This window comes from Chryseobacterium sp. CFS2, assembly GCF_036543225.1.
GTDB lineage: Bacteria > Bacteroidota > Bacteroidia > Flavobacteriales > Weeksellaceae > Chryseobacterium > Chryseobacterium culicis_A.
The window spans coordinates 519,043-617,740 of record NZ_JAZHQU010000004.1 but is presented as its reverse complement, the minus strand read 5'-3'; the positions used below and the strand labels follow the sequence as shown (position 1 = coordinate 617,740).

Below are 98,698 nucleotides of genomic sequence, written 5' to 3'. Positions count from 1 at the left end.
AAACTTAATATTTGTAAAATAGTCAATACAATATTACTTTGTAGTATTCACAAACTGACTGACAGCGTTCACAAACTCTTTATTTTTTTCATAGTATAAAAGATGTCCCCCATCAATGGATACTACTTTCTGATTGGGAAAACGGAAGGTTTTATAATGCTGAGTACCGACAGCTTTATCTTTTTTTCCGGTAATGATCAATACAGGAACAGAGATATCTTTTGTAATGGGAGCGTAATCTGCATAATATTCCGGGAAGTCTTTAGGTTTTGAGATAACGGCCATTCCGAAGTCGATGATTCGGGGATGGAGAGAATCAATCTTATCGGATTCTTTTATGGTTTCAATATCTTCAGTCAGAAATTTATATCCGATTCTTTTTTTCCTTAATGCACTGCTTATTTTTGAAAGTTCTAAGGTCAGACTGTCTTTAGGAACGGATTTGTTTTTTGCCTGTAGAAGACTGTTTCCGTATTGAATCTGTTCCTTAACCGATTCATCATTCAGGAAGTGGAGCGTGACATTGGCAAGGATAAGCCCTTTGGTATGCTGGGGATATTTTTTTGCATAACTGACCGCAATGATTCCCCCAAAGGAATGAGCAAGGAGAAAGATTTTTTTCAATTGGAGATGCTGTCTCAGTTCTTCTATATCCTGAATCATTTTATCGAGATGATAGTTTTCCGAAGTACCGGATGCCCCGGAACCTCGTTGATCCATATAAATCATCTGCATGTTTTTTTCCAGATGGTTTCCACCCATCAGTTCAAACGATGGATAGCCCTGTCCGGGACCGCCGGGAATATAAATGCAGGCTTCTCCTTTTCCGGAGACTTTGTACTTGATCTTTACGTGATCTGAAGTTTCATAAAAACCTTCGGAGTGATGATTCTGAGCTGAAATGACAGTCAGGGAAACGAAAAAAAAGAGTAAGAGAGCAATTGTTTTCATATCCTTATAACAATTATAAAGGACTGTTTATTACGCTGAATATTATTTAATTACTGAAATAGCAATACCCCTGTAATTATAATGAATACTATAGCCACCTTCTTTTTCAAAATCTTTTTGAGATGCTTCCTGTTGCTGTTTATAGTTGAGTTTGAAAATAAAAATTAACCTTATTACATTACCAATTAATCCTAAAAAATTGACATCCATATTTATTTTTATGCCTTGTTATAATGGGTGGAAGGGATCAGATTTTTACTATGAAAACAAGGACCGCAGATTTATCTCATCACTTATGATATTGTTTTATGTCTTAATGTTCTGCAATCTTTTCAAACAGTCTTGGATAATTGGTAACTAATCCTTTTTCATCCACTGAAATTTCTGCTTTAAAATCGGTTTCAATATTTTCATACAGGTATTTATTAGCCGCTGTTCGGGTGTATTGTTGCTGAACAGGTCTGATATGATGGTTTAAAACATCAATATAAATAACATCAATTTTTTTAGAACTGTTTTCTGAAAGTTTTAAGTTGTTGATTGGTAAAGTATTGGTGAATGGTGTAAGTGAGATATCTATGAATGGAAAATTACTGAATTCATGATGTACAGCATTATTGATTTCCCATTGATCCTGGATTCTTTTTCCTGTAAGTATTCTTTTCCTGTTATTGATTTCAGATTCGATTAAAAAATTCTGAACAATCCAGTTTTTATCAATGCTAATGGTATAGTTTACAGCGTAGATTTTATCTTCATAAGATCCGATGATTTTTGATGTTACGCTATGACTTTTATCATCAGATTGCAAATTAAAATATTCAAGAGACTTGAAAAGAATTCCTTGCCAGATCAGTGTTTTCATATATTATTTTGGATGTAATTCGTTAACGGGTAATTCTTCGTTTCCGGATTCTGCTTAATGTTTCTCTTGCTACTCCAAGAAATGAAGCCAGCTGAGTGAGCGAGACACGTTGCAGCATTTCGGGATGTCGGGTTTCGAGATATTCCAGTCTCTGTTTTGCTGTATAAAGTTTGAACAGATTCGAAAATTCTTCTTGTCTGGAAGCAAATTCCCGGATACAATGGCGGCCTAGTGTTTCAATTTCAGGTGTATTTTTAGCTGCTTCAAATAATTTTGTTTTATCAAAAATAATAACATGCAGATCTTCACAAGCGATGATATTAAATTCAGACTTTTGACCACTTCCAAAACTGCTGATATTGGTTGCTACTTCATTTTCAAAGAAAAATCCGGTGTTTTTTATGATTCCTTCTATTTCATAATAGCTCTTACAAAATCCTTTATCAATATAAAATAAAGCGTTGCAGATTTCACCTTCCTGTAACATCAGTTCATTTTTCCTGTAATTCCTTTCCGAAAGAGCAGGCTGAAGTATTTTCCAGCTTTCGTCAGAAAATAGGGTGAGAGATCTGATATATTTCAGAAGATTTTCCATGATATTGGAGTTTCTGTTTTTGCGAAATTAATGAAATTGCCGGAGAATGTAAGCATGTCTTGCCTTTGAAAAGGTCATAAAAAGAGCGGTAAAAACCGCCCTCAACAAAATTTTATCTAACAAAAATATTTTACATATAAACACATCCGCATCCTGTTTCCCATTCCTGGCACAGGCGCATAGGTTCGTTACATCCGGGATTGCTACCACCACCACCGGAAACCCTGTAACAGGTACCGTCACTACAATAGTAAGAGCCTATAGTAGGCGGACAATTTCCATCCATATCACATAATGCATAGGGAGTGTCACCTCCACTGATCAGTACAAGCTGATTCCTTTTAAGTCTTTTAAGGTTTTTCATAGTAATCAGATTTTAATTTGTTGATTACTAATGTATAAAATTTTTAACACACTAACAAGTGTTTTAACGTGTTAGAATTAAAAGAGGGTAAGATTTTGAGATTTATTCTACATCTAAAGTCATGAAAAGTGCGATTTCCTCTGCATTTTCATAGAGCCTTGTATTCAGTCCGGTAATAGTGAATCCCATTCTTCTGTAAAACTGTATCGCAGGATAGTTGGTATTTTGTGTTTCAAGTTCAATAACTCTGCAGTTTAATCTTCTGGCTTCTTTGATCGCACTTTTAATAAGGTTGACTCCGATTCCCTGTCGTCTGTGCTTTTCGTCAATCAGAATATTTTCAATATAAAAGCTGTTGTTCCATGTCCTGTGTTCACCAATAATCCAGCCTGCAAGTTTTTCATCAACAAAAGCACCGAAAGAATTTTCCTTTTCAATAATTGTATTGAGTTCTTCCAGTTCTTCAGAAGTTGTTTCCCAGGTTTTGGTATAAGGCAAAGACTTTTCTTTTAAAATAAACTCAAAAGAGCCTCCGGATTCTATAGATGAAACGATGTATCTTATTTCTGTTGTATAGCCGTTATGTCCCCATTCTAAACTTGGATTAGAGGATAATTTTTGTAATTTCTTTATTTCCACATCAAATTTTTTTAGACTTATTGAATTTCAGTACAGATTTCTACCAGATAATGATCAGGATCTTGGATATAGGCTGTTTTTTGTCCCCATGGTTTTACCGTGATATCTTCATAAAGAACAGCTCCGTTTTTTATGGCCTTTTCTACCAGGGCTTCAACATGGTCTGTGGTAAATCCCAGTTCTATTCCGAAAGGCTTATCCTGAGTTTTTGAGCTTAAAAATCCTTTTCTAATATTGGAATTCGCAAGACTGAGAGAAGCAAATGACAGCGTTGTTTCTCCTGTCAATAGCTCACCATAATCTTTTTCAGGGGTGATAAACTTTATTTCAGAACCAAAGGTGTTTTTATAAAAATTCATAGACTGCTCTACATCTTCCACATAGAGAATGACATATTTGAATTTGATCATAGGATTGAATTTAAATGGTTTTATTTTTTGTTGATGATATATTCTTCGTCTATCATCAGTTCTACATGAGGTCCTTGTAAAGGATACTCTTTGAAACTTCCGAAATGACCGAAATGAAGAGGGTATTTCCGGGTAATTTGACGAACTTTACTTCCAAAAGAATTCATATTAACCTTTTGGATATTCTCTTTTTTCTGCCTGCCATTGCTGAAAAACAGCATCAGGTTGCAATGAGCATTAAAATCAGAATCATGATAATAGAATACATGGAGATTTTCCTCCCGGCACATCTGTACTAAATCATTAATAAGACTTTGTTTATGCTCTAAAGGTAGATTACAGTCAATTCTGGCCGTATAATTTTCAGCATTACTTTTTTTTAAATCTGAACCCACCATCTGAATGAACCGGTGTTCTATATTTTTGAATTCTTCTCTTTCAGGAGGATAGCTTTTGCTGGATTGAAGGGTGAAAGGAAGGCTTGAATCTAATAGTATTGCATTTTCACGGATCAATAGCTCTTCAATCTCTACGGCAAACTGAAAGTGAAAATCAAAAAGCATATGGTCCCCGATATTGAGGATCAACTGATTCCCATCGGTATTGACATGTAGATAGGTTTTGTTAAAGCCTGATTTCAGTTCTTCCAGTTTCATCATAAAATCATCTGTATTTTTAACCTGAACTCTTGCTGCCAGCTCAGCCGGATTATCGGCATGGCCGCCATATCCCGGATAGAATTTGAAAAACGTAAAGTCATATAAATGATCCGGAAATTTGAAATACCAGTATATGCCTAAAATCATAGAAGATTGATTGATAATTGTACAATAATCAAATTTAAATAAAATTTCATACTCCAAAACTTTCAAAACCCTTAAATTTGTCATCAATAAAAATTTACTTGGATGCTTAGGAACATTTCAATTGCGGCAGCTACTTTATTGTCCGTAGTTACAATCAATGCACAGAAGAACAAAAATACTCAACTGGAAAGACCCAAATTAGTCGTAGGTATGGTAGTAGACCAGATGCGTTGGGACTATTTATACCGTTTTTATGGTAAATATGGTAATGACGGTTTCAAAAGACTTTTGAATACAGGATATTCTTTGAATAATGTACATATTCCTTATGTTCCTACCATTACCGCTTTGGGACATACATGTATCTATACAGGATCTGTACCGGCTATCCACGGAATTGCAGGAAACGACTGGACGGATAAGGAAACAGGAAAAGGAGTGTACTGTACTGCGGATGAAAGCGTTCAGCCCGTGGGAACCACCAATGTAAAAACAGGAAGCCATTCTCCAAAAAATCTTTGGTCTACTACAGTGACTGACGAATTAAGGCTGGCCACCAACTTTCAGGGAAAAGTAGTAGGAGTTTCTTTAAAAGACCGTGCTTCTATTCTTCCTGCCGGACATACGCCAAACGGAGCTTTCTGGTTTGATGACAGTACAGGAAACTTTATTACCAGTACCTGGTATATGAATGACCTTCCTCAATGGGTAAAATCATTCAACTCTCAGAATCTTCCTGAAAAATTAGTAGCCAACGGTTGGAATACTTTACTTCCAATCAATGAATATACGGAAAGTGCACCGGACAATTCGCCTTGGGAAGGCCTGTTGGGAAGTGCAAAAACACCTACTTTCCCTTACAGTAATTTAGCAAAAGACTATCAAACTAAAAAAGATAATATCCGCTATACACCTTTCGGAAATACGTTGACGTTAAAGTTAGCCGAAGCTTCTGTTGAAGGTGAAAAACTAGGCGGAGATGCGGTTACAGACTTTTTAGCCATCAACCTTGCCTCTACAGATTATGCAGGACATAAATTCGGACCTAATTCTATTGAAGTAGAAGATGTTTATATCAGATTAGATCAGGATTTAGCAGAATTCTTCAAATATCTGGATTCAAAAGTAGGAAAAGGAGAATATACGGTTTTCCTATCTGCTGACCACGGTGGAGCACATTCTGTAGGATTTCTTAAAGAACATAAAATCACTACAGGTTTCTTCGGGGAAGATGCTGAAAAGAATCTGAACCAAAAACTGAAAGATAAATTCGGAGCAGATAAATTGGTCAATGCCATTGATAACTACCAGGTTTATTTCGACAGAAAAGTATTGGCAGATAGCAAGCTTGAGTTGGATGACGTAAGAAACTTTGCCGTAAAAGAAATTGAGAAAGATCCTACTGTTTTATATGCTGTTTCTGTAGATAGAGTTCAGGAAGCGAGTATTCCGGAGCCAATTAAACAGAGAATTATCAATGGGATCAACAGACAGAGAAGCGGGGATATCCAGTTAATTTCTCACGATTCTATGCTTCCTCCATATTCTAAAACAGGAACTACACACAGTGTATGGAATTCTTATGACTCACATATTCCATTGATCTTTATGGGATGGGGCGTGAAACAAGGAGAAAGCAATAAAGAATATCACATGACAGATATTGCTCCTACTGTATCTTCTCTATTGAAAATTCAGTTCCCAAGTGGAAATGTAGGAAACCCGATCACTGAGGTTATTGGTAGATAAATTGAAAATTACAGATCATAAAAAAACATTCCTATCCGGAATGTTTTTTTATTTTCAGAGCTTATGATGTTCTTATCATTTGCTGTATCTCTTTCTGAAACTTTTTATTCTGTTTTCTGATTTTTATAATAAAGTATAAAAGGATAACGATAAAAATGCACCCCAGCAGAACAGATATAATTTTAATGTAGCGATAATAAGATTTCAGATCTTTACTTTTCAAAGCAGTTTCCTTATTGTGATTGTCAATCACCTGATTAATGGACTTCAGTTCATTCTGCTTTCTTTTGAAACGCATTTCCAGGTATTTTTTATTATACTGCTGATAGAGATTTTGCTGTCCCATAGCAAGATAATTATCAGCCAATTCTTTGTAAAGTCCTTCATTCAGAATAATATCTCCGGTATTTTTACAAAGGCTTTCAGCTTTTAGTAAAAGGCTTATGGCAGATTGATTTTCATGTTTTTGTTTATGGATTTCAGCAATTCCTTTCAGGGCAAAAGCTTCCAGACTTTTAGCATAATTCTTTCGGGCGAAGGCGATAGATTGTAAAAAAGCTTCCTGTGCTTTGTCAATTTGATTGAGATTAAGATAGCAATGCCCAATATTGTAATACACCACACTCATATTGGAATAAGTAGTTTTCTTCACGGGAACCTTTTCATAACTTTGTATAGAAATCAGAAATTTTTCCAATGCAATTTCTGAATTGGACTGGCTTTTATAAATCATTCCTCTTATGGCGTAGCTTGCAGCCGTCTCACTATATCTTTCTGGATTTTTGGCCGGAATTTTTGCAATATACTGGTCAGCTTCATTCAATGTTTCAAGACTTTTGCTGAAAAGTTCCATTTGCTGATACTGTATAGCCACTGAGATCAGTACTCCTGACTGGCTTTTGGGATCATTGGTTTTCTGGGAAAGTTCCTTTGCTTTTAAAATATATTTTAACGATTCTTCAAAGTTCCTTTTAGCAATATTGGCTGTGGAAAGAAGCATATAAAGATTAATAGAGGTCTTTACATCATGAGATTTCTTTAATAATTGTTCCCCAATTCTAATGGTATTATCAGGGTTGTCATAAATTTCAAGTTTAGCCTTTTTTATTAAGACACTGTCTGGTGTCTTTTGTGCTTTCGTAAAAATATAAAAAGCTATCAGCAGCAGTGATAGTATTTTTAAAAATAGTTTCATACGGCTTTAGTTTTACTGATTTCCTGAATATAGGCATTGGGAGACATTCCGGTGACGGATTTGAAAACAGTTGTGAAGGCACTGTGGGATGAAAATCCTGAATACTCTGCAAGGTAGCTCACTTTATAGTTAAGAAAAGCTGTATCACTTCTTAATAACTGTACAATGTGATTGATCCTTAGTTTGTTAATGTATCCGTTGAAGTTTTTTTCTTTATTATTGATAACTTCGGATAAGTACTTTGTATTGATTTCCATTTGTGAAGAAAGCATAGACAGTGACATATTTTTATTCAGATAGCGGTCAGATTTTTCAAATTCTTCAAGCTTTTGGAGGATTTCATCTTCTTTTTCCCTGGAGATTTTGGTAGGTCCGGAATCTTTTGCTGCTGCAGGAGTTTTGCTTATTAAATTAGGTTGAGGTTTCTGGCTGATCTGCTTTTCAAAGAAATCAAATTGCCTTTTTAAATCTTTATTTTTGCTTGTAATGAGTAAAAAATAGGTAAGCAGAGCTATAACAATTAAAGATAAAACGATAATCAAAAACAGGGAAGACCTGAGTGATATTTGTTTTTGAAATTCAATGTTTTTATTCTGGTTGGTCTCAACGAGTTTCACAAGATACCGTATTCCTTCTTTCGAACTTACATCTGTTTTTGTTTTTAAGTCAGTATAAAGTTTATTGTATTGATGGTATTTTGCATCATTATGAATAGCGTAGTAATTACGAGCCAGTGATTCGTAAATTTTAATTTTTAAATTGTTAAAAGGAAGGTTTTCAATCAATGCAAGCCCGGTTTCCAGCTTTTCAATAGCTGTTGTATAATCCTGTTTCTGGAAATAATACTGAGATAAGTTCTCATAAGCCAGCCCTAGCAGAAAAGGTTTGTTTTTCTGATGTTCAAGATCTGAAATGACACTTTCTATAAGGGATTTATATTCAGGGAGTTTATTTTGCTTCAGTAGGTATGAAGACTGGAAAATCCTGTTTTCGATTTTTAAGATTTTCTTCTCTTCATTATGACCTCTGAGGTATTGATTGCTTTTATCAAGGTTTTTCAATGCTGTTGGATAATCCCTGTTGATTCCGGAGTTCAAAGCCTGAAGCTGATACAGTTTTGCGGTAGTGACTTTTAAAGTCGGATCATTACTTTTAAGGAGCTTCTGATCAGATAAAAGATGAGAAATAATTCTTTTTGACTGGTTGTACAACCCCAGATTCTGATACTGATCCGCAAGATTATAATCACTGAAGACCTGCCTATCATAGGAAAGATCATTTGCCAGATTATTATCCTCTTTTTGAGCAAAAATATTCACAGACTGTACATAATCGCCCTTCATGGCAAAAGCTTGTGAAATAATATTTTGAAGCACAATTTTGTGTTCCGTATTCTGATCACTAACCAGAATTCCCTGGGTATAACTGATGCATTCGTCAGAATTCTGATAGAGCTTGAGAAATGCCTTATCGGCTAAAATAGTAAAGTCCGGACCGGACTGCCCATAGATACAATAAGAGCTGTAAATAAAAATAAACAGGAATGTTTTTCTGCTGTTTTGAAATAATTTTTGTTCTGGTAATTTGTTTTTTGTGTTTTTTTGAATAGTTCTGGTAAAATCCATATTCAAAATGTTGTTTTGTATCTGTTTGTTTATGAGTGTTTTAAAAATTAAATTCTTTTGAAATTCACGAATTATGAAAGCCTATTTCTTTGGATAGGCTAAATATTGTATTAATATTGTTTCCACCAATTCGAAACGCTAAATATAATAAAATATGAAAAATTTTTACAGAATGTCAATGAAAATATTGACGGCTTGTATTTTCCTAAAATTTTGTTTTGCAGAAGCGCAGCTTACTGTAATAGGTTTAGGAAATTATAATGTAGGTGCAGTTTCTGATAATGGAATAGTAAGTATGCATACCAGCGCAGGAGGAATTTATAAATGGAATGCAGCAGGAGGACTTGTACAGATAGGTTCTATTTCAAACGGATATCCGGCTGCAGGAAGAACTATTGTTTCGAATGACGGAACTAAAATATCATCTTCCATTACCAATACTGCAACAGGATTTAATGAAATATCAACGTATGATGTTGCTGCTGCCACTTGGGTAAACCGGGGCGGACTTGTTCCTACCGGATGGGACGGAAGTGTAAGCTCTACCTGGGGAATGACTACCAACGGAAATACAATTGTAGGGCTGGGGTTTCTTACTGCCGCGAATGCCCACGCTGTGAAATGGGATGAAGTGAACGGAATGGTAGATCTTGGAAGTATTGTTTCCGGACGCAGTTCAAGAGCAAATGCAATTAATGCAGCAGGAACAGTAATTGTGGGATGGCAGGATGAATCAAACGGTACGAGAAGCGGTGCAAAATGGCAGGATGGAGTAGAAAGTTTTATTACTGATAATAACGGGAATAATGTAGGGGAAGCAGGAGGGATTTCTGCAGACGGAAATACCATCATAGGAGCTGCAAATCCTAATCCCTATGTTTGGAATACTGTAAGCGGGCTCACGTATATCACCCATCCTAATGCTTCTTTCAGTTTCAAAGGGGGTGCAACAGGAATTTCTGCTGATGGGAAAAAAGTTATCGGATATTACAGAGCATTTGGTGCTCCTCCCATGTCCGGAGAAGGTTTTATCTGGACTTCTGCTACCGGAAGGATTAATCTGAATGATTATGCAGCATCCTTAGGAATTGCAACGAATGGGGTAACCATGGGACTTCCTCTGGCTATTTCACAGGATGGAAAGAAAATTGCAGGTTCAGGAACAAATGCTTCAGGTCAGATGATCGCTTTTTATCTGGATACTTCTGAATTTTTATCCGTCAATGACGCTGTAAAAGAGAAAAGCAGCATAGGTATTTATCCTAATCCAGTTGCTGATATTCTATATTTTAAAGGAACAGGAAAAATAGAGAACGCAGAAATTTATAATATGGTTGGACAAAGGGTGAAATCATTCAATGCTGTAGAAGGACAGATTGATGTTTCATCCTTATCAAAAGGAGATTATATTTTACAATACTCTGTGAAAGGAGGTAAAAAAGAGACTTATAAACTGATTAAAAAGTAACATATATAAATAGTAAAGTAGTGGGATGAATGGCTGTTTTCAATATTGAAAGCAGCTGTTCTTTTTTTGTTTCACCTCATAAGAAGACCTGCTTTTTAAGCATAAGTATGGTTTTGGGCGAATACATATAAAAAACTATCTTTGCAAAAATTTTGGTTTCCAGTATTTTGGAATGAAAAGGGAATCGGGTGTAACTCCCGGACTGTCCCCGCAACTGTAAATCGCAACAAAAGTTTCTGCAAAAAACCACTGTATAAAAACGGGAAGGAGCAGAATGCGAAAGTCAGGAGACCTGCCGGAATTATAATTAAAAAACATATTGCTTTCGGAGGAAAAGTAAAAAAGTATGGATATAAAAAGATCTTTAGTACTGCTTTTTTCATCGTATGGTTGCTTTCTTTTTGGACAAGAGAAAACCATCGATACTATTTATGTTTTCGACAACCAGATGAACAGGGTTAAACTTTTTCATCCTGTAAAAATAATTTCGGAGGAAGATGCCGAGAAAAACTCCAGTAATCTTTCGGAGCTTCTGAGATTTCAGTCGCAGGTTTTTATTAAAGAAAATGGTCGTGGTGCTGTTTCTTCACCTTCATTCAGAGGAACTACCGCTCAGCAGACAGCATTTGTATGGAATGGGATTAATATCAATTCCAGTTTTCTGGGACAGGGAGATATCAATAATATTGCTTTGTTCGGCTATGATCAGATCGGTATAAAAGCCGGTGGCGGAAGTGTGGTGTATGGAAGTGGTGCTATCGGAGGAAGTATTCACCTGAATAATACCCTTGATTTTAATAAAGGCTTCCATGGTTCTTTATTTTCAGAAGTTGCTTCTTTTAATACCTATAATAATTTTGTAAAAGGTTCTTACAGTAATGAAAGGTTCAGTTTTAAAGCTTCCGGAAATTATTCTGTAAGTGAAAATGATTATCAGGTAAGCGATCTGAACTATATTAACCGAAACGGAAATTATTACAATACTACGTTCAATGCAGGAGCTTCCTACAAGATAACGAATGATCATAAAATTTCATGGCAGAGCCAGTTTTTTGATTCTTCACAGCATTATCCTGTGTATGAAGAAACAGGAACAAAGACAAAATATAAGACTCAAAGTGTAAGAAGTCTTCTTTCGTGGGACTGGAACAAAACAAATTTCAGCAACTCCTTTAAAGCAGCGTATACGGAAGAAAACTTTCAGTATTTCGGTTCACTAAATCAACCTAAATCCAGTGGTGGAACCGGGAAAAATTATATCTTCAAAAATGATTTCAATTATTTCCTGAATTCAAAATGGAATTTTAATCTTATCGGAGAATTTCAGATCAATAAAGGAGAAGGGTACGCGAGTGGAATATCTGATGTAAGCAGAAATATCGGCTCAATTTCAGGATTGTTGAGGTATTTTGCTACGAAAGACCTGCGTTTTGAAGGTGGATTTAAGAAAGATTTTGTGGAAGATGTGAAGTCTCCTTTTATGTATTCATTCTCCGGAAAATGGAGTGCCTTGAAATGGTATGATGTGAGTCTTAACGTATCAAAGAATTTCAGATATCCGTCATTTAATGATATTTATTATGAACCGGGAGGAAATAAAGATCTGAGACCCGAAACTTCTACTCAGTTTGATATGACAAATGAGTTCAAAATGGGAGATTTCAAACTTACTTTGTCTCCTTATTATATGAATGTGACGGATCTTATTGTATGGCTTCCCACTGCTTTAGGCTACTGGCAGGCATCCAATATCAATAAATTTGAATCTTACGGGCTGGAATCCCAGTTGTCTTTCAGTAAACAGTTTGGGAATCATAAATTCAGAGCAAATGCAGGATACTATTATGCAAAATCTATTGATAAAGAAACGAAGATGCAGAGACCTTACGTTCCCATGCACAGAGGGACGGCGAATATAGATTATGAATATGGCTTCTTTAAATTTTTCGCACAGGGACTGCTGAATGGTATTACCTACACGACAAGTGATGAAAAAAGATCAGATGCCATAGATCCTTATTTTCTTTTAAATATGGGTGTTTCTGCAACCTTAGCCAAAAAATATACTTTAGGGTTTAAAGTGAATAATCTAACCAATACATACTATAAAACCGTTGCTTTCTATCCTTTACCGAAAAGAAACTATAGTGTGTATGCAGCAATAAATTTTTAACAAATAAAATTGAATAAATTATGAAAATAACTAAACTTTTAACTGTACTCTTTGCAGTGGTATTATTGTTTAATATCTCTTCATGTACAAATGGTTCTGACGAAATTGAAATCTCTCCGATCACTTATCAGAACGGATATTTTATCTCTAATGAAGGGAATTTTAACAGCCAGGGAGCTAAAGTAACATTCCTGACAAGAGATTTAAGCCTGAAGCAGGATGATGTGTACGGTTATAACAATAAAGAAATCCTTGGTGATGTTCTTCAAACGATTGGTCTTAACGGAAATAAGGCTTATCTTGTGATCAATAACTCAAACAAAATTGTTGTTGTAGACCGTTATACGTTCAAGAAGTTAGCAGTAATTACTGATCAGCTTGATAATCCAAGAGGAATTACTTTTGCGAATGACTTTATCTACGTTTCCAATACCAATTTCACAGCCAATACGAAAAGTGTAACGAAATATAAAGCTTCTGACTATTCATTTGTAAGTAAAATCAGTATGACTGACGTTTCTGATAAAACAGTAGAAGCAGGAGGAAATGTTTTTGTACAAAATGCTTCATCAGGATTTGGAAATAAGATTACTTATATCAATACTTCCAATGACAATAAAACTGAAATTACCGTTCCGAATGGTCAGATTGGAAATACAGTGTCTTATAAATCCAATGTTTACACAATTTCTTCAACAGCTACAGATTCTTACATCTATAAAATTTCAAGTACAGGAACTCTTACACCAGTAATTACACTAACAGGAATTCCTAGTGCAACCAACCTTCAGATTGATAACGATAAATTATACTTCAGCTCTTCGAATAAAGTGTATACAACAAGTTTAGCGACTCCTGTAATTCCTACAACTCCATTGTTAACAGCTGCAGATGGAGGTCCTTATTTTACGCTTTACGGATTTAATGTAATAGATGGAAGAATTTTTGCATCAGATGTTAAACAGTTTACTCAGGACAGTGAAATGGTAGTGTATTCAGCAACTACGGGTAGCAAACTGGGATCTCTTAAAACAGGAGGTCTGGGTGCTAACGGAACTTACCTGAATCCATAATACCTTACAGTATATAAAAATATAATTTTTTATTTTTTCATCATTTGTGTTTTTTTCCGGCCGGTTTCTTCGAAACCGGCCGGCTTTGTTTTCATCAGTGCACATAAAAAATCCGGCGGAATGGAACATTCCGCCGGATTTTTTATGCTTTTTATAAATTTACTTTATAATGTTAATCCCAGTTTCCCAGCCTCAGCAATAACAAACTTTGTGGCTTCTTCTTTTTCATTAGGAATTTCACCCTCCAGGATGGCTTCTTTGACTTTCTCTTTTAAGATACCAATTTCACGGCCTGGCTTAAGGTTAAACATTTCCATAATCTCTTCACCGGTAATAGGCGGCTGGAAATTTCTTACCTGATCCTTTTCTTCCACTTCTTTGATCTTTACCGCTACATATTCAAAGTTTCTTTTGAATTTCTCCTGTTTTTTAGAATTTTTCGTGGTAATATCTGCTTTGCAAAGGGTAAAAAGATCTTCAAGATTTTCACCTGCATCAAATAAAAGTCTTCTCAATGCAGAATCTGAAGCATCATCAGTAATCAGTGCAATAGGTCTTGATGAAAGTTTTACCATTTTCTGAACATATTTCATATCGCTTCCCAATGGTAATTTCAATCTCTGGAAAAGTGTTTTTACCATTTTTGAGCCCAAAAATTCATGTCCGTGAAAGGTCCATCCCGTTCCTTCTACAAATTTTTTTGTTGGAGCTTTTCCAATATCATGGAGCAGAGCAGACCAACGAAGCCACAGATTGTCCGTATTCACAGAAATATTATCCACAACTTCCAGCGTGTGATAAAAGTTATCCTTGTGGGTTTGTCCTTCCACTTCTTCCACGCCTTTTAGTTCAATCAGTTCAGGAATAATCAGTTTCATAAGACCTGTTTGTTCCATCAGTCTCAGTCCGATAGATGGTTTTTCAGAAAGCATGATTTTGTTGAACTCTACCATGATCCTTTCCATAGAAACAATTTTGATTCTTTCCGCTTCCTGTTGGATCGCTTGCAGAGAGTTCTCCTCGATTTTAAAATTTAAAGTTGAAGCAAAACGTACTGCTCTCATCATTCTCAATGGATCATCAGAATAAGTCTGAGCCGGTTCTAAAGGAGTTCTTAAAATTTCTTTTTCAAGATCTTCCACCCCGTTAAACGGATCGATCAGTTCTCCAAAGTTCTCTTTATTTAAAGAAATAGCCATCGCATTGATGGTAAAATCTCTTCTTTTCTGGTCATCTTCCAGACTTCCGCCTTCCACCTCAGGTTTACGGCTGTTTTCTGTATAGCTTTCTTTTCTGGCTCCTACGAATTCAAGCTCAAGTTCCTTATACTTGATCATCGCTGTTCCATATGTTTTGAATACGGAAACTTTTAATTTAGGATCTATACCCTGAGCTACATTTTGGGCAAGCTCAATACCACTTTGCTCTGTTACAAAGTCGATATCTGTAGAAGCTTTTCTGTTCATCAGAAGGTCACGCACATAACCGCCCACAATGTATACAGACTGGTTATTCCTTTCTGCTGCTTCAGAAATGATTTTAAATAGTTTTAAATTCTTATTTTGATTAAGATTAATTTTCATCGTTAATAATAGTGACAATTTCTACGCATGCTACCTATTAATCATAATGAGCATACATTTTACTAATTTTTCCGTCTTCATTAAAAAACATGACTTCAACAGCATGTTTATCCATAATCGACTTATAAAATAATGCTACTGAATCTACTCCCGCAGTGGAATGTATCAGATCAAAACGGAGATCAGGAAATTTTTCCAATGCCTTTTTCCAGTATTCACGGACGGCTTCTTTTCCTTTTAAAGAACTTTCCTTACCATCGGCAGCCATTGCAATCATGGGAGTTGTAATCTCAATATCATCCGAATAATGGGAGAGAATATCCTCTAAATCATGAGAGTTCCAAGTATTAACCCACATTTGAGCAAATTCCTGATGATTCATAGCAAATAATTTATGAGTTGAGTTTGCAAAGATAGAATTAAAAAAAAGAAATCCTGCCGATATGAACTGACAAGACTCTAAAAAAATTAAATATAAAGGTTCCGGATTTTTATTCCCGAAGAACTTTTATCCTGTTGTCATTCCATATTTTGATAACGGAAGAACCTGAGTATTTTGAAACTTTTTCTCTGTCTTCTTCTACCGCATAATCCACAAGGCTGATCATCTCTTCAGAAATATCAGAGAATTTCAACGGACTTTTCTCACCACTGAAGTTGGCGGAGGTAGATACCAAAGGTCTGTTCAGTTTTGTGATCAGTTTTTTGCAGAAATCATTTTTTACCAATCGGATTCCTATACTTCCATCCTCTGCAAGAAGTTCTTTCGGAAGACCTCTTGGATTTTCATAAACAATAGTTACCGGTTTTTCGCTAAGATCAATAATTTCCCACGCCATTTCAGGAACATCCACCAGATCCTGAAGTCTTTTCTCAGACTCAACAAGGATGATCATGGATTTATTTTTTTCACGCTTTTTAATGTCAAAAATCTTATTGACAGCTTCTATATTGGTAGCATCACAACCAATTCCCCAAATCGTATCTGTAGGATAAAGGATTGTTCCGCCGGATTTTAATATTTCGATAATATGTTCCATAATAGTATATGAGTTCAAAGAAAGGATAAAGGTAGAGAATCTGTGAATTTTAGGCAAACGATCACTAAGTAAATGGTAAATTTTTAAAGATTATAACCCGTGAAAGAATGAATTGAAATAAGTTGTACGTTTAATGGGTTCAACATATTCAGGGCATAGTATTTTTTTGAAATCCCTTTTGGTTAAGTGTTGAGAAAGCAATACAGGGAAATTCGATCTTGATCCTTCCTTAATTAAAGTATAAAGAATAGCATTGTTTTTAAAAAACACAATAGTGGTCTGTTCATGTTCTTTTCCTGGACTATAATTGTCACTTGGCTCGTTAAGAAAAATCAGATTGCCGGAAATCTTTGAAATTCTGTAATGGTGTCTTTTCCCATACTCAATAATTCTTTTTTTTGCTTCTTCTTTAGAAATGGCAAACGGAATTTCTTTTAAATATTTCTCAGTGAATTTACAGTACAAAACATATCCACTAGAGATAAACAAGCCTATAAGAATCGAATATTCTAAGCTATTATTAAGAGAAGGTGTTATATCTCTTAATAAAAATAGAGAAGCACAAACCATTACTGAAGAACCAAAATAGATCGTAATAGTGTCAAACTTATCATAGGAGCTTTCTTCAAAAACTAATTTTTTAGATTGAATACTTTCTGTGATATTTAAATTTTTTAATGATCTCATGGGAAATTAGGGCAATATTTTATTTCTTTTAGATTTTATAATTAAATAAAACGAACCAATCGTTAAACATAAAATAGAAGTTATCCATAGGAAATACCCTGTTTCCAAACTGTGTATTTTTCCCATCCTTCCATTTTCAGCAGCTAAAATTTCCTTCCAGAAAAAAAAAGAGCCGGCTGTTAAAAAGGCTATTATACCTAATGTGATTGAGAGGAGAAAAGACCTTTTATAACATAATATAACAGCAATGAAAAACCAGCCATTGGCGGTCCATACTAAAAATTCAAATAAACCTCCGCCCAAAAAACTAATGGGACCTATAAGGAAAGCTTCAAATGATTTATAATCTTTAATTTCTCCCATATCCTCAACTTTAAAAGCCGTAAAACAAAGAGAGAGCACAAAAATAAATACACTGATGAATGCGATTCGTTTTGCTACATCCATCCCAATTTCGATAAATACCTTTCCTCGATAATATTCAGGTGGTGATAATTATGTCCCACGATCAGTTTTCCGATGGTTTCTACAGAAATTTCATGACCATTGGCTGTACCTGTATTTTGTAAAGCGGAAGGATGAAGGGTTTCTAATAGAATCTGAGAAGATTTTCTTACCAGCTTGTATTCTTCCAGAAGGGATTCGATGGTTCTTTCACTTGCAAAAGATCGGTTAGCATATTCATCTTCGTCGAAGCCTGGAAGATTGTTTTTCTCTCCTCTGGCAAAAGCTAATATTCTGTATTGGAACACTCTTTCCGTATCTGATAAATGGAGTAGAAGCTCCTTTAAAGTCCATTTACCTTCAGCATAAGCAAAAGTAGACTGCTCTTCAGTAAGATTTGAATAAATTCCTATTGTTTTGTCTGCGGATGTCTGCAGTTCATTCAACCAGTCTCCTGCTGGAATCTGATCTAAATATCGTTGAATGTATTTTTGAAAATCGGTCATATTGTTTTTGTTTTTATCAATTGATTTTGAGGTGCGGATATAATGAAAACCAATGATCGCAATGAATACATTTTACAGAAAAATTACTCATTACTTATTATTCATTACTTATGAATTACTCCATTCGTAGAAATTCACGGAGTCATACAGTTCGAAGCCGCAGGATGGATAAAGCTGATTCCCTATATCATTACTTTTTCCGGTTTCTAAAAGAATACCGCATGCTTTAGATGAACGGCAGTGTTCTTTAGATTGTTCAATTAATTCTTTGGAATAGCCTTTTCCTCTGTGGGTTTCATTTACGTAGAGGTCATTCAACAGCCAGTAGCGCTGCATTCTTGTGGATGAAAATAGGGGATATAACTGTACGAAACCTGTCAGGCTACCATTTTCTTCTGCTACAAAAATTTCGGAATCTTTATTTTCAAGTCTTTCCTTTAGAAAATTTGTTGCTGCGGGAATATCGGATGTTTTATGATAAAATATTCTGTACTGATCAAATAATTCCGAAAGTTGGGGCAGATCGGAAATAGCAGCTTTTCTTGTATTTTTCATAGTATTAGTATTTGGTGTGTGATATAAAATGAGAAGGATTTGACAACCCTTCTCATTTTAGTTTATAGTATATTAAGAAAAAGCTTTCTCAAGATCTGCAATAAGATCTTCAGCATCTTCAATCCCTACGCTTAAACGAACCAGGTCATCAGTGATTCCTAATTCAGCACGTTTTTCTGCCGGAATGGAAGCATGGGTCATCAGAGCAGGGTGGTTAGCCAGAGATTCTACTCCTCCTAAAGATTCTGCAAGGGTGAATACTCTTAGTTTCTCTAAGAATTTGATAGCATCTTCTTTCTTTCCGGATTTGAAAGTGAATGAAACCATTCCTCCGGATTCCTTCATCTGAGATTTTGCCAATTCATACTGTGGGTGAGATTCCAATCCAGGATAAATTACTTTATCTACAGCAGGATGATTTTCAAGATATTTGGCTACAGCAAGTCCATTATCAGAATGTCTCTGCATTCTTAACGCCAGTGTTTTGATTCCTCTCAATACAAGATAAGAATCGTGAGGTCCTAAAATACCACCACTTGCAAACTGGATAAAGTGAAGCTTGTCTCCCAGTTCAGCATCTTTAGCGATAAGAGCTCCTGCAATCACATCAGAGTGTCCTCCTAAATATTTGGTTGCAGAGTGCATTACGATGTCAGCTCCAAGATCAATGGGTCTCTGGATATAAGGGGTTGCAAAAGTATTGTCTACAGCCACTAAAATATCTTTTCCCTTTGCAATTTCTACTACTGCTTTGATATCCACTAATTTCATCAATGGATTGGTAGGGGTTTCTACCCAGATCAGTTTTGTTTTATCCGTGATAACATCAGCAATTTTAGAAACATCATCAAAATTCACGAACGTAAATTTCAGCTGATATTTTTCGAAAAGTCTTGTGAACATTCTGTAAGTTCCACCATAAAGATCATCTACGGCAATTACTTCATCACCAGGATTTAATAATTTCAAAACACAGTCGATGGCTGCAAGACCGGAACCGAAAGCTAAACCTCTCGCTCCGTTTTCAATACTCGCCAAAGAATCTTCCAATGCCTGTCTTGTAGGGTTGGCAGCTCTTGAATATTCATATCCGGAATGTACTCCCGGGCTTTTCTGTGCAAATGTAGAGGTCAGAAATACAGGTACATTTACAGAACCTGTTGCAGACTCGTGGTGCTGCCCTCCGTGAATTACTTTTGTATTAAAATTCATAATTTTTTGCTTTAGGCTTGAACATTAAGCATACGAGTTTAATGTTCATTGTTTTTATTAAAAGTTGCTCTAGCTGAATACAAAAAGCTTACCGCTTACTGCCTTCAGCTTGTTGCAATTGTATTTTTTACTTAATAGCAGATTTCACCGCAAATTCTTCTGCAATTTCCTCCATCCACTGGGCTACATCCTCTTCACCTGTCGCTCTCTGATACGTACTTCCTAAAGATATTAAAATCTGGTGGATAAACATCTTCATCTGGTCTACAGGCATCTCTTTTGTCCAAAGATCAATTCTTAGGGCTTCTCTTGTTTTATCATCCCATACAGAAATCATGGTTGCTTTGGTATCTTGTTTATCAATACCACCATCCTGAGCATTCCATGTAATATTTTCCGGGACATGATTTTCATCAAGCTCTACATCTATCGTAATCTGAGTCTTTCTCATTTTTCTATTTTTTCTAAATTCTAAATTTTCTATTATTTAAGTTTCGGTTTATAACCGGATTGATTAAAAATTGTGGTAGCATCCATTTTCAGGAACTGGGTCAACTTTGTTTCAGGTTTTTCTTTAAGATATGTCTTGCAGATCTGCCATCCCGTAAAAATTCCGATTTGCGGTGAAGATTCATTATCAATCTCTGTGTAAAATTTCGAGAATGGGCCAGGAGAAATGAAACGCTCTCCCAATCTTGGATCATCTCCGAAAATAAGATTGCTTTCTACAAAATAATTCCAGATGTTGGCTTCATTACTTGTTGCCCACTCATACTGCTTCTGAGTATAATTCATTTTCAGATAATCGGGAACATCAGGGAGAAAAGCATCCTGTAGAATCATTACTTTTCCGTTCAGAATAATCTGATCAATAAATTTCTGATGATCAGGAGATTCCGTAACAATGTTTTCAGCAAAAAGCTGCGACACTTTTGGAACAATATTTTGTGGGTTCATTGATTTTTGGAAATACAGTTCCAGGCCTTTATAATTAGGATTTCCATCTCCCATAAAACCGGTGACATCTATAAATAACAGATTGCCCTTCTGGTCATAAAATATCGGATCCTGAACCATCTGTAAAGCTGATGAAAACAGATATACTTTTGGGGTTTTAAACTGTGGGAAGTAATATTTGATATGTGAAAATAAACTCTGAAGTTCTTTTTGAAGCTTTGCCTGATCTATTTTCCCAATCGCTTCCTTATAGATTTTTATTTCTTCAGCATCTGCTCTTCTTTTTCCAAAATCGGCATCAGAAACACTGCCCTGAAACCAGGGAAATTGAGCTTTAAACTGATCCAGCGGAAGAGCCGGGTTGTAAAACTCTTTGGAAATATCCGTGATGTCAACTTTTTCGGCAGTTTGTTTAACTTCTACCTTCCATTGATTTTCAGGTTCTTTTTTGCAGGAAATAAGTCCGGCAGCTAAAAGAGAAGAAAGTGCAATATATCTAAAAATCTTCATTATTTTTACATGGAATTTAAGTTTACAAAAATAAGGATTAAATACACAATTTATGATGAAAATTAAAATATTTACTGCCATTTACCTTATTTATGGACTTTCTTTTTTCTATGGGCAAAAGCTTGAATTTAAAGATAAAAACTTTGAAAAAACAGTACTTGAAAATTTTGATCTGAATAAAAATGGAATGCTGGAATCTCCGGAGGCAGATAGGGTTACCAATCTGTTCCTTGTTCAGAAAGGAATTACTTCTACGGATGATCTGCACTTTTTTAAAAATGTAAAAATGATTGTCCTGGATGATAATGTAATTCCTAATATGGTAATAAGCAACCTCGATCAGCTTGAGTTGTTGTCATGTACAGGATGTAAAATCTCTTCATTCAAAACAGAAAATCTGAAAAACTTAAGTTCTTTGTATTTGGATCATAATAGATTGGAAAGTATTTCGTTGACAGGAATTCCAAAAATTGATCAATTAACATTATCTTTAAATCAATTAAAAACAATTGACCTGGCTCAGTGTAAAGGATTAAGAAAACTGAATCTGGAACATAATAAACTTCAAAAAATTGATATTTCCGGGAATCCGGCTTTACAGACTCTGAATATAATCGGGAATAAGATAAAAGAAACAGATATAAAGAAAGGAACAAAAACAGAGGTTACCATTTTTGGTGCAGAAGAATAAAAACTAATCATTATGAAAATAGAAACAAAACGACTGATTTTAAGAAAACTTGAAGAGGCAGATGTTGAACGCATTTTTCTTTTGGATTCCAATCCTGAGGTGATGAAATATATTGGTGTACCCGTTTTGACCGATATCAATGAATCAAAAAATGTTATCAGCATTATTCAGAAGCAGTATGAGGAAAATGGTGTTGGAAGGCTGGGAGTAGTGGAAAAAGAAAGCGGACTTCTGATAGGATGGAGTGGATTAAAATTACTGACTCATGAAACGAATGGCTATAAAAATGTGTTGGAACTGGGATATCGTTTTCTGCCTGAATCATGGGGAAAAGGATATGCTGTGGAAGCCGGAATAGCCTCTCTGGATTATGGCTTTAACGATCTGAATGCAGAGGTCATTTATGCTTATGCCCATTCTGAACATGATGCTTCCAACCATATTTTAAGAAAATTAGGATTCGAAAAAACAGGTGAGTTTGAAGAACCAGACGGAACTTGCTTTTGGTATGAACTGAAAAAAGAGAAATATATTTAAAAATGATAACGATACGAAAGGAAGAGGAAAAAGACCATCAAAAAGTCTTTCAACTTACAGAAGAGGCTTTTAGAGAAATGGAATACAGTGATCATCAGGAACAGTTTCTGGTAGAAAAATTAAGAAAATCTGAAGCCTTTGTTCCGGAATTGTCATTAGTGGCAGAAGATGAAGCCGGAGAAATTGCCGGACATATTCTGTTTACAAAAATTACCATTGAAGAGGATGGAGAATCTTTCCAATCTCTTGCCTTGGCTCCTGTTTCTGTAAAACCTGAATTTCAAAATCAGGGAATCGGAGGGAAATTGATTCTGCAGGGACACCATATTGCCAAAGAACTGGGATATGAATCTGTAATATTGATCGGACATGAAAATTATTATCCGCGCTTTGGTTACAAAAAAACAAGTAATTTTGGGATTTCTTTTCCATTCGATATTCCGGAAGAAAACGGAATGGCTGTAGAATTGGTAAAAGATGGATTAAAAAATAAAAAAGGAGTGGTGAAATACCCTCAGGAATTTGGAATAGACTAAAAAAATATAAACGATGCAGACACAAAAAGTGATAGATCATATTGTAAACTGGTTAAAAGATTATGCGGCAAAAGCAAGAGTAAACGGATATGTAATCGGGGTTTCAGGAGGAGTAGATTCAGGAGTTGTTTCTACGCTGGCTGCAATGACCGGACTGAAAACGTTATTGATTGAAATGCCAATCCGTCAGAAAGCAGATCAGGTAGACCGCGCAAAGGATCATATGGATGACCTTAAATCCAGATTTCCGAATGTAGAAACAATGTCTGTAGATCTGACCCCTGCTTTTGAGGAGCTTTACAAAACTTTTGATGTAAAAGATGATCTGTATCCTAATGAAAAACTGGCTTTCGCCAACACAAGAGCACGTCTGAGAATGCTTACTTTATATTATTACGGACAGCTGAACGGACTTTTAGTTTGCGGAACAGGTAATAAAGTGGAAGATTTCGGGATCGGATTTTATACAAAATATGGAGATGGTGGAGTAGACGTTTCTCCCATTGCAGATCTTTATAAAACGGAGGTATATGAATTGGCCAAAGGGCTTAATTTAATTAAAAGCATTCAGGAAGCGATTCCTACTGACGGACTTTGGGATGTAGACAGAACAGATGAGCAGCAAATTGGTGCATCTTATCCGGAACTGGAAAAAATCCAGAAAGAATACGGAAATAAAACTGCCGATGATTATGAAGGAAGAGATAAGGAAGTATTCTTAATTTTTGACAGAATGCATAAAGCCGCCAAGCATAAAATGGATCCTATTCCGGTTTGTGATATTCCCGAAGAATGGAGAGCATAATACACTGTACCAATACTGGTAAATTGTCACATTAATACAACGATTGTTATGAACGGTAAAATAAGACCCGTGTTTTTTATATGTCTGGGACTCCTTTTCGGAATGTCTGTAATGTATATCTATAAAAATTTTATTGAAGATAAAAAAGATCAGTCAGATTCAGTAAAAAAGGAAACGGTGAGCTATGGCAGTACCTCTTCAGAAGGAGCTTCCAATAACGGAAATTCATCTGCTCAGGTTTCCATTGATCAGCTTACAGAAGAAAAAACGGTTATCAGCTACGTAAAACAAAATCATCAACTTCCAGATTATTATATCACTAAAAATGAAGCCAGAAAACAGGGATGGAATCCTTCCCAGGGGAATCTTTGTGATGTGCTTCCGGGAAAAGCTATTGGTGGAGATAAATTCGGAAACAGGGAGAAACGTTTGCCGGACGGAGAGAAATATTTTGAAGCAGATGTAAACTATCATTGTGGAGGAAGAAATGCTGACCGTATCATTTACACTCAAAATGGAGACGTATATCTTACCAAAAACCATTATAAGAGCTTTGAGAAACAGTAGGCTGTAAATAAGAAATAGTCATTGCGAGGAACATAGTGACGAAGCAATCTCAAAAAAAGAATCACAGATGAAAGCAGGTTTTGTCTATATTATGATGAATAAAAATCATAAATAAGCATACTATTCACAAAGCTTTACCCCAAGATATAATTTATATATTTTGGGGTATTGGGAGGCTTTTCAGGAAATAGGTGATGCTATATTTAGAGAAAAACAAATAAAGGCTGGCTCAAGACAAAAGAAATTGGATTTAATTAATAGTATAAACCCAGATTGGAAAGATCTTACGGATGATATCCAGCATATTTTAGATGTTTTTTGAGATTGCTTCGTCGCACAGCTCCTCGCAATGACCAGCGTATAATTTGTAGTTAAATAGTGATAAGTCGTATTTTTGAAAAATAAAAGTGTTGTATGGATAGTTCTGAAAAGATTTCTGCCAAAAATGCAAAGCTTTTTTAATCAATAAAAATTGGAAATTTAGTTCAATATGAAGACAGTATATATAGATTTTACAGACATAGGTGACTATGAAGATTTTTACGCTCAGTTAAAGGAAAAAATTCAGCTTCCTGAACATTTTGGCGATAATCTTGATGCACTGTCTGACACCATCACCGGAGACTTGGAAATGCCGCTCCACCTGGAATTCGTAAATATGACTGTAGATCAGCTTGAGATTTTTGAAGACCTGCTGACTACTCTTGAAGATGCCGAAGAGGAAGTGGAAGACTTCAGCTTTAGCTACTATCTGGAGCAATACGAAGACGAAGATGATGAGGTAGAATCTGAAGAATAAAAGAAAAACAAGGCTGTTTCAAGATAAGAGATAGCCTTTTTTATGCTGAAATGTGAAGTTTGTTGTTTACTGAGTTATTATTCACCATGTCAAGGTTTTAAACCTTGACATGGTGGATGAAATCCTTGAAATTAAAAGATTTTAAACCAGTGGTTACAAAAATGTTGAATCAAAGTAAAAAGGAAGCAGATCTTTTACTGCACTTACTTTTACAACCTCTTCATTCATACTGGAGAAATAAAGGTCAATATTTTCGTTCTGCTTGGTTTCGTACTCAATCAAACTTTGGCGGCATGCTCCACAAGGAGGAATCGGAGGATTCTTTTCATGAAATTCTTTAGGACCTCCTACAACGAAGATCTTTTTTATTTTCACATCCGGAAAATTGGCGGCTACCCAAAAAAGAGTAGTTCTTTCTGCACATAGCCCGGACGGATAGGCTGCATTCTCCTGATTGTTTCCGGAATAAATTTCTCCATTTTCCAATAATACGGAACATCCTACCAAAAATTGAGAATAAGGCGCATAAGCATTCTCACGAGCCTCTTTGGCTCTTTCAAATAATTGTTTTTCTATATCGCTCAGTTCACTGCTATTTTTAAAATATTCGTAACTGATCTGTATGTCTTTTTTCATATATTGTCAACTAAAAAAGGGGGGTAAAATTAGTTCTTTTTAATGAAGTGGGCAATATTTTATTCTTCCGGTGAAAAGTTCAATTTTTTTAAAGAGTAAAATGCTATACACACCAATAAAATTCAGAAATGTAGAGTTAAAAAACAGATGGGTAATGTCTCCCATGTGTATGTATTCATGTGAAAACGGAGAGGCTAACGACTTCCATTTTGTACACTACGGAAGCAGATCTCAGGGCGGAACAGGTCTTTTGATGGTAGAAGCTACAGGAGTAGAACCTAAAGGAAGAATTACCAATCACTGTATGGGAATCTGGAATGATGAACAAGCAGGAAAGCTGCAAAGAATTGTAGAATTTGTTCATAAAAATTCAGAAAGCAAAATAGGAATTCAGCTGGCTCATGCGGGAAGAAAAGGATCTACCTCGAATAATATACAGATTCCTCTGGAAGAAGGCTGGGAAACGGTGGCACCAAGTCCTGTTCCTTATCACCCCACAGAAAGAATTCCGCATACACTCACTACAGATGAGGTAAAGGAGCAGGTTAAGAATTTTAAAAAAGCTGCGAGAAGAGCTGTGAAAGCTGGTTTTGATGTTATTGAAATTCATGGGGCGCACGGATATCTGATTCATCAGTTTCTGTCACCACTTTCCAATATCAGAACAGATGAATATGGAGGCAGTTTTGAAAACAGAATCCGATTTCTGATCGAAATTGTAGATGCTGTTAACGAAGAACTGGATGAAAATACCGCTCTTTTTGTACGAATTTCAGGAACGGAATATGCGGATAATGGCTGGGATATCCAAAGCAGTGTTGAGCTGGCTAAAATTTTAAAAGAACATGCTGTCGATCTTGTTGATGTATCCAGTGGCGGAAATATTCATGGTGCCAAAATTTCGGTTTTCGATGGCTATCAGGTTCCTTTTTCATCACAGATAAGAAATGAAGCCGTTGTAAAGACAGGAGCAGTAGGGTTGATTACTAAAGTGGAGCAGGCTGAAGAAATTCTTCAGAAAGGCGATGCCGATTTAATTTTCGTAGCAAGAGAGATCCTTAGAAACCCATATATTGCTGTTCAGGGATCTTTTGAAATGAAAGAAAACTGCTTTTTCCCGCATCAGTATACCAGAGCCAAAATTTCTTCTTAATTAACAGGTCTCTTATAAAACCAGTACAGATGGATATTGATGATTTCATGCTTACCTGCCCCAGTAAAAAATTTCTGGGAGTAGAATGCCTGGGCTGTGGTGCACAGCGAGCCGTTGTATTGGTGTTCGAAGGAAAGTTTGCAGAAGCTTTTCAAATGTATCCTGCTGTGTATACCTTATTGATATTCTTTATAATTCTTGGTCTGAGTTTTATCGATAAAAAAAGAAAATACGGTAATATTTTACTGATTATGATCATCATCATCATCAACCTGATTATTATGGTAATCGGGTATATTTATAAACATCACTAATCACGGAGGAAAGACAAACTAAATAGATGATACTGAAGGAAATGCTTATTGAGTGTTTTCTTCAGCACTCTATTTCTCGTGGGTTTTGTAGAATATTTTCAATGAAAAATAAAATAAATTAGTTTAAAATTCTAAATTTATTTTTTAATCCGGAATTCTAAAAATGTCGTAGAATTACTACAATTTCTAAAACAGTGCCTTAAAAACTTTTTAAATTAGAACCTGAAGTCTATCTTTGTTATATAAATCCTATATCAGGGAACAGTCGTTAATGATTAAAATGTAAGAATATGGCAGGAAATTCGAGAGGAATCTTAAAATTCAATGGAGGTGAAGGTCAGAAGTTATTAAAGCTTAACTACAGCGTATCAAGATCTACAGATGTTTCAGGACGTGTAGCATCTGATCCGTCAAACGCATTGATTAAAGTAACCATTGAAGCAACAGAAAAATCTGATGTTTTAGAAAGCTTGTTAAACAGCAAATATAAACCTACAAACGGAGAAATTCAATTTAATAAATCTCACGAAGAAGGAACACTCATCTCTTTGAAGTGGGAAAACGGATATGTTATCCAACATGAAGTAGATTTTGATGCAATAGACAGCAACAACATGCTGATCAGCTTTGTAATAAGTGCTGAAAGCATTACCTATGGAAATTCATTCTATGACGGACTTTGGCCAATGAGCTAAGTCTTTCATGAACTAAAAATAAAAGACTGTCCTTCATAAGACGGTCTTTTTTTACCTAAGACTATATTCTGCAGGAGCTTTTGTTTTTATTTTTAAACTCCCTTTCTGTTGAATAATCGTTTAGAAAACTAATCAAATCACTAAAAATATGTCAAATACACCTGGAAAATCACAAGCGACGTCTTTTCGTCCGACGCAGAATGCGGATGGTATTTCTGAAAACCATCATACAGGCATCAACCGTCTGGTAAAACTTTCTCTTGTCATAGAAGGGAAAATTATCAAGTACTATAAACATTTCAAGCTTAAACAAAGTACCAGAAGACATCACGAATTTACACTGACACTGGCACACGATACGCTGGGGGACAGACAGACCCATTCATTGGAAGAGGCCAATAAATTCCTTGGAAAAAGGCTTACGGCCATTATTTCCTATAAAGATATAGACAACAGCCCGGAAAGAACTTTTGTAGGAGTCATTACCGGAGTAGGATTCAGTCAGGAACATATGAGTTTAGGAAATATTGTACTTACAGGTTTCAGTCCTACCATTCTTCTTGACGGTGCACCGCATATCCAAAGCTTTGGAGGGAACCAGTCTGTGAATGTAGGAATCATTGCTGAAGAAGTGATTAAACAGGGAATTGATAAAAGCCGATTTGATGTCAGGGTAGATGCCAATAACTTTTCTCAGATCATTTATAGCAGTCAGTATGATGAAACGCATTATAATTATCTGGCAAGAATGGCTGAAGCCTATGGTGAACAGTTCTATTATGATGGTGAAGTTTTACATTTCGGAAAACTTCCGGCTCAGAATAAACCCATTACCCTTACCTACGGAAGCAGTGCCAATGATATAAAAGTTGAATTGAAAGCGGTACATACCAAGCCTCAGTTCTATGGCTATAACAGTAACAAAAATGAAAGACTGACTTCGGGTTCAACACCCATTAAACATGTAAGTGATTTGGCGAAAACAGCCTACAGTCATAACGAATCTATTTATAAAACGCCGGCTTTGCAGATGGCTCCCATTAAAGCGACCACCCATCTTGATGTGGAATACTCTCAGAAAAGTGCGGCCGGAAGTGAAGCGGTGAATGTGTTTTCCATTTCAGGAAATACAACAGTTCCTTTCCTGCATCCGGGTTGTGTAGCAGATGTTCAGATGCGAAAACAGGATTCTAATGAAACTTCTTATTTCACCAGAATCATGATTACAGAAGCGGAACATGAAATTGATACCATCGGTCATTACAAAGGAAGCTTCATAGGAATAGCAGCTGATACAGGATTTCTTCCAAAACCGGAATTTACCATTCCAAAAGCTGAACCACAGACGGCTACCGTAATTTCTAACACAGATCCCGAAGGACAGGGAAGAATACAGGTAAGATTTGACTGGCAGACCAATGATACTACTCATTTTATCCGTATGATGAGCCCTGATGCAGGAGGAACGGATCAGATTACCCAAAACCGTGGTTATGTAGCCATTCCCGAAGTGGGAGATCAGGTGATGGTTAATTTTGTACACAGCCATCCGGACAGGCCTTTTGTGATGGGAGGAATGTTTCATGGTGGAATTGCTTTGGGAGGTGGCGTTAACAATCACCTGAAATCCATCCAAACCAGAAGCGGAATCAGAATTTTAATGAATGATGAAGAAGGCAGTGTAACGATCCTGGATCCGAGCGGAAATACCTATTTCATGGACGGACAGGGAAATATCAGCATGAAAGCACCTAAAAACTTTACTTTAAATGCAGGTGACAATATCAATATTACAGCCGGAAAAGAAATCTCGATAGGAGCAGGCGCAAGTATTACCAGTACAGCGAACGATAATATTGTTTCCATAGCAGGAAAAGATATGAAACTTACCGCTTCAGGAGACATCACGGAAGCTTCCGATACCCGAACGGAAATGATTGAAAAAGAATTCAAGAGACAATCTGAAACTTCCAATGAAATAGCCGGTGAAATTTCCATGTTCAGCGAACTGGAAAATATGACGATGCAAAGTGGAAAAATTGTGGAATTCAACAGTGCTGAAAAATCAAAACTTTTCTGATATGGCGATCATTAAAACAGCAACCAATCTGCGCATAACAGTCAAAGATTCCTACCATTTAAGCGTAGGAAAAAAGGTTGAAAAAATAGCAAAGAAAATCAATGTCGAAGCCCATAAAGAAAATCTGGTTTTAGCAAGTAACAAGAAGATTATGTCCCATGGTCATAAGTAAATATAACCTGCTGATTCTTTTTATATGGTGTTTTTCATTAACGAATTGTCAGAATAAAAAAATGGAAGAAAAATACAGTTGGCTCGGAACCGTTTCTGCTCCGCAGGAATATCCGATGGAAGTTTATGAAGGAGCAATTGTCGCTGATGATTTTACATACGGCTTTGATGCCATCTGGGGAACACAGAATACAGGATGGGGCAAAGAAGGTGGTACGATGAACGTGACAACCGAAAGGATGAATGCTCCCCATGAACTTGAATTCACATGGTTTTCTTTGGTAGAAAAAAAATTCTACACCGGAAAATGGAATCTGGATAAAGAAAAGATAAAAGCCCTTTTTGATGAAGGATTTGTAGATCAGGATACGAAAAAGAAATCTACCTACAACTCTTTTGTTGTCGGACTGGCTCCACAGGGAAGAGTGGTGTTGTGGATGAAAGGTCCCGGAAACCAGAAAGAAATAGGTGCTTTCCAGGCTCATGATACCGTAATTACCAAAGAAAAAGCCTATGATAATGCTCAGTATATGCTGAAGGAAGGTTTTGCCGACAGAATGCTTAAAGATCCGTCTTACAAGACATTCAAGCCGGAAGTACGGGAGAAAATTGAAAAAGAAGGTTATCCTGCTGCAGATGTTTACAACGTCTACAGAGAAAAATACAACTGGAAACCTGCTGTGATTCTTCCTGAAGGAGCAACATGGATCGATTTCGGTTTTACCAATTATAACGGAGAGCAGGAAAATCTTTTTGACCAGAGTTTAAAAGAGAATACTTACAAAAGCAGAGCTGTACCAAGATTCTGTGGTTTTTACTGGAAAGATAAAAACAACAACAGATATGCAGTTTGGATAGACGCTTTTGATGATAAAGAAATATTTGACTTGTTTCAGAAATCAGGAAAAGACAAAAACATTGATCTTACCATTAAAGTAAATGAAGACAATACCAGAGTTTTAGTGTCCTTAGAATCTGAAAAAGAAAAACTGCCTGTTACCAAAGCAAAAATCAGGGTATCCCGAAAGATAGAATGATAGCATTCACTCAGTCAATTTAAAAACAAGAACTATGCACAACAATCAATTTGGAAGTTATACACCATCTGTATCCAAAGAGGAAGTACTGGATATTACCATTGGGATTTTTTTTGACGGAACCCTGAATAATAAAACCAATACAGACGAAAGAAAAAAAGGAACAGATGCCCATAAAAAACATGGTGGTAAAGCTACAGACAATACCAGCTACAACAACGACTGGAGTAATGTAGCCCGCATGTGGGACAACTATGATAAAAACTTCGGCATTTATATAGAAGGGATCGGTACACAGGATAAAGAAGGCGATGCTACGTTGGGATATGCTTTCGGAACAGGAGAAACCGGAATCAGATCGAAAGTGAGAAAAGGCTGTGAAGAAATTGTAAAAAAGGTGAAAACCATTAAAGCAGAAAAGAAAGCCGATAAAATTGCTGTGCTTACTTTTGATGTATTCGGATTTAGCCGTGGAGCTGCTGCTGCCCGTAATTTTGTATACGAAATCGGAAAAGCAAAATATAGAGCCACTTCCCGAACCGTTGCCAATGAAGCGGTGTCGGTGACAACGTATTCCGATGATGATGGAAAGGGTGTTGCCTCAGAAGAACTTCCAAAATGGGGTCACCTTGGCCTTAAACTAGAAGAAGCAGGATTAAAAGTAGATGTGTTGAAAGTAAGATTCCTGGGAATTTACGATACTGTTTCTTCCTATTCAAAATACCTGTCAACAGTACCTAATTTCAGCAATGACGTTGAAGAACTGAGCCTGAATGATATCGGAAAAGCACAGACCGTAGTTCACTTTACTGCAGAAGATGAACATAGGGAAAATTTTGACCTTACGAGAGTGCATATCGGAACTGAAAAAACATTCCCCGGTGTACACTGTGATGTAGGTGGAGCTTACGAAAACGGACAGGAAACATGGGAAGAAGTGGAAACTTCATGGACTACCAGTACCAAATTAAAAGCATTAAAAACAGAGCTTGAAAATGAAGGTTGGTATCATAAAGATGAGCTCACCATTACCCCCGGATTCTATTTATCACTAAGAGGAACACGCAAGCTGCTGAAGACATACAGCTACATTCCTTTGCATTTTATGGCGGAATATGGGGTAGATAAAAATCTTCCTATTACCATAAAGAAACTGACAGACGATAAATATTCTATTTTGGATGATCAGTTTTTAATAGGAATAAAAGACCGTCTCAGAACTTACGTGATGGGAGATGGCAAGCCTTATTCTTTCAAACATTATAAAGCCCTGCGGGATGCCTACGGAGGAAACGAAATCCCGGAAAACCGTCAGACAGCTTATCAGAAAGAAGTAAAGGAACAGGATGATTTAAGAAAACTTCGCCATGAATATCTCCACTGGTCAGCAAGAAGAGAAGGTATTGGTATGGATCCAAGACCTAACAGAACAAGGGTTATTCATTTGTAATAAAATATCAAATAAAGAAAAGAATTGAAGCAGGAATATTTTTATGCAGAAATATAATATACATACCGTTCAGAAAGATGAAACTTTAAAAAGTATAGCCTCGCTGTATGGGTTGGATAAAGATGCATTAAAACTCTTTCATAACAATCACTGCACGGTTAAGGATATGATCCTGATCAACCTGAACGGGCAGAAAGAACTTTTTGTTCCGAGAACTGCGGTTGCAGATAAAAATATTTTGGTAAAATTCGGGAAAGGAAACAGTCTTACCCTTCAGCCGGAAAATTCAGTACGAAGATACAGTGTCGTCATTACCATTGAAAAAGGAGAATCTAAAAACGAACTAAAATATGAAACCTCTGTTCGTTGGTTAAAAACAGATAAAGGAATTCATTTTTTTGAAATAGACAGAACATCCAACCTTTATCTTAATGAAGAAGAAGTGAATGAAATTGCAGACCTGCTGGCTTACAGAACCTCTAAGGTTTTATATCCTTTACAGATCAGTACAGATGAACACGGGAAATTTGAAGCCGTAGAAAATGCTGGCGTATTTCTTAAAAGATGGGCGGCTGTAAAAGAAGAATTATACAAAGAATTTGAAGGCGAAACTGTAGACGAATACTGCGGAAAGATTGAAAAAATAATCAGCCAGCCTGAAGCCATCAATCTTTACATTAAAAATGATTACTTCATCCGCACTTTATTCTTTGGAATATACCAGAGTTTTGGAAAGGAATATAGAACTGAGATGACAACAACTTTTCCTGTAGTGGACAATGCGATTGAACCCAGATATAAATTTACCCTGGAAACAGATCCGCTGAAAGAAGAAACAGGCCTGATAACCATAGAAGGAACAGGAAAGTTATATGAAGAAAGAGATATTGATGATTTTATAAGAAGATCACCTTTTTCATTGATTATAGAAGATGAACCTGTGATGAATGAAGAAGGAACTTTCAGACTCATAAGCTATCTGAAAGGAGAAACTTCACTTCCGGAATCTCTTTACCTGGAATGCAGTATCATGCTGCAGGAAGAAAAAAAGATTTCAGTATCAGTTTCAGGAATTGATGAAAAATAAAAATACCATTTCACTAAAGATAAAATTAATATGGCAGAAAAACATATTGTAGTACAGGGCGCCCTATGCAAATGCCAGTTCGGACAGGTTCCGGACAAGCTGAAAGTACTTACACACCAAAAAGAATATGCCAATGATAAAAGCGCTTCCAAAAAACTGATCGTTACCACGAAAGAAATTGGAGCAGCCACATTTGAAAAAAATACATTCGGAAACTGTACCAAAATGGGTGGCCCACCACCTCCCTGCAAAATTATGGTTACAGAATGGCAGAAGTTTTATGATAAAGTACAGCTCAGCAATGGCGGATATATTATTGTAGAAGACAGCAAAGCAGTATGTGCTATTGCCGGAACTCCATGTATTGAGATTATAGACCATGGGCAGAGAGCTGAAGCCAGCCAGCAGAACTTTAAAAATGCTGACAAAGATGTTCAGCAGCAGATCAATCCGTTGGTGGATTCCGAAGAAATGTATAACGAACAGCCTTCTGGAGGAGGGCAGGATGGTGCAATCTAAATGATAATACAATGGCAAAAGGCGTAAAAAAAATAAAAGTTGTAAGCGGATTGTATTATCCCAAAATGTCTGTATTAGGACAGAGGGTTACTATAAAGCCGGATCAGTGGGTACAGTTTGGCGTGGGCGAATGGTTACCAGGCACTACAGACGCAGACAAAAAGAAACCTCTCACCTGGATGAGGCAGAACAGCAGTAAAAAAATTATTATCAATCAGATAACCTCTGCTACAGGATATAAATTTTTAATTGGAAAACAGTTCTGTGGAAGCTATCAGTTTTATATTGAAGCCAGCCTGTCAGGAGTAAGAGACCCCAAAAATGATACAGGAATATATGTAAAAGGCTGGTGTGATCCCAAAATTGTCAGCAGCAAATGGTCTACCCAGAAAAACAGCAAAAGCATCAAAAACAATAAAAAGAATGAATATATTTCCTACGGACACATTGTACACCTGAACCTGATGACGGAAGGTCTTAACGGAAATACACTCAGTATCGAACTCTGGAATCAGCAGACAGCAAAAGCAGATAAGCTGGTACATACCTACAACAATGTACAGGTCATAGATGGTGAAGTAAATCTGAAAATAGAAAATACCTTTGCCTGGATGGCCTATGTAGACAATATCCAGAATGTAGAGGAATTCTATGTTAAAGTAAAGGATAACGCCTCAAAACAATACATCAAAGATAAATTGGGTGATGATCTTCATGCCATTTATCTTAATGTGAAAAATAAAGTTGTTACCACCAATACCAACGGAGCCCAGAACCAGACCCCGACTAAAGTTTATAAGCCGGATGTAAATTCTGTCAGACTGGAACCTTGTAAGTTTGAAGTTATTAAGATTACAGAAAGTGAAATAAAAGATGGTAAGGCTAATAATACAACCGTTAAAGTTTTTGATAATGGTAACGGTGTAAAGCAAATACAATCGCCTGCACTGCAGGAACATATTCAGAGAACAATCTTTTATAAATTTGATTCTACGGTCATAGATAAAGACGGTGTAGCCATTCTGAATAATGTACTCAAATTCCTCTTAGAACATAAAGATGCCACCATGAATCTGAGTGGTTATGCCTGTGTTATTGGAAAACAGAATTATAATAAAGGACTTTCCCAAAGAAGAGCAGACGTTGTCAAAAAATTCTTTGCAGACGGTGGATTAGATCCCAGAAGAATAATCTCTGTGGGAAAAGGAGAAGTAGATCCTACAGATGATAAAAAGGGAAGAGATAATATCAAATATAAAAATGAAAAAGACTACGAAAACAACCGTAGAGTAGATATCTCATTCGTGTTCAATGCCCATGATGCCCAGACTGTAAACTATGAAGTGACAGCACCTAGCGTATCTATGAAGAAAGACTTAACGATTGATGTTACAGGTTTTCAAACCAATGAATGTTTCAGAGACAGCAAAGGAAAACATAAGAAACAGGTCCTGATCGTAGATGTAGGCCAGGCCATCGATAAAGGAGACACCGTAAAGACATTTACTACACCTTCATTTAATTATGGAGTGTATTCAGATTTATCCAAATTTGATACGATGCCTATACATTACATCTGGCCTATGTGGGCCAATCCAAACCAGTTCCATTTACATGCCCATACCTGCAGGTATTTCAGTAATGAAAAGAGAACCACTGTATTAATCAAGGCCTATCCGGATATTAAATGGACGCTAACTTTCTTTGTTAATCTTACTAATGAGCTTAGCGTAAAATGGCAAAACCAGCCTGCTGCAAAACATAAAGACCTACAGGCAAAAGCCGGTAAAATAGGCGCTGAAAGAAGATGGAAACAAAAAGATGCTTCATTCGGATTCAGCCTGAAAAGTGAATGGGAAAAGAACAGAAGCGGAAATTTTCAGAGAAGTAAAGAGCTTAAAGGAGAATACGAAACAAAATTTAAAAAGCTCTATGATCTTTTTGGCTCATTCGGAGCAATGTCTGATGGTATTACCAACAAAACCAAAGGACAAGTTAGAAACATGGGTTTTAAAGGTCTTCCGGTAACTTTTGCCATCAAACCACCCAATATTAATCTGAAGGGAGAATGGTGCCTGGAAAGAGCCAAACAGAAAAATACAGAAATAGAAAGATTAGGAACAAAGGTTGATATATCTTTTAATGCAGAACCCCTGATAGGATTAGAGGTCACTGTTGACCTTCTCTGTACTGCTGTTGGACTTGTTGCAGGAGCGGTAAGTGGAGGAACTGCTGCGCCGGGAGCGGTGAGATTATATGGAGTGATCAAAGACCAGATGAACACCGGGGTGGAATTTGGGAATGATGATTTCGGAGCTAAACTAAGCTCAGATGTTTATATTGATCTCGTTATTTCAAGTGAAATCAAAACTTCAGTTGGTTTTTCATTCAATACCGTAAGTGAAAAAGGGGACACGCAGGGAAAAATAGAAGCAAAAAATACCCTTAAAATTGAATTGAAAGCAGGAGTTTGGGCAAAAGCAGAAGCCAATCTTGTTATTGTTAAAGTAGAAGGATATTTTGAGATGAGCGGTAAGGGATCAGCTTCCATTACATTCGGGCATGGTGTGAAATTTGATGATAAAGGATTAAATTACCGTCCGGAATTAGGATTCGATGGGCTCAATGCTGAATATGTGATCAAAGGAAAAGTAGGAATGTCCGCCAAAAAGAAAATACCTAGAGGAGGTAATAAAAAACCGGCAGAACTTAAAGGAAGTTCGGAAGATGAAGGTATTATCGCAGAAGGTAAATTTAACGAAATTGTACCTAAATTTGATGTCATCAAAAGTCTCGAAGAACTTTTCGGATTCAGTGCCGATATTCCGTTAATAAGAAATTAGATAATATGAAAAAGATCGTTTTAATAATTTTGTGTTTTATCATGTTTGTATCATGCCAGTCACAACAGAAGACAGACCTGGAGAAAGTAGATTTTTCCAAAGGGTATAAAGAAGTTTTAAAAGATACCAAGTATCAGACAGAAGCAAGGGAAATTGTAACCACACTCCCTATTGCGTATACCAAAGATGTAGCCGGATACAAATTCGGGAATATCTCCTTTCCGGAACATAAAGAAAATAAGGTAAAAAGCTCTACAGTAGGATTATTAATAAACAATCCTGCGGAAAAACTTACAAAAGGAATAAAAATAGAATGGGAAGATACCGCTGCAGGAAATGATCTTTTGGCTTATCTGAAATCACAATACAAAAATCCTAAGGTTCTTGCCGGAATTCCCGCAAAGAACAGCGAAGGAAAAATATTAGGAAATGCAGCCTATCTATGGGATATGAAAGATAAAACCATGGTACTTGTACAATATTATGAATACACCAATAATAAACCCAATACTTCCTCTGTTCTCTATATTGTAGACAATCAGGTGAAGACCGCAGACGGACAGGAAACTGCTGCTGCACATCTTGTAAAAACTTATACTCCATAGCAGACTCTTATTGATGGATAATTATGATTATTATGCAGAAAAAGTAATTACGTATTTACCGTTAGTTATACTTTCTATTATTGCAGTTGTTTTACTGCTTCCTAATTCTAGAAAAAGATTTTTAAGAATTCAGGCATCATTACCTACATCCAAAATAAAATCAGTGGCCATGGGACTGGTAGAAATTCAGGGGAAACTGATTATGAAAGAACCTTTGATTTCACCTGTTGCAAGAGAAGAATGCATAGGATATTATTATACGATTGAAGATGTTACAAGAGATAAGGATGGAAAAAACTCTTATACAACCATTCATAAAGAAACCCAGTGTAATCTCTTTCAGATGCAGGATGATACAGGAACCATTGAAGTACATCCGGAAGGAATAGAATTGATATTCATCGAAGAAACAAATGTAAGTTATAACGGACAGAAAAGATATAAGGAAACACTGCTTAAATCTGGTCAGGAAATGCTGTTGGTAGGTGCCGCTGATTCCAGAAACGGTGAAGCCTTTATCAGAAAAGATACAGATCATAAGCTTTTAGGAATTACCACTGCAGCAGGAATTTCAGTCTGGAATAAATACCAGCCTCTGTTGAGATCATTTCTGGTAACCTGTATCGTTATACTTATAGTAATGATTTTAATCTTATCACAATAATGGATCAAATTGTAGCCATCGTTATCGCCGTATTTCTTATCATAGCCATTCTGGCTTTTTTCATCAGTTTGTACAATAAGCTTGTCATGCTGAAATTCAATGTGGAAAAAGCATATGGGAATATAGATGTTATTTTAAAACAAAGAGCCGATGAAATTCCTAACCTTGTAAACGTTGCCAAACAGTTTATGAATCATGAAAAAGATCTGCTTACCAAACTGACTGAGCTTAGAACTTTCTATAACACTACGAATGATTCTGATAGAAAAACGGAACTCGCAAACGAGACCTCAAGAGCGCTCTCATCATTTTTTGCCGTTTCAGAAAACTATCCGGGCCTTCTTTCTAATAATAACTTTTTGGAACTGCAGAAAAGAGTTTCCGGAATGGAAGATAAAATAGCAGACAGAAGAGAATTTTTCAATGACAGTGTAAGCCTTTATAATATAGGAATTCATGAATTTCCCAATGTTATTCTGGCAAAAATGTTAGGCTATAAAGACAAAACCTTATTAGAAGTTTCAAATCAGGAAAAACAATATGAAGGAGTTCAGTTTTAATACATTTTTCGGGTATGAAAGTATACTGATGGAAAAACCCGAAATTGTTCTTTTCGGGGCATTGCTGCTTCCTATAGGCCTGATTATGGTGGTCAGTATGATAGGTTGGGTTTTCAGAAAACTGAAATTCAATATGTATATTATTCAGGCCATACTATACACTCTGCTTTTCACATTCTTTTTTGGAACCGTCACTATGCTGATTCTTTTCTTTATAACAGATAAGAACGGAGTGAAACTAGCGTGGTGCTGGAGCTCTATTCTCCTGGGAATGTTCTGCTTTAGCATCATCAATACCAATACCATCAGTAAAATGTTTACCGATTGGTCTAAAATCATTAAAAACTAAAATTATGATAAAACAACCCTATTATATGATCGATTTCAGTGCATCAGCCTGTTTGTTCGAGATAAGGATTAATGATTATCCTGTGATTCATATGAATGTTGAAGGGCAGGTAGCTACTAATATTCCGATTAATTTTGCCATACTGAAAAGTGGTGTTCAGTCTGTATCAGCAACCATTTTACCCAATATTGGCGATTTGCAGCTACACCCTAAATCAGAATTGAAATTTAATATTAAACTTTTTGATGTGGCTAATGATTTTGTCTTTGACCAACAGTTTGGTGACTATCGTTCTGAAGCCATAGAAGATAAAAAGAAACAGGTTATTAAACATGTGGGTTCCTTTAAAGCAGAAGTTCCCTATCAGCTGTCTGCGTGGCAGAACGGAAGAAATCTGCAGGATATTAAGGACAATAGAAAAAAACTGGAACAGGCTTATGATCATATATCAAGATTAATAAGAGAAAATAAATTTGAGGATTATAAAAAATCAATTTCCAAAAGAGAGGAAAATATGGCCGCTTCAATGTATCTGTCGAAAGCAGAATCGGAAGAACGTTTTACTGATCTTGTAAAAGATTTCAAATCCGGATTTAAAATACAACCAGTTTCTAAAGATGCCGTTATGTTTGTATGTGCAGAAAATAAAGTCGCTTTTTTAAAAAAGGCAAACGGAGAATCTGCTTTATATCTGGAAAACCCGGAAACAGAAGAAGAATTGATGCTTGATATTTCATTTTATATTCCGGAAGGAAAGGAAGAATTTGAAATAATCTAATTACATTTATATTATTCTATGAAAAAGCGGAACATTTTCTTGCTTATTTTTGCAGTATTAATCAATATCTGTTGTGGAAATAAATCATTTGACCTTTCATCAGTTTCATTAGACGATGATGCCAAAAAATATGACGTTGAAAACAAAGATTTATTTATGAAAGATGCCGCAAAAGCCGATATCATTCAATACTATGCTGATGAAAACAAAGGAATAACCTATGGAAATATACCATTAGATAATACCATGGGAACAAGGATTACCATATACAAAGGAAAAGTAGGAGCACTAGACACCAATGCTGCCGAAAAATACTCTCTGGAATTTGCAGAAAAAATAGTAAAAAAACATGGAAATCCCACAGCTTCTATCACTGATAGAGCAACCGTAGATGCCAAACTGGTAAAACCTATTTTTGAGAAACTGAAAAAACTTTCTCCCGAAAAAGTTTCATGGAATCCAAATGAGAAAAATTCATTTACTTATCCAACCTCTTTCTTCTGGGATGATGGAAAAAATTATTCCATACTAAGTATCTCCATTGAAGATGATGGGAAAATAAGAAATAAATATATTTCAGTAACCAAAGAGGCTTATCGTAATAATGCTGTGTTCGGGTTAAAATATCCCACACCTCCGGCTTCTCCGTGGTATAAGTATATGAATTAAAAATAAGCCTTTAAAAGGATGAAGAAATAAAAAAACAGATTCCGGATACTTGAATCCACTTTTTTCTGTTTTATTATTGAGAACTGCATACTAACACTAACATTATGAAAAGATTGAAATATATAGTAATACCAATGATCTGTTTGGCGATTGCTTCATGCGGCCATCAGAAAAATAAAGATACTGAGTCTCTGGTTGAAACACAGGGAAGTACTCAGACAGAACCTTTCAATCTTGCTAAAGTTGCTGTGGGACAAAATATCAATGAAATTTTAAAATCTGCCGGAGCAACAGAGAAAGAAGCTGTTCGAACCAACGAAGTGACCCTGATTGGAAATGAAAAACTGGCCTTTTCATCAAAAGAATTATTACATTTCAATGGAATAGATCTGGAAGGAAAGAATCATAAAAATACCAATAAAGTAATTTTGCACTTCGGAAAAGTAGATCAGGAAATTGGCCCGCTTGCTAACGAAAAAGAAGATGAGTTGGGAATGTATCAGCTTGATATCTATACAGAGGAAGAAAAGACGGCACTTCTGGATAATCTGAACAAAATATTCCAGAAACCCAGATTTGATACCATCCGCGAAGGTTTTGAATCAGAAGTTAAAGACAATGAAATCATCCAGACTCATAATAAAATGAGACAGGAAGTGGCCATATGGAGAAACAAAGATATGCTCTATTACTATTGTGAAACCAAAATAGATAACAGACCTGATGAATACCGCTGCAATCTTTTCGTGTTCAAAAATAAAGAATGGAAAGATCTTCTCAAAGGATCAGGATATCCCGATCTGGATAAAATTTCCTTGAACTAATTACATTAATTAAGATAAAAGAAACAAAGAAATTAGAACATTCGCTTAATCAAATCAGCTTGCTGATCACTCTTTGCTTTCTTAAAATAAAGCATTAAAAAATAAGACCTCTGCGTTAAAAAGGTCTGCTCAATCAGCAAAATCAGCGGGAGTTTAAAAAATAAATGCCGGTCTTCTTTCGACCGGCATTTTATATAAAGTTGATATCTGAATTATTTTACAAGGAACTGCATCGTAACCTGATCCAGCTTCAAAATATAAACTCCCTGACCAAGATTTCTGGTTTTAATAGAATTTCCATTTCTGAAAGGCTGATCAATCGTCTGAAGAGTTTTCCCCTGAAGGTTATAAATCTCAGCTTTTTTTACCTTCTGAAGATCTCCTTTTACAAAAATTTCCTGATTGGTGATTGGGTTTGGAGAGATTTTAAAACTGTTAGAAGTTGTTTCAGCAGCCATAGTTTGAGCCATTCTTGCACTTGATCCTGAATAGCACGTCCATGCAAGATCATCAATAGCCACTCTGTTGCTGGATGAATTATTAACCAGGCTTACCACTACATTCCCGGAAGTGTTGATATTATTGATAGTTGTCGTTGTAGATGACGCACTGTAAGGAATAGTTCCTACAGTTGTTCCGTTTACTTTTACATCAAAAGTACCATTAGTTCCGGAAAACTTAAGCTGTGTAGTTACTGTTAAGGATCCAATACCGTTTGCAGAGCTGCCTGATGTTAAAGAACCGTTTCTTACCGTAATTGCTTTGTTATTAAGAGTCTGATCAGTTCTGGCATCTGTGGCGGTCCATGAAATACCTCCGTTGCTCCATGTTTTGGTTGAATAAGTAGAGCTGGCTGCAGGAATAGTTTCAAAATTTTCATTGGCACAGTTGGTACCTGGAGTAGTACCTCCAGAATTGGTAGTACCGGAAACCGTGGAACTGTTCGATGACGAATTTCCTGCTGCATCCTTCGCTACAACATAAAAGCTGTAAGTGGTAGAAGGAGTAAGCCCTGAAATTGTTGTTGAAGCTGAACTCGTTGTAGTTTGCAGACTTCCGTTCATGTAAACATTATAAGCTGTTACCCCTACATTATCGGTAGAAGCATTCCATGCCAGAGAAATGCTGCTGGAAGTTGTTCCTGAAACATTTAGACCTGTCGCTGCAGTAGGTGCCTGAGTGTCACCTGAAGGTTGTTGAGAACCCCAGATAAGGTTTACATAATTTGGATTGTCTATGAAAGGGTTTCTGTTCCCCTGAAAAGTATATGAAGCATTATTTCTTTTGATCTCAGCCTGAGAAACCGGATCCTGATTGTGCCATGCCAGAAGAACGTTCAGCTCCCAAGTCTGTAATCCCGGAAAAGTAGAACTTCCTAACATGTTTCCTGATGAGAATGTAGAAAGTTTGTTCTGGTAGCGGGTTACAAAATAGAAAATCATACGTGCCACATCTCCTTTGAACTCATCAATCGGCTCAAATACCGTTCCTGAATATCCTGAAGAAGCAGAAGTTCCAAGCTTTGAACCGTTCTGGGACGTAAAAGAAGTACTTCCTACCTTTCCGAAAGGATAATTACTTCTCATTCCGTTTACTTTCCCGTCTGTAGCTCTGATAAAGTGAATATCTGCAACCATGGGAGAAGCCTGATTGAAAAGACTTTGAGGTACGATATGCTCTCTGTTGTAGCAATTTCCTTCAGTAGAATAGGTACCGCACTGATCACTTCCCGGAGTATAGTTATAAGGGTCAATCCCTGAAGGTCTTTCAGAATAAATATCAAGGATAGTTCCGTCATTTTCGTAATCCTTATCAATATCAGTGGTTTTATATGCTGTCCAAAGCCCGCTATAGCCTTTATCCATATGTCCGTTAGAGATAATGCTGCTTAATTCGGTTTTCAGCGCTGCGCCACTCAGTCCGTTGGCAGAGTTGTAGTATCCTGCAGGAGCCTGAGCATGGGCAAGTCCCGCAAATACAGAAAATAAAATAACTTTTTTCATATTAATACAAGTTTAAGCAAGAATACTACAATTTTTGTAAATAAAAAATTACAAAATCGTTAATTTTAAATGCACTGCATGTAAATAAAATAAGTAATGAATGATGAATGATGAATGATGAATGATGAATGATGAATGATGAATGATGTTGCGATTAAATATCTGTATCTGCATTCAATTCAATAGGAGTGGCTGTCATCCTGAGCGTAGTCGAAGGATCTCACTGATAAAATAAATCAAAAATCTATCTGATTTCAGACAAAATCTAAAAATAATCATACAAAACTCACGAATCATTAAACATAATTATCTGTGCAAATCTGTCTTATCTGCATGAAAAAACACAAAGCATAAAAAAGCCGATACAAAACGTACCGGCTTATATAATGGATGACTTACATCTTATTTTCTTTGTGGCGGATAATTTTTCATAATCTCAGCCATAATCTCTGGAATCTGTCTCTGTTTTGCTTTTGGAGAGTCTACAGAAATTCCGCTTCCGATACCCTGCCAAACCAATTTGTTGCTTCTAGCATCAATAAGGTCAACAATCAGAGCGCCTTCATTGTAATTCGTTGTCCAGGTTCTGTTCATACCAACACCCCATCCGAAAGGTCCGCCCCATCCCCACATTCCGTAAGGAGAAGAGGAATTGATGTCAGTAATCTTTTTATGATTTGCTTTTACGTTGATAATCAGATCAGGATTTTCTCCGGACTGAAGTCCTTTGCTCTGAAGCTGTCTCGACAGTTCGTTCAGTACCCTGTCTTTATCAATATCATTCAATTTTAGATCATCAATTCTTATTTTGTAAGTTTTATAAGAATTGAAATTGGCGCTTTCAGCATAATCTGAACGTACCTGAAAAGGGCTACAAGAAGTTAAGCCTAAAGTAGCAGATGCCAACAAAATAAAAATATATTTTTTCATTTTATTTATTTTTTTTATCACTTTTAATGAATGTATCAGTCTTTTTATCGTACCCGTAAGGACAGTGTCTGCAGCCGCTTTTACAGCAATATCCTCTTTTTAGATGAAATTTTTCTGTAAAAACCTTGTACCCCTGTTCATTATAGTAGAAGTCTTCACCTTCTTTGATGTCATAATGGGCCATAAGTTAAATGCTAGTCAAAAAACTTTTTATATTTGTTACTATGATAATTGTATGCCAAAAGCCTTTAAAAAAATTAAAAATTAATGGCATTGCTCTATTTCCCTTTATCTTCATTAGGAAACCCGAAGATAAGGAAAATAATGTATTGATTAATCATGAAAAAATCCATTTGCGGCAACAGATGGAAATGCTCATCATTTTCTTCTATATTTTTTATGTTATTGAATATTATTACTGGTTTTTCAAACTTAAAGACGGATATCTTGCTTACAGAAGAATTTCCTTTGAAAGAGAGGCTTATGCGCATGAAAACAACCTGGATTATCTCAAAAAAAGAAAATTCTGGAACTTTAGAAAATACCTTTGAAATGATGAGTGATGAATGATGAATTTCGGGATTCGTGTTTCGGGGTTTGAGAGGTTGGTTTTGTATTTTATATTTAGACTGTGATTTTAAATATTATCTATATTCAATAGAGGTGGGCTTTAGCCCGCTTATCAAATAATTTCAAATTTATTCGGCTTTAGCCAAAACTTACAATAAACAATTCATATAGAATAAAAAAAAACAAAAAAAATCTGTGTAAATCTGCGTTATCTGTGGGAAAAAAAGAAAACTCACACAACACTAAATCTTTTCCTACTTTTGTAAAGAATAAACCTTGAGTCGCTAAAAACTGAAATGCTATTACAACTTCCCACAGAACCTATTCCCATTCAGGAAATTCCAATTCATAAAAACATACAACTGTTTATTAAAAGGGAAGACCAGATTCATCCGCTAATTTCAGGAAATAAATACTGGAAACTATTCCATAATGTCAATCATTATCTGGCAAAAAATCCTGATAATCCCTATATTATTACTTTTGGAGGTGCTTTTTCCAATCATATAGCCGCAGTTTCCGCAGTAGGAAGTCTGGCAGGTATTCCAACACTGGGAATCATCAGAGGAGAAGAGCTTCAGCATAAATGGAGGGATAACCCCACATTACTTTTTGCCAAAAGAAATGGAATGAACCTGAAATTTGTCACCCGTGAAGAATACCGCCATAAAGAAAAACTCACAGAATTCCTTCAGCAGGAGTTCCCGGAGGCATTGATTGTTCCTGAAGGTGGAACCAATGAAGAGGCAGTGGAAGGGGTGAAAATGATGCTCAACGAACAAACAAAAGATTTTGACTATCTTTGCACCGCAGTTGGAACCGGAGGAACCATTGCAGGGATTTCAAAATTTTGTGAAGAAAATCAGAAAGTTATAGGATTTAAAGCGGTTGATGATGCTTCACTGGAAAATAAAATTTTTGAATTAACTTTGAGACAAAATTTTAATCTAATAGATTCATGTTTTGGAGGTTATGGTAAAATAAATGATGGAAACGTCCGTTTTATCAATGATTTCAAAGAGAGATACGGTATTCCTTTGGAACCGATTTATACAGGAAAAATGATGGAGAAGGTTTTTGAACTGATTGAAGAAGATTATTTTCCTGAGAACAGCAGGATTTTGTGCTTTCATACCGGAGGATTACAGGGAATTGAAGGAGCAAATCTGCTTTTAGAAAAACAGAACAGAAATTTAATTATATAAGTAAAATTGAAAAACATGAAACACTTAGTGTTCCATCTTTCATTTTAAAACAATAAAAAATATAAGATGAAAAGACTTTTCCTATCCATAAGCCTTTTAGTTTTATCAAAATTTTCAGCCCAAAATTGGGCAACCGAAGATCAGTATATTCAGAAGTTTGCTAAATATGCCGTAGAAGAAATGGAAAAATATAAAATTCCGGCTTCTATTACCCTTGCCCAGGGATTATTGGAAACCGGGGGCGGGCAAAGCAGATTGGCACAGGAAGGTAAAAACCACTTCGGTATAAAATGTAAAGAAGACTGGACCGGTAGAACGATGAAACATACCGATGATGCACCTAATGAATGCTTCCGTGTGTATGACGATCCAAGACAGTCTTATGAAGATCATTCTATATTTTTATCCACAAGAAAATATTACGCAAATCTTTTCAAACTGGATATGAGAGATTACAGAGCGTGGGCAACCGGTTTAAAAAAAGCAGGATATGCCACCAATCCGCGCTATGCTTCAATTCTTATTACCAAAATTGAAAAATACAGACTATACGAATACGACAATACCAATTCTAATGAAGTATTGTACGCTGTTCTTAAAATGTATCCGGATCTGAAAGACGACAGAACTTTCATGGCACAGCTGGAGCCTTCAAAAGCATTGAAAAAAGCTAAAGACCCGGTGACTGTAGAAGTTCCTTACAAACAGACTTCTTACGCACAACAGCAAAAAAGAGTGGAAAGAATCAAAACGAAAGCTGAAATTCTTAATTCCATTCTTATCAAAAGCCATCCGAATGACGGTCTGAAATATATTGTAATTCCTGAAGATACTGATGTGAAATTCATCGCCAATAAATTCAAAGTCAGCGAAAGCAGACTGATAAAGTGGAATGAACTGGAAGGTGAAACCTTAAAGAAAAATGACATCGTTTTCCTTGAGTCAAAAAATTCTACAGGAAATACAGCAACCTATAAAGCGGTGTCCGGAGAAGATATGCATGATATCGCCCAGAAATTCGGAATCAAATTACATAAATTGTATGCCAAAAACAGAATGGATGAAGGACAACAGCCATCTGCAGGACAACTGATTTATTTAATAGACAAAAAACCACGAAACTAATTTAATTTTTTGTTGAGAGTTTACCGTTGACAGTTTATTGCCAACCGGCAGCTGTCAACAGCAACTAAGTATATATGAAGTATCAAAGAAGTTCGGCTTTATTTGATGAAGCCTACAAATACATTCCGGGAGGAGTAAACTCTCCGGTAAGAGCATTCAAATCCGTAGGAGGAGTGCCTGTTTTCATGAAATCGGCAAAGGGTGCTTACCTTACCGATGCAGATGATAATACTTATATCGATTATATCAATTCATGGGGCCCGGCCATCTTAGGACACACCCATCCTGAAGTACTGGAAGAACTGAAGATACAGGCAGAGAAAGGATTCTCTTTCGGAGCACCTACAGAACTGGAAACAGAAATTGCAAAATTCATTATTGAAAATGTCCCGAATATTGACCAGATCAGAATGGTTTCTTCCGGAACAGAAGCATGTATGAGTGCAATCAGGCTGGCAAGAGGATATACAGGAAGAGATAAGATTGTAAAATTTGAAGGTTGCTACCACGGACACTCAGATTCATTCCTGATTAAAGCCGGAAGTGGTGCTGCTACATTCGGAAATCCAAACTCTCCGGGAGTAACTGCTGGTACTGCAAAAGATACTTTGTTAGCCCGTTATAATGATTTTGAACAGGTTGAGGATTTATTCCGTCACAACCAGGGAGAAATTGCAGCCGTAATTATAGAACCAGTTGCGGGAAATATGGGATGTGTATTGCCGGAAAACAATTTCCTGCAAAACCTGAGAAAGATCTGTGATGAAAACGGAGCTTTATTAATCTTTGATGAAGTAATGACCGGTTTCCGACTGGCTTTCGGAGGAGCGCAGGAACTTTTCAATGTAAAAGCAGACTTAGTAACTTACGGAAAAGTAATCGGTGGAGGACTTCCGGTAGGAGCTTTCGCAGGAAGAAACGAGATTATGGACCATCTGGCACCAAAAGGAGGTGTTTACCAGGCAGGAACATTAAGTGGAAATCCTTTAGCAATGAGAGCCGGATTAAAAACCCTTCAGCTTATTAAAAATGACCCTGAGTTTTTCAACAGATTGCATAAAACAACAGAGACATTGGATTTTGAGATCGGGAAAATTTTAAATGAAAAAGGAATCGCTCATAAAATCAACAGAAAAGGTTCTATGATGTCTGTATTCTTCCATATCAACAGAGTTTCAAACTTTGATGAGGCACAGGAAGCTAATCATTCATTGTTCAATAACTTCTTCCACCAAATGTTGCAGAATGGGGTATACCTTCCGCCAAGTGGGTACGAAACTTACTTCATCAGTGATGCAATCAAGGATAAAGAAATTGATATGACGCTGGAAGCTGTAAGAAAATTTGAATATTCTAACAAATAAATAATAATGAAACCGGATTTTAGATCCGGTTTTTTTATGCAAAAGAAATTTGATTTGAAGAGTTTAGATTGAAAAAATCTCAACGGAGTCTCTGTCGGAGTCTCAACAAATAAAACTAATAATAGCTTAGATTCCTACGGAATGACAAGCGTTATGGATAATTTTATATTAGTTGTTAATTATTAGCTATAGTTGAAACAGAAAGTTTGGCCTGTCTCTTTGTCACTCCGTAGAAGTCTCGATAGTGAAAAAACACTATAATCTGGATTCCTACAGAATGCAAGCGGTATTGATAATTTTATATTAGTTGTTAATTATGAGCTATAGTTGAAACACAAAGCTTTGCCAGTCTCTTTGTCACTCCGTAGGAGTCTCAACAGTGTAAAAACATTATAATCTGGATTCCTACAGAATGACAAGCGGTATTGATAATTTTATATTAGTTGTTAATTATTAGCTATAGTTGAAACAGAAAGTTTGGCCAGTCTCTTTGTCACTACGTAGGAGTCTCGACAGTGTAGAAATAGTATAATCTGGATTCCTACGGAAAGACAATTCCCGTGAATACTTTTTTATTGTAGTATGAAAAGATAGACCGGGTATTTTAGTAAGTAATCAAAACAATGCATAAATCATACAGATTTTGTAATAATTCATACACTTTGTTCAGGGACACTTCTTTTTAATTTTGTATTAAATAGATTGGACATGAAGACCTCAGACAATAATATCTCCCGCAAGGATTTTATCCGGAATTCAGCATTGGCTGTAGCAGGATTAACTTTAATACCCAATATTATGACGGCATCACCTTTATCTGATGAAAATAATAGTTCTGCAAAAGGAAAAATGAGCCTTAAAAATGTTCGTCTGGAAACAGGTTTTGAATACCAGGATGGGGAAGTAGTTTCTACCCAAACAGATCTGTTCTATGTAGAAGTTGAAAATGGAAAAATTACAAAAATTGCTCCTAACCAACCTAACGGTAAAGCGGTTGATGCGAAAGGATTATTGATGCTTCCTGCATTTAAAGATATGCATATTCATCTTGATAAAACCTTTTATGGCGATCAATGGCAGGCTGTGAGAAAAAGAACGGGAGGAATCAAAGGAATGATAGAGCTGGAGCAGAAAATGCTTCCGGAAATGCTGAAAAATTCAACCTTCAAGGCAGAAAAACTGATCGAATTATTACAGTCAAAAGGAACTTCTTATGCCAGAAGCCATGTGAATATTGAACCCACTTCCAAACTTCAGTCGTTAAAGAATTTACAGAAGGCTTTAGAAAATAAAAAGAAAAGCTTTGGTGCTGAGCTGGTAGCCTTTCCACAACATGGAGTGTTTTATACGGACTCTGTGCCTTACCTGAAAGAAGCTGCGAAAATGGATATTGATTTTGTTGGAGGAGTAGACCCATTCAACATCGATGGAGATATTGAAAAAGTAGTAGACTTCACGGTTCAGCTTGCTCTGGACAATAAAAAGGGAATAGATATCCATCTGCATGAAACGGGAGATTCAGGATTAAAAACTGTAGAATACTTGATTAAAAAAGTGAATGAAAATCCTGAGCTTAAAGGGAAAACCTACATAAGCCACTGTTTTGTCCTTGGAAAATTGGAACCAGCAAAACAGGAAGAAATCGCTGAAAAATTAGGTGAAGCGCAGATCGGAATTGTTTCCACAATCCCTTTTGGCAGGCTGATTATGCCCATACCAACGCTTTACAAACATAAGGTAACGGTTCTGACAGGAAATGACAGTATTATAGATCACTGGAATACTTTCGGAACTGGCAGTGTACTTCAGAAAGCCAACTTAATGGCGCAATTGTATGGATACTCAACAGAATTTTTATTGTCAAGAAGTTTAAAGCTTGCAACAGGAAATATCCTTCCATTGGATGATAAAGGAACACAGCAATGGCCAAAATCCGGAGATAAAGCAGATTTTGTTCTTATCAACGCAAGTTGTTCTGCAGAAGCTGTTTCGAGAATTTCGGATGTGAAGTCCTTAGTACATGAGGGAAACATTGTTTTTTAATTCAATATAAAAAGGAATTTAATATATTTTTAGTTGTGTTTTTTTGACCACAAAGGGTATAAAAGTTTTACGAGGGAAAGCCTGTAAATTCCATTAAGATTTCAGAGACCATCACAGAAGGAGGGTGGGAATTGAAGATAGCGTGATGGAGATAAAACTTTTGTTCCTTTTGTGGTTGTTTTAGTTTTTCTCTCATAAATTTTAGTAATTTTAGGAGAAAATCAGGCAGAGTGGCTTACTATACGGATCATTTTCCTATTTTAGGAATTCAGGAATTTAGTGAAAATCAGTTGAAAGGCTGTAATCTGCTGTTCAATGAACTTTCGGGAGCACGCTCCATTGATGATCCCCACAAACATGACTTTTTTATCATCAATCTTTTTGAGCACGGAGTCGGTTCGCATACCATAGATTTTACAGAATATCAGGTGAAAGACTACCAGATTCATCTTGTTTTTCCGGATCAGGTACATCAGTGGGTCATTGAAAAAGAAACCATTGGGTATCAGCTGATGATCAGCAGAGACTGGTTTGAAAGTTTTCTGCCCTCGTTAAGATTTTCTGCATCCTATTACCAGAATCATCCGGTGATTAATCTTTCCAAAGACGTTTTTGAAAATTTTCTTTATGAATTTCAGGCCATCCAGAAAGAGCTGAGCACAGAAAAAATATTCTGGGAACTGATTCAGAAAAGAAGCGAATTGATTGGCCTGCTGGTGAGTAAATCTGTGGAAGGAGCTTTCAAAGATTTTGAAGTCTATAACTCAAACCCCATTATTTCAAAGTTTCTGCATCTTATTGATGAACATTTCAAAACAGAAAGATCCGTTTCTTTTTATGCTGATAAACTGAATATCTCTGCCAATTATCTGAATATTGTCTGCAAGAAAAATCTTAATGCTTCGGCATCATCTCTTATTCAGGATCGTATTTTACTGGAAGCCAAAAGACTTTTAAAAGTTTCTGAAATGTCTGTGAAAGATATTGTATATGATCTCGGTTTCTATGATCACGCCAGCTTTTCCAAGTTCTTTAAAGCACAGACGGGAATGACACCTTCCCAATTCAAAGAATAATCTGTACAAAACAAGACATAATTGATACACCGGTTTTACCCTCAGGGCTGGTTAATTTTGTATTGTTAAATTTAAAATCATGCAATTTCCCTATCAATTAACTGCAAAAGGAAACTATACCCTTAAAAATGTCCGCCTGGAAACAGGTTTTGAATACGAAAATGAAGAGGTTACCGGAACAAAAACTGATCTTTTCAGTATCGAAATTGAAGACGGAAAAATAAAAACAGTAAAAGCAAATGATCCTTCTTTAAAAGCAATCGATGCAAAAGGATATCTGATGCTTCCCGCTTTCAGAGATATGCACATCCACCTGGATAAAACATTATATGGTCTGCCATGGCAGGCACTTTCTCCGAAAAGAAGAACGGTGAAAGATATGATTGCCTATGAGCAGGAAATTATCCCTGAACTGTTGAAAACTTCTGTAAGCAGAGCAGAACAGCTGATCAGTCTGCAGCAGCACTACGGAACTCATTTTGCGAGAACCCATTTTAATATTGATCCTACATCAGGATTGAAATCTCTGGAACATCTTGAACAGGCTCTTGAAAATAAAAAAGATTCTTTCAAAGCTGAATTGGTTGCCTTCCCGCAGCATGGCGTTTATTATACGGAATCTGCTCCTTTGATGAAAGCGGCAGCCCAGCTGAAAAGTGTGGCATTCATTGGTGGATTGGATCCGTTGAGCATTGACGGAAATATTGAAAAGGTAATGGATTTTACTGTTCAGCTCGCGTTGGATCACCATAAAGGCATTGATATTCACCTGCATGAAGCAGGAGAGTCCGGAATGAAAACCATCAATTATCTGATTGATAAAGCAATTGAAAATCCGGAGCTTCAGGGAAAAACATTTGTAAGCCATGCATTTGCTTTGGCTCATCTTTCCCCTAAAGAAACTGAGCAGATTGCAGAAAGACTGGCTGCCGGAAAAGTAGGAATTGCATCTTCTGTACCTTTTAAAGGAACGGTAATGCCAATACCAACCCTGAAAAAGTATGGTGTCAATGTATTGATCGGAAATGATAACGTACAGGACTACTGGAGTACATTCGGATCCGGAAGTATGCTGCAGAAAGCCAATCTTATTGCAGAGCTGTACGGTTATGCCACAGAATTTGCCCTGTCAAGAGCTTTACAGTTTGCTACTCAAAGCATTCTTCCTCTGGATGAAAAAGGACAACAGCGGTGGCCTAAAGCTGGTGATGAAGCTGCAATTGTTCTGACAGAAGCTTCATGTTCTGCAGAAGCCGTTTCCAGGATGTCTGAAATAAAAGCCCTGATGAATGACGGGAATTTGTTTTGGAGAAATTAATCTGAAGTATATATTTTTTATACACTTGTTTTTTGTAACTGCCATCGGAAACTTTTCTGGTGGCTTTTTATTGAATTATAAATTATGAGTTTCGGGATCCGGGTTTCGGGTCTCTTCTCTATCAATAGAAACAGGCTTTATCCCGTTATTAAATATGAATAAATTCACCGGCTTTAGCTAAAACCTATTCATAAAATAAATAAAAATCGATCCATATGCGATAAAAATTACTGTTCATATTCCCTTTTTCTGTTTTTACAATATGAACACCCCTTAATATTGATTTGGGCAGTTAATCATAATGTCTGATATTAACAATAAAAAAAGCCCTCAGAAAATACTTCTGAAGGCCTTCTATTTGAAATTAAATCTAGGTACTTATATGATGATGTTATAAGTTAAAGTTTGTCCATCCTGCATACCATGTATCTGTAGCATCTTTTACAGCACCTCTGTATGTTACTTGTGTAAACCAAGTAGCTAATTTAGGGTTTGTAAATGCTCCACCTGTTAATAATGGAGAACCTGCAGTAGGAGTGAAGTTTGGTGTAGTTCCTGCAGGAGCCCATGCGCCGGCAAGTTTTACATCAGCTGTAGAAGCAAGGATTGTATTTCCTTTAGCATTAAACCAAGTCGTAAGATCGTTTAATGTATATGTCGTCGGAGTTGATGTAGATGGTCCGAATTTTAAAGGAGTTGTATTTCCTGCTAAAATGTTGTTTTCAAAGAATAATTTATTTCCTACAATATTGTTATCCGTTGGAGCTCCTTTCGTAGCATCAATGAATAAACCTACCGGGAATCCTGTGAATACAGAGTTGAATACAGAGATTGAAGAATTTCTTCTGATCTGTAATGCATTCTGGAATAAAGCGTTGATAGATCCAGGAGCCGCAGAGTTGATTGGCCCGATAATCGTCATGTTAGAGAATGTAGCTGATGTCTGAGGTGTTAATGTAGAACCGTTAGCATCATTATCAGATTCAAATGCGTTAGAACCTGAAACGTCTGCCACCTGAGAATCTCTTACTGCGATACCAAACTGTACATTTCCTGAGAAACCGTTATCTGTATCGAAATCATCATCAAGACCTTTGTAAGAAATAAGGTGAGAACAGTTTACTGTTCCTCCGAACCACTCAAAACTGTCATCATTAGCATAAGCAACTTCTACGTAGTCTACTGTAGTTCCGTTACCTACACCTCCGAAAGTAAGTCCGTTAACCTCTTTATCCGGTAAGAATGCATATCCTGCATATTCAATTCTTACATATTTTAAGATACCACTGTTGTCAGCAGCATTTGTTCCACCATAAAGTCCAAGACCGTCAGAGTTGTTGATACCTCCTTCAATTTCTCCAACTCCGTTTGCTCCTCCGAAAGATGCATTAGTAGGAGCGTTTCCTAAAATTACTACACCTGCCCAGTCTCCTCTTTTAGGACTTGGTTTTTCTGAAGTGAAGATAATAGGGTTGGCAGCTGTTCCTTCTGCCATGATTTTACTTCCTCTTGTAATGATCAAAGCTCCGTTTTTATCAGCTTCACCTACGATCTTTGTACCTGGTTCGATAGTTAAAGTAGCTCCGTTAGTTACATATACTAGTCCTCTTAGCTTATAGATTTTATTTGCTTTAAGCGTAATGCTGGAAGTGATTTTTCCTGAAAGAATAAGGTTTTCAGTATTTCCGTTTCCGTTACCTCCATCTTGAATAATGGTAGGTCCATCTTCTTCTATATTTCTACATGCGGTAGTTGATACTAGAGCGCCAAGCATTAAAGAATATAAAACGAACTTTTTCATGTTATAAAGAATTAAATTATTTATTAGATTATTTGTTGAGTGAATTAAAAATTGTATCCCAGTGTTAAACTGATATTGGTTCCTGAAAGTCTTTCAATGGCAAGAGCATCTTTGCTGTCATACTTACCGTTGTCATTCAGGTCATGGTAGAATTTAGCACGACGGTTCAGAATATCTGAAACATTCAGCTTGATTTCTCCTTTGTTATTCCATAATTTTTTAGCAAGCTGGAAGTCTAAAAGAGGTCTAGGTGCTTCCCAGATTGGTGGAACCTGATCGTTTCCTACATAAAGGATTCTTCTTCCGATCATGTTAAATAGTACAGTAGAAGACCATCCTGATTTTTCAGTATCATACTGAAGGCTTACGTTGACAGTATAAGGAGACTGTCCCTGCATTGGTCTGTCAATCTTAGTTGCTTCGTCTGTTACTTTGTTTTTAATTAAAGCTACGTTTCCACCCAGCGTAAAGTTCCTAAGAGCGCTTACAAAATCCAGTTTTTTTCTGGCCTCTACTTCTATACCATAAGCATCAGCTTTATCTACGTTAAGGTAGTTGAAGGTGTTACTGGTTCCTACCCCTGATTGGTTGAAGTATAATTCAATCGGCTTTTTGAAATTTTTATAGAAAGCGGCCACCGAGATAATCTCCCCGTTTCTTGGGTAATATTCCCAACGAACATCGGCGCTCGTAATTTTAGTTCTTTCAATTGATTTGTTCCCAATTACAGTCGCTCCAAGATCAAAATCATAATATGCCAGCGGAGAAACCTCTCTAAATTCTGGTCTTACAACAGTTTGTGAACCTGCAAGACGGATATTCATTTTAGGATTTACCTTGAATGTCAAGTTAACAGCTGGTAAAAAGTCTGTAACACGTGTATTGACAAAACGGTCATCACTTTTTTTCGTGCTTCCTACCAATTGATCAAAGTTCTCAACTCTTAATCCCCAAACGGCTCTTAACCACGGTGTGAAGTTGTTGTCAAACTGTAAATATCCTGCGTTAAGGATGGTATTGGCAATATATCTGTACTGATTTCCTGCAATCTCATCAAATGTAAATCCTCCGTTAGTTCCAAAATTACCAGGATTGAAAATAGTTTCAAAAGGTTGAGAAAGTAATCCCTGGTTGAAGTTTTCAAGTCTTACAGAGAATGGTCTTGAATTGTATATTCTGTCTTTTACCTGGAACAAATAACCTCCTTTGATGGTTTGTTTTTGGCCAAACATTGTAAATGTCTTGGAAATATCACCTCCCGCATTATATAAATAATCGTTTAGCGTAGAGTAGAATACACTACCTGATTTTTGAGAAAGACCATTAGAAATCAATGCTAAATAAGGGCTTCCCGGCATGTTAGTATATTGGTTATACTGTAAACGCTGTAACAAAGGGATGTATTGATCCAGGATTCCGAAGCTTCCGTACCAGTTTACAGTAAGCCCGCCAAGAGCATCTATTTTATGAGTACCGGTAAGGGTAGAATTGTAGAAAGTAGTTTCTTTAAAACCTATTTCCCTTGCCATAATGTTTGTCCCGTTGATAGGATCAAATTCAAAGTCCTTTCCTGTTCTGAAGGACATATGGTTCACCGTATTATTGGTGATGATATTCTTTAAGGAGATTTTATTATTGCTGTTGAGCTTTAAAGAAAGGTTCAGCATTCCTCCTAAGATAATATCATTGCTGTATTTTTCTGTAAAATAATCGAAGTTGGTATCAGCAAGTTGGTCGTTGATGGTAAAGAAACGGTTGGTAGATTCAGTTCTTCTTTTGTTATTACTATAGTTTAAAACAGCAATTACCCCTAAATCTTTTCCGAATAATTTGGTATTGAAACCTCCGTCAAGTTGTAAACTTAAGTTTTCAGGATAACCAATACTGTTGTATCCTAAATTCTTTGTAAACCCTTTACCAATATCGGTTTTCTGACCCTCACTTAAAATACTGAACGCATTTTTTGCAGGCATATTGGTGGGCAGCTTTCTGTAACCGTCATCAATTCCTAAGAAATCCCATTTTCCACCTTTTTGCATATGGAATTCCTGTCCCATAGTAGCCGTATTTCCTCCTACACCTACCTGTACATTGAAGAAATTTTTATTAGGAATATCCTTTGTGTTTACCTGAATCAAAGCTCCTCCCCATTCTCCGGTATATTCAGGAATGAAAGTTTTGTTGATGACAAGTGTTTCGATAACGTTAGCAGGGAAAAGGTCGAAAGAGAAAGTCTTTCTGTCCGGTTCTGTACTGGATAGCTGAATACCGTTAAGCATCGCCTGATTGTAACGGTCTGATAAACCTCTTACTACAATATATTTTCCTTCAGATAAACTCACTCCGGAAACTCTTTTCAGAACTTCACCCGTGTTTCTGTCCGGACTTCTTTTAATAGCTTCAACCCCAATAACCTGAGAAACTACACCGGCATTCTTCTGTAAACCGATGGTAGAGGCTATGGTTTCTTTTCTTGCATTTGATTTTATGACAACTCCCTCAATTTCTTTTTCCTTGATAGAGGGCTTATCCAGAACGATATCAAGATGAGTATTACCTTCATTTTTGATAATAACTTCACTGATCTCTTTTCTATTATATCCATTGGAGCTTACCGTTACAATGTAATTGGTACCAGGGGAAAGGTTGATAGAGTAGTATCCGGAAATGTCAGTCATTACTTCCTGACCATTTACTTTTACTTTTACCCCTTCTATAGGAGTATTATCTTTCTCGTCCAATACCCTACCTTCCAAAATCTGACTTTGTGCAAAAGCATAGCCAGCAGAAAACAAGGCAAGTAGCATTATGCTCTTGTGGAGTTGTTTTTTCATTTTACTTCTTTTACTTCTTTTTCAAGGGCAAAATAAAGGCTAAGTTTTTAAGAAAACTTTAGGAGAATCTTAATTAATTATGAAATTTGTATTAACGAATGAACGAGATTTATAGTTATCGATGTTTAATTTATATAATTATAATTTTTGTTTTAATTGTAGATATTATTCCTTATATTTGATTTGTGTATATTTATTTATTGATTTTTTTATTGATTTTATAATTTACTTGCAAAATGTTATTTTTTAATAATTAGTTAACATTTGACAGATAGATGAAATCAATTGAAATAATTAATTTTGTGGGAATTCTTAAACTAGAAGATGAGCAAAAAAATTCTTTTAATAGACGATGAACTGGACATTTTAGAGATTCTGTCTTACAATTTGGAAAAGGAAGGGTATGATATCTATACAGCTACTAATGGTAACGAAGGTATAGAAAAAGCAAAGGAAATTGTTCCGGATCTTATCTTATTAGATGTTATGATGCCTGAAAAAGATGGGATAGAAACCTGTCAGGAACTTCGTAAAGTGAAAGAACTTCAAAAAACACTTATTGTGTTCCTTTCCGCAAGAAGCGAAGAATTTTCTCAGTTAGCAGGTTTTCAGGCAGGTGCCAATGATTACATCGTAAAACTGATCAAACCGAAAATCCTTATCTCTAAAGTAAATGCATTATTACAGTTAACCTCTCAGGTTTCTGAAAATGCTAAACTTATCGAAATCGGAGACCTTGTTATCGACAAAGATAATTTCAGAGTTTCCAAAAGCGGACAGCAATTTCTTCTTCCCAAAAAAGAGTTTGATTTGCTTTACCTTTTGGCTTCCAATACTGAAAAGGTTTTCAAAAGAGAAGAGATTCTTGAAAAAGTTTGGGGTAATGATGTGATTGTAGGAGAGAGGACTATTGATGTTCATATCAGAAGGCTAAGAGAAAAACTCGGAATCAATACGATTCAGACATTAAAAGGGATTGGGTATAAACTAATCGTTTAATTATTTAAAAATCTTAACTTTACGTTCAATCCTTAAAACGTTGTAAAATTGAAATTTTACAGACTTACCCTCGTTGCCTCTTGTCTGCTGACACTGGTAATGCTCCTTTTAGTCGTTGTATTCGACTCGCTGAAAGATATCTATTATGAGACCCCTTTATTCAAAACGGGTCTTTTCATCTGTATTATCCTGATCTTTATGATAAACTGTGTAGTATTGGAACTTCTTTTCAATTACTATAGCAGAAAGCAGGTAAAGGGCCTTTCCGGGTTTCTTCCGCAGGAAATAGTGCAGAATCATGACGAAAATATTACCATCAAAGAATTGGGTGAAAGATTTTCAGACCTCAATCAGCAGCAGGTATCAGAAATTGATATGATGAAAGAGATGGAAAGCTACCGTAAAGAATACATCGGAAATGTTTCCCATGAACTGAAAACGCCCTTATTTTCTATCCAGGGATATGTAGAAACCTTAAGAGATGGCGGGGTGGATAACCTTACTATTCGGGACAAATACCTGGAAAGAATTGATAAATCAGTAGAAAGACTTATTGCTATTGTAACAGATCTTGACATGATCAATAGACTGGAAGCCGGCGAAATCAATCTTACTGTCTCAAAATTTGATGTCAATCTTTTAATCAAAGAAATTTTCGACCTTCTTGATCTTGAAGCGGAAAAACGAAATACCACCCTACAGATTCAGACTCTTCATCCACAGATTTTTGTGGAGGCTGATAAACAAAAAATTTCCCAGGTTTTCATCAATCTGATTTCCAATGCTATTCATTATGCCAATAGACAGGAAGCAAAAGTGATTGTAAAAACCAGCGTTCTGAAAAATAAGGTACTGATAGAGGTTATAGACAACGGAATGGGAATCAAATCTGAAATTCTTCCAAGAATTTTTGAAAGATTCTATCGTGTGGAAACCAGCAGAAGCAGGAGAGAAGGCGGTTCCGGACTTGGTTTGGCCATTGTAAAACACATCCTTGAAGCACATAACGAAAATATTACCGTAGAAAGCGTTTACCTTGAAGGTACGAAGTTCAGTTTTATGCTCGAAAAAAGTAAATAATTCCGGCAAAATGTAAGAAAAAAAAATATTTTAAAAAATCCTGAAATATTTTTTTGTCACATGTCATTTATTATATATTTGCAACAGAGATTTATCATAATTATAAAGGCAAAAAAGTAATTTAAGAAACTGATATGGTTTACAAAATCCGCGTAATATTAGATGCGAAAGAGGATATTTTCCGTGATATTGAAGTTAAGGGAAAACAAACGTTATGGAACTTACATTTAGGAATTAAAAGTGCATTCAGTCTGCAGGGAGATGAGCTTTCTACTTTTAATCTGTTAGAAGATGACGGAACAATCGTAAAAAGTGTCCCATTGGAAGATATGAGTGATGATGGTGATGGTGAAATTATGTCAGATGTTTACATTGATGAGGCTTTTGAAAATGTAGGCGACAAAGCACAGTTCCAGTATGGGCTTCTTGATCTTTGGGAATTCTTCTGTGAGCTTGTAGAAGTAATTGAAGAAACAAAAGGAGTAAACTATCCAATCACCGTATACCGATTTGGAAACGTTCCATTGAAGGCACCTAGCAAAAACGGAAGTGCAGGAGGAAGCAAAAAGAAATCAGCAATGCCTTTGGCAGATGACGAGTTTGGTTTTGATGACGATTTTGTAGCTGGAGGGAATTTTTCAGATGAAGATGATGACAGCTTTGATGATGAGGAAGAAGAAGACTACAATGACGATGTCTTTGATGAGGAAGATGACAATGATGACGAAAGATAGTCAACACAATATACTGGCCCCGGATTTTGATCCGGGGCTTTTTTTATGACAAAATAGTAAGAAAATAAAGAACGTAAATTTTTCCTTTTTGCCTTTTTTCTCCTTTTTCAGCCAAAAAACAATCCTTACTTTTGTTAAAAATAGTTTAATGAAAAAATTAATTTTGTTAGCTGTAATTGGTCTGGGAATTGTTTCCTGTACCACTCAAAAAAAAATCCGGAAGATGACAGAACTGCCAAAAGATTGGAAACATAACACAAATATCTACGAAGTAAACATAAGACAATATACTCAGGAAGGAACTTTCAAAGCATTTGCAAAAGAAATGCCCCGCCTGAAATCAATGGGAGTAAAAACACTTTGGTTTATGCCTATTACCCCAATTGCCCAGCAGAATAAAAAAGGAAGTATGGGCAGCCCTTATGCCGCTGCAGATTATACCTCTGTCAATCCTGAATTCGGAACATTACAGGATTTTAAAGATATGGTGAATGAAGCACACAGATTAGGATTCAAAGTAATCATCGACTGGGTGGCCAATCATACAGGCTGGGATCATGTCTGGACAAAAACACATCCGGAATTTTATCTGAAAGATACCGACGGAAAATTTCATATCGCCTCCGGAATGGATGATATTATTGAACTTGACTATAAGAACCAGGAAATGCGTCAGGCTATGATCAATGCCATGAAATTCTGGGTACAGGAAACCGATATCGATGGTTTTCGATGTGATCTTGCTTCATGGGTAGAAGTAGATTTCTGGGAACAGGCACGCCCCGAGGTGGAAAAAGTAAAACCCCTTTTCTGGCTGGGAGAATTTGATGAGCTGGAAAGCCCGGAATACGGAAAAGTTTTTGATGCCAGCTATTCCTGGAAATGGATGCACAAGTCTGCCGATTATTACAAAAAAAATGAACCTCTTCAGGAGTTAAAAGATCTGCTGAGACAATATTCCAATATTGGAGATACCTCAATGAGAGCATGGTTTACTACCAATCACGATGAAAACTCATGGAACGGAACCGAATATGAAAAATATGGGGTCATCACAAAACCTATGGCGGTATTCTCCGCAACATGGAATGGTGTTCCCTTATTATACTCAGGTCAGGAACTTCCGAATATGAAGAGACTGGAATTTTTCGAAAAAGATGTCATCAAATGGACTCATACCTACCAGGTTACCGATTTCTATAAAACATTATTGGATGTAAAAGCTTCCAATCCTGCCTTAAGAGGAGGAGATTCTCATGTTACTACTTATCTTCTTAATACGACAGCCAATGATAAAATTCTGGCCTACGTAAGAAAAAATGGAAAAGATGAAATATTGGTAGTCCTGAATATGTCAAAAGAACCTGTCAACTTTTCTATTGAAGACGAACAGCTATCAGGAACATTCAGAAATGTTTTTGATAAGACAAAAAGAGATTTCAATGGTGGAAAAGATTTCAGCTTCAAGGTTTCGGATTATGCAGTATTTGAAAAATAAGTAGTAGTACATCTTAACGACTGGTCTTTAAAGGTTCTCAATTCCCCTCCGCCGGAGGGGTGTCAAAATCATAGATTTTGACGGGGTGGTTTATCTGCCTGCAATAAAAATAATCATCAAATGAACAAACAGGAAATAATCAATATCATTAAAGCAAAAGTTGCCGACAAAATCCAGTATTTTGAAAACCTTATTGCAGAAACACGGGCTTCCAATAATGATACAAAAAGCTCAATGGGGGACAAATATGAAACCGGAAGAGAAATGCTTCAGCAGGAAATCAATAATCTTCAGAGACAGCTTAACGAAGTATTGAACCAGCAGAATATTTTGCAGAAAATAACATCCGATCCTTCGGAAAAAGTCCAGAACGGGGCATTGGTAAAAACCAATAAAGGATTGTTTTACGTTGCTGCTTCAATGGGAGAAATTGTTTTTGAGAAGCACAAAATTATGACCGTTTCTGCAGAATCTCCTTTGGTAAAAGTGATGTATGGCAAAAAAACCGGAGAATCATTCACTGTCAATACCATTCATCAGACCATTGAAAATATATGGTAAAATTAATATCTGTTAGATTGCAGATATACAGTTGTTTAATAGAAAATAAACATCATCCCTATAAAAAGCATTCATAAAAGTGAGTGCTTTTTTTAATGGTTTTCACTAAATTTGAAACTTAAAATCTCATTCAAAATGCAAAACTACCTGGATCTTTTACAACATATTTTAGACAACGGAACTGATAAAACCGACAGAACAGGCACTGGAACAAGAAGTGTTTTCGGATATCAGCTGAGATATGATCTGTCTAAAGGATTTCCTTTGGTAACGACAAAAAAAGTGCATTTGAAATCCATTATCTATGAATTGCTTTGGTTTCTGAAAGGAGATACCAATATCAAATACCTTAAAGATAACGGAGTAAGCATCTGGGATGAATGGGCCAATGAAAATGGAGATCTGGGACCTGTTTACGGGGCACAATGGAGAAGCTGGAGCGGAGCAGACGGAAAAGTGGTAGATCAGATTACAGAAGTAATTGACCAGATCAAAAAGAACCCGGATTCAAGAAGATTAATTGTATCAGCATGGAATGTTGCTGAAATTCCAAACATGGCTTTGGCTCCTTGTCACGCCTTATTCCAGTTTTACGTAGCTGATGGCAAATTATCCTTACAGCTGTATCAGAGAAGTGCTGATGTTTTCCTTGGGGTGCCGTTCAATATTGCAAGTTATGCATTGCTTTTGATGATGGTGGCACAGGTTTGTGATCTGGAAGTAGGAGATTATGTTCACAGCTTCGGAGATGTTCATATTTACAATAATCACTTTGAACAGGTAAACAGACAGCTTGCCAGAGAACCGAAATCTCTTCCCACGATGAAACTGAATCCTGATGTGAAAAATATCTTTGATTTCGATTTCGAAGATTTTACCCTGGAAAACTATGATCCACATCCTGGGATCAAAGCTCCTGTAGCGATTTAATATTCTTTTATCACTTAATTCTTTATTCACTTCTATTATTTTAATACTAATAGATGTTTTTATCTGTGCCCATAAGTTATGGAATCAGAATATAAATACTTTAGTACGCTTTCTTTTGACAATTGTTTCTTACATTTGAAAGAACAACGCCGGCTCATTGGATTCTTTTGAAAAAGAGATCAATGGACGGGTACAGATCACACATTTCAAATGCTTAAAAATACATCATGAAGTATTTAAAAATTAATATAGAAGAAAATGCAGACATTGAAGCCCTGAAAAATGTTGTACTTCAGCTGAAAGGAGTAGCATCAACAGAAATAGTTGATGACGAAAATCCGGAAAGCGAACTCAAAAAAGCCTTTGCAAAAACGAAGGAACAGCTTAAAAAAGGCGATTATGAAACTTTAGTCAATGATATTTTCGATATAATCATTAAAAAATAATTCTAAAAAATAAAGTAGACCGATGAGAAAGGCCATTTTATCAATTGCTATACTTGGAATTGTATTTTCCGCCAATGTATCAGCACAAACCGAAACTTCAGGCAGAGAAAAAGTATACAGAGCTACCCACACCAAAGTAACGGAACTTAAACACACAAAGCTGAAAGTAAATTTTGACTATCAGAAAGAACAAATGAATGGGGAAGAATGGCTTACTGCTTCACCTTACTTCTATGCTGCAAACGAGCTGACTCTTGATGCAAAAGGAATGCTGATTCATGAAGTAGCTCTTGATAATAACGGCAAAAAATCTCCTTTAAAATACGAATATAAAGATGATGTTCTAAAAATTACTCTGGATAAGACCTATCAGAGAAATCAGGATTATACAGTGTATATCAAATATACCTCCCGCCCGAATGAAGTGAAACAGGAGGGAAGTATGGCAATCAATGATGCGAAAGGACTATACTTCATCAATGCTCAGGGAACAGAACCGGATATGCCTACACAGATCTGGACACAGGGAGAAACAGAATCCTCTTCTGCATGGTTTCCAACGATTGATAAACCCAATCAAAAGACAACACAGGAAATCTACATGACGGTTCCCGATAAATATGTTACCCTTTCCAATGGGCTGATGAAAGATTCTAAAAAAGAATCCAACGGGCTTAGAACAGATCATTGGGTGATGGATAAGAGACATTCTACTTACCTTTTCTTTATGGGAGTAGGCGAATATGCCGTGGTAAAAGACAAATGGAAAAATATTCCGGTTGATTACTATATTGAAAAAGAATATGAGCCTTATGCCAAGCAGATCTATGGAAATACTCCGGAAATGATTGACTTTTTCTCCAAAAGACTGAACTATGATTATCCATGGGCAAAATATGCTCAGATTTCAGGACGAAATTATGTAAGTGGCGCAATGGAAAATACCACGGCCACCCTTCATGGAAGTGATATCTTACAGAAACCGGGACAGCTTATCGATGAAAATACATGGGAAGATACCATTGCTCATGAATTGTTCCACCATTGGTTTGGAGATTTGGTGACTGCAGAAAGCTGGAGCAATCTTACCGTCAATGAATCTTTTGCCAACTATTCCGAATACCTGTGGAATGAATATAAATATGGAAAAGACCAGGCAGATTATCACCTGATGACGGATGTGAATCAGTATATTCATAACCCAAAAGATTTTAATAAAAATCTGGTAAGGTTCAATTATGAATCCCGGGAAGATGTTTTTGATCTGGTAACGTATCAGAAAGGTGGCGGAATTTTAAATATGCTGAGAAGCTATCTTGGTGATGATGCCTTTTTCGCTGGAATGAATGATTATCTGAAAACCAACGAATATCAGAATGCAGAAGCCCATCAGCTGCGCCTGTCTTTTGAAAAAGTATCCGGTAAAGATTTGAACTGGTTCTTCAATCAATGGTATTTTGGAAACGGAAACCCGAAGATCAATTATTCTTCTACATTTGAGCCGGTAAAAAAACAGGTTGCCGTAACGATTAATCAAACTCAGGAAAAACCATTTGAATTTCCTCTGGCTATAGATGTGTATGACAACGGAAAACCTAAAAGATATAATGTCTGGGTAAATGCAGAAGCTAAAAATACTTTCAGCTTTGATGTTTCCAAAGCTCCAGATCTTGTAAATATCAATGCAGACGGAGTTCTGCTGGCAGAGATTACAGATACCAAAACTCCGGAACAGAATCTGATGCAGTTTATAAATTCTAAAGAGTTCAAAAGCAGATATTTGGCTTTAACCGGAATTAAAGAGCAGGTGGGGAAAAATCCTGCTGCTGTAAAATTGTTGGCTGCCGCATTGAAAGATCCTTTCTTCAGAGTAAGAATAAAAGCTTTGAATTTAATAGACCTTACCAATCCTGAACAAATGAAAGTGCTGGGTGCTGAAGTTGAAAAACTGGCTTCCAATGATCCGAAGACATTAACTCAGGCTGCAGCTATTGCGGCTTTGGGAAAAACAAAAGATAAGAAATACCTTCCGTTATTTGAAAAAGGAGTAAACGCTGTTTCCAATGCTGTGAAAGGAAGTTCAATGAGTGCACTTCTTTCCATTGATCCTTCAAGAGCAAATGCTCTGGCTGATAAAATTGATATGAAAGGAGCATCAGATGAACTCAGAGCACAATTGCTTCCGATTATTGTGAAGAACAAAATTACCTCTCAGATTGAAAATATTGCCCCTCTTGCCACTTTTTATCCATTCATTAAATTCCAGAACCCGGAATTAGGAAAAGCAGCAGAAGATGGTTTCAATTGGATTATGACTTCCGATAATCTGAAGGCAACGGAAAGCGTTACCAAAATAGCAGGATATGCCAAAAACCAGATGGCAGATAATCCACAGGCTAAAATGATGATGGTTCAGATGCTGAAAGATGGGCTGAGCAAAAAAATGGAACTGCTGAAACAGAATCCACAAAATGCAGCAAGTATTAATAAACAGATTGATGTGATCAATAAAGCAATTGAAAACTATAAGTAAATAGAGAAAGCCGGCAGATGTGTCGGCTTTCTTTTTGTCTTTAAGTGAAATTAAATGGACAGATTATATGGTAAAATCCATTGGTTTTTAATGATATTACAAAAATCAGCATTTTTAACCACTGTTTTTTGCATTATCTTTCATAAATTCGTTTAAAATTTAGACAATTATGAGTTTTGGAATTGAAGCAGCGGGCTATTATGTGCCTGGTTTATATTTGGAGATTAAGGATTTAGCAGAAAAAAGAGGAATAGAACCGGCGAAACTGGAAAAAGGCTTAGGTCTTCATAAAATGGGACTTTCTGATGTTCACGAAGACGCCGCTACTTTTGCAGCAGAAGCATTACTGAAGCTTATAAAAGATTATCAAATCAATCCTGAAGAAATAGCAAGAGTATATTTGGGAACAGAAAGTGCGGTGGATGCAGCAAAACCTACGGCTTCCTACGCTGTGCAAATGGTAGAAAAAGTATTGGAAGAAGAATTTGGGACAAGATGTTTCAGAAACTGTGATGTACTGGATATGACTTTTGCCTGTGTAGGAGGAGTGGATGCACTACATAATGCTCTGGATTTTGTAAGAGTAAATCCTGATAAAAAAGCAGTCGTGATTGCCAGTGATTATGCAAAATATGAATTGGCTTCTTCAGGAGAATATACCCAAGGAGGTGGGGCTGTCGCTCTTTTGGTTTCATCAAAACCGGATCTTCTTGAAATTGAAAATAACTGGGGCGTTGCTTCAGAAAGTGTCTTTGATTTTTTCAAGCCGCGAAGATTATATAAGAAAAAAGATTTGAATGGAGCTCCGGAAACATATCCTGACAAGGTTGAAGTTTTTACAGATGAGCCTGTTTTTGACGGACAATATTCTAATCAATGCTATCAGGATAGAATAAAAGAAGCTTATTATCATTATAAAAAGATCACAGGGCAGAATAAACCTTATGAAAACTGGGAACATATTATTTTCCATCTTCCCTATGCTTTCCATGGGAAAAGGGTCTTTACTGAAATATATAGCCTTGAAAATGGTCTGTCCTATGAAACAGCAGAAGAACAGAAGGCGGTTGCCAAATCAGAAAACTATCTGAAATTAATTAATGATAAGATAGAAAAGAGCCAGAGAGCCTCTTCAGAAATAGGAAATATGTATACAGCATCTATATTTATGGCTTTTCTTTCTGCACTACAAACCTCTTTTAATGAAAATGAAGAACTTTCAGGAAAAGAAATTGGTTTTGTAGGCTATGGAAGCGGTTCGAAATCAAAAGTGTTTGCCGGTAAGGTTTCTGAGAACTGGAGAAAAGTAGTTGAAAAATGGCATTTATTCGAAAATTTAAATCAGAGATCAGCTGTTGATTTTGAAACCTATGAAAAACTTCATAGAAAACAATTGAGAGAATCTGTAAACAGAAATTATAAAGGTTTCGGGCTTGTTTCGATTGAAGTAGAAAATCCTGTTTTAATTGGAGCCAGATATTATCATTATCAACCATAAGTTTTTAGAAAATTAATACATAAAGCATCTCATATTTTGGGATGCTTTGTTTTTTTGCTGTTTTTTGTGAAGTATTATCATTCATTGTGGGGTATTTTGATGCTTTTTACGTGAATATTAACTATTTTGTTTTGGATATTATTAATCGGAAATTTTTGTTTTGTTGATTTTTTTTACCGCTTTTTCCAATAAAGTGAAACCTCATAATATTTTTTTCGCCTGTCAAAATTCTGTCAAATTTCTATTATCGTTTATTTTTTAAATCAATAGAATGGTTTCTCTGCTGGAGCTGCCATTTTTCAGTATTTACTATGAATTAAATACGTTTTAACATGTTGTTTTGCAGTATGTTGTGATTTGATGTTGTTAAGGATTGTTAACATATTTGTTCCTAAAATATATTAAAATATGTTAATATGAATATGAAATTATACGTATGGAGTGCAGGAGCTATGTTCTTTCTTGGGCAGACTGCTTTTGCACAGAAAGTGGGCAAGGATACCATAGCTAATAAAATTGATGAGGTTGTTGTAACCGGGTATCAAAGAAAAGCAAAAGATGAAATTGCCCAGGCACAATCTACAGTTACAGCTGGAGAATTAAAAACACAAACACCTGCTACCTCTGTAGGGAATATGCTACAGGGAAGGGCATCGGGGGTATATGTTCAATCACGAAACGGACAGCCGGGATCAACCGCTGAGATTAATATTCGGGGGATTGCCGGGTTTACGGGAAATTCAGAACCATTGTACGTAGTGGACGGGATTTATATGACAGCAAGACAATTTAATGCTGTTAATGGTAATGACGTAGAAAGTATAGTCATTCTGAAAGATGCTGCGGGGACAGCACAATACGGTTCAAGAGGAGCTAACGGAGTTGTCGTTGTAACCACGAAAAGAGGTAAGAATGGCAGGACGCAATACTCATTTGAAAATAGATTAGGCTTCTCTCAAAAAATTTCAAATAAGGAATTGAATTTTGAAATGATGAATGCTGCTCAGAAATTACAATATGAAAGAGAAATGAGAGCTTTGGGGTTACCAGGCTTACCTGATTATACAACAGCGGAGGAAGAGGCTTTACTAAAGCTGGATCATAGTTGGGAGAAAGATGTTTTAAGAACTTCTTTTCTCCAGAGTTATCTGTTTTCAGCAAGAGGGGGAAGTGATAAAAATAAATTCTACTATTCCCTTGGCTATGATAAAGATGATGGGATTGTTCGAGATATTAATGGACTTGATAGATACACTGGTAGGTTTAATTTTGAAAATAACTTAAGTGATAAACTAAAGGTAGGTTTAGACTTAGGAGCTGCTTACCAGTATACTCAGAATATAAGGGATAGAAATAATGTCCAAAGTCCATTTGGTGCCATGTACAAATATAATCCATTTGAACCGGTTTATAATTCGGACGGATCCTATAATTATGATTTGAGACAAGGTTTTAATATTGTTGAAGCATTACGGAATAATGTTGATTATGACCAAAGGTTAAGAGCTACCGGAAATATTTTTGGTGAATATAAAATCAATAAAGATCTGTCTTACAGGATGTATTTTAACTCATTATATGATAATTTAGTAAATACGAATGACCTGAAACGAGGATCTCAATTAGATGTTATCGTAAATGGAGCAGCTGGCTTAGGGACACTTAGAAAAAGTACTTTTTATTCATTCAATTATATTTATGGAAATAGAATAGATTTTAAAAAGAAATTAGGAGATCATTTTATTGGAGCTACCGGTCTTGTAGAGTTCAATAGTGAGTTTACAGAAAATATTACTGCAAGTGGAACTAATTATAAAAATCCTAATTCAGATGCTCCTTCGAATACCATTCCATCTGATAAAAATACTTTTACCGGAGATAAAGTAAAAAGCACGTTATTCTCTCTATTAGGTTTGTTCGAATATAATTATCAAAAGAAATATTTAGTTACAGGTTCTATTCGTCGGGATAAAAGTTCAAAGTTTGGGGCCAATAATAAATCTGGAGTATTTTGGAGTGGTAGTTTAGCCTGGAATGCTGCAAAAGAAGAATTTTTAGATGGAGGCTTTTTTAATGAACTTAAAGTCAGAGCATCTTATGGTACTTCAGGAAATGATAGAAATATTCCAAACTTTGCTAACGTAGGTTATGTTTCTTATGGAGATTATGGAAGCGGAGCAACAATGACGCCTACCACTATAACAGGGAATCCTGATATAAAATGGGAAACCAATAAAACAACCAACCTAGGAGTAGATTTTGCCTTTTTAAATAGCCGATTTAGAGGCGCTGTTGAAGTCTATCGAACAGATAGAAATAATTTTATTCAGCTATTACCACTTTCCTACGAATCAGGTAACTATTCAATATACAAAAATCTTGGTGATATGCGTAACGAGGGACTTGAAGCTGAATTTACATTTGATGTGATCAGAAAAACGAATCTAAAAGTTTCATTAAGAGGAAATACATCTTGGCAAAAAGCTAAAGTAACATCTCTTGACGGAGTAAGTACCCAAAGAAATATGGGGGAGACTGCTTTAAAAATTGGTGAAACCCCATATTTCTACAGATTTGTAGAGTATGCAGGGGTAAATCCTTCAGACGGAAAAGCATTATATTTTACGGATAGAACAGCACCCAATACAGGAGAGAATTTTTATACAATTAATGGAAGGACAGCTACGGATGTTTATAATGCCTCTGCAGATATTAAAGACCTTACAAACAAAAGCCCAATTCCAAAGTTCTTTGGAGGTTTTGGTCTTAGTGCTGAAATTTATGGATTTGATCTTTCAGCAGACTTTACATTCAAAACAGGAGCGTATACTTATAATTATCAAACTCAGACTTTACAAGACCCCTCATCTAGAACGGATAATATGAGTATTGATGCCCTTAATTATTGGAAAAATCCGGGCGATACAAATGTTCTTCCAAAGCCAACTGCAGTAGGTTTAAGAGATTCTGATCAATTCTTGGAGAAATCAGATTATCTAAGATTTAGAACTTTAATGATAGGCTATACATTTAATAAAAAATTCCTGGGCGAAAGTATTCCATTGAATTTAATCAGGGTGTATGTTCAAGGGCAGAACTTATTAACATGGACCCAATTTAAAGGTGATCCTGAGGTGGCAGTGGGTTCCGGCGAAAATCAATTGTCAGCAAATCAAACTTATGTACCTGGATCATATGCCTTATTTAGTTATCCGGCAGTAAGACAGTTTATGTTTGGTGTTCAAGTAGAATTTTAAAACTTAAAAAATGAAAAAGATAATTATATCAGGTTTATTACTTGCTTTTATAGCAACGATTTCATGTGATAAGGATTTGGAACAATTTTCCAATACCAATACATTTGTGGATAATGCATTTAAATCATATACTGATTATAGGTTTGCTTTAGATGGAGTATATGATGCTATGAAAAGAACAGGATATTTTTCGGGTGGCGATTCCGGAAGTCAAAATATTATGGCTGATCTAACTGCTGATAATTTGATCCAGAGCCCATCAGGAAGACTTACCGAAACAAGGTCATGGCTTTTGGAATTTGGTCCTGATGACGGGCAGACTACAGCATTGTATGGAGCAGGTTACTTTGCTATTTCCAGAGCTAATTTTGTTCTTGAAAATTTAAATAAAGGAGTTCTCACTTCTGCAGAATCATTACAAGTTGAAGCCGAAGCCAGAGCATTAAGAGGTATTATACACTTTGATATTGCCAGAGCTTATTGTAAAATTCCAACACAATCCTCAGATGCAAATACCTCTCTTGGAATTGCATATATGACCACTACTTCCAATACTCCGGTGACAAGGAATTTAAATGTTTCTCAGGTTTATGAAAAGATCATAGCTGATTTAGAATTTGCAAAAGCTAATATACCAGCCACTAATAATAGTGCTGCTCCATTTGTAAAGGGCCGGCTGAATAAAGCTTCAGTTGCAGGACTATTATCAAGAGTATATTTGTTTATGGGAGATAATGTAAAAGCTTTGGCTGCAGCAGAAGAGTCTATAGCAATATCTCCTAGTGTCGGCGCAATAGGTAATTTCCCTTCTGTTTGGAATAGTACCAATCAAGATGGTACATTATTGGAAATTTTGAATTCAGATGCAGAAAGAGTTACAATTGGTAGCTGCTATAATCAAATTATAAGTGGAGCCATTAAATCAGAATTTGTAGTATACAAGAACTTCTATGACTTATATAAAGCTACTGATGTAAGAAAAAATTCTTATTTTAAAGTAAGTACATTTTCTGGCCTGAGCTATATTAATGTAATTAAATATAATACGAGAGGATCATTGCCGAATGTGGTTAATTATAAATATCTTAGAACAGCTGAAGTCTATCTTAACGGCGCAGAAGCGGCTTTTGGTTCTAATCAAGCCAGAGCTTTAGCATTGCTTAATATTTTAAGACAATCCAGGTATTCTGATTATTCACCGTTAAATTTAACAGGTACTGCTTTATGGGATGAAATTCAAAAAGAAAGAAGACTTGAATTAATGGGAGAAGCCGACAGGTGGTACACATTAAAGAGATTAGGATTAAGCTTGTCAAGACCTAACCAGGGCGCTTTAAGCAATGGTAATGGAACTCCTGCTCCCACTCCAACTTTATCTTCCACAAGTAATAAGTGGCAATGGCCAATTCCTATAGATGCTATTAATTTGAATCCACAAATTCAACAAAATCCTGGATATTAGCAATTAACAATTTTTTCTTTTTACCCCTCAAAAGGCTGTCTCTAAGACAGTCTTTTGAGGGGTAAACTCGTCGTTTGTTATGTAAATTTTAAGAAATTGAATATGTTTTTTTACATTTTCTCTTAAAATCAGGCAGGGTTTTATTTTATATTTTTCGTAAGTTTTATTTATTGAAGTTTATTTTTTTAACCTATTACTTTAAATTGATTTAAATTGATTTTAATTTTAAAATTTATTAAAATTCCGTTAATATTTAAAATGACTTATTTTTTGTTAATTTTTTAAATACAATTAAAATGATTCCCCATCATTTTTCAAGTATCAATGTGAATCTCTCCGTTCTGGAAGCCTGTTTTCAGCATTTAATGAATTGATGTTACAGATATTTATTAACATATTTGTCCCTTGAATATATTAAAATCTGTTAATATGAATGTGAAGTTACATGTATTAAGTGCAGGAGCTTTGTTTTTTTTAGGACAAGCTGCTTTTGCGCAAAAATCTAAGAATGATTCTGTTCTGAAGGAGAATAAGATCGATGAGGTAATCGTTACTGGATACCAGAAGAAAAAAGCAGATGAAATTACCCAGGCTCAGGCTGTTGTGGGTGGAGACGAAATCAGAAGAAACTCTCCTACAACATCTATCGGTAACTCTTTACAGGGTAGAGCTTCAGGGGTATTTGTACAAAGTACTACTGGGCAGCCAGGTGCTGCTGCTACCATCCAGGTGAGAGGGATTGCCGGTGTTGGAGGTTCTTCAGAGCCTACTTACGTAGTAAATGGGATGTACATGACTGCAAGACAGTTCAGTGCAATCAACCCTGCAGACGTAGAGTCTATTTCAATTCTTAAAGATGCTGCTGCTACAGCACAGTATGGTGCGAGAGGAGCAAATGGAGTAGTGGTAGTAACTACTAAAGCCGGAAAAGCCGGGAAAACTCATTACTCATTTGAAACTAAATTTGGTTTCAGTGAAAAGCTGAGAGACAAGAACTACACCATGATGAACTCCAGAGAGCTGATGGATTTCCAGAATCAATTGGGATACCTTGGATTTAAGCCGAGATCTCAGCAGGAAATGGACAGACTTGCTGCTTTTGATCACAACTGGCAAAAAGATCTGTTGAAGCCTTCAAGCATCCAGTCTTACTTGTTCAGTGCTCAGGGTGGATCCAGAGAAAGTACTTTCTACTACTCTTTAGGGTATGATTCTGACAACGGGATTATCAGAGATATCGACGGTCTTAAGAGATATACAGGTAACTTCGGATTTACGAATAAGCTAAGTGAAAAACTGAACGTAGGAATCAACCTTGGTGTTCAGTATCAGGAAACACAAAATTTCAGAGACAGAAACAATACACAGAACCCATTTGGAGCAATGTATAAATATGCTCCTTACGAGCCTGTTTACAACCCGGACGGAAGCTATAATCAGACAATGAGAGCGGGTTCTAACGTTGTTGAGCAGATCCGTAATTACAGATTAGATGATCAGAGACTGAGAATTCCGGTAACTTTATTCGCTGAATATAAAATTATCGATGGTCTGAAGTTTAAAACAAACTTTAACGGACTTTTCGATTGGTACATGGGAACTCAGTGGTTGAAGAAAGGTTCAAACCTGGATATCACAGTGAACAAAGTTCCTACAGGTTCATTGAACAAAAATTCATTCTATACATTTAACTATACTTGGAATAACTCCATTAACTATAAAAAATCATACGGAAGCCACAACTTCGATTTCTTAGGATTTATCGAATATAACGATAACTACAACGAAACAATGAACGGTGGAGCTTACGGATTGAAGTCTCCAGCATTAAATGTTCCATCTATTACGACACCGTCTGACAGAAATACATTTACCGGGGTTAAAGTAAGAAATACCCTGTTCAGTTTAGCAGGTATGTTAAACTATGACTATGAAGGTAGATATTTGGTAACAGGATCATTGAGAAGAGATGCTTCATCAAGATTTGGTGCCAATAACCAAAGTGGTATTTTCTGGTCTGCAAGTGCTGCCTGGAATATCGCGAAGGAAGAATTCATGAAAGGTGGTTTTATCAATGATTTAAAACTTAGAGGATCATATGGTACGACAGGTAATGACGGAACACTGCCGGATTACTACAACGTAACCAATGTCAGCTATGGTTTATATGGTGCTAACGGAGCATTATATCCTGGTACATCCAGCAGCTTTATCATCGGTAATAGTAATCTTAAATGGGAATCTAACGCGATCACCAACTTAGGAGTTGATTTCACAATGTGGAACAGAAGAATCCGTGGATCCGTTGAAGTTTACAAAAATAAGAGAAAAGATTTCGTACAGCTTGTACCTTTGGATAAACAAGAAGGAGGATACTACCAGTATATCAATGCGGGAGATATGTCTCAGAAAGGTCTTGAAGTTGAGCTTAGCGTAGATGTAATCAAGCAGAAAGATTTCCAGTGGAACTTACATGCTAACATGTCTTTCCAGAAATCAGTTCTTGATAAGTTAGCAGACGGTCAGACAGAAAGAAACCTGGGAGATACTTATCTTAAAGTAGGTGAAACTCCTTATGTATTCTATAATGTTAGATTTGCAGGAGTAGATCCAAGTAATGGAAATGCATTATATTATGATAAAGCTGGAAATATTACTAATGTTTACAGTGCTTCTAATGCTGTTCCTCTTACTGATAAATCTCCATTCCCAAAAAGTTTTGGTGGATTCGGAACTACAGTTCAGTACAAAGGACTTGATTTCAGTGCAGACTTTGCATTCAAGTTAGGTGGATATACGTATAACAACATGTATGCTGCTGCTGTTGACCCAACATTGGCTGTTGCAGGTAGAAACATGGCGCAGTCTGCTGCTCAGGTTTGGCAAAATCCAGGAGATACAGGGGTATTCCAAAAAGTTGACTCAAACGGTATGCGTGATTCTGATCAGTGGATTGAAAAATCTGATTACTTAAGATTAAGATCACTTACATTAGGATATACATTTGATAAAGCGTTCCTTGGAGAAGGATCTCCTATCAATAAGCTTAGAGCATATGTACAGGGACAAAACTTATTTACAGTAACTAAATTCCACGGAGAACCTGAAGTTTCAGTAGGATCTGGTGAATCTACAGCATTGTTCGTTCCTGGAGCATATAACCTTTATACTTATCCAGCGGTAAAAACAATCTTGGTAGGATTGCAATTAGAATTTTAATATTGAATAGCTTTATGAAAAAGAATATAATAAAAATAAGTTTAGCTGCGTTAACCATTTTTGTTTCGTTAACGTCTTGCGACAGAAATTTAGATCAGATCTCTTCAATCAATGAAGATCAAAGCCAGGCAATGACCAGACCTGAATCATTCAGACAGGCTATGGACGGTGCCTATACAGTTCTTAAAGGAGCTGGATATTACAGTGGTGATACAGGAAGTCAGCTTATTATGGGTGACCTTACTACAGACAACCTAATCCGTACAGCTTCAGGAAGAAATACCAACTTTGCAGCGTCAAACTTTGAATTTTCTTCTGATAACTCACAGACGACAGGATTATACAGTGCAGCTTACCTTGTAATCAGCAGAGCAAACTTTGTATTGTCTTACATCAATAACGGAGTATTATCAGGAGCGCAGAAAACAAATATAGAAGCTGAGGCAAGAGCATTAAGAGCAGCCGCTCATTTTGATATTGTAAGAGCATATTCTCAAATCCCAACTCAGTCTGCAGGTGCTAAAAACTCTGTTGGAATCTATTATGCTGAAAATTATAATCCTTCTAATACAACATCATCTCGAAACCTGACTGTTGAGCAGGTATATGATAAAATTATCGCTGATCTTTTATTTGCCGTTGATAATATTACACAAAATGATGCTGATAAAGGAAGATTAAGCAAAGCAGCTGTATACGGATTGTTATCAAGAGTAAATCTTTATAAAGGAGATTATACCAATACAATTAAATATGGTGAACTAGCATTAGGACTTTCTCCAAGCATCACAACACTGGATAACTTTACAAGAATCTGGAAAGAAAATGAAGGTTTATCCAGAATTACTGACGGAGTATTATTCCAGGTATCGAACGCTGCGGCAGAGCCAAATAATACTGTTGGTGCAGCTTATAACCAGTCAGTTCCAGCTCTAAGATCTGAGTTTGTTGTAGATTATGATCTATACACAGCTTATGCAGCTGACGATATCAGAAAAGCAGCTTATTTCACAACCAGTACATATAGCGGACAAAAGTACAACCACGTTACAAAATATGCTGGTAATGGTGGCCCTGCTAACATCGTACCGATTAAATATCTTAGATCTGCTGAAGTATTATTGAATATTGCTGAAGCTTATTACAGAACAGGTAATGGTGCACAGGCTCTTGTTTTATTGAACAAACTAAGAGCAGAAAGACATTCTTCATTTACTCCAGGTACTGAAACAGGACAGCCTCTTTTAGATGCTATTCTGAAAGAAAGAAGATTGGAACTTGCATTTGAAAATGACAGATGGTACACATTGAAGAGATTAAACCTTGCTGTTCAGAGATCAGGGAAAGGAGACCTTTTTGACGGTACAGGTGCACCAGCGGTAGCACAGACTCTTGAGGCTGGAAACTTCAAATGGCAGTGGCCAATTCCTATTACGGCAATCCAGGCGAATCCAAAAATTGAACAAAATAAAGGTTACTAATTTTGTAATTATTGTTTTTTTACATAAGAAGGGCTCCATTAATTGGAGCCCTTTTTTATTGGTATATTGTCAATTAGCTATCTCATAATCATCCTATCCTGATAACTTTTCGGAGTTATTCCTTCCAGTTGTTTAAATACCCTGGTGAAGTAATTGGTATCTGAAAATCCCGTCTGAAAAGCAGTTTCTTTGATACTGGTCTGGCTGGCTAGCAATTCTTTTGCCCTGTTAATTCTCTCCTGCAGAATAAAATCATTAGGGGAAGTTCCCAGCTCATCTTTGAACATTTTAAAGAAATTCGATTTGCTTACATAAGCCAGTTTAGCGATACTGTCAATAGATAATTTCTGGTGCAGATTTCGTTTAATATAATCCACCACAAAACCTATTCTGGATTTATTCTTTACAATATTCTTCTCTACCATACTCCTTGCCTGGGTCTGCATCAGTCTGATCAGAAGTTCTTTCAGAGCAAAATCAGCCATGATATCCTTTTGAGAATTATCATCCATGGCAATTCTCATAATATTATTGGTAGCTGAAGCAAGGGCTTTATTATTAAACAGAAAATACTCATCCAGCTGAATATTCCATTGTGAGGTTTCATCTACTTTGGGAAGGTGGTAATTGAGATAATTAAGGGAATCCTCAATAAAATCCGGATTAAGACTTAATGAAATACATTGCGTAGGAGTCTCATCCGCTTCAGGAAAATCAATCACCATCGTTTCGCCCGGTGCTACCAGAATACTTTCTCCCGGATAATAATCGAAATAACTGGTTTTATTATCCAGTTTCATATGCTTTTTACCTCTCAGCATAGCTGTAAACGCAATATTTTCAAAATGAAGTTTTACATCAAAAGCAGCCTTATGAGTTTCATAAATACTGAACTCACAATTGTTTAAATTGAACTTCGTCCGGTTTTCAACAAGACTCAATAGCTGGTTCTCCTTACGTAATTCAGGAGTATTTAATAAAATCTTAGTATTGTTATTCATTTCTAAAATTTTTGGAAGCGGAGGTAACTCAAATATAGAAAATTTGACCGTACGTTGCTGTTAATAAAATACTAAAATTGAAGCCCTTGCACTATTTTACACTTTTTTTATACGATTGTGCTATACTCTTTTTGGCTTCTCAGTGTAATTTGGTGGTATCGAAAAAATAAAAACAAACTAATATGAGTACTATTACAGAACCAAGATCAACGACCCTTTTACAGCGTCCGGAGTTCAAAAACAGATATGATAACTATATTGATGGTAAGTTCACACCGCCTGTTAAAGGACAGTATTTTGACGTAGTCTCTCCAGTAGACGGGAAAAAATTTACCCAGGTAGCGCACTCCTCTAAAGAAGACCTGGAATTGGCTGTAGATGCTGCGGATAAAGCTTTCCGTACCTGGAAAAATACTTCCTCTACAGAAAGAAGCATTATTCTGAATAAGATTGCAGACAGGATAGAACAGAATTTAGAATATCTTGCTACAGTAGAAACAATAGACAACGGGAAGGCCGTAAGAGAAACACTGGCTGCAGATTTACCCCTAGCCATTGACCATTTCAGATATTTCGCGTCTGTAATTCGTGCAGATGAAGGATCTCATAATGAACTGGATAAAGACACTGTATCTCTGATTGTTCACGAACCTCTTGGAGTAATCGCACAGATTATCCCATGGAATTTCCCGATACTTATGGCTGTCTGGAAGCTGGCTCCGGCATTGGCAGCTGGAAACTGTGTGGTGTTGAAACCTGCAGAAAGTACTCCCGTTTCAATCATGGTTTTAATGGAATTGATCGGAGACCTTTTGCCAGCTGGTGTCATCAATATTGTTAACGGATTTGGAGCTGAACTTGGAAGAGCTTTAGTGACCAATCCGAAAGTTGCCAAAGCAGCATTCACCGGATCTACTGCTACAGGACGTATGGTAATGCAGTATGCCACAGAAAATATCATTCCTGTTACCCTGGAATTAGGAGGGAAATCACCCAATGTATTCTTCAATTCAGTAATGGATGCCGATGATGAATTTTTAGATAAAGCGATAGAAGGAGCTGTACTTTTTGCTCTTAATCAGGGTGAGATCTGTACGTGTCCTTCAAGACTGCTGGTTCAGGAAGGTATTGCAGATGCCTTTATTGAAAGAGTGATTGAAAGAGTTAAAGCCATCAAAGTGGGAAATCCTTTGGATAAAACCGTGATGATGGGAGCACAGGCCTCACAAATTCAGAAAGATAAAATCCTTTCTTACATTCAGCTTGGAAAAGAAGAAGGAGCAGAAGTTCTGGTAGGAGGAGATGTCAATAACCTTGGAGAAGATTTGGAAGACGGATACTACATTCAGCCTACAATTTTCAAAGGAAATAACAGAATGAGAATTTTCCAGGAAGAGATTTTCGGTCCGGTACTGGCGTTTACCACTTTCAAAGATGAAGAAGAAGCTATAAAAATTGCCAATGATACCATCTACGGACTTGGAGCAGGAGTTTGGACCAGAGATGCTCATCAGCTGTACAATATTCCGCGTCAGATTGAAGCAGGAAGAGTTTGGGTAAACCAATATCATTCATATCCGGCCGGAGCACCTTTCGGAGGTTACAAACAATCTGGAATCGGAAGAGAAAACCATAAAATGATGCTCGACCATTACCGTCAAACCAAAAACATGCTGATTTCTTACAACAAGAATAAGCTAGGTTTCTTTTAATATTATTTAGGACGTGCCCGATTGCCTTGGCTTTTTCCAGGGCAAAACGGTCGGGCTATCCAGGGCTGCACTGCGTTTCGGTGCTTCATTGCATTTCGCACCGGCTCGTTCCTCGCCGCCCTTACTATCCCTCACGCAAAGAACTTATCTGTTCAGAAGTGGATATAAAAACAAATAACCCAAATAACTCAATCCAAAAAATAAGATATGATTCCAAAAACAATGAAAGCAGCAGTAGTTCAAGGCTACGGCCAGCCACTGAAAATAGAAGAAGTACCTGTAAGAGAACCCGGAAGATATGAAGTCCTTGTCAAAGTAATCGCATGCGGTGTTTGCCATACAGACTTACATGCTGTGGATGGCGATTGGCCTGCAAAACCCAAAATGCCTCTTATTCCAGGACATGAAGGAGTAGGTATTGTGGTGGCCTGTGGACCGGAAGCTTTTGTAAAAGAAGGAGATGCAGTAGGAGTTCCATGGCTGTACAGTGCATGCGGATGCTGTGATTACTGTATCACGGGCTGGGAAACCCTTTGTGAAGCACAGAAAAACGGAGGGTATAGTGTAGATGGCGGATTTGCAGAATATGTCATTGCGGATTCAAGATATGTAGGACATTTGAAATCAGATGTCAACTTTCTGGAGATTGCTCCTATTTTATGCGCTGGAGTAACGGTTTATAAAGGATTGAAAGAAACAGAAACAAAACCCGGAGAATGGGTGGCTATCTCAGGAATCGGAGGTCTGGGACACGTAGCTGTTCAGTATGCAAAAGCAATGGGAATGCATGTTGCAGCCATTGATGTGGCAGATGATAAACTTGAACTGGCAAAAAAATTAGGTGCGGATCTTGTCGTTAATGCAAAAAATACAGATCCCGGAGAATACTTACATAAAGAAGTTGGCGGAATGCACGGTGCATTGATTACAGCGGTTTCACCCATTGCATTTAAACAGGGAATAGATGTGTTGAGAAGAAAAGGAACCATTGCTCTGAACGGTCTTCCTCCGGGCTCTTTTGAACTCCCTATTTTTGAAACCGTTTTAAAAAGAATCACAGTCCGAGGTTCCATTGTAGGAACAAGAAAAGATATGCAGGAAGCACTGGATTTTGCCAATGAAGGATTGGTAAAAGCTACGGTCACTGCCGCAAAACTGGAAGATATTAATGATGTTTTTGATAAAATGAAAAAAGGTCAGATTGACGGCAGAATCGTTTTGGATATTGCCGGCTCAAATTAATTGATGATGTGTTGTGAATCCCGGTTAGAATATATTTTACCGGGATTTTTTATTACGATACATTTTGTTTTTAAGCTAAAATAAGAACAATGGAAACAAAAATATCAAGACTATCTGCAACGGAGCAGGCTCTTGAAGTCATCCATAAGCTGGAAGACCAATATGGTCCCCTGATGTTTTATCAGGCAGGAGGATGCTGTGAAGGTACACAGCCGCAATGTTTCGAGAAAGGAGGGTTTTTTCCCAGAATGAATGATGCCATGATTGGTACCATTAGTGGATATGAGTTCTGGATAGACCGTGATCTTTTTGAATACTGGCAATATTCCCACTTTACACTCGATGTTACAGATGGTTTCGGGCCAGGTGGCTTTTCACTGGAAACTCCTTTAGGAAAAACTTTTAAAGTTCATTACAGACTTTTTACTCCCGATGAATATCAAAATCTGGAACCGGTAAAACGTAGTGAGTAAAGCAAAGGATTAAGGTTTTTGAGCAATATAGATAAGCTCTCTTTCAAACTCATACTTCCCTTTTGAAATTCCTCTTTTCAGAATGAAATATTGAGTGACAGCAATTACTAAAGCGACTCCTGCAAACATAAAGTTTTTTTGATCACCCAATATATTGACAAAAATTGCCACGAAGCAAAAACACAGAATCATCATCCAGTTAAATATCTGAAACCCCGAAGGAAAAAATTCTACAAAGACAGAAGATTGACCATTTTTATCAGAAATAGTCCCCTGAAATAAAGGATTACTCCGATTCATATCAAATAACCTGGCTCTTCTTTTTATGGTAAAGCTGTTTGCATCAATCATTCCCCGATATTCAAACCGCGTGGGAATTGAAGAATCTTTTTCCAGAGATATGAAGGTAGTATTGGTTTTATAGGTTACTTTCCATAATCTCTGTACCAGTTCTGCACTATTGATTTGGAGATCAATAATGAGACTGTTATATAAGCCAATGCTTTTGAAAAATGAGTTCATCTGTTAAAAGAAAATAATTCAACAACAATCAGACTTTTACAAACCGGTTGACAAACATGGCGGCGACGATATCTCCTACAGCATTCAGAACAGTAGCCAAAGGATCTACCAAAGTCCCGATAATCATCACCGCAGGAATGGCTTCCTGAGGTAATTTATAAACAGAAATCATCAGCATTTCCCCGATATATCCACCATTGGGAATTCCTCCGGCTACAATACTTACGAAGACTGTAATTCCTAACGCTAAAAGTAGGTTGGCAGGATCAAAAAAGTCTCTTCCAATAATTAAGAATGCTACATAAATCTTAATAATAGAAGACATGGAAGATCCGTTTTTATGCAATGTAGTCCCAATAGGAATCACAAGATTGGCAATAGAATTCGGAATTCCGATTTTTGAGGCTGCCTGCAAATTAGCAGGCATCGTTGCAAAACTGCTGCAGGTACTTATTGCCGTTAAGGTAGGGTAGATGGCATTCGTCCAGAAACTTTTGACTCCTTTCTGCCCATTCGCCATAAAAGCATAAATAGAAAAGAACACCAGAAAATAAATAATTCCTGCAATATAATAAAGCCCCAACGGCTTTGCATAAAATCCAAAAAGCTGTGGTCCTAAAGTGGCCACCTGATACGCAAAATATGCACCCAAACCAATAGGAGCAAGCTTCATAACCAATAATAGCAATTCTTTCATCACTTCATATCCGGAAGCAATAAAAACCCTGAAAGGCTGTCCTTTTTCTCCTGTTTTCCTGGCTGCAAATCCTGTCAGAAATGCAAATACCAGAAGAGCCAGCATATTCCTTCTTGAGAAAAGTTCAGTGAATTCTCCTACTGTAAAGAAACTTACAATTCTGTTACCCCAAGTATCCTCATTGGCAGCTTCTGTAATCATCTCAGAACTTCCTGAGACTCCCGAGACCGGGAAAAGATAGACAGCACAGATTGTAAAAACAGCTGCCGTGAGAATAAAGAATAAAAAGGTAAGAGACATCACAAGGATGATCTTTCCAAATTTAGACTGCTGTTCCAGAGAAGAAATAGAATTGGATACCGCAAAAAATACCAGAGGAACTACACTCACAAAAAGAAGATTAAGAAATATATCTCCCAAAGGTTTAATATATTCCACAAAACCAGGAGCAACAATTCCAATGATGCTTCCAATGGTGATTCCTAAAAGTAAAAATATGATTCCGGAGTAGTTTTTCAGTACCTCTTTCATGTAGGGCTTTTTATCAAAGATAAGTTTATTTTAACATTTCGTTATACAATTTTCAGACCTAAAATTCATAAATTTGGGTAAACCTCATTTCTATGGCTTATATAGATTACTATAAAATTCTAGGCGTAGATAAAAGCGCAACACAGGATGATATTAAAAAGGCCTACCGTAAGCAGGCAAGAAAACATCATCCAGACCTTAATCCTGGAGATAAAGAAGCAGAAAAGAAATTCAAAGAGCTGAATGAAGCTAATGAAGTGCTCAGCAATCCTGAAAACAGATCAAAATATGATAAGTACGGAGAAAACTGGAAGCATGGCGAAGAATACGAAAAAGCCCAGCAGCAACAGCAAAGACAATATCAGCAGCAAAGTTATAACGGAGGATATTCCGGAGCTGACTTTGGTGAAGGAGAAGATTTCTCAGATTTCTTCCAGAATATGTTCGGTGGATCTGGTGGTGGATTCGGTAAAAGTTCAAGAGGAAGGGCTTCCGGTAAATTCAAAGGTCAGGATGTAAAAGCTGAACTGAGCCTGAACTTAAGAGATGCTGCAAAAACCCATCCGCAAACCTTTGAAATTAATGGGAAAAAAGTCAGAATTACTATTCCTGCAGGAGTATATGACGGGCAGCAGATCAAGCTGAAAGGACACGGAAATCCAGGAATAAACGGAGGACCAAACGGAGATTTATACATTACCTTCAATATTCCGGTTGATCCGGATTTTGAAAGAATCGGTGATGATCTGAAAACCAAAGTAGCGATTGATCTGTATACAGCTGTTTTAGGAGGGGAAGTGAAAGTAAATACCCTTGAAGGCAGTGTAAACCTTAAAGTAAAGCCTGAAACCCAAACCGGAATGACGGTAAGACTAAAAGGAAAGGGCTTTCCTGTCTATAAGAAAGAAGGAGAACATGGAGATCTTTTTGTAACCTATGAAGTGAAACTGCCCACCAACCTTACCGAAAAGCAGAAAGAACTTTTTGAACAACTAAAAAATTCCTAAGCCATGAGTGAAAGAATATCGCGGGAAGAACTCGTAAAAATCTATAATATAGAAATTACTTTTTTTGATGAGCTTGTAGATTATGGGCTGCTGAATATTCATATTGAAAATAATATTCATTACCTGATGTATGAAGACCTGCCTGATCTGGAGAAATTTGCCAACTGGCATTATGATCTTGAAATTAATCTGCCCGGCCTTGAAGTAATTCATAATATGCTGAAAAAACTGGATGCTCTGAACCGCAGAAACAGAGAACTGATGAGTAAACTTTCTGCAATAAGTGATCAATATGAAGATATTTAGTTTAGTTTTGTAGCTTTTTAAAGCAAACTCTATAATTATGAATGAAGAAAAGGTGATTACCCTAAAAACAGATAGAAAGATTTTTGAAGATATTTATTTTAGCGGTAATCAGGGAAGTCTGCTTTTTTCTCCTACAACGAAAGGTAAAACTATTGCTACCATTGGAGCAGCAGTGATTGTTTTCATTGTTTTCCTTTTGAAAGGTCTTCTGAGTAAAGAAAGTGTGGGGATTTTATACTTTTTGAGTTTTATATTTTTGCTGTGTGCCATTTTTTTGTCTGTCAGCGTTAATAAAGTTTCAAGATGGAAAAAACAGGTGAATCACTACTTAAATGTACTGGAAAAGTGTAAAGTCTATGAAATCAGGTTTGATCAGAATTTTTTCACGGTGAATATTGATGGTGAAAAGGAAACCAGTGGATGGAAAGATTTTGAATCCTTTGACAGCAATAATGAATTTATTTCCCTTGAAGGAAAATACAGTTATATGTTTCCCAGGAAAGCAATGAGCGAGAAAGAATACAGTTTTCTTAAAACTAAATTAAAAGAAAATATCAAGCAATAAAAATAAAAACGGAGCAAAATTTTGCTCCGTTTTTTTATGATCTGTAAAGAGGTTTATTAACCTTCTTTGTTTTCTTCCAGCCAGCCCATTTCTTTCATCCACTCGTCATTGTAGATTTTTCCTACATATCTTGAACCATGGTCATGAAGTAAAACTACAATGACATCATCTTTAGTAAACTGATCTTTCATCTGAATCAAAGAAGCAATGGCGCTACCTGCAGAATATCCACAGAAAATACCTTCTTCTTTAGCCAGTTTTCTGGCATAGATGGCACCGTCTTTATCCGTTACCTTTTCAAAGTGATCAATCACAGACATATCATAGTTTTCAGGAATGATATCTTCTCCGATACCTTCTGTAATATAAGTATAAGCATGATCGTAATGCAGTTCTCCTGTTTCGTGGAATTCTTTCAAAATAGAACCGTAAGTATCCACTCCGATTACTTTAATGTTCTCATTTTTTTCTTTGAAGAAAGTTCCGCACCCCGTGATCGTTCCTCCTGTTCCTGCTCCTGCCACAAAGTGAGTCAGTTTTCCTTCCGTCTGTTCCCAGATCTCAGGAGCTGTAGATTCATAATGAGCCGTTCTGTTGGATAAGTTATCATATTGGTTTACGTACCATCCGTTTTCTGTCTCTTTTGCCAGTCTTTTAGATACTGAATAATAAGAACGCGGATCAGTAGGTTTTACGTCTGTAGGACAAACGATTACTTCAGCACCCACAGCACGAAGAATATCACATTTTTCTTTAGACTGCTTGGAATTCGTTACAAAAATACATTTGTAACCTTTGATGATGGCAGCTAATGCCAGTCCCATTCCTGTATTTCCGGAAGTACCTTCAATAATAGTTCCTCCAGGTTTTAATCTGCCGTCTTTTTCGGCATCTTCTATCATTTTAAGAGCCATTCTGTCCTTTACGGAGTTTCCGGGATTGAAGGTCTCAACTTTTGCTAATACTAATGCCGGAAAATCTTCACCTAATACTTTGTTAAGCTTTACCAGCGGTGTATTACCTATCGTTTCAAGGATATTTTTTGCGTATTTCATAAATGTTTTATAAGCGGCGCAAAGATAAGGCTTTTAAAATTATCTGCGCTGTGGATAACATGTGGATAAGTTGTGGATAACACTGAAATCAACTGATTAACAACAAATATCTTTCAATTATCAATTATCAATTATCAATTATCAATCATCAATTATCAATCATCAATTATCAATCATCCTGTTAGTTGTACTTAATCGCCTTCACCGGAGAAATCTTACTGATCAGGTAGCTTGGAATAATCAAAGCCAATCCGGAGATGAAAAGAATTCCCACTGAGATAGATATAATTGCAATTGGATTAAGATCTACCGGAACGGTACTTACATAATAGTTTTCAGGATTAAGTTTAATGATCCCAAAGAATTTCTGTATTAAAATCAGTCCCAATCCGATGGCATTACCATACAAAAGTCCAGGAATCATAATAATCAGGGTATAATTAATGAAGGTGGCTCTTATCTGGGAATTGCTTGCTCCTAATGTTTTAAGAAGACCAATAGAATTTGTTCTTTCAATAATAAGGATCAGAAGAACCATAATAATATTAATCACCACTACAATCAGCATAATAATGATAATTAATGCAATGTTGGTGTCAAAAATACTGATCCAGTCTGTAATCTGAGGGAATTTCTCAGTAGCTTTTTCAGCATAGTTTTTATAGCCGATCAGCTTTTCAATGTCTGGAAAATCTTTGTCGATGTCATTTACATTTTTCAGGAAGATATCTATTCCGCCGATTTCATCAGGTTTCATATCCTGAATTTTTCTGGCATGGTTAATTCCTCCGATAACAAACTGTTCATCAATTAGTTTGATGTCAGTTCTGTAAATTCCAATAACTCTGAATTTACGGTAAAGCGGTTTCTGATCTGCTTTTAAAAATACAGTTACAATGCTATCATTTAATTTGAGATGAAGATCATTGGCTACTTTTTGTGAAATAGCAACATCATTGTTGAAGCCTTTTTCCGTTACTTTTGGAGTTGTTCCGGCGATAAGGAATTTCTTAAACCTCAAACTGTCAAAATCTTTTCCGATTCCTTTAAAAATGATTCCGGCAAAATTGTGCTCATTACGCATGATTCCAGTAACCATCACATATTTTTGGGTACTTTCCACATCGGGAAGCTCCTTTATTTTTGGAATATTTAAGCCCTGGTTATCGAGAACAGAAGTATTGTATGAAGAATTCGAACGCGTGGATCTTACCGTGATATGCCCGCTGAAATCTGCCAGCCTCTCTTTGATAGCTTTTTTGGAACCAAAACCGGTGGCCACGGTAATTAAGGAAACAATAATCCCCAATGCTACGGAAAGCCTGCCAATGAAGATGATAACCCTTGAAAGGTTATTTTTGTTATCTTTGGAAAATGCTATTTTTCTAGAGAAATATAAAGGAAATTTCAAGCTTATGAATTTAGATTTCAAAATTAAAAATTTACTTCTGATTTGCCTAATTTTTTTAGGAGTATTCAACCAATATTATTCTCAGCCTCAAGTTCAACCGGATTTTAAAACCGGAGCAGACCAGCCTGAAATGTATTTACCCCTGCTAAAAGATAAAACGATAGGAATTGTTACCAATCAGACGGGCTTGATGAATGACAGAACTCATTTGGTAGACTTTCTGGTAAAAAACGGGATTAAAATAAAATCTATTTTTGCTCCCGAACATGGTTTCAGAGGAGATGCCGATGCCGGGGCAAAAGTGAAAAACGGAGTAGATGTGAAAACTGGAATTCCTATTGTTTCTCTGTATGGCAATAATAAAAAACCAAAGCCGGAACAGCTTGCCGGAATTGATATTGTCATTTTTGATATCCAGGATGTTGGAGTAAGATTCTATACTTATATTTCCACGTTGTCTTATCTGATGGAAGCAGGAGCTGAAAATAATGTGGAGATCATGGTACTGGACCGTCCCAATCCACATGATGGATATACCGATGGCCCTGTATTGAAGAAAAAATGGACAAGTTTTGTAGGGCTGCACGAAGTTCCTGTTGTTTATGGACTTACCATAGGAGAGTATGGAAAGATGGTAAACGGAGAAAAATGGCTGAAAAATGGAGTTCAGGCTAAATACACGCTTATTCCAATGAAGAACTATCATAAAAAGCAGCGTTATCCAATGCTTGATAAGCCTTCTCCTAATTTACCCAATGATAAAGCAATCAATTTATACCCGAGTTTGTGCTTTTTTGAAGGAACTCAGGTTTCTGTAGGAAGAGGAACAGATCTTCCTTTCCAGATTTATGGTTCTCCATGGACGGAAAGCCTGCCGTATCAGTTTACGCCAAAACCAAGCTATGGTGCTAAAGATCCCTTCCTGAACGGGAAGTTATGTTATGGTGAAAATCTCTCCGGTTATCCTAATGATTTAAGAGAATTAAATCTTGAATGGGTTATCAAAGCCTATCAGAATTATAAAAATCCTCAGCAGGATTTCTTCCTGAAAAACCTGTGGTTCGATACCTTATCAGGAACTGATGAATTAAGAAAACAGATCATCGCCGGAAAATCAATTCCGGCAATTAAAGATTCATGGAAAAAGGATCTTGAAAGTTTCGAAAAGATCAGAACCCAATATGTGGTGTACGAAGATTAATTAATCAAAATTCTGGGGCGGATTTTTATCATTTCTGCCCTTATTTAGTATAAATAATCCGATTGTCAGTCCGACAACTCCTGCAAAAGCAGTCATTAATGCCCTTTGTAATTTATCAGGCAGATCATTTCCGATATAATTCATTAAAAAAAGGATCACAAAAGTGATCACTAAAATAATGATATGATTTCTTCCGAATAGCTTCATGGTATTATTTTAATTTGTAAGAAATCATTACACCTCCTCTGTAGGGGATGATTTCACCGCTTTTATTGAAATTCTCAGCAGAGTCATAACGTCTTCCTGTGGATTTGTCATACCCTTTATAAAACCCTTGTGATGTTCCAACCGTTCCGTAAATGTCAAGATTCCATCGTTCAGATAACTGGAACTGATATCCAGCTGTAACACCCAGCATCACAGAAAATCCTTTTTGGTACAGATTGGAATTTTTAAGAATTTCTCCATTCCAGTTTTCAAAGGTGCTGTCATTCCAATAACTCCATTTTGTGGCATTGTAAGCCGCCACAGATACGTTGGCCCCAATATACCAATGTTTGAAAGCTTCCGTAAAGTAATATCTTCCTTCTGCAGAAACAGAATAAAATTGTAGTTTATGCCCACCGAAAGATTTCCATGGTGAAATGAAAACGTCTCCCTGAAGCGTATATTTTGGACTAATCTGTTTTTCTATTCCAAGGTTTAAAATACCTAGTGGAGCAAATAAAGCATTTCCTTTTATGTATAAACTTTTATCCTGTCCTCCTTGTTCCTGTTCCTGAGCGCTCAATGTACTTGTAGACAGGAAAGCTAAAATGCCTGCTGCTAATAATTTATATTTCATCCGGTAGTAATGTTTATTTTATTTGCTTTAATAGTTCATCTGCCAATTGAGAATCCTTATTGCCCTGAACTGCCATATTTTTAGACATTTCAGCGTAGTTTTTTGCCATCTCTTTATTTCCTGTAAGATTGTAGAGTTTGGCAAGAATATAAGTGTTTTCTGACGTTTCGCTTCTCATGACAGATTTTTCTGCCCATTCAGTCGCTTTCTTTAATGAAGAGGGTGTTTTTACATGATCTGCAAATATCCATGCAGCTCTTAGAAGCTCATTAGGATCAAAGGTGTCAGAATTTTTATAATAATCTAAAGCCGCTTTTTCGTACTCAGGAAAATTGGTATTTTGTTCATAATAGCTGAGCTTAGTCTGATTCAGTTTTTTTACAGCAGCTTCTTTTCCTACCAATGGTTCGGCAGCTTTCATGAAATAGTCATCGTTGATTTTTTTATTTTTATCATCAATAGACTGTTCCACGATTTTTCCCAATTTGAGCTGAGCATCAAATTCGGTGTATGTTTCTTCAGGAAGGAACTTAACAATCTCCGCCTTTCTGGAGGCAAAAACACTGTAATTGGTATCTTCCGATGATTTTACGAAATAGAGAAGAAAACCAATTTCATCTTTTGTCAATTCTTCAGTTTTCTTTTTATTCTGGAAATATCTTTCTGACGCTTTTTTTGCAAATTCATAATCTGTATTAGCGTTCAGCTTCATGATATTGATAAGAAATTCCGGGTCTTTTTCACCACTGGCAAAACGATCTTTAAGAGATCCCTTTTTATTTCCGGGTGAATTGATATCCTGAGCCATTGCCACAAACATGCTTTCTTCCATATATCCTGTATTTCTGGAAACAAGCTCTCCTTCACCATTCAGGAAAAGATAAGTAGGATAGGAACGTACCCCGAATTGAGAAGCAATATCTCTGCCTTCTCCTTTTTCCATGTCAAATCTTGCATTAATGAAGTTGGTATTGTAATAATCGCTGACCGCTTTTTGAGTGAAAACATTTTTTTCCATCATTTTGCATGGTCCACACCAGGAAGCATATGCATCAATAAAAACCAATTTCTTTTCTTTTTTGGCTTTTGCAATAATATCTTTGAATGACAGCTCCTGAAACTTGATGGATTCCTGAGCAGAGATAGCGATGGCACAAAAAATAGATATCCCGGAGATGATCTTCTTCATTTTCAAATAAGATTTGTAGGCGAAGATAATTAATTTTCAAAATATAGCGTGTTGAATCGGTAGTCTGAATGACGATATTAACTAACTTTAAGACTTAAGCTTGTATAGTTTTTTGTTTTTCAATTTAAAAAATGAAAGATTCAATACGCTTTTATCAAAGGTTTTATTTTCAATATGCTGCATCCGGGTTTAAAAAATTATAATCTAAATTTAATTCACTTTTCAGTCCTAAAATCTTTGTTATATCTTTGCAAACTAATAATTTATAGGTAGAGGAACCCGCAATTTAGAGAATTTGATTATTAATTTTAAGCACGCTTTATCCAAAAAGTCCATTTATATTACCGCTTTGTCTGCCTGCCTGATTGCTGTGGCAGCATTTGCTGTTCTTAGTCTTTTGATCACAGAGGACAGCCGGAAAAATACCGATGATTTCGCCAAGAAAACATTCTTCAGGAAATATGAATCCATAGAACATGAATTCAGAAATATTGAAGATTATCAGTATCTGCTTCGGGCACTAATCCAGAAAGACGGTCTGAAAAACTATAAGGATTATTCTTTGGTTTTGAATGATTTAAACAAAAAAAGAAACCTGCTGCCTTACAGCTGGTATTATTATGAAAACAGGCATTCAGGAAAGTCTGAGAGTAACAATCCCTTATCTGATATTTTCAAGAATACAGACCACACCGCAAAGCCCATTGTGATAAGAAATAATGGGACGGGACATTTCAAAGACCTTTTAATTACCAAAAAAGACAGTATGTACTGGGTGAGCTATGATTCTTTGGTACTGCCTGATAAAAACAAGCTGTATTATGGTTCTACGGTTAGCCTGGATGATCTCCATCAATATTTTATCAATGTAGACAAGAGCTCCAATACCTACGCTTATGTCTTTACCAAAGAAGGAATTTGTATTACCCATCCTGAAAAGAAATACATTGGCAAGAATATTTTTGATTTTACAGATATTAAACCTAATGATACTTTGGCCAGCAAAACTGATGTGGGATATACCAAAGGAACAGCGGTTTCAGAATATCTGGGAGTTGAAGTAACACGTTTCATAAAACCTTTAAAGACTGATAATTTTGAGGGATATACTGTAGTGAATCATGTGAATTTTATTATTGATGAAAATATCAGTAAGATAAAAACGTATACTGTTTATATTTTTCTGGCAGCATTGTTCCTTATTGTAACGGTCTTTATATTGTTTCAGAGGGCAACCGGTCTGGCTTACCAGGAAAAAGAGAAAATACAGTCTGAGAAAAATTTATTGCTGATAGAAAACGAAAAGATGCACAAGGCAGAAGTGATCAATCAGCTGCAGCAGCTTAAAAATAATATTAACCCTCATTTTCTGTTCAATTCACTGAACTCCCTTTATATGCTTATCGGGATTAATAAAGACAATGCACAGAAGTTTACCATGAATCTATCAAAGATTTACCGGTATCTTATAGTACCTCCGAAAGAAAATATTGTTCAGGTTTCACAGGAGATAAAATTTATACAGCAGTATATGGAACTTCTGAAAAGCAGATTTGATGAAGAGATGAGGTTTGAACTGATTATTAATGCTCCGGAAAGCCTGGAAAAAAGAATTCCGTATTTATCCCTTCAGATTGTCACGGAAAATGCTACCAAACACAATATTGCAACGATAGACCAGCCTCTGGAAATTATCATTATTGTAGATAAAGACGGAATCACGGTAAAGAATACCTGGCAGCCTAAAACCGAACCGGTGCAGGGAGAGAAATTTGGAATTGATTATTTGAATCAGGTTTATGGATATTTTAAGAATAATCTTCTTCATATTTCTGTAGATGGTGAATATTTCGTATGTTTTTTGCCTTTAATGGAGTAAAAATAAAAATCCATTCACTCCCAAATTATCACCATTCACTCCCTAATATTATATATATGATTCACGTTACCTATAGCTTTGCGAGCTGAAACTAAGATATTTACTATTTGGAATGAATCGGACTATTTTAATGAAGAATTACAGACTCGCACTGTATCTTGGCCTTGCTATGGCTTCACCAATGGCAATAGCACAGAAAAAAGATAAAGATACAGTAATGGTCAACAAAGAAAAAACGGATAAGACAGAGACATCCTCATCAAAGAAAACAAAAAAAATTGAAGACCTGATTAAAAAAGGAACCTATAAAAAGGGACTCTTTAATACCATTCAGGTAAAAACGGATATTTATTTTGAGATTCCTGACAGTTTGATGGGACGTCAGTTTTTGGTGGTTAACAAACTTTCTCAGGTACCTATGCAGGTGAATGAAGCTGGTTTGAACAAAGGAATGAATTATGAAAATAAGGTCATCTCCTTTCACCGTGATCCTGTAGCTAAAAAAGTATGGGTGAAAACTGTGGTTCCTAAAGTGTCATCCCCAAAAAATGATGCCATTACAAAATCTGTGAAAGACAATTTTTCAGAATCTGTAATTGAGGTCTTTGATATTGAGGCACAAAACAGTGATTCTACAGCTGTGGCAATTAAAGTCAACAAAGTTTTTGATGGAAATCAGAAGAGCTTTAACGATGTTCTTGCCAATGTAGGATTGGGAGGATCTGTGAAATCAAGCCTTTCTTATATAGAAGGAGTGAAGACATTTCCTAAGAACCTTGTGGTGAAGTCTCAATTATCTACTTCTGTAAATGAAGGTGGAGTAGATCTGCCGGTAACATTAGGGGTTACTACCAATCTTGTTCTGCTTTCTAAAATACCGATGAGACCAAGAGTAGCGGATTCAAGAGTAGGATTTTTCTCCGAAAAACACTGGTCGTTTAATGACAATCAGCAGAAAATGGATGAAAAATTTTTCATTACCAAATGGAATCTTGAACCCAAAGATGAAGATAAAGAAAAATATTTAAGAGGAGAACTGGTAGAGCCTAAGAAGCCTATTGTTTATTATATAGACCCGGCAACCCCAAAACAATGGCGTGAAAAAATCATTGCCGGAGTACATGACTGGCAGGCGGCGTTTGAGCAGGCAGGATTCAAAAATGCAGTGATTGCGAAAATGCCGGATGAGAAAGATGAAGATTTTGATATTGATGATGTAAGATATTCTGTGATTACTTATGCCGCTTCGCCAAAGTCAAATGCAATGGGTCCATCAGTGGTAGATCCTAGAAGTGGGGAAATTATCGAAGCAGATATCATCTGGTGGCATAATGTAATGACTTCTCTTCATGACTGGATGAGAATTCAGACAGGACCTATCGATCCGAAAGCAAGAGGTAATAAATTCAGTGATGAACATATGGGTGAAGCTATCCGTTTTGTTTCATCTCATGAAGTAGGACATACTTTCGGACTGAAGCATAACATGGGAGCATCTTTTGCATTCCCGGTAGAATCGCTTCGTTCAAAAGAATTTACTGACAAAATGGGCGGTACGGCACCTTCCATTATGGATTATGCACGTTACAATTACGTAGCTCAGCCGGAGGATGGTGTTTCAGCTATCACTCCGAAAATTGGTCTTTACGATAAATATGCCATAGACTGGGGATACCGTTGGTATCCGGATGAATTTGTTGAGAAAAAAGCGCTGAAAAACTTAATTGAAAAACACGAAGATGACCCGATGTATTTCTATGGTGAGCAGCAGAGCTATCTGGAGACCATTGATCCTCGTTCGCAGTCTGAAGATTTAGGGGATGATGCGATGAAAGCCAGCGAGTACGGAATGAAAAACCTGAAAGTGGTTATTAATAATCTCTTGAAATGGAGCTATGAAGACGGTAAAGAATATACAGATGCCGGAAAACTGTATCTGGGAGTTATCGGGCAATGGGATCTGTATACAGGTCATGTGATGGCGAATGTGGGAGGAATTTACCTGAATCATACTGTTTTTGGCAACAAGAAAAAGGCGTATGAAGCTGTTCCTGCAGACATTCAGAGAAGAGCTGTTGATTACCTTGTTAACAATGCGATCAACCTTCCGGAATGGTTATTCTTTAATCCGATTACTGAAAAAACATATCCGGTTAAAGACTCACCTATGGGACCATTCGAACAGACTCCATATACCACAGCAAGAGGAATGCAGTATGCGAATATCTATTCTTTATTTATGGATGACAGATTGCTGAGGTTGCTTGAAAATGAATTGAAACATCAGATGTCCGGTTCAAAAGAAAAAATCTACACGGTAGAGAATTTATTTGATCAGGTAAGAACAGCTATTTTCAGTAAAAAGGGAAGCCTGACGATGCTTGAAAAGATGACTCAGAAAAATTATGTGGATGCCCTGATCGTTTCTGTGAACAAATTATTTGAAAAAACAGCAGTGAAAGGATTGAAAACAGATAATACTTTGAATATCCCAACCATCTGTAATTTCCATGAAGATGATCATGGTCTTAGGAATATCAATTATTCATCCATGAAAAGAGTATCTGAAGTCACTACCTATAAGAGGGCGGAACTTCAGAAGGTTCTGGACTTATTGAACAGAACAAGATACAGAGGTGATGATGCTTCCAGAGCGCATTACACAGATTTAATCATTCGTATTCAAGAGGCTTTAAACAAATAAACGGAAATGAAAAAAACTCTAATACTTTTACCTCTTTTGGCTGCTAATATAGCAATGGCCCAGCAAAAGAAAACCATCACCGGGAAAATAGAAGATTCCAATACTTCACATATTATTACCGGTGCATCTATAAAAATTGAGACACAGTCCGTCTCTACAAAAACAGAATTAGAAGGAATTATTGAAAGTGTATCAGTAGGTACAGTGACCGATAAGGACGGAAAATTTATCCTGGAAATCCCTGCTGATACAAAAACAGTATTGGTAAGTTACCCAGGTTACGAATCCCGAGTGATTCAGCTTAATGAAGGACAAACGAACTATACCATAAGATTAACTTCTGAGATTTCAGACAAAAATAAGATCCAGGAAGTAATCATAACCGGATATCAGAAAATTGAAAAACGTAAACAGACCTCAGCAGTTTCTACGGTGAAAATGGATAACATCAGCCAGGCTGGTGTTGCCAGTGTAGACCAGATGCTGGCAGGGCAGATTGCCGGTGTGGCTGTAACTCCTGAAACAGGAGCGCCAGGAAGTCCTGCGAAGATCAGAATCAGAGGTACAGCTTCTCTTTCCGGTCCTCAGGATCCATTATGGGTAATTGATGGCCTTCCATTGGAAGGAAATGATGTTCCGAACTTTACGGATAAAGATAATATTGACCAGCTTCAGAACTTCTCTATTGCAGGATTAAACCCTAATGATATTGAAGATATTACGATTCTTAAAGATGCGGCTGCAACTGCAATTTACGGAGCAAGAGCAGCAAACGGAGTGATCTCCATTACAACCAAAAAAGGAAAAAAAGGAAGTCTGAAACTGAACTTTTCAGCAGATACTTTCGTGACATCTCGTCCTGATTTTGATAAACTGAACCTTCTGAATGCTTCCGAAAAAGTAGATCTTGAACTAATGCTTGCCAAGCGTGCCGATCTTACCTACCGTGCCGATAAAGGAGAAGTAATGAGAATTCTGACTCAGAACAGCCAGCTTGAGGCTTTCAGAAACGGAGGTTTTGATGCACTGAATTCATTCACACGACAGCAAATCAACGGTTTAAGAAACAACAACACAGACTGGGGCAAACTGTTATACAGAAATGCCATCAACAAGCAATATGGATTAAGTGTTTCCGGAGGAAGTGACAGAGCAGATTACTATTTCTCCCTGGGATACTATGATGAAGAAGGAACAACTATCGGTACAGGGTTTAAACGTTATAACCTGACTTTAAAAAACAATTATAAATTAAGCGATAAGTTAAATGCAGGAATCTCTATTTTCGGAACGCAGAGTGAACGTACATCTTTTGTAACGGATGCTGATGCTTCAATCAACCCGGTTAATTATTCAAGAAATGCCAATCCTTACATGAAGCCTTTCAATGCAGATGGAAGCTACAATTATGATAGGGATATGGATGGTTTTGAAGACCGCTATATTCCTTTCAACTTCCTTGAAGAAAGAGAAAATACTAACTATTCACTGAAAAATAACTCGCTGAAAGCGATTTTAGATTTAGAATATAAAGCTTCAAAAAATTTAAGATTTACCTCTCAGTTAGGTCTTCAGTACGATGCTAATAAAACAGAAAAGTTTGCAGCAGAGAATACCTATTTCACCAGAAAAATGAAAGAAAATACCCGTTATTACAAAGACGGTAAATACAATTACTTTCTGCCAGCGGGTGCCGTAAAACAAAATTGGGATAATGATTTCTTCCAGTACAACTGGAAATTGCAGGCTGCGTACAGCACAAAGATCAATTCAAAACATGAAATTGATTTGATGGCCGGTACGGAAATCCGTAAAACGGAGGATAATACAACGATTACGAGAGCTTTCGGATATGATCCAAAAACCAGAAGAGCTACGGCAATTGTTTTCCCGAATTCAGGTTTTGCAGTAGATAAAAGATATGAAACGTACCGTGAAGCCGCTCCTATAGAGAATGCTTATGCTTCTATGTTTGCCACAGCATCTTATACGTACGATCAGAAATATACATTCTTCGGAAGTGTAAGATATGACGGGACCAACCTGTTCGGGGTGAATAAAAAATATAAATATCTTCCAATATGGGCACTTTCAGGATCATGGCTGGTGACGAAGGAAGACTTCATGAAAAATATTTCTGCAGTATCTAACCTTAGATTGAGAGCTTCTTACGGTCTTCAGGGGAATATCGACAGAAATACATCGCCATTCTTTATTGGGGAATACAATGATGCGACGATTCTTCCGGGAGTAAAAGAAGGAGTCATCAATGTTATCAGCCCACCGAATGATAAATTGAGATGGGAAAAAACTACCAATACTAACGTTGGTCTTGATTTAGGATTGTTCAATAACCGTGTAAGCCTTACCGCTGATGTTTACAGCAGAAAAGGTACGGATATGATCAGTATGAAAGAAACTCCTCTTGAAACAGGATTTGAATATACAATGATGAACTGGGGAAGCTTGACTAACAAAGGTTTTGAATTGGCAATATCTACCAAAAATATCAATCATGATAATTTCAAATGGACGACTACAATCAACTTTGCACACAACAAGAGTAGAGTATTGAGTGAGCAGCCCCGTGATAATGCTTTCCTTCCTTCAAGAGAA

The 98,698-nt window shown here is 36.5% G+C and carries 91 protein-coding genes and 1 riboswitch (1 of these 92 cut by a window edge); of the genes, 57 read left to right on the top strand and 34 right to left on the bottom strand.

Annotated elements, in window-relative coordinates; genetic code table 11:
• Window positions 1-33 precede the first annotated feature (33 nt).
• From ODR02_RS12670 to ODR02_RS12635, 8 genes are all read right to left on the bottom strand, one after another.
• Entirely contained in the window at window positions 34-951 is a 918-nt protein-coding gene (locus ODR02_RS12670; RefSeq protein WP_309512648.1) for an alpha/beta fold hydrolase, read from the bottom strand.
• Window positions 952-993: 42 nt separating this feature from the next.
• A complete protein-coding gene (locus ODR02_RS12665) occupies window positions 994-1,161 on the bottom strand; it encodes a hypothetical protein (protein WP_209788005.1) in 168 nt (55 codons plus the stop codon).
• Between the two features lie 103 nt (window positions 1,162-1,264).
• Complete coding sequence (locus ODR02_RS12660; RefSeq protein WP_309512647.1) at window positions 1,265-1,816, bottom strand: putative glycolipid-binding domain-containing protein; 552 nt, start codon at window positions 1,814-1,816, stop codon at window positions 1,265-1,267.
• Window positions 1,817-1,838: 22 nt separating this feature from the next.
• The gene (locus tag ODR02_RS12655; protein WP_309512646.1) at window positions 1,839-2,411 is read right to left on the bottom strand and encodes a Crp/Fnr family transcriptional regulator; all 573 of its coding nucleotides are present in this window, start codon (window positions 2,409-2,411) and stop codon (window positions 1,839-1,841) included.
• 130 nt (window positions 2,412-2,541) lie between these two features.
• On the bottom strand, window positions 2,542-2,775 hold the full coding sequence (locus ODR02_RS12650; protein ID WP_309512645.1) for a hypothetical protein: 234 nt from the start codon (window positions 2,773-2,775) through the stop codon (window positions 2,542-2,544).
• A 102-nt stretch (window positions 2,776-2,877) separates the two neighbouring features.
• On the bottom strand, window positions 2,878-3,414 hold the full coding sequence (locus ODR02_RS12645) for a GNAT family N-acetyltransferase (RefSeq protein WP_209788014.1): 537 nt from the start codon (window positions 3,412-3,414) through the stop codon (window positions 2,878-2,880).
• A 17-nt stretch (window positions 3,415-3,431) separates the two neighbouring features.
• Window positions 3,432-3,824 carry a VOC family protein gene (locus tag ODR02_RS12640; RefSeq protein ID WP_209788017.1) on the bottom strand — a complete coding sequence of 131 codons (393 nt, stop codon included), beginning with the start codon at window positions 3,822-3,824 and terminating at the stop codon, window positions 3,432-3,434.
• A gap of 20 nt (window positions 3,825-3,844) precedes the next feature.
• Window positions 3,845-4,630 (bottom strand): hypothetical protein, encoded by a 786-nt coding sequence (locus tag ODR02_RS12635; protein ID WP_309512644.1) that lies wholly within the window; start codon window positions 4,628-4,630, stop codon window positions 3,845-3,847.
• A 102-nt stretch (window positions 4,631-4,732) separates the two neighbouring features.
• Here ODR02_RS12635 and pafA point away from each other — a divergent pair, with 102 nt between their 5' ends.
• Entirely contained in the window at window positions 4,733-6,379 is a 1,647-nt protein-coding gene (gene pafA / locus ODR02_RS12630; RefSeq protein WP_309512643.1) for an alkaline phosphatase PafA, read from the top strand.
• Between the two features lie 61 nt (window positions 6,380-6,440).
• Here the strand turns inward: pafA and ODR02_RS12625 are convergent, their stop codons facing one another.
• Window positions 6,441-7,574 carry a tetratricopeptide repeat protein gene (locus ODR02_RS12625; RefSeq protein ID WP_309512642.1) on the bottom strand — a complete coding sequence of 378 codons (1,134 nt, stop codon included), beginning with the start codon at window positions 7,572-7,574 and terminating at the stop codon, window positions 6,441-6,443.
• Complete coding sequence (locus ODR02_RS12620) at window positions 7,571-9,199, bottom strand: AraC family transcriptional regulator (RefSeq protein ID WP_309512641.1); 1,629 nt, start codon at window positions 9,197-9,199, stop codon at window positions 7,571-7,573. The genes ODR02_RS12625 and ODR02_RS12620 overlap by 4 nt, the downstream gene beginning before the upstream one ends.
• 154 nt (window positions 9,200-9,353) lie before the next feature.
• Here ODR02_RS12620 and ODR02_RS12615 point away from each other — a divergent pair, with 154 nt between their 5' ends.
• The 3 genes from ODR02_RS12615 to ODR02_RS12605 all read left to right on the top strand — a co-directional run bounded on the left by ODR02_RS12615 (window position 9,354) and on the right by ODR02_RS12605 (window position 13,913).
• Entirely contained in the window at window positions 9,354-10,667 is a 1,314-nt protein-coding gene (locus ODR02_RS12615; protein WP_309512640.1) for a T9SS type A sorting domain-containing protein, read from the top strand.
• A 136-nt stretch (window positions 10,668-10,803) separates the two neighbouring features.
• Window positions 10,804-10,981, top strand: a riboswitch (cobalamin riboswitch).
• A gap of 32 nt (window positions 10,982-11,013) precedes the next feature.
• The gene (locus tag ODR02_RS12610; protein WP_309512639.1) at window positions 11,014-12,840 is read left to right on the top strand and encodes a TonB-dependent receptor plug domain-containing protein; all 1,827 of its coding nucleotides are present in this window, start codon (window positions 11,014-11,016) and stop codon (window positions 12,838-12,840) included.
• A 20-nt stretch (window positions 12,841-12,860) separates the two neighbouring features.
• Complete coding sequence (locus ODR02_RS12605; RefSeq protein ID WP_209788036.1) at window positions 12,861-13,913, top strand: DUF5074 domain-containing protein; 1,053 nt, start codon at window positions 12,861-12,863, stop codon at window positions 13,911-13,913.
• A 164-nt stretch (window positions 13,914-14,077) separates the two neighbouring features.
• Here ODR02_RS12605 and ODR02_RS12600 read toward each other — a convergent pair whose 3' ends face one another.
• The 10 genes from ODR02_RS12600 to gldB form a co-directional block, all read right to left on the bottom strand.
• Window positions 14,078-15,496 (bottom strand): CCA tRNA nucleotidyltransferase, encoded by a 1,419-nt coding sequence (locus ODR02_RS12600; RefSeq protein WP_309512638.1) that lies wholly within the window; start codon window positions 15,494-15,496, stop codon window positions 14,078-14,080.
• Window positions 15,497-15,533: 37 nt separating this feature from the next.
• On the bottom strand, window positions 15,534-15,878 hold the full coding sequence (locus ODR02_RS12595; RefSeq protein WP_209788042.1) for a nuclear transport factor 2 family protein: 345 nt from the start codon (window positions 15,876-15,878) through the stop codon (window positions 15,534-15,536).
• 109 nt (window positions 15,879-15,987) lie between these two features.
• Window positions 15,988-16,536: an L-threonylcarbamoyladenylate synthase gene (locus ODR02_RS12590; protein ID WP_047378653.1), complete on the bottom strand. Its 549-nt coding sequence runs from the start codon at window positions 16,534-16,536 to the stop codon at window positions 15,988-15,990.
• 90 nt (window positions 16,537-16,626) lie between these two features.
• Window positions 16,627-17,223 carry a hypothetical protein gene (locus ODR02_RS12585; protein WP_209788045.1) on the bottom strand — a complete coding sequence of 199 codons (597 nt, stop codon included), beginning with the start codon at window positions 17,221-17,223 and terminating at the stop codon, window positions 16,627-16,629.
• Window positions 17,224-17,229: 6 nt separating this feature from the next.
• Entirely contained in the window at window positions 17,230-17,670 is a 441-nt protein-coding gene (locus ODR02_RS12580; RefSeq protein ID WP_209788048.1) for a hypothetical protein, read from the bottom strand.
• Complete coding sequence (locus ODR02_RS12575; RefSeq protein WP_209788051.1) at window positions 17,661-18,173, bottom strand: DinB family protein; 513 nt, start codon at window positions 18,171-18,173, stop codon at window positions 17,661-17,663. Before ODR02_RS12575 ends, ODR02_RS12580 begins: the two co-directional genes overlap by 10 nt.
• 108 nt (window positions 18,174-18,281) lie before the next feature.
• Window positions 18,282-18,728, bottom strand: a complete 447-nt coding sequence (locus ODR02_RS12570) for a GNAT family N-acetyltransferase (RefSeq protein WP_209788054.1) — start codon at window positions 18,726-18,728, stop codon at window positions 18,282-18,284.
• 72 nt (window positions 18,729-18,800) lie between these two features.
• Window positions 18,801-19,940 (bottom strand): cystathionine gamma-synthase, encoded by a 1,140-nt coding sequence (locus ODR02_RS12565; RefSeq protein ID WP_209788057.1) that lies wholly within the window; start codon window positions 19,938-19,940, stop codon window positions 18,801-18,803.
• Window positions 19,941-20,067: 127 nt separating this feature from the next.
• Window positions 20,068-20,391, bottom strand: coding sequence for a gliding motility protein GldC (gene gldC / locus ODR02_RS12560; protein ID WP_034695059.1), 324 nt, complete (start codon window positions 20,389-20,391; stop codon window positions 20,068-20,070).
• 32 nt (window positions 20,392-20,423) lie between these two features.
• Window positions 20,424-21,407: a gliding motility lipoprotein GldB gene (gldB, locus tag ODR02_RS12555; protein ID WP_209788060.1), complete on the bottom strand. Its 984-nt coding sequence runs from the start codon at window positions 21,405-21,407 to the stop codon at window positions 20,424-20,426.
• Window positions 21,408-21,459: 52 nt separating this feature from the next.
• Here gldB and ODR02_RS12550 point away from each other — a divergent pair, with 52 nt between their 5' ends.
• The 6 genes from ODR02_RS12550 (at window position 21,460) to ODR02_RS12525 (ending at window position 25,342) form a co-directional block, all read left to right on the top strand.
• Entirely contained in the window at window positions 21,460-22,098 is a 639-nt protein-coding gene (locus ODR02_RS12550) for a leucine-rich repeat domain-containing protein (RefSeq protein WP_309512637.1), read from the top strand.
• A 12-nt stretch (window positions 22,099-22,110) separates the two neighbouring features.
• A complete protein-coding gene (locus ODR02_RS12545) occupies window positions 22,111-22,635 on the top strand; it encodes a GNAT family N-acetyltransferase (protein WP_209788066.1) in 525 nt (174 codons plus the stop codon).
• Window positions 22,636-22,637: 2 nt separating this feature from the next.
• Window positions 22,638-23,171 (top strand): GNAT family N-acetyltransferase, encoded by a 534-nt coding sequence (locus ODR02_RS12540; RefSeq protein WP_209788069.1) that lies wholly within the window; start codon window positions 22,638-22,640, stop codon window positions 23,169-23,171.
• Between the two features lie 13 nt (window positions 23,172-23,184).
• The gene (nadE, locus tag ODR02_RS12535) at window positions 23,185-23,976 is read left to right on the top strand and encodes an NAD(+) synthase (protein ID WP_209788072.1); all 792 of its coding nucleotides are present in this window, start codon (window positions 23,185-23,187) and stop codon (window positions 23,974-23,976) included.
• 48 nt (window positions 23,977-24,024) lie between these two features.
• Window positions 24,025-24,543: a ribonuclease domain-containing protein gene (locus ODR02_RS12530; RefSeq protein WP_309512636.1), complete on the top strand. Its 519-nt coding sequence runs from the start codon at window positions 24,025-24,027 to the stop codon at window positions 24,541-24,543.
• A 490-nt stretch (window positions 24,544-25,033) separates the two neighbouring features.
• On the top strand, window positions 25,034-25,342 hold the full coding sequence (locus tag ODR02_RS12525; RefSeq protein WP_209788076.1) for a barstar family protein: 309 nt from the start codon (window positions 25,034-25,036) through the stop codon (window positions 25,340-25,342).
• A gap of 153 nt (window positions 25,343-25,495) precedes the next feature.
• On the opposite strand, the gene ODR02_RS12520 is transcribed toward ODR02_RS12525, so the two are convergent.
• Window positions 25,496-25,978 (bottom strand): cytidine deaminase, encoded by a 483-nt coding sequence (locus ODR02_RS12520; RefSeq protein ID WP_105681126.1) that lies wholly within the window; start codon window positions 25,976-25,978, stop codon window positions 25,496-25,498.
• A 100-nt stretch (window positions 25,979-26,078) separates the two neighbouring features.
• On the opposite strand from ODR02_RS12520, the gene namA reads away from it, so the two are divergent.
• From namA to ODR02_RS12435, 17 genes are all read left to right on the top strand, one after another.
• Window positions 26,079-27,131 (top strand): NADPH dehydrogenase NamA, encoded by a 1,053-nt coding sequence (namA, locus tag ODR02_RS12515; protein ID WP_209788080.1) that lies wholly within the window; start codon window positions 26,079-26,081, stop codon window positions 27,129-27,131.
• Window positions 27,132-27,160: 29 nt separating this feature from the next.
• Window positions 27,161-27,445, top strand: a complete 285-nt coding sequence (locus ODR02_RS12510) for a DUF2752 domain-containing protein (protein ID WP_309512635.1) — start codon at window positions 27,161-27,163, stop codon at window positions 27,443-27,445.
• Between the two features lie 290 nt (window positions 27,446-27,735).
• Window positions 27,736-28,140, top strand: a complete 405-nt coding sequence (gene tssD, locus ODR02_RS12505; RefSeq protein WP_105681123.1) for a type VI secretion system tube protein TssD — start codon at window positions 27,736-27,738, stop codon at window positions 28,138-28,140.
• 148 nt (window positions 28,141-28,288) lie between these two features.
• Window positions 28,289-30,220, top strand: a complete 1,932-nt coding sequence (locus ODR02_RS12500; protein ID WP_209788083.1) for a type VI secretion system Vgr family protein — start codon at window positions 28,289-28,291, stop codon at window positions 30,218-30,220.
• 1 nt (window position 30,221) lies between these two features.
• Window positions 30,222-30,392, top strand: a complete 171-nt coding sequence (locus ODR02_RS12495) for a hypothetical protein (protein WP_153816338.1) — start codon at window positions 30,222-30,224, stop codon at window positions 30,390-30,392.
• Window positions 30,393-30,453: 61 nt separating this feature from the next.
• Complete coding sequence (locus ODR02_RS12490) at window positions 30,454-31,428, top strand: DUF2931 family protein (protein ID WP_309512634.1); 975 nt, start codon at window positions 30,454-30,456, stop codon at window positions 31,426-31,428.
• Between the two features lie 34 nt (window positions 31,429-31,462).
• On the top strand, window positions 31,463-32,878 hold the full coding sequence (locus tag ODR02_RS12485) for a phospholipase effector Tle1 domain-containing protein (RefSeq protein ID WP_309512633.1): 1,416 nt from the start codon (window positions 31,463-31,465) through the stop codon (window positions 32,876-32,878).
• Between the two features lie 43 nt (window positions 32,879-32,921).
• Entirely contained in the window at window positions 32,922-33,965 is a 1,044-nt protein-coding gene (locus ODR02_RS12480) for a hypothetical protein (RefSeq protein WP_309512632.1), read from the top strand.
• Between the two features lie 30 nt (window positions 33,966-33,995).
• Complete coding sequence (locus tag ODR02_RS12475) at window positions 33,996-34,484, top strand: DUF4280 domain-containing protein (RefSeq protein ID WP_105681118.1); 489 nt, start codon at window positions 33,996-33,998, stop codon at window positions 34,482-34,484.
• Between the two features lie 11 nt (window positions 34,485-34,495).
• Complete coding sequence (locus tag ODR02_RS12470) at window positions 34,496-37,327, top strand: OmpA family protein (RefSeq protein WP_209788094.1); 2,832 nt, start codon at window positions 34,496-34,498, stop codon at window positions 37,325-37,327.
• A gap of 5 nt (window positions 37,328-37,332) precedes the next feature.
• Complete coding sequence (locus tag ODR02_RS12465; protein ID WP_209788097.1) at window positions 37,333-37,932, top strand: hypothetical protein; 600 nt, start codon at window positions 37,333-37,335, stop codon at window positions 37,930-37,932.
• 13 nt (window positions 37,933-37,945) lie between these two features.
• Window positions 37,946-38,596, top strand: a complete 651-nt coding sequence (locus ODR02_RS12460) for a hypothetical protein (protein WP_309512631.1) — start codon at window positions 37,946-37,948, stop codon at window positions 38,594-38,596.
• Entirely contained in the window at window positions 38,596-39,156 is a 561-nt protein-coding gene (locus ODR02_RS12455; protein ID WP_209788102.1) for a LemA family protein, read from the top strand. Before ODR02_RS12460 ends, ODR02_RS12455 begins: the two co-directional genes overlap by 1 nt.
• Complete coding sequence (locus ODR02_RS12450; RefSeq protein ID WP_209788105.1) at window positions 39,137-39,505, top strand: hypothetical protein; 369 nt, start codon at window positions 39,137-39,139, stop codon at window positions 39,503-39,505. Before ODR02_RS12455 ends, ODR02_RS12450 begins: the two co-directional genes overlap by 20 nt.
• Before the next feature lie 4 nt (window positions 39,506-39,509).
• Window positions 39,510-40,283 (top strand): hypothetical protein, encoded by a 774-nt coding sequence (locus ODR02_RS12445; RefSeq protein ID WP_309512630.1) that lies wholly within the window; start codon window positions 39,510-39,512, stop codon window positions 40,281-40,283.
• An 18-nt stretch (window positions 40,284-40,301) separates the two neighbouring features.
• Window positions 40,302-40,952, top strand: coding sequence for a hypothetical protein (locus ODR02_RS12440; protein WP_309512629.1), 651 nt, complete (start codon window positions 40,302-40,304; stop codon window positions 40,950-40,952).
• Between the two features lie 104 nt (window positions 40,953-41,056).
• Window positions 41,057-41,776, top strand: coding sequence for a hypothetical protein (locus ODR02_RS12435; protein ID WP_309512628.1), 720 nt, complete (start codon window positions 41,057-41,059; stop codon window positions 41,774-41,776).
• A gap of 212 nt (window positions 41,777-41,988) precedes the next feature.
• Here ODR02_RS12435 and ODR02_RS12430 read toward each other — a convergent pair whose 3' ends face one another.
• From ODR02_RS12430 to ODR02_RS12420, 3 genes are all read right to left on the bottom strand, one after another.
• Window positions 41,989-43,779 (bottom strand): endonuclease, encoded by a 1,791-nt coding sequence (locus ODR02_RS12430; RefSeq protein ID WP_309512627.1) that lies wholly within the window; start codon window positions 43,777-43,779, stop codon window positions 41,989-41,991.
• Window positions 43,780-44,181: 402 nt separating this feature from the next.
• Window positions 44,182-44,709 carry a DUF4136 domain-containing protein gene (locus ODR02_RS12425; RefSeq protein WP_209788124.1) on the bottom strand — a complete coding sequence of 176 codons (528 nt, stop codon included), beginning with the start codon at window positions 44,707-44,709 and terminating at the stop codon, window positions 44,182-44,184.
• 1 nt (window position 44,710) lies between these two features.
• A complete protein-coding gene (locus ODR02_RS12420; protein WP_047434227.1) occupies window positions 44,711-44,893 on the bottom strand; it encodes a DUF5522 domain-containing protein in 183 nt (60 codons plus the stop codon).
• A 40-nt stretch (window positions 44,894-44,933) separates the two neighbouring features.
• On the opposite strand from ODR02_RS12420, the gene ODR02_RS12415 reads away from it, so the two are divergent.
• From ODR02_RS12415 to ODR02_RS12385, 7 genes are all read left to right on the top strand, one after another.
• On the top strand, window positions 44,934-45,260 hold the full coding sequence (locus ODR02_RS12415) for a hypothetical protein (RefSeq protein WP_309512626.1): 327 nt from the start codon (window positions 44,934-44,936) through the stop codon (window positions 45,258-45,260).
• Window positions 45,261-45,575: 315 nt separating this feature from the next.
• On the top strand, window positions 45,576-46,484 hold the full coding sequence (locus tag ODR02_RS12410) for a 1-aminocyclopropane-1-carboxylate deaminase/D-cysteine desulfhydrase (protein ID WP_309512625.1): 909 nt from the start codon (window positions 45,576-45,578) through the stop codon (window positions 46,482-46,484).
• Window positions 46,485-46,550: 66 nt separating this feature from the next.
• Window positions 46,551-47,609, top strand: coding sequence for a glucosaminidase domain-containing protein (locus tag ODR02_RS12405; protein WP_309512624.1), 1,059 nt, complete (start codon window positions 46,551-46,553; stop codon window positions 47,607-47,609).
• A 74-nt stretch (window positions 47,610-47,683) separates the two neighbouring features.
• Window positions 47,684-48,973, top strand: a complete 1,290-nt coding sequence (hemL, locus tag ODR02_RS12400) for a glutamate-1-semialdehyde 2,1-aminomutase (protein ID WP_309512623.1) — start codon at window positions 47,684-47,686, stop codon at window positions 48,971-48,973.
• A 708-nt stretch (window positions 48,974-49,681) separates the two neighbouring features.
• Window positions 49,682-51,016, top strand: coding sequence for an amidohydrolase (locus ODR02_RS12395; RefSeq protein WP_309512622.1), 1,335 nt, complete (start codon window positions 49,682-49,684; stop codon window positions 51,014-51,016).
• A 230-nt stretch (window positions 51,017-51,246) separates the two neighbouring features.
• Window positions 51,247-52,092: an AraC family transcriptional regulator gene (locus ODR02_RS12390; RefSeq protein WP_309512621.1), complete on the top strand. Its 846-nt coding sequence runs from the start codon at window positions 51,247-51,249 to the stop codon at window positions 52,090-52,092.
• A gap of 79 nt (window positions 52,093-52,171) precedes the next feature.
• On the top strand, window positions 52,172-53,410 hold the full coding sequence (locus ODR02_RS12385; RefSeq protein WP_309512620.1) for an amidohydrolase: 1,239 nt from the start codon (window positions 52,172-52,174) through the stop codon (window positions 53,408-53,410).
• 391 nt (window positions 53,411-53,801) lie between these two features.
• On the opposite strand, the gene ODR02_RS12380 is transcribed toward ODR02_RS12385, so the two are convergent.
• Both ODR02_RS12380 and ODR02_RS12375 read right to left on the bottom strand, forming a co-directional pair.
• Window positions 53,802-55,211 (bottom strand): hypothetical protein, encoded by a 1,410-nt coding sequence (locus ODR02_RS12380; RefSeq protein ID WP_105681101.1) that lies wholly within the window; start codon window positions 55,209-55,211, stop codon window positions 53,802-53,804.
• A 44-nt stretch (window positions 55,212-55,255) separates the two neighbouring features.
• Window positions 55,256-58,045, bottom strand: coding sequence for a TonB-dependent receptor domain-containing protein (locus ODR02_RS12375; protein ID WP_105681100.1), 2,790 nt, complete (start codon window positions 58,043-58,045; stop codon window positions 55,256-55,258).
• A gap of 324 nt (window positions 58,046-58,369) precedes the next feature.
• Here ODR02_RS12375 and ODR02_RS12370 point away from each other — a divergent pair, with 324 nt between their 5' ends.
• The 13 genes from ODR02_RS12370 to ODR02_RS12310 all read left to right on the top strand — a co-directional run bounded on the left by ODR02_RS12370 (window position 58,370) and on the right by ODR02_RS12310 (window position 77,743).
• On the top strand, window positions 58,370-59,044 hold the full coding sequence (locus ODR02_RS12370; protein WP_105681099.1) for a response regulator: 675 nt from the start codon (window positions 58,370-58,372) through the stop codon (window positions 59,042-59,044).
• Between the two features lie 48 nt (window positions 59,045-59,092).
• Complete coding sequence (locus ODR02_RS12365) at window positions 59,093-60,124, top strand: sensor histidine kinase (RefSeq protein ID WP_209788149.1); 1,032 nt, start codon at window positions 59,093-59,095, stop codon at window positions 60,122-60,124.
• A gap of 134 nt (window positions 60,125-60,258) precedes the next feature.
• Window positions 60,259-60,858, top strand: coding sequence for an IS1096 element passenger TnpR family protein (locus tag ODR02_RS12360; RefSeq protein ID WP_209788151.1), 600 nt, complete (start codon window positions 60,259-60,261; stop codon window positions 60,856-60,858).
• 148 nt (window positions 60,859-61,006) lie between these two features.
• Window positions 61,007-62,356 carry an alpha-amylase family glycosyl hydrolase gene (locus ODR02_RS12355; RefSeq protein WP_309512619.1) on the top strand — a complete coding sequence of 450 codons (1,350 nt, stop codon included), beginning with the start codon at window positions 61,007-61,009 and terminating at the stop codon, window positions 62,354-62,356.
• A gap of 120 nt (window positions 62,357-62,476) precedes the next feature.
• Window positions 62,477-62,917 carry a hypothetical protein gene (locus ODR02_RS12350; protein WP_105681095.1) on the top strand — a complete coding sequence of 147 codons (441 nt, stop codon included), beginning with the start codon at window positions 62,477-62,479 and terminating at the stop codon, window positions 62,915-62,917.
• Between the two features lie 135 nt (window positions 62,918-63,052).
• Window positions 63,053-63,847 carry a thymidylate synthase gene (locus ODR02_RS12345; RefSeq protein WP_209788156.1) on the top strand — a complete coding sequence of 265 codons (795 nt, stop codon included), beginning with the start codon at window positions 63,053-63,055 and terminating at the stop codon, window positions 63,845-63,847.
• Between the two features lie 227 nt (window positions 63,848-64,074).
• Entirely contained in the window at window positions 64,075-64,293 is a 219-nt protein-coding gene (locus ODR02_RS12340) for a hypothetical protein (RefSeq protein ID WP_209788160.1), read from the top strand.
• Between the two features lie 22 nt (window positions 64,294-64,315).
• On the top strand, window positions 64,316-66,826 hold the full coding sequence (locus ODR02_RS12335) for a M1 family metallopeptidase (protein ID WP_209788163.1): 2,511 nt from the start codon (window positions 64,316-64,318) through the stop codon (window positions 66,824-66,826).
• Window positions 66,827-66,995: 169 nt separating this feature from the next.
• Window positions 66,996-68,324, top strand: coding sequence for a hydroxymethylglutaryl-CoA synthase family protein (locus tag ODR02_RS12330; RefSeq protein ID WP_309512618.1), 1,329 nt, complete (start codon window positions 66,996-66,998; stop codon window positions 68,322-68,324).
• A 416-nt stretch (window positions 68,325-68,740) separates the two neighbouring features.
• Window positions 68,741-71,581 (top strand): SusC/RagA family TonB-linked outer membrane protein, encoded by a 2,841-nt coding sequence (locus ODR02_RS12325; RefSeq protein ID WP_309512617.1) that lies wholly within the window; start codon window positions 68,741-68,743, stop codon window positions 71,579-71,581.
• 10 nt (window positions 71,582-71,591) lie between these two features.
• Window positions 71,592-73,043 carry a RagB/SusD family nutrient uptake outer membrane protein gene (locus tag ODR02_RS12320; protein ID WP_309512616.1) on the top strand — a complete coding sequence of 484 codons (1,452 nt, stop codon included), beginning with the start codon at window positions 71,592-71,594 and terminating at the stop codon, window positions 73,041-73,043.
• 429 nt (window positions 73,044-73,472) lie between these two features.
• Window positions 73,473-76,262 (top strand): SusC/RagA family TonB-linked outer membrane protein, encoded by a 2,790-nt coding sequence (locus tag ODR02_RS12315; protein ID WP_209788176.1) that lies wholly within the window; start codon window positions 73,473-73,475, stop codon window positions 76,260-76,262.
• 14 nt (window positions 76,263-76,276) lie between these two features.
• On the top strand, window positions 76,277-77,743 hold the full coding sequence (locus tag ODR02_RS12310; RefSeq protein WP_309512615.1) for a RagB/SusD family nutrient uptake outer membrane protein: 1,467 nt from the start codon (window positions 76,277-76,279) through the stop codon (window positions 77,741-77,743).
• A gap of 77 nt (window positions 77,744-77,820) precedes the next feature.
• Here ODR02_RS12310 and ODR02_RS12305 read toward each other — a convergent pair whose 3' ends face one another.
• Entirely contained in the window at window positions 77,821-78,744 is a 924-nt protein-coding gene (locus tag ODR02_RS12305) for an AraC family transcriptional regulator (protein WP_309512614.1), read from the bottom strand.
• 182 nt (window positions 78,745-78,926) lie between these two features.
• Between ODR02_RS12305 and ODR02_RS12300 the strand changes: the two genes are divergently transcribed.
• The 3 genes from ODR02_RS12300 to ODR02_RS12290 all read left to right on the top strand — a co-directional run bounded on the left by ODR02_RS12300 (window position 78,927) and on the right by ODR02_RS12290 (window position 82,171).
• Window positions 78,927-80,456, top strand: a complete 1,530-nt coding sequence (locus ODR02_RS12300) for an aldehyde dehydrogenase family protein (protein WP_105681085.1) — start codon at window positions 78,927-78,929, stop codon at window positions 80,454-80,456.
• 207 nt (window positions 80,457-80,663) lie between these two features.
• Window positions 80,664-81,698 (top strand): alcohol dehydrogenase AdhP, encoded by a 1,035-nt coding sequence (gene adhP / locus ODR02_RS12295; protein ID WP_209788196.1) that lies wholly within the window; start codon window positions 80,664-80,666, stop codon window positions 81,696-81,698.
• 89 nt (window positions 81,699-81,787) lie between these two features.
• Window positions 81,788-82,171, top strand: a complete 384-nt coding sequence (locus tag ODR02_RS12290; RefSeq protein WP_105681083.1) for a DUF779 domain-containing protein — start codon at window positions 81,788-81,790, stop codon at window positions 82,169-82,171.
• 9 nt (window positions 82,172-82,180) lie between these two features.
• Here the strand turns inward: ODR02_RS12290 and ODR02_RS12285 are convergent, their stop codons facing one another.
• The gene (locus ODR02_RS12285) at window positions 82,181-82,693 is read right to left on the bottom strand and encodes a hypothetical protein (protein WP_309512613.1); all 513 of its coding nucleotides are present in this window, start codon (window positions 82,691-82,693) and stop codon (window positions 82,181-82,183) included.
• A gap of 28 nt (window positions 82,694-82,721) precedes the next feature.
• Window positions 82,722-83,921 carry a dicarboxylate/amino acid:cation symporter gene (locus tag ODR02_RS12280; RefSeq protein ID WP_209788202.1) on the bottom strand — a complete coding sequence of 400 codons (1,200 nt, stop codon included), beginning with the start codon at window positions 83,919-83,921 and terminating at the stop codon, window positions 82,722-82,724.
• Between the two features lie 92 nt (window positions 83,922-84,013).
• Between ODR02_RS12280 and ODR02_RS12275 the strand changes: the two genes are divergently transcribed.
• From ODR02_RS12275 to ODR02_RS12265, 3 genes are read left to right on the top strand one after another with little or no spacing between them, the layout of a single operon-like run.
• Window positions 84,014-84,928 (top strand): J domain-containing protein, encoded by a 915-nt coding sequence (locus ODR02_RS12275; protein ID WP_309512612.1) that lies wholly within the window; start codon window positions 84,014-84,016, stop codon window positions 84,926-84,928.
• 3 nt (window positions 84,929-84,931) lie between these two features.
• Window positions 84,932-85,234 carry a chaperone modulator CbpM gene (locus tag ODR02_RS12270; RefSeq protein ID WP_105681079.1) on the top strand — a complete coding sequence of 101 codons (303 nt, stop codon included), beginning with the start codon at window positions 84,932-84,934 and terminating at the stop codon, window positions 85,232-85,234.
• Window positions 85,235-85,271: 37 nt separating this feature from the next.
• Window positions 85,272-85,799 (top strand): hypothetical protein, encoded by a 528-nt coding sequence (locus ODR02_RS12265; protein WP_309512611.1) that lies wholly within the window; start codon window positions 85,272-85,274, stop codon window positions 85,797-85,799.
• A gap of 56 nt (window positions 85,800-85,855) precedes the next feature.
• On the opposite strand, the gene ODR02_RS12260 is transcribed toward ODR02_RS12265, so the two are convergent.
• Together ODR02_RS12260 and ODR02_RS12255 are read right to left on the bottom strand one after the other, a co-directional pair.
• A complete protein-coding gene (locus tag ODR02_RS12260) occupies window positions 85,856-86,854 on the bottom strand; it encodes a PLP-dependent cysteine synthase family protein (protein ID WP_309512610.1) in 999 nt (332 codons plus the stop codon).
• 181 nt (window positions 86,855-87,035) lie between these two features.
• Window positions 87,036-88,265, bottom strand: coding sequence for an ABC transporter permease (locus ODR02_RS12255; RefSeq protein ID WP_209788213.1), 1,230 nt, complete (start codon window positions 88,263-88,265; stop codon window positions 87,036-87,038).
• A gap of 4 nt (window positions 88,266-88,269) precedes the next feature.
• Between ODR02_RS12255 and ODR02_RS12250 the strand changes: the two genes are divergently transcribed.
• The gene (locus tag ODR02_RS12250) at window positions 88,270-89,466 is read left to right on the top strand and encodes an exo-beta-N-acetylmuramidase NamZ family protein (protein ID WP_309512609.1); all 1,197 of its coding nucleotides are present in this window, start codon (window positions 88,270-88,272) and stop codon (window positions 89,464-89,466) included.
• Here ODR02_RS12250 and ODR02_RS12245 read toward each other — a convergent pair whose 3' ends face one another.
• The 3 genes from ODR02_RS12245 to ODR02_RS12235 are packed head-to-tail and all read right to left on the bottom strand — an operon-like array spanning window position 89,467 to window position 91,499.
• Window positions 89,467-89,673 carry a hypothetical protein gene (locus tag ODR02_RS12245; protein ID WP_209788219.1) on the bottom strand — a complete coding sequence of 69 codons (207 nt, stop codon included), beginning with the start codon at window positions 89,671-89,673 and terminating at the stop codon, window positions 89,467-89,469.
• 4 nt (window positions 89,674-89,677) lie between these two features.
• Window positions 89,678-90,310 carry a DUF3575 domain-containing protein gene (locus tag ODR02_RS12240; RefSeq protein ID WP_309512608.1) on the bottom strand — a complete coding sequence of 211 codons (633 nt, stop codon included), beginning with the start codon at window positions 90,308-90,310 and terminating at the stop codon, window positions 89,678-89,680.
• Window positions 90,311-90,323: 13 nt separating this feature from the next.
• Window positions 90,324-91,499, bottom strand: coding sequence for a thioredoxin family protein (locus tag ODR02_RS12235; protein WP_309512607.1), 1,176 nt, complete (start codon window positions 91,497-91,499; stop codon window positions 90,324-90,326).
• A gap of 295 nt (window positions 91,500-91,794) precedes the next feature.
• On the opposite strand from ODR02_RS12235, the gene ODR02_RS12230 reads away from it, so the two are divergent.
• The 3 genes from ODR02_RS12230 to ODR02_RS12220 all read left to right on the top strand — a co-directional run.
• Window positions 91,795-93,378 (top strand): histidine kinase, encoded by a 1,584-nt coding sequence (locus tag ODR02_RS12230; protein WP_209788229.1) that lies wholly within the window; start codon window positions 91,795-91,797, stop codon window positions 93,376-93,378.
• A gap of 112 nt (window positions 93,379-93,490) precedes the next feature.
• Window positions 93,491-96,082: a zinc-dependent metalloprotease gene (locus ODR02_RS12225; RefSeq protein ID WP_331835530.1), complete on the top strand. Its 2,592-nt coding sequence runs from the start codon at window positions 93,491-93,493 to the stop codon at window positions 96,080-96,082.
• Window positions 96,083-96,088: 6 nt separating this feature from the next.
• Window positions 96,089-98,698, top strand: the 5' portion of a protein-coding gene (locus ODR02_RS12220) for a SusC/RagA family TonB-linked outer membrane protein (RefSeq protein WP_309512605.1). It continues 723 nt past the right edge of the window; 2,610 of the gene's 3,333 nt are visible here — the first part of the coding sequence; it begins with the start codon at window positions 96,089-96,091; the stop codon falls past the right edge of the window.

Coding starts and splice junctions, on each gene's coding strand:
- ODR02_RS12340 (WP_209788160.1), top strand. CDS start 64,075: ATGAAGTATTTAAAAATTAATATAGAAGAAAATGCAGACATTGAAGCC.
- ODR02_RS12500 (WP_209788083.1), top strand. CDS start 28,289: ATGTCAAATACACCTGGAAAATCACAAGCGACGTCTTTTCGTCCGACG.
- ODR02_RS12605 (WP_209788036.1), top strand. CDS start 12,861: ATGAAAATAACTAAACTTTTAACTGTACTCTTTGCAGTGGTATTATTG.
- ODR02_RS12585 (WP_209788045.1), bottom strand. CDS start 17,223: ATGAGATCATTAAAAAATTTAAATATCACAGAAAGTATTCAATCTAAA.
- ODR02_RS12360 (WP_209788151.1), top strand. CDS start 60,259: ATGGTTTACAAAATCCGCGTAATATTAGATGCGAAAGAGGATATTTTC.
- ODR02_RS12445 (WP_309512630.1), top strand. CDS start 39,510: ATGATAAAACAACCCTATTATATGATCGATTTCAGTGCATCAGCCTGT.
- ODR02_RS12380 (WP_105681101.1), bottom strand. CDS start 55,211: ATGAAAAAGTTCGTTTTATATTCTTTAATGCTTGGCGCTCTAGTATCA.
- ODR02_RS12355 (WP_309512619.1), top strand. CDS start 61,007: ATGAAAAAATTAATTTTGTTAGCTGTAATTGGTCTGGGAATTGTTTCC.
- ODR02_RS12600 (WP_309512638.1), bottom strand. CDS start 15,496: ATGAAAATTAATCTTAATCAAAATAAGAATTTAAAACTATTTAAAATC.
- ODR02_RS12530 (WP_309512636.1), top strand. CDS start 24,025: ATGAACGGTAAAATAAGACCCGTGTTTTTTATATGTCTGGGACTCCTT.
- ODR02_RS12455 (WP_209788102.1), top strand. CDS start 38,596: ATGGATCAAATTGTAGCCATCGTTATCGCCGTATTTCTTATCATAGCC.
- ODR02_RS12580 (WP_209788048.1), bottom strand. CDS start 17,670: ATGGATGTAGCAAAACGAATCGCATTCATCAGTGTATTTATTTTTGTG.
- ODR02_RS12620 (WP_309512641.1), bottom strand. CDS start 9,199: ATGGATTTTACCAGAACTATTCAAAAAAACACAAAAAACAAATTACCA.
- ODR02_RS12590 (WP_047378653.1), bottom strand. CDS start 16,536: ATGGAACATATTATCGAAATATTAAAATCCGGCGGAACAATCCTTTAT.
- ODR02_RS12280 (WP_209788202.1), bottom strand. CDS start 83,921: ATGAAAGAGGTACTGAAAAACTACTCCGGAATCATATTTTTACTTTTA.
- tssD (WP_105681123.1), top strand. CDS start 27,736: ATGGCAGGAAATTCGAGAGGAATCTTAAAATTCAATGGAGGTGAAGGT.
- ODR02_RS12270 (WP_105681079.1), top strand. CDS start 84,932: ATGAGTGAAAGAATATCGCGGGAAGAACTCGTAAAAATCTATAATATA.
- ODR02_RS12480 (WP_309512632.1), top strand. CDS start 32,922: ATGCAGAAATATAATATACATACCGTTCAGAAAGATGAAACTTTAAAA.
- gldC (WP_034695059.1), bottom strand. CDS start 20,391: ATGAGAAAGACTCAGATTACGATAGATGTAGAGCTTGATGAAAATCAT.
- ODR02_RS12290 (WP_105681083.1), top strand. CDS start 81,788: ATGGAAACAAAAATATCAAGACTATCTGCAACGGAGCAGGCTCTTGAA.
- ODR02_RS12570 (WP_209788054.1), bottom strand. CDS start 18,728: ATGAAAAATACAAGAAAAGCTGCTATTTCCGATCTGCCCCAACTTTCG.
- ODR02_RS12610 (WP_309512639.1), top strand. CDS start 11,014: ATGGATATAAAAAGATCTTTAGTACTGCTTTTTTCATCGTATGGTTGC.
- ODR02_RS12625 (WP_309512642.1), bottom strand. CDS start 7,574: ATGAAACTATTTTTAAAAATACTATCACTGCTGCTGATAGCTTTTTAT.
- ODR02_RS12575 (WP_209788051.1), bottom strand. CDS start 18,173: ATGACCGATTTTCAAAAATACATTCAACGATATTTAGATCAGATTCCA.
- ODR02_RS12275 (WP_309512612.1), top strand. CDS start 84,014: ATGGCTTATATAGATTACTATAAAATTCTAGGCGTAGATAAAAGCGCA.
- ODR02_RS12425 (WP_209788124.1), bottom strand. CDS start 44,709: ATGAAAAAATATATTTTTATTTTGTTGGCATCTGCTACTTTAGGCTTA.
- ODR02_RS12405 (WP_309512624.1), top strand. CDS start 46,551: ATGAAAAGACTTTTCCTATCCATAAGCCTTTTAGTTTTATCAAAATTT.
- ODR02_RS12415 (WP_309512626.1), top strand. CDS start 44,934: ATGATAATTGTATGCCAAAAGCCTTTAAAAAAATTAAAAATTAATGGC.
- ODR02_RS12315 (WP_209788176.1), top strand. CDS start 73,473: ATGAATGTGAAGTTACATGTATTAAGTGCAGGAGCTTTGTTTTTTTTA.
- ODR02_RS12235 (WP_309512607.1), bottom strand. CDS start 91,499: ATGAAGAAGATCATCTCCGGGATATCTATTTTTTGTGCCATCGCTATC.
- pafA (WP_309512643.1), top strand. CDS start 4,733: ATGCTTAGGAACATTTCAATTGCGGCAGCTACTTTATTGTCCGTAGTT.
- ODR02_RS12615 (WP_309512640.1), top strand. CDS start 9,354: ATGAAAAATTTTTACAGAATGTCAATGAAAATATTGACGGCTTGTATT.
- ODR02_RS12320 (WP_309512616.1), top strand. CDS start 71,592: ATGAAAAAGATAATTATATCAGGTTTATTACTTGCTTTTATAGCAACG.
- ODR02_RS12550 (WP_309512637.1), top strand. CDS start 21,460: ATGATGAAAATTAAAATATTTACTGCCATTTACCTTATTTATGGACTT.
- ODR02_RS12460 (WP_309512631.1), top strand. CDS start 37,946: ATGGATAATTATGATTATTATGCAGAAAAAGTAATTACGTATTTACCG.
- ODR02_RS12435 (WP_309512628.1), top strand. CDS start 41,057: ATGAAAAGATTGAAATATATAGTAATACCAATGATCTGTTTGGCGATT.
- ODR02_RS12345 (WP_209788156.1), top strand. CDS start 63,053: ATGCAAAACTACCTGGATCTTTTACAACATATTTTAGACAACGGAACT.
- ODR02_RS12595 (WP_209788042.1), bottom strand. CDS start 15,878: ATGAATCATCAGGAATTTGCTCAAATGTGGGTTAATACTTGGAACTCT.
- ODR02_RS12225 (WP_331835530.1), top strand. CDS start 93,491: ATGAATCGGACTATTTTAATGAAGAATTACAGACTCGCACTGTATCTT.
- ODR02_RS12410 (WP_309512625.1), top strand. CDS start 45,576: ATGCTATTACAACTTCCCACAGAACCTATTCCCATTCAGGAAATTCCA.
- ODR02_RS12265 (WP_309512611.1), top strand. CDS start 85,272: ATGAATGAAGAAAAGGTGATTACCCTAAAAACAGATAGAAAGATTTTT.
- ODR02_RS12420 (WP_047434227.1), bottom strand. CDS start 44,893: ATGGCCCATTATGACATCAAAGAAGGTGAAGACTTCTACTATAATGAA.
- ODR02_RS12440 (WP_309512629.1), top strand. CDS start 40,302: ATGAAAAAGCGGAACATTTTCTTGCTTATTTTTGCAGTATTAATCAAT.
- ODR02_RS12450 (WP_209788105.1), top strand. CDS start 39,137: ATGAAGGAGTTCAGTTTTAATACATTTTTCGGGTATGAAAGTATACTG.
- ODR02_RS12350 (WP_105681095.1), top strand. CDS start 62,477: ATGAACAAACAGGAAATAATCAATATCATTAAAGCAAAAGTTGCCGAC.
- nadE (WP_209788072.1), top strand. CDS start 23,185: ATGCAGACACAAAAAGTGATAGATCATATTGTAAACTGGTTAAAAGAT.
- ODR02_RS12485 (WP_309512633.1), top strand. CDS start 31,463: ATGCACAACAATCAATTTGGAAGTTATACACCATCTGTATCCAAAGAG.
- ODR02_RS12665 (WP_209788005.1), bottom strand. CDS start 1,161: ATGGATGTCAATTTTTTAGGATTAATTGGTAATGTAATAAGGTTAATT.
- ODR02_RS12245 (WP_209788219.1), bottom strand. CDS start 89,673: ATGAAGCTATTCGGAAGAAATCATATCATTATTTTAGTGATCACTTTT.
- ODR02_RS12370 (WP_105681099.1), top strand. CDS start 58,370: ATGAGCAAAAAAATTCTTTTAATAGACGATGAACTGGACATTTTAGAG.
- ODR02_RS12520 (WP_105681126.1), bottom strand. CDS start 25,978: ATGAAAAAAGACATACAGATCAGTTACGAATATTTTAAAAATAGCAGT.
- adhP (WP_209788196.1), top strand. CDS start 80,664: ATGATTCCAAAAACAATGAAAGCAGCAGTAGTTCAAGGCTACGGCCAG.
- namA (WP_209788080.1), top strand. CDS start 26,079: ATGCTATACACACCAATAAAATTCAGAAATGTAGAGTTAAAAAACAGA.
- ODR02_RS12385 (WP_309512620.1), top strand. CDS start 52,172: ATGCAATTTCCCTATCAATTAACTGCAAAAGGAAACTATACCCTTAAA.
- ODR02_RS12330 (WP_309512618.1), top strand. CDS start 66,996: ATGAGTTTTGGAATTGAAGCAGCGGGCTATTATGTGCCTGGTTTATAT.
- ODR02_RS12490 (WP_309512634.1), top strand. CDS start 30,454: ATGGAAGAAAAATACAGTTGGCTCGGAACCGTTTCTGCTCCGCAGGAA.
- ODR02_RS12260 (WP_309512610.1), bottom strand. CDS start 86,854: ATGAAATACGCAAAAAATATCCTTGAAACGATAGGTAATACACCGCTG.
- ODR02_RS12525 (WP_209788076.1), top strand. CDS start 25,034: ATGAAGACAGTATATATAGATTTTACAGACATAGGTGACTATGAAGAT.
- ODR02_RS12310 (WP_309512615.1), top strand. CDS start 76,277: ATGAAAAAGAATATAATAAAAATAAGTTTAGCTGCGTTAACCATTTTT.
- ODR02_RS12635 (WP_309512644.1), bottom strand. CDS start 4,630: ATGATTTTAGGCATATACTGGTATTTCAAATTTCCGGATCATTTATAT.
- ODR02_RS12670 (WP_309512648.1), bottom strand. CDS start 951: ATGAAAACAATTGCTCTCTTACTCTTTTTTTTCGTTTCCCTGACTGTC.
- ODR02_RS12650 (WP_309512645.1), bottom strand. CDS start 2,775: ATGAAAAACCTTAAAAGACTTAAAAGGAATCAGCTTGTACTGATCAGT.
- ODR02_RS12660 (WP_309512647.1), bottom strand. CDS start 1,816: ATGAAAACACTGATCTGGCAAGGAATTCTTTTCAAGTCTCTTGAATAT.
- ODR02_RS12305 (WP_309512614.1), bottom strand. CDS start 78,744: ATGAATAACAATACTAAGATTTTATTAAATACTCCTGAATTACGTAAG.
- ODR02_RS12470 (WP_209788094.1), top strand. CDS start 34,496: ATGGCAAAAGGCGTAAAAAAAATAAAAGTTGTAAGCGGATTGTATTAT.
- ODR02_RS12495 (WP_153816338.1), top strand. CDS start 30,222: ATGGCGATCATTAAAACAGCAACCAATCTGCGCATAACAGTCAAAGAT.
- ODR02_RS12375 (WP_105681100.1), bottom strand. CDS start 58,045: ATGAAAAAACAACTCCACAAGAGCATAATGCTACTTGCCTTGTTTTCT.
- ODR02_RS12285 (WP_309512613.1), bottom strand. CDS start 82,693: ATGAACTCATTTTTCAAAAGCATTGGCTTATATAACAGTCTCATTATT.
- ODR02_RS12540 (WP_209788069.1), top strand. CDS start 22,638: ATGATAACGATACGAAAGGAAGAGGAAAAAGACCATCAAAAAGTCTTT.
- ODR02_RS12655 (WP_309512646.1), bottom strand. CDS start 2,411: ATGGAAAATCTTCTGAAATATATCAGATCTCTCACCCTATTTTCTGAC.
- ODR02_RS12430 (WP_309512627.1), bottom strand. CDS start 43,779: ATGAAAAAAGTTATTTTATTTTCTGTATTTGCGGGACTTGCCCATGCT.
- hemL (WP_309512623.1), top strand. CDS start 47,684: ATGAAGTATCAAAGAAGTTCGGCTTTATTTGATGAAGCCTACAAATAC.
- ODR02_RS12545 (WP_209788066.1), top strand. CDS start 22,111: ATGAAAATAGAAACAAAACGACTGATTTTAAGAAAACTTGAAGAGGCA.
- ODR02_RS12465 (WP_209788097.1), top strand. CDS start 37,333: ATGAAAAAGATCGTTTTAATAATTTTGTGTTTTATCATGTTTGTATCA.
- ODR02_RS12300 (WP_105681085.1), top strand. CDS start 78,927: ATGAGTACTATTACAGAACCAAGATCAACGACCCTTTTACAGCGTCCG.
- ODR02_RS12565 (WP_209788057.1), bottom strand. CDS start 19,940: ATGAATTTTAATACAAAAGTAATTCACGGAGGGCAGCACCACGAGTCT.
- gldB (WP_209788060.1), bottom strand. CDS start 21,407: ATGAAGATTTTTAGATATATTGCACTTTCTTCTCTTTTAGCTGCCGGA.
- ODR02_RS12325 (WP_309512617.1), top strand. CDS start 68,741: ATGAATATGAAATTATACGTATGGAGTGCAGGAGCTATGTTCTTTCTT.
- ODR02_RS12510 (WP_309512635.1), top strand. CDS start 27,161: ATGGATATTGATGATTTCATGCTTACCTGCCCCAGTAAAAAATTTCTG.
- ODR02_RS12640 (WP_209788017.1), bottom strand. CDS start 3,824: ATGATCAAATTCAAATATGTCATTCTCTATGTGGAAGATGTAGAGCAG.
- ODR02_RS12250 (WP_309512609.1), top strand. CDS start 88,270: ATGAATTTAGATTTCAAAATTAAAAATTTACTTCTGATTTGCCTAATT.
- ODR02_RS12240 (WP_309512608.1), bottom strand. CDS start 90,310: ATGAAATATAAATTATTAGCAGCAGGCATTTTAGCTTTCCTGTCTACA.
- ODR02_RS12475 (WP_105681118.1), top strand. CDS start 33,996: ATGGCAGAAAAACATATTGTAGTACAGGGCGCCCTATGCAAATGCCAG.
- ODR02_RS12335 (WP_209788163.1), top strand. CDS start 64,316: ATGAGAAAGGCCATTTTATCAATTGCTATACTTGGAATTGTATTTTCC.
- ODR02_RS12395 (WP_309512622.1), top strand. CDS start 49,682: ATGAAGACCTCAGACAATAATATCTCCCGCAAGGATTTTATCCGGAAT.